Raw genomic sequence first — 113,460 nt, 5'->3', positions numbered from 1 at the left:
CCTTCGTGCTGGCCGTGCCGCGGGTCTTCGAGAAGGTCTACAACACCGCCTCGCAGAAGGCCGTCGCCGACGGCAAGGGCCGCATCTTCGACATGGCCACCGAGGTCGCCATCGAATACTCCCGGGCCACCGAGACCGGCAAGGCGCCGTTCCTGCTCACCGCCAAGCACAAGCTGTTCTCCAAGCTCGTCTACGGCAAGCTCCTCGCCGCGCTCGGCGGCAACTGCTCCTACGCGGTCTCCGGCGGCGCCCCGCTCGGAGAGCGTCTGGGCCACTTCTACCGCGGCATCGGCGTCACCGTCCTGGAGGGCTACGGCCTCACCGAGACGACGGCCGCACTCACCGTCAACCTGCCCGAGGCGTTCAAGATCGGCACCGTCGGACGGCCGCTTCCCGGCACGTCGGTGCGCGTCGCCGACGACGGCGAACTGCTCTTCAAGGGTGGCCAGGTGCTGAAGGAGTACTGGCAGAACCCCGCCGCCACCGCAGAGGCGAAGACCGACGACGGCTGGTTCCACTCCGGCGACCTCGGCGAGGTCGACGACGAGGGCTTCGTCAAGATCACCGGCCGCAAGAAGGAGATCCTGGTCACCGCCGGCGGCAAGAACGTCGCCCCGGCCGTCCTCGAGGACCGCCTGCGCGCCCACGTGCTCGTCGACCAGTGCGTCGTCGTCGGCGACGGTCAGCCGTTCATCGGCGCGATCGTCACCATCGACCCCGAGGCGCTGCCCACCTGGGCCGAGGCCAACGGCAAGTCCGGCAACATCGAGGACCTCGTCGAGGACGAGGACCTGCGCGCCGTGATCCAGGGCGCCGTCGACGACGCCAACAAGGCGGTCTCGAAGGCCGAGTCGATCCGCAAGTTCGTGATCATCCCCGAGTCCTGGACCGAGGAGGGTGGCCAGCTCACCCCCAGCCTCAAGCTCAAGCGCAACGTGGTCATGCGCGAGTTCAGCCACGAGGTGGACGCGCTCTACGCAAAGTAGTTAGCGTGGCGCCGAGTCGGCGCATCTGACCCCGTGTCTCGCGAAGCGAAGCGAGCCAGAGGGGTCGGATGCGCCGACTCGGCCGTTTTGTCCTGGATCAGTCGAGCACCCGATGAGCGATAGCGATGCGCTGCAGAGTCGTCGGGTGAGAGCCGAACCACCACTGCGACCAGGCCTGCGGCGACGGATCGGAGAGCGAGCGGGCGCCGAGGTCGTGCTGCAGCCGGATGAACGACTCGAGGTCGCCTGTGGCGTGGAGCGCGTCGACGTCCGCGCGGGCCTCGACGTGCCGGCTGAGGCCGTTCTGGATCGGCATCGCCAGCACGCTCGCCAGCGCGAAGACCGCCATCAGCATCGGGACGGCTTCGGGGGTGGCGTACTGGTCCTGGCGCCGGTAGGACAGCAGCAGGCCCAGGAGTCCGACGCCGGCGACAGCGCCGGCGGCGCCGATGACCGTGCCGACCAGGACGTCGTCGTGCTTGGCATGGGCGAGCTCGTGGGCGACGACGGAGAGGACCGCCCCGCGCGCGGCGGCACCCCGCTGCGAGTCGACGAGGTTGTCGTAGAGGACGACGCGGCGGGTGGAGCCGAAGCCGGTGACGTACGCATTGAGCGAGGTCGTACGCCGCGAGGCATCGACCACCAGGACATCGTCGAGCTCGACGCCCTCACGCTCGGCGATGGCCATCACCTCGGTGCGGAACTGGCCGCGCGGCAGCGGCTCGAAGTCGTTGAACAGCGGCTCGATGACGACCGGGTAGACGAACGAGCCGACCACGACCAGGGCCGCGACCAGGGTGGCGGCGACGGCCGGCCACCAACGCCGGGCGAAGCGGATGCAGGCGAAGAGGGCGAGCAGCGCCAGCGAGGTCGACACGATGCCGACGACCTGGTTCAGCAGCGAGTCGCCCAGCCAGGGCCCCCACTCCTGCCGGGAGAGCCCGTAGCGCATCTGCAGACGGTGGATCGCCACGCCGAACGGCAGCGTCGCGATCCAACCGAGGAGCGTGACCACGGCGACCGCGAGCACCACCCGGAGCAGCCACGGTCCACGCAGCCGCGCCACCAGACGCCGGCCCAGAGAGGTGAACCCGAGCACACAGGCGACCACCAGCGAGACGAGGAGCGAGGCCCGGCTGATCCAGCGAGCGGCGCCGGAGTAGGCCAACATCCGCTCCAGCTCGTCGGCGGTGAACACATCACGCTCGTCGGGCAGGTCGAGCGGGCCACCCGGGTAGGGATGCCATGGGATCAACGCCCAGGCGAGCACCACGAACGCGACCGCCCCGAGGACGAGAACCACCCAGGACACGCGTCGTGTTGTGATCACTTCGCAGATTCTGACAGATGGGTCCGCCAGCGGGCGGTCAGCTCGTCCTCCCCGAAGCCGAAGCCGGCCTGCAGCGCCTTCTCCAGACCGATGCCGCGACCGGTCTCCTCGTAGAGGTCGACCAGAGCCTGCTCGCCGCCGGCCTCGGCGAGCACCTCGCAGGCGAGCCAGGCGGCTTCGTACTCGGCGCCGAAGTGCTCCGAGCGCGTGTTGAACTCGGCCTTGCCCGGAAGGTGGTCGGGAGCACCGTCCTCGCGGACCTGGGCGAGGATCTGGCCGGCGGTCTTGGACAGCGGCAGCTTGGTGTCGCGGAGCGCGACGTAGTCGGCGAAGCCCTCGACCAGCCACATCGGCCGGCTGGTGTTGGTCGCGGCGTCGGTGGCCGCGTGGGTGGCCTCGTGGGTGATGACGATCTGGGCGCCCGGGGAGTCGAGATCGCCGATGACACCCTGGTTGACCCACACGTGCAGCGGGGTCCCGGCCTTCGTGGACCCGTCGACGGTCGCGGTCACCGCCGCGACGGCGGTGTAGGTGCCCGGCTGCGCACCGAGCGCCGAGTCGAGGCCGTTCGCGGGCACCTCGAGGACCAGGCGCGGGTCCTTCCAGGGAATGACCTTGCGGACCTCGGCGACCGCGGTGGTGGCCAGCTCGGCGTAGCGGTCGGCGACCTCGGCGGAGGCCTGGGCCACCACGAGGGTGGAGCCGGTGCGGCGCACCTCGACCGGGCCGCTGAGCCACAACGGCAGTCGGGTGCCCTGGGCCGCCGAGAACCCGGTGATCGCGCCGTCGGCGTCGAAGCCGACCTGGAGCTCCTCGGTCAGTGTCGGGTCGCCGGGGGTGCGCCACGACATCTCGACGTCGCCCGTCCAGGAGCCGTCCCGGTCCACGTTGCCCGACTCCGCGAGGTACCGCGCGGTGACGTCCCCGATGCCGATGGCCCGGGCGTTGCGCACCGCCACCGCGGCGGCGTCATCGCCCTCGGGCTCCGCCCCGTCTCGTACGCCTCCGACCAGCTCGTCCAGCGAGGCCCGGGCGCCTTCGGTGTCGGCGCGCACGACCGGCGCGGTGGTCGGCGTCGGTGCGACGTACTCGCCCCCGCCGGTCAGCCGCCAGCCGACGAACCCGGCGAGCAGCATCACCAGCACGAGCCCGGTCCCGATCAGGACCGGGCGGGAAAGAAGAGAGCCGACCGTTCGCACCTGCGAACGATCGGCCTCTTCGGGGTCCTGGGTCAAACTCAGCCCGGGCGAACGGCGCCCGTGTAGGGCATCTCGTCCATCGGGGAGACCTTCACACCGGTGCTCGGGTTGGACGCGTGCACGATCATGCCGTTGCCGATGTACATGCCGACGTGGCTGATCGGGCTGTAGTAGAAGACCAGGTCACCGGGGGCGAGCTGGTCGCGCGGGACCGAGGGGCCGCTGCTGTACTGCGCCGAGGAGGAGTGCGGGAGCCCCACACCGGCCTGGCCCCAGGCACCCATGGTGAGGCCGGAGCAGTCCCACGACTCGGTGCCGGTGGCGCCGTAGACGTAGGAGTCGCCGACCTGGGCGAGCGCGTAGTCGACGGCGATCTTGGCACGCCCCGACGGCGAGGGCAGGTTGCCCGGGATGCTGGTGTCGGTCGACTGGAACTCTTCGAGCTCGTCGGCCTCGAGCTCGTCGAGCTCAGCCTGGGCGGCCTCGAACTTCTTGTCGATCTCGCTCTTCTTCTGCTGCATGGTCGTCTTGACCTTGCTCATCTGAGACTTGGCGTCCTCGGTGGCCTCGCGGCGCACCTGGAGGGCCTCCGCCTCGGTGTTGTACCGAGCCAGCAGGTCGGCCTGCAGAGCGTTGTAGGACGAGACGGTGGACAGACCGGCGAGGAACTCCTGCGGGTCCTTGGAGGTGATCACCTGGCCGACGGCAGAGACGTCGGAGCCCTCGAACTGCCGCAGCACGGAGTCACGGAGCTCGGCGCGGATCTTGTCGAGCTCCTTGCTCTGACGCTTCTCGTCGGAGCTGAGGTCCTCGAGCTGGTCCTTGAGGTCCTGAAGCCGCAGCTTGGCGTTGCTGTAGTCCTCGTTGGCCGCCTCGGCCTGGGTGTAGAGCTTGTCGACCTTCTTGCGAACGTCGTCGATGTCAGGCTCTGCCTGGGCGGGGGTCGCTGCGGGAATGATCCCGGCGACACCGATGGCGGCGATGCCGGCTGCTCCGGCAATGAGTCGCTTCCGGTCGCGTGTCACGAGCGGACGGTCTCCTTGTGTGTAGTCGTTGACGCCTACCGGGTGAGCTGACGGGTTCAGGCACGACCTGCCCTACCACCGCTCCTCGATCCGGTCTCCCGGATCGCTCTTGCGGCGGATACACCCCAGATGATCGGTGTGGTTCCCCGGCTCCTGGCCCGCCCCGAAGCGGGCCTGGACTAAGCGCGACACCCGCGTGAGCCGGTTGACCCACTTCCACGAGCGCCAAGTTCCTGCGCACACTAGCCGACGCCATCCCCCACCTGCCAACCACCCACGCCCAAAAGTTCGGCTACATCCCTTCCACCATGCGCAGCGGCGGGACCAGTCCACCCTCGGCCAGCACGTCGAGCGCGCGGCGCTCGTCGTCCTCGATGGTCAGCTCCGGAGGCGGCCCCAGAAGCACGGTGACCACGCAGTCGTGGCACGCCAGTCCCCGCACGAGGCAGGTGTCACAGTCGATTCTCGTCGTCATGTTGTGACGGTCTCACCGAGCACCGACATTTTTGCTTTCGTCCGGTTGCGTCCGGCGTGTCACCACCATCGCAGCACGGTATTCAAGGCGGCGATCGCGGCCCGGGTCCCTACACTTGGAACATGGAGGTCTCCGCGTACGCGACGCTCCCCGACACGGTCCGGGGGCGCATCGTCGCGCTCACGGCCGGGGTGCTTCCCGACGTGGTGCGCCTGCCGCCCGCGCTCAAGCGGATCGCCGACTTCGCGCCCGCCCGGCGCGCCAAGGCCGGCGGCGCGATGATCGCCTCGGTGCTCGAGAGCGACGACGAGGTCCGGGAGAAGGTCGGGAGCCAGCTGCGCCCGGCGTACGTCTCCGAGGGCTCCTCCGACGACGTCGTCCTCCCCGAGGACCCGGCCGAGGCGGCCGCGGTCGTCTGGCTCATCCGCCCCGACGGCTGGGAGGTCTCGCTCAAGGAGGCCCTGGACCGGCTCGACGCCGCCGCGGTGCCGGTGGTCGACGCCGAGGTGGCCCGCCTGCGCGGCAAGCTCGCCGCGGCCGAGGACGAGCTCCGCGAGGTGCGTGCCGACCGCAAGGCCCGCCTCGACGACCTCAAGGCCGACAACACCACCCTGCGACGCAAGCTCGGCGAGGCCCGGGCCGCGGCCCGCGAGGCCGGCACCGGGCTGGACGAGGCCCTCAACGAGGCCCGCACGGCGCTCGCCCGCGCTGAGGACGAGCTCGCCGCACGCGACCGCCAGCTGCGCCAGCTCCGCAGCCAGATCGACAAGCTCGAGCGCGAGGCGGCTGCCGAACGGCGTACGTCCAAGACGGACCGCGAGGACGCCTCGCTGCGCGCCCGGTTCCTGCTCGACACGCTGCTCGACGCGGCCGGAGGCCTGCGTCGCGAGCTGGCGCTGCCGCCGGTCACCGGCACCCCGGGCGAGCGGGTGGAGGCCGAGCTGGCCTCCGCGGACGCCGCTGCCGGTGCCGGGGTCACCAGCAGCGCCCACCTCGAGCAGTTCCTGGCGATGCCGCGGGTCCGGCTGATCGTCGACGGCTACAACGTCTCCAAGGCGCTGTGGCCCGACTCGGCGCTCGATGCCCAGCGGCTGCGGCTGCTGCGGGGGATCGCGCCGATCGCCGCCCGCACCGGCGCCGAGACGACCGTCGTCTTCGACGCCCACTCCGCGTCCGTTCGTCCCACCGCGGTGCCTCCTCGCGGCGTCAAGGTCCTCTTCTCGCCCGAGGGCGTGATCGCCGACGACGTCATCCGCGACCTCGTCGACGCCGAGCCCGCCGGCCGCGTCATCCTGGTCGCCACCGACGACGCCGAGGTCGTCAAGGACGTACGCCGCGCCGGCGCCCGCACCGTGCCGCTCTCCTCGCTCTCGCCGCTGCTGGGTTGATCACGCAGGGTTCCTGCGCCGAACCCATCTGATTCGATAGGTTCTGCGGACATTCGAATCATCGGGAGTGGGAGACCAGCGCGTGCGGCACACCCTCAACGCGATCGTCAGGATGTCCCTGTGCGCCGCGGGATTCGTGATGTCCATCTACGGCAGCGTCCAGCTCAACGCCCTCAAGTCGCCGAGCTTTCGCGAGCTGCTGCACGAGTCGGCCTTCTGGGTCGCCGCCATCGGCGGCCTGATGACCGCGATCGCGTTCGAGGCGATGCGGCGGGCACAGGTTCCGGCGCCCGCCGCCCAGCCCGGCGAGACCACAGCGCCGGTCGTCGCGGCCAAGCCCGTCGAGCCCGCCCCCGGCGAGCCGGAGAAGGATGAGCGGCCCGTCGAGAACGGCGACAAGCTGAGCCTCGTCGAGGTCGTCGGTCTCGCCGCGGGCGGTGTGATCGGGTCCGGCTGGCTCCTCGCGGTGCCCACCCTCCACGAGAGCCTGGGCGAGGCCGCGCTCCTCGGCTGGGCCGCCGGCGGCGTACTCATGCTCACCATCGCGGTCGTGATGGTCGAGTTCGGGCTCATCTCGCAGCGTACGGGCGGGCTCCTGTTCCACCCGCACGACGCCTTCGGCCCGTTGGTGGTGATCATCCTCGCGGCGTCGCTGTGGATCTCGTACGCCATCAACCCGGCGGCCCAGGCGGCGGCCGCGGTCAACGGGCTGGCCGAGGTCCTCCCCGCCCTGGCCGACGAGGGCGGGCTCACCCGGGTCGGCTCCACGCTGGCGGTCCTGGTGACCGCGGGGATCATCGCCTTCGTCCTGCTGCCCCGGCGGCTCGTCCTCCGCACGAACGCCGCCCTGACCCTGCTCAAGATCGCCATCCCGGTGATCTTCGTGGTGTGCCTGGCGCTCGCCGTCCCCGCTCCCCTCACCGGCCAGGGACCTGCGGCCGGGCCGACGTCGACCGGTGTGCTCAGCGCGCTGATCACCAGCGGCGTGATCTACGCCTACATCGGCTTCCAGGCGCCCCTGGACGTGACCGGCGAGGTCCGGGGCGGCCGCCGCGAGGTGGCCAAGCGGGTGCGCTGGGCGGTGTACGGCACGGTCGTCGGCTCGTTCCTGCTCTACTCCGCCCTCCAGCTGGTCTACGCCGAGCACATGGCCGGCTCCGGGGCCGAGCACGGCACCTCGTACGCACGCCTGACCGACACCGCGACGCTGGCCGGGGCGCCGCTGGACTGGCTAGTCGTGCTGGTCCGCCTCGCCGCGATCCTGGCGCCGATCGGGTCCGGCATCGTGTTCACCTACGCGCTGAGCCGCGAGGTCTACGCGCTCAGCGCGGAGAGGTACGTCCCCAGCGGCCTGCACGAGCCGCGGGCCTCCCGGCTCCCGGGCCGCACCAGCGACTCCTTCTGGCTGATCCTGCTCGTGAACCTCGTCCTCGCGCTGGTGGTCCTGGTGGCGGTGGGCGGTGACTGGCAGACCCTGGCCGTGCTCAACACGATCCCGATCCTGATCCTCTACGCGGTCACCTGCGTCGTCCTGGCGGTGCGCTCGGAGCTGCTCGGGACGGGTCTCCAGCAGCTGCTCCCGTTCGCGGCGTACGCAGCCTTCGTCGTCATCGCGCTGGTCGTCAACGAGTCGGCGTGGGACCGGGTGTGGAAGGGCGTGGCGGTGATCGCCTGGGGATCGCTCGTCCTGCTCGTGCTTCCCTGGCTTCATCATCTCCGGATCCCCGGTCTGGGCTGGTACGACGCGAAGAACCACGGCGCGCGCCTGTTCTCCCGCGACCCGGCGAACCGTCCGTTCCTCGTGCTCGCGCTGTATCTGGTCGCGCTGACGCTGCTGAGCGCGGTCCGCCACCGGATCGACGACGACTCCGTGTGGAGCGTGTGGAGCCTGCGGGCCCTGGTGATGATCGTGGCCTCGGGCGCGTTCGTGCTCCTCGTCGGGGCCGGCCGCCGCTACCTGCGGCTGACCCGGCTCACGTCGACCCGGCCCTGACCCACTCGGCCTCTTCCTCCTGGCCGGCGGCGATGAGGGTCTCGACGACGGCATCGACCCGGGCCCGGTCCTGCCACCGCCCCACCGAACGACGCAGCACCGCGGCGCGGCTCGCCTCCGGGTAGCGGTGCAGACGCAGCCGCGTGGTGATGCCGACGATGTCGGTGGGCGTGACGCTCTGCGCCTGGTCGAGATAGCGGATCAGCAGCCGGTCGGCCGTGTCGGTGAGCTCCTTGCGCAGGAGCTGGTGGGCGGTCTCGGCGATCGTCGGACCGGCGCCACGGCGGTTGATCGCCTCGTCCGCGAGGTGATGCCACGAGGTACGCACCGCGTCGGTGAAACCGGCCGACTCGAGGGCGGCGAGGCACTCGGCGTACCAGGCGACGTACGTCTCCTCGGTCGGCGCCGGGTAGACGAGCAGGTCCTCGGCCAGCCTCCAGCCGACGTCGGCGGCGACGGCCGACCGGCCGCGCCTGCCGACCCGGGCGGGTACGTGCCCGAGCAGACCCACGATCTCCTCGGCCGGGCGGAGCCGGACCAGGGTCGCGGCCTGCCGCCGAAGGTCCTCGCCCAGCGTCCTGCCATGGCCGTCGGCGAGGTAGGCGGCGATGCCCTCCACGACGGCGGACGCCGTCGGCTCGCGGTCCTCGCCCTCCGGAGTGAGCACCCAGTGGAGCAGCCTGCGCGCGGTGTCGGCGGACGGCTGCGCCCACGACCACCGGTCGAGGAAGTCGCCGAGCCGCTCGATGTGGCCGCTGTGCGCGAGCGCGCGGACGAGCATCGCCGCCTGGGCCTCGTCGCCCTCCTCCATGAGGGTCTCGCAGATGCGTTTGAGGTTCGTCGGGGTCGCGTCGCCGGCCAAGGCCGCCAGGAGGCTGTCGCGGCCCGGACCCCGGCTCCCGCGCAACAGGAGCACCACGTGCTCACGCGCCTCCTCGGCGTTCTCGCTGCCGTCGAGGCGCAGCCTGAACCAGTCCTCGAGCACGCGGCCGCCCGGGCACAGCTCCCAGAACGCCGCGACGAGATCCTGCTGCTGGGCGGGACCGGGCGCCCGGCCGAGGTCACCGACCGCGCCGAGGGTGCGCCAGAGCAGGTCCAGCGCGATCTCACGCAGTCTCGGGCTGGCGTCCAGCGCGACGTACAGCAGGGCCTTGTCGAGGTTCGAGCGACCGCTGGACGGGGCCGCGAACTGCTTCACGGTGTCGTTGACCAGGTCGGGCGCTCCGAGCAGGTGCAGCGCCCGCAGGAACCGGGCGATGTCGGGGACGGTCCGCTGCCGGAGCACGTCGTGGATCACGGCGTGGGCGATGGAGGCGTCGTGCTCGGTCTCGATCGCGAGCCGGGCCGCGTCCTCGGGTGGGCGGTGCAGCGCGGCGGCCGCGATCAGGATCACCCGGTCCGCGGCGGACTCCAGCGAGGTCGCCACGGCGGCCAGGTCGCCGTCCGCGAGCCTGCCATAGGCATGCAGCGCCTGGACCGCGATCGCCGGATGGCCCTGCGTACGCAACTCAGCGAGCCAGGCGACGAACCGGTCGACACCTTGGGCCGAGACCCGGGCGAAGGCGTTGTCGATCAGCTTCTGGGTGTTGAGGACCTCCTCGGCCTTGGCGCCGTCGAGTACGGTGACGTACTCGACCAGGCCTGCCAGATCGCCCGTCAGGGTGTCGAGCACCCGTTCGTTGAACCGCAGCGCCGCCGCGTGCCCGTCCTCGCTCAGCAGGGTCCTGGCCTGCTCGCCGGCCTCGGCCGGCTCGACCTGCAACGAGCCCGAGCGGGCGAACCAGCGCGCCCAGGGACGGTCCTCGTTCCCTCCCGAGGACCCGTCGTTGCCGCCGTTTCTCGCCGCGATGACCCACACCTCCCATGTCAGGTGGCCACTCCCTCGTGCGCACCCTAGTGGCGACGGACTGTCGGTGGCACTCGCTAATGTGTTCGCATGAGCAGTACGGCGGCGGTGAAGGAAGCGCGCAAGGAGATGCGAGCCCGGGCCGTCGCGCGCCGCCAGCGTGAGCAGGCCGGCGCCTGGGAGGCCCAACGGGGATTCGACGAGCTCGGCAGGCCGCTGCGCGACCTGACCTTCTGCGTGGTCGACCTGGAGACCACCGGCAACAGCCCGGACAACGGCGGCATGATCACCGAGATCGGCGCGGTGAAGGTGCGTGGCGGTGAGGTGCTGGGCGAGTTCCAGACGCTGGTCAATCCCCACACCGGCATCCCGCCCTCGATCGCCCTGCTGACCGGGATCACCAACTCCATGGTCGCCTCCTCCCCCACCATCGAGTCGGTGCTCCCGGCGTTCCTCGAGTTCGCCGAGGGCTGTGTGCTGGTCGCCCACAACGCCCCCTTCGACGTCGGCTTCCTCAAGCACTTCGCCGCCGAGCAGGAGCGGCCCTGGCCGCGCTTCGAGGTGCTCGACACGGTGAAGATCGCCCGCCGGGTGGTCACCCGCGACGAGGCGCCCAACCACAAGCTCGGCTCGCTGGCCCGGGTCTTCGGTTCCCCCACGACCCCCAACCACCGCGCCCTCTCCGACGCGCGCGCGACCGTCGACGTCCTCCACGGGATGATGGAGCGGCTCGGCAACATCGGCGTGCAGACCCTCGAGGACCTCTCGGTCTTCTCGGCCAAGGTCACCACCGCCCAGCGCAAGAAGCGCCATCTGGCCGAGGACCTGCCCCACGCCCCCGGCGTCTACCTGTTCAAGGACGACAAGGGCCGGGCGCTCTACATCGGCACCTCCAAGGACCTCCGCACTCGCGTACGCACCTACTTCACCGCCTCCGAGACCCGCTCCCGGATGGGTGAGATGGTCGGGCTGGCCGCGACCGTGCAGGGCATCGAGTGCGCGACGGCGCTGGAGGCGGGTGTGCGCGAGCTGCGGCTCATCGCCGAGCACAAGCCGCCCTACAACCGCCGTTCGCGACGCCCGGAGAAGATGCACTTCGTCAAGCTCACCCAGGAGCCGTGGCCCAGGCTGTCGCTGGTCAAGCAGGTGCTCGACGACGAGGCCGACTATCTCGGCCCGTTCGGCTCCAAGAAGGTCGCCGAGAAGGCCATCCAGGCGCTGCACGACACCTTCCCGATCCGGCAGTGCGCCGACCGGCTCCCGCTGCTGCCGCGCAAGACCCCGTGCGTCCTCGCCGAGCTCCACCGCTGCCTGAGCCCGTGCGACCAGAGCGTCCCCGCGGAGACGTACGCGACCCTGGTCGCCCGCGTCCGCGAGTCGCTGCTCCACCGGCCCGACGAGGTGGTCGAGACCGTCACCGAGCGGCTCACCGGCCTGGCCGAGCAGGAGAGGTTCGAGGAGGCGGCCGTCCACCGCGACCGGCTGACCTCCTACCTGCGCGCCGCCGCGCGCACCCAGCGGCTCACCGCCCTGACCCGGCTGCCCGACCTCACCGCGATCCGGCGTGAGGACGACGGCCGCTGGGCGGTCCACGTGGTCCGGCACGGGCGCCTCGCCGGGGCCGGGGTGATCCCGCGAGAGGCCAACGCCCACGCCTACGTCGCCGACCTCCAGCTCAGCGCCGAGACGGTCCTGGCCGCCCCGGGTCCGGTGCCGGCCGCGAGCGCCGAGGAGACCGAGCTGGTGCTGCGCTGGCTCGAGTCCCCAGGCGTACGCCTCGCCCACATCGAGGGCGAGTGGACCTGCCCGATCGGCGGTGCGGGCCGTCGGGCAGCAGCGCTCTAGGCGGATCGGCTAACGTGACCTGCGTGATCACAGCGATCGTCTTCATCAATGCCGAGGTCTCCCAGATCCCCGAGGTGGCCGAGGCCGTGGCCGCCATCGACGGCGTCAGCGAGGTCTACTCCGTCACCGGCCAGATCGACCTGATCGCCCTGGTGCGCGTCCGTGCCCACGAGGAGGTGGCCAACGTCGTCGCCGACAAGGTCAACAAGGTCCCCGGTGTGCTCGAGACCGAGACCCACATCGCCTTCCGCACCTACTCCCAGGTCGACCTCGAAGCCGCCTTCTCCATCGGCCTGGACTAACGGGCGCAGCCCGTCGGGGTGTAGCCGAGTCGGCGCAACTGCACGCCTTGGAGCGAAGCGAAGCGAGCGAGGCGTGCGGTTGCGCCGACTCGGCGCGCAATCCTCTACATCAGCGAGAAGTAGCCGCGACCCACCGGTCGAGCACACCCTGAGCCGCACCGGAGTCGATCGACTCCGCAGCACGGGCGATGCCCCCGGAAAGCCGCTCGTCGACACTGCCGGAGCCGGCGTCGTGGACCGCGAGGGCAGCGCCGGCGTTGAGCACCACCGCGTCGCGTACGGCCCCCTTCTCCCCGGCGAGCAGACGGCGGACGACAGAGGCGTTGTAGGCCGCGTCGTCGCCGCGCAGGTCTTCGGCGGTGGAGCGGCCGATGCCGTGGTCGAGGGGCTCGACGCTCGCCTCGGTCACGACTCCCTGCGAGACCATCCACACGTGCGAGGTCGTGGTGGTGGTGAGCTCGTCGAGGCCGTCGTCGCCGCGGAAGACCCAGGCATCGACACCGCGGCGGGCGAAGACACCGGCCATCACGGGGGCCGCGGCAGTATCCGCGCAGCCGATCGCGGAGGAGGCGGGGCGTGCCGGGTTGGTCAGCGGACCGAGCAGGTTGAAGACGGTGGCGATGCCGATCTCGCGCCGCGCGGCGGCGGCGTGACGCATCGCGGGGTGGAAGGCGGCGGCGAACAGGAAGGTGATCCCGGCCTCCTCGGCGACCTCACCGACGCGGGAGACGTCGAGGTCGAGCCGGATGCCGAGCGCCTCGAGCACGTCGGCCGATCCCGACTTGGAGGAGGCGGAGCGGTTGCCGTGCTTGACGATCTTGGCCCCGGCACCGGCCGCGACGATCGCCGACATCGTGGAGATGTTGACCGAGAAGGACCGGTCACCACCGGTGCCGACGATGTCGAGCACTCGCCCGGGCACGAAGATCGGGTTGGCCTTGGCCAGCATCCCGTCGGCGACCCCGGCGAGCTCGTCGACGGTCTCACCCTTGGCGCGCAGCGCGACCGCGAAGGCGGCGATCTGCGCGGGCGTCGCTTCTCCCGAGAGGATCTCCTCCATCGCCCATGCGGCCTGATGCGCGGACAGTGACTGTCCCGCGACCAGCGTGGTGAGGACCTCGGGCCAGGAGTTGGGCGCGGACGTCATGCGCCAACGTTAACGGGCCGCAACAGCCCCACGACCGTCCGGGCCAGCTCGAACGGGTCGAGCGGGTGCGGCACGGTGGCTTCCGCACGCGACCAGGTGCCGAGCCACGCGTCCTGAGGACGACCGATGAGCACCACGATCGGCGGAGCGTCGCGCACCTCGTCCTTGACCGCCTTCGCGATCCCCAGCCCGCCGGCCGGAGCCGCCTCGCCGTCGAGCACCGCCAGCGCCAGGCCGCCGGCATCGAGCTGCGCGCGCACGGCCGGCTCGGTGGCCACCTCGACGTACTCCACCTCCGGGAGGGAGGGATGGGGGCGGCGCCCCAGAGCGAGGATCACCTGCTTGCGTACGTCGACGTCGTCGCTGTAGACGAGGATCTTCAGTGAATTCGAGGTGGTGTCGGTCACACCCCGATGCTAGCGCCAACACCATGCCCCGCGGCCACATGTCACACCCAGAACCTGAGCGGTGTCTCAAGGTGTAGCAGCACCCTGAAACACGACACACAGGGTCCCAAGAAGACTCTGGGAAAGGGGCAGGACATAATGGCGGGCGTGGCGACAGTATCGACTCTTCCAACAGCCCGCCTGCACGGGCATCACGACCGTCCGAGCATGGTCAGCGTGGGGACGATCATCTGGCTCTCCAGCGAGCTGATGTTCTTCGCGGCGCTGTTCGCGGCCTACTTCACGATCCGCGCGGTCAGCCCCGAGCAGTGGCAAGCCAACACCGACGGGCTCAACATCCCGTTCGCGGCGGTCAACACGACCATCCTCGTGCTGTCGTCGTTCACCTGCCAGTTCGGCGTCTTCGCCGCCGAGCGCGGCCAGGTCGGACGTAAGGGCTCCCTGTTCGCGGTCCGTCTGTGGGGCCTGCGTGAGTGGTTCATCCTCACCTACCTCATGGGCGCGGTCTTCATCGCCGGTCAGGCGACCGAGTACGCGGCCCTGGTGCAGGAGGGCATCGCCCTCAACAGCGGCATCACCGGCCCCGACGACCCCTACGGCTCGGTCTTCTACCTGACGACGGGCTTCCACGGTCTGCACGTCACCGGCGGCCTGATCGCCTTCCTCTTCGTGCTCGGCCGGACCTACGTCGCCAAGCGCTTCACCCACGAGCAGGCCGTCTCGGCGATCGTCGTGTCCTACTACTGGCACTTCGTCGACGTGGTGTGGATCGGCCTGTTCGCGACCATCTACCTCCTCAAGTGACCAAGGACTGAATGTGCGTCTACTGAACCGCTCCGTCGGTCGACTGTCGCGGCACCGTCGCCGCCCGTTGGCCGGTGCCGCCGTGCTCCTGGTCGCCCTGTTGAGCACCGGCGGCGCGTACGCCGCGCTCGCCCCGGCCTCCCAGGCCGAGCAGGAGAAGGACAACGCTGCTCTCGTCGCCGAGGGCAAAGAGCTCTTCATGATCAACTGCTCCACCTGCCACGGCTCCAACGGTGAGGGCATCACCACCCAGAACGGGAAGCTCTACGGCCCCTCCCTGATCGGTGTCGGTGCCGCCTCCGTCGACTTCCAGGTCGGCACCGGCCGGATGCCGATGGCCCAGCCCGGCGCCCAGGTCGAGGTCAAGGACCCCAGCTTCAACCAGGACGAGATCGACGCCTTGGCCGCGTACGTCGCCAGCCTCGGCCCCGGCCCGGCCGTCCCCGACCGGGAGCAGTACGACCCGGACACCTTCGCCTCCGAGGAGGAGCGGGAGGAGGCGGTCGCTCTCGGTGGCCAGATCTTCCTGACCAACTGCACCGCCTGCCACAACTTCACCGGCGCCGGCGGCGCGATGCCGCGCGGCGGCGAGGCTCCGAGCATCCTCGACACCGACCCGAGGCACATCTACCAGGCGATGCTGACCGGTCCGCAGTCGATGGACACCTTCTCCGACGGCAACATCAGCCCGGAGGAGAAGAAGGCCGTCATCGCCTATGTCGAGTCGATGAGGGAGCAGCCCGACTACGGCGGCTTCAACAACGGCGCGCTCGGCCCGGTGACCGAAGGTATCGTCGCTTGGGTGGTCGGGCTCGGCGTCCTGGTGGCCTTCGCCATCTGGATCGCCGCGCACACCACGCGCACCAACCAGACCAAGAAGGGATCTGCCAAGTGAGCAGCGACCTCAGCGAGATCGAGAAGCACGACGACTCGCACCCAGAGCTCAACGCGCACACCGACGCGCTGCTGCCCGACCCGGGTATGCACGAGCATCACTGGCGTCCTACCGACGTCGACCCCAAGGCGGAGAAGCGCGCCGAGCGTCAGGTGAGCCTCTTCTTCGCCCTCTCGGCGATCTGCTCGGTGCTCTTCGTCGTCGCCTACTTCGCCATCGAGCCCGGCTACGACGGTGACGTCTGGGCCGGCTTCGGCGCCTCCAACCTGGCGCTGGGATCGAGCCTCGGCTTCGCCCTGCTCTTCCTCGGCATCGGCGTCATCCAGTGGGCCCGCAAGCTCGTCATCGACATCGAGCACTCCGAGGACCGCCACCCGGCAGCCTCCTCCCCCGCCACCCGCGAGGCCGCCGTCGCCGAGCTCAAGGCCGCGCTCCACGAGTCCGGCATGGCCCGCCGCCCCTTCATCCGCAACGCGATGATCGGTTCGGCCGCCCTGCTCGGTCTGCCTGCGGTCGTCATCCTCAGGGACCTGGGTCAGACCAACGCCCAGATCACCGAGGAGCAGCCCTACCCGGGCGCCGGTCTCGAGCACACCGTCTGGGATGCCGGCGTGCGGGTCGTACGCGACGTGGTCGGCACCCCGATCCGCCCGGGCGACCTGGAGGTCGGTGACCTGGTCAACGCCGAGCCGGCGACGATCTTCGACGGCAGCCTGCACGGCGCGCCGCTGCAGATCGCCAAGTCGAAGGCGGCCACCATCCTGCTGCGGATGGACCCCGCCGACATCGACAACGACGTGACCCGCAACTGGTCGGTCAACGGCATCGTGGCCTACTCCAAGATCTGCACCCACGTCGGTTGCCCGATCTCGCTGAACGAGCGCACCACGCACCACCTGCTGTGCCCGTGCCACCAGTCGACCTTCGACCTCGCCGACCACGGCAAGGTCATCTTCGGTCCGGCCGGCCGGCACCTGCCCCAGCTGCCCCTGGGCGTCGACGCGGACGGCTTCCTCGTTGCCCTCTCGGACTACCCTGAGCCTGTGGGCGTCAGCTTCTGGGAGCGCAACACCTACGACATCGACGAGATCTTCGACGACTGGTCCAAGGACCACGCCGCGGACGCTGAGCAGTACGGCTACAAGGAGGGCGGCCAGTGAGCACCGACACGTCCAAGGTTGCCGCCAGCAACGGCACCGAAGCCGCTGCCCCGGCGGGCAAGCCGACCAAGGCAGGCGCGGCCGCGAACTGGGCCGACGAGCGCCTCGGCATCGGCGGTCTGAGCAAGTTCCTCTCCCGCAAGATCTTCCCCGACCACTGGTCGTTCATGCTGGGTGAGATCGCGCTGTGGAGCTTCGTGGTCCTGCTGGTAACCGGCACCTTCCTGACCCTGTGGTTCAAGCCTTCGATGGCCGAGATCACCTACCAGGGCTCCTACGCGCCGCTGCGCGGCATCGACATGTCCGAGGCGATGGCCTCGACGCTGGACATCTCCTTCGACGTACGCGGCGGTCTGCTGCTGCGCCAGGTCCACCACTGGGCGGCGATGCTCTTCATCGCCTCGATGATGATCCACATGATGCGCGTCTTCTTCACCGGCGCGCACCGCAAGCCGCGTGAGATCAACTGGGTCATCGGCGCGACGCTGCTGCTGCTCGGCACGCTCGAGGGCTTCACCGGCTACTCGCTCCCCGACGACCTGCTCTCCGGCACCGGCATCCGGGCCGCGGACGGGTTCATGATGGCGATCCCGATCGTGGGGACGTACCTATCGTTCTTCCTGTTCGGAGGCGAGTTCCCAGGCGACGACATCATCCCGCGCCTGTTCACGATCCACGTGCTGTTGATCCCGGCGATCCTGCTGGCCCTGATCGGTGCCCACCTGATCCTGCTGATCTACCACAAGCACACCCAGTGGCCTGGACCCGGACGCACCGAGAAGAACGTCGTCGGCTACCCGATGGTGCCGAACTACATCTCCAAGATGACCGGCTTCTTCTTCATCACCTTCGGTGTGACCGCCCTGCTCGGTGCCTTCTTCTCGCTCAACCCGGTGTGGAAGTTCGGCCCCTATGACCCGACCAAGGTCACCGCGGGCTCGCAGCCTGACTGGTACATGGGCTGGCCCGACGGCGCGCTGCGCATCATGCCGGGCTGGGAGTCGCACTTCTGGGGCTCGACCTGGTCGTGGAACATCTTCTTCCCGGTCATCGTGCTGCCGATGGCGGCCTGGATGGTCGTGCTGATGCTGCCCTTCATCGAGGCCTGGATCACCGGCGACAAGCGCGAGCACCACCTGCTCCAGCGCCCGCGCAACGCTCCGACCCGCACCGCCACGTTCGTCGCGCTGATGACGTTCTACGCGGGCTTCTGGGCCGCGGGCGGCAACGACATCATCGCGATCAAGTTCGACCTCTCGATCAACCAGATCACCTACTTCCTGCGGGCGTTCGTGTTCCTGGGTCCGATCGCGGCGTTCATCATCACGCGTCGTTGGTGCATCTCGCTGCAGCGTCACGACAACGAGAAGCTGCTGCACGGCTACGAGACCGGCACGGTCATCCGTACGCCGGAGGGCGCCTACCACGAGAAGCACCTGCCGCTTCCCGAGGACGAGGCCTTCGCCATGACCGTCCGCGACCGCGGCCGGGCCGGCGAGGAGCCGGAGCTGAAGAAGAACGGCAAGCTGTCGTTCCGCGCGAAGCTCCGGGCCTTCTACTACGACCACGACGTGGACAAGCCCACGCCCGAGGAGCTCAGCGAGGCGCACCACCACGCCGAGCACGAGGCCCACGCGCTGGCTGCCCACGAGGGTCACCAGGTCGATGGTCACGACTTCGACGATCACCGTCACTCGGCGATCGAGGAGCCCCTCAGCCACTGACGCTGAAGAAGTACGCCACGTGGCGCCGTTCCCTCCGGGGGACGGCGCCACGTGCGTTTCAGGGGCCGAAACCCGGTTGCCCGCGCCCGGTGCGCGATCCTAGGGTCGCCCACATGACCGGCCTCCAGGCTCGACTCCGAGCCGACCTCCTCGCCGCACGCAAGGCCCGCGACACCACGGCGACAGCCGTGCTCCGCTCCACGCTGGCTGCCATCGCCAACGCGGAGGCGCTGCCGGTGGCGGAGACGGCTCTCTCGGTAGACGGACCGATCGCCGGCGCCACGGTCGGCGTCGGCGCCACCGAGGCCGCGCGGCGCGACCTGAGCGACGAGGACATCCGCGGCATCATCACCGGCGAGCAGAGCGAGCGCCTCAGCGCCGCTACGGACCTGGAGTCCCACGGCGCGGGCGAAAAAGCAGAGCAGCTCCGCGCTGAGGCGGAGCTGCTCGCGGTGTATCTCTAGGGACTAGCCCTGCGGGTCGAGCTCGCCGCCGACGACCTCGAGCACCCGGGCACGTACGTTGGCCGCGGCCTCGGGGTCGCGGGCCGCCACGGCGGCGACGAGCGCGTTGCCGAGGATGAGCTGCGGGATCCGGATGATCGAGTCGAGCTCCTGGCGGAACCCGGCGCGACCGCCCTGCGGGGTCACCAGCTCGACCTCGGCGAGCTTGGTCAGCTGGGTGCCGGTGAAGGAGGTCAGCGCGATGACGGCCGCTCCCCCGGCGACGGCCGCCTGGGCGACCTGGATGGTGGGCGCGGTGGCACCGGTGCCGCTGACCACGACGCAGACGTCGCCCGGCTGGAGCAGACGGGCCCGGATGAGCTGGTCGAGGTGATCGCTGGGCGCGACGGTGCTCAGCCCCTGGGAGCCCAGTCTCATCGCGATGTCCTGGGCGACCGGCGAGGAGACGCCCGTGCCGGCGACCAGGATCGAGCGGGCCTCGGCGAGCAGCTCGACGGCCCGGGTGACCTGCTCCTCGGAGAGGAGCCCGACCATGTCGGAGGCGGAGTCGGCGATGTCGGCGAAGAAGGAGCGCACCACCGTCAGAGGGCTGCCTCCTTCGGTCGTCTCGGTCTTGGCCGTGCCCAGGTCGCGCGCCAGCAGCACCTTGAGGTGCGGGAAGCCGCGGAACCCGAGTCTCTGCGCGGCTCTGACCACGGTCGCGGTCGAGACGGAGGCCTCGGCGGCGATCTCGGCGGTGGTCGCCTCGATGGCCCACTCCGAACGGGTCAGCACGACCTCGGCGACCGCGCGCTCGGAAGGGTTGAGCCGCGGCATCGCGGCCCTGATGGCTGGGAGAACCGGCGCGCTGGTCATGCCGCCACCGCAGTGGCTTCGGCGCCGTGCAGGATCCGGTGACGCAGCGCTGCGGACAGCTGGTCTACCAGGATCGTCACGATGATGATCACAACTAGCATGATTCCACCCCACTCCCACTCTCGGCCCCGAAGGACACGGTTTAGTAACGCACCAATTCCACCGGCGCTCACGACGCCGAGGATCGCGCTTGCCCTGATGTTCACTTCGAAGCGGTAGAGCCAGAACGCCACGGTCTCCGGCATCATCTGCGGGATGACGGCCGTGCGGATCCGCTGCCACCACGTCGCACCGGCCGCGGTGACGGCTTCGACGGGGCGTGGGTCGACCGCCTCGATGTTCTCCAGCGTCAGCTTGCCGAGCGAGCCGATCGAGTGGATGCCGATCGCCATCGCTCCGGCCATCGGGTTGAGCCCGAACAGCGGCAGCATCACGATCACCGCGAGCAGGATCTCCGGGACGGCGCGGATGGCGTTGAAGAAGAGCCGCACCGGCACGCGCAGGACCAGCGGCGCGGTGGTGGAGGCGGCCAGGAACGCCAGCGGGAACGAGAACAGCGCCCCCACGCAGGTGCCGATCCAGGCGAGCGCCACCGACTCCCCCATCAGCTTCAGCGCCTGCAGCCACCAGTCCCCGTAGGTGAGGTCCGGGTCGGACTGGCCCTCGGGATGCCCTCCCGGCCAGGTGAGCACGCCGTCGAGCATCTGGCCGGCGTACTGCAGGATCTCGCCGGGGAACTGCGGCAGCCGCTCCCACTTGGCATCGTCCAGCGACCATCCGGCCACCAGCACGATGCCGATCAGCGCCAGCCCGGCCACGGTGTAGGGCCACTTCGGCGGCGGCTTCGGCCGCGTGGTCGCGGTCGCCGAGCTCATACCAGCCTCCGTCGCAGGAACTGGGAGAGCAGGTCGATCGCGATGACCACCACGAAGATGACGATCACGACCGCCGCCAGCCGGGCATAGTCGGCCCGGTTGAAGTAGAGCATGATCAGCTGCCCGACCCCGCCGGCTCCGACCGCCCCCAGCACCACGGAGGCGCGGATGTTGAGCTCGAAGACATAGAGGACGTACGAGGCGTAGTTGGGCAGCACCGCGGGCACGATCGCGACCCGGGCCCGCTGCCAGCGGGTCGCCCCGGCAGCGTCGAGCGCCTCCAGGGGGCCGGGGTCGACGGCGTCGATGCTCTCCGCGGTCAGCTTGGCGACGATGCCGATGTTGAAGATGGTCAGCGCCAGGATCCCCGGGAGCGGACCGGTGACGACGGCGACGAAGACCAGTGCGTAGGCCATGTCTGGCAGCGACCGGATCATCGACATCACCGACTTGGTGACCCGGAAGACCGCGGGCGGCGCACTGACCTTGGAGCCCAGCAGAGCCACGCCGAGGGCGATCAGAGAGCCGACGAAGGTCGCGATGACCGCGATGGCCGCGGTCTCCTTCATCGCGATCCACAGCCGCGAGGACGGGTCGGTGATCTCCGCCCACTCGGGGTGCACGACCTCCTCGAGGATCATCGTCAGCATGGGCCACTGCTCGATGACGGGCGCGAGCGAGAAGTCGATCGCCCAACCGGCCACGACGGTGGCGGCCACGGCACCGAGGACGCCACCGATGAGCAGCGGGCTCGGCGGCGGCTTCGCCGGACGTACCTGCTTCGGCGCGCCGTCCGCACGCTCGAGGGTGGCCAGGCTCATGCAGAGACGTCCTCGGCGGTCAGCGAGCGGCCGTAGATCCTCTCGAAGACGTCGTCGTCGGCATCGGCCGCCGGGCCGTCGAAGACCACCTGGCCCGCGCGCATGCCGATGATCCGGTCGGCGTAGCGCCGAGCCAGATCGAGGAAGTGCAGGTTGACCACAGTGGTGATACCGAGATCGCGGTTGATCCGTTGCAGGTCACGCATGACCAGGTTGGCCGTCGGCGGATCCAGGGAGGCGACCGGCTCGTCGGCGAGCACGACGGACGGCTGCTGCGCCAGCGCCCGGGCGATCGCGACCCGCTGCTGCTGCCCGCCGGAGAGCTGGGAGGCGCGTACCCACGCCTTCTCGACGATCCCGACGCGCTCGAGGGCCTCGAAGGCGATCTCCTTGTCGGCCTTGGTGTGCATGCCGAAGGCCGACCTCAGCATCGTCTGCGCGTGCAGCCGGCCGGTGAGCACGTTGCCCATCACCGAGCGCCGGGAGACCAGGTTGAAACCCTGGAAGATCATCCCGATCTCGGCGCGCAACCGCCGCAGTCGCCGCCCGCGCGCCGTGGCCACCTCGGTCCCGCCCACCGACAGCGATCCCGAGGTGACCGGCACCAGGCCGTTGATCGTGCGGATGAGCGTCGACTTGCCCGCCCCCGAGAGTCCGACGACCACGACGAACTCCCCTGCCGCGATGGTCAAGGAGACCTTGTCCAGGCCACGGGTGCCGTTGGGGTAGACCACCGAGACGTCGTCGAAGACGATGCTCATTCGCCGAAGTTCTCCTCCACTGACTTCGCCTTCTTCAGCGCGGCGGTGTCGACCTTCTCCAGACCCTCGATCTCGTAGACCGCCTCCAGCGTCTTGAGCCCCTTGGGGTCCTTCGCCATCGCGGTGAACGCGTCGGTCACCTTCGTACGCAGCTCCTTGGAGAGGCCGGCGGCGACGACGATGCCGTCGTTGGGGATCTCGGTGGAGTAGGCGAAGACCACGACCTCGGAGGCGACCTTCGGCTCGTCGGCCGCGACCTCCTCGCGGGCGTCGTCGAAGCTCACCCCGATCGGGTAGTCGCCGCGCGCCACGGCCAGGACCGCGGCGTCGTGGTCGCCGGCGAACTGGGCGTCGAGGTCGACCAGGGCGTCGCCACCGGTGACCTGACCCCACTGGGTGGCCGGGTAGTAGTAGCCCGAGGCGGAGCCCTGGTCGACGAAGGCGATGGAGGTGCCGGGCTCGATCTTGGCGATCGCCTCCTCGCCGACGGGACCGGTCTCGGCGGCGTCGGTGCCGTTGCAGTACTTGAAGCCCTCGACGACCTTCACCTCGTCGGCGCAGTAGGTCTCGGGGTCGTTGGTGAACCACTGGGTGTGATAGGTCCCGGAGCCGAAGCGCACCGACTGCAGGACCGGCACCGCACCGGCCTGGTCCTCGGCCTGGACCATGCCGATCGGGCCGAGCATCGCGACCTGGGCCTGGTCGGCCTTCATCGCCACGATCGCGGCGGCATAGCTCTCGGTCACCTCGGCGCGTACGGGGATCCCGATCTTGTCGCTGAGGAACGACTCCAGGCCCTTCGCGCTCTCCGTGATCGAGTCGACGTCGCCGGAGGGCACCAGCGACAGCACGATCTCCTCGGGGTCCTCCGCGGGCGCAGTGCTGTCCTCGCCGCAGGCGGCGAGCGAGAGGGCGAGCGATGCGGCGGCACCGACCGCCAGCAACCGGGGGGTTCTCAACATTGGACAGACTCCTTGAGGGGGTGAGCTGCTATGAAGGATGACGGGTCATTCGACCAGTCCGAGACTGCGGGGTACAGGTCCACGAACGATCCTGCACGAACATGGGCCGGTCCCTGCCGGCGGTCGAAGGCGTCAACGTATGCAGCAACACAACCACGCTCGACGGCGGGGGCAAGGTCATTGCGCCAGATGTCGCCCACCGACATCAACCACTCCGGCGTGTCGGCGGCACCGACGTGCTCGAGGAAGGCGTCCAGGTGCCCCTTCATCCGGGTCGGCTTGAGCGCGTCGGTGCGCACCTCGTCGACCACGTCGCCTACGCCGAGGTGCTCCAGGATCGCGTCCAGTCCGCTGCCGCCGGGCGAGTTGGTGAGGATCACCCGGTGCGCGTCGATCCCGCCGAGCAGATCGACCAGCCCCTCGGGCGTGCGGATGTCACCCGGGTGCTCGCTGATCGCCGCCCGGCTCGAGACGTACGCGGCACTGAGCTGCTCCTCGGAGACCCCGGCCGCCAGGCCCAGGATCTTGACCGCCTCATAGCCGTCCTGAGCGCCCGTCAGCGTCCTCGGAGCAGTCTCGGGCAGTCTCTGCCCGAGGAAGGCCTCTGCGGTCGCCAGAAGCGCCTCAGGGGCGTCGGTGAGGTCCGCCACCCGGGTGGCGTAGAGAAGTGCCGGTGTGTCTCCGAGACACACCGTGCCGTCCAGGTCGAGCACCAGCACAGGCCGAGGCAACGAGTCCACCTTCCAGGGCGGCGCGGGCCGTCGGGGTCAGCCCTGCGCAACGCGATTACGTGTCAGGTGGAACGTAGGTAAAGGCGCTTTCGGGCGCAAGCATCAACCACACGGTGTCGCACGCTAATTACTGCAATGCACAAGATCGACTCAGGCGAGTGCAGACCCCGCCCGGTATTCGTCGTAGGAGGTGTTCCAGTCGCCCCAGCCGTTGCTGAAGGTCATCTCCCGGTTGGTGCCGACGGTCTCGACGACGTCACCGCGGCGGGTCATGTCGTAGAGGAACTTGGCGTTCTCGTCGCTCATCCCGGTGCAGCCGTGGGAGACGTTGGCATTGCCCTGCTGCGCGACCGACCACGGCGCGCCGTGGATGAACTCTCCGGAGAACGTCAGCCGCATGGCCCACTTCACGCCCTCCATGTTGTAGTACTCCCGGTCGCCCTGGTTGATCCCGATGGTCTCGGAGTTCATGGTCTTGCGCTTGAACTTCTCGATGATCACCTTCACGCCGCTGCGGGTGATGAACCCTTCCTTGCCGGTCGTGATCGGGATGGTCTTGATCTTCTGCCCGTTCTTGAAGACTTCCATCTGGTGGGTCTGCGCGTTGGCCCGGTAGATGTGCGCGTCACCGGTCTTGAAGGTGATCTCACGGTCCTTCTGGCCGAAGATGCCGCCACCGGCAGGAACCGAGTTGATGTTGAGCTTCACGTTGATCGTGGAGTTGGCCTGCCAGTAGGTGCGCGGGCGGTAGTGCACTTCCTTGTCGCTGACCCAGTACCACGACCCGTCCTGCTTCGGGGTCGACTCGACGACCATCTTCTTCTCGAAGGCGGCCTTGTTCTTCACCGGCAGGTCGTACGTCACGATGATCGGCATCCCCACACCGACCGTCTCGCCGTCGAGCGGCGCGATCGACGGGAAGGTCTGGCGGTCCAGGCCGAGATCCTCGGTCGAGAACTTGATCTCGCTCGTCTGCTCCAGGCCGTCGTCACCGGTCGCGGTGACCGCCAGGATGTAGGAGGCGGTCGGCTCGAGCACCTCCCCCGCGCTCCAGCTGAGCCCGTCCTCGGTCATCGTGCCCCGCACCTTGGTGCCCTTGGCACCGGTCAGCATGACCTCGTCGAGACGCCCCTTGGCCACATCGACCTTGACGACCTTGTCGACCGCGACGCCGGTGGCGTCGTTCTCGATGTTGGGGGTGATCTGCACCGTCGGCTCGGCCGGCTTCTTGGGCTCCTTCGAGGCCGAGTCCGCCCCGCACGCGGCGAGCACCGGCGCGAGAGCCGCCGCTGCCGTGGTCAACAGCACCCGGCGGCGGGCGAGCAGGGACGAACGGTGAAACGGTGACTGCGTTGACACGGTGAGGCTGCTCCAGACCTGATTCATTTACCCCCGCGCCCCGAACCGGGGCGTGGGCGCGATAACCCTACCGGGCATCACCAAGAGCTGCCCAAGAATGGAAACGGGGCCCGATCCGTGTTGGATCGGGCCCCGTCGGCGTTCATCTGCTCAGTGCTTGAACTCGCCTCGGTAGTACTCGAAGTTCCAGCCGGCGAGGGCCAGCAGACCGAGCACGGCGGCGATGATGAGAAGCCACCAGGCCGCCATCGCGACCGAGAGGACGACCAGACCGAAGGTGAGAGCCGCCCACAGCGGCCACCACGAGAACGGCGGGAAGAAGCCGTACTCCCCGGCGCCCTCGGCGATCTCACCATCCTCGCGGTCCTCGGGCCTCGGGTCCATCTTGATGGCGTGGAAGCCGAGGTAGATGGTGATCATCGCGAACAGCAGCGTGCACATCACCAGCGCCGAGGTGCCGGTCCAGTCGCCGCCCTCCTCGGAGGCCGCGGTGATGAACCAGTAGGCCGGCGTGACCAGCACCATGAAGGCGGTGCAGACCACGAAGATCCAGGCTTCAGACTTCATCGGGGTCAGCCTTCCTTGTTGGAGCTGGTGGAGGCGAGGTCGTCCTCATCGTTCTCCAGCGCGGCGATCTCCGGGTGGTGGAGGTCGAAGGCCGGGGACTCCGAACGGATCCTCGGGATGGAGACGAAGTTGTGGCGCGGCGCCGGGCAGGCGGTGGCCCACTCCAGCGAGCGGCCCCAACCCCAGGGGTCATCCACCTCGACCTTGGGGGCGTTGCGGGAGACGTAGAGGTTGTAGAAGAAGGGCAGCATCGACAGGCTCAGCAGGAACGCGCCGACCGTCGAGAACTGGTTCAGGAAGGTGAACCCGTCGCTGGGCAGGTAGTCGGAGATGCGTCGCTGCATGCCCTCGACACCGAGCCAGTGCTGGACCAGGAAGGTCGCGTGGAAGCCGACGAACAGCAGCCAGAAGTGGACCTTGCCGAGGCGCTCGTCGAGCATCCGGCCGGTCATCTTCGGCCACCAGAAGTAGAAGCCGGCGAACATCGCGAACACGACGGTTCCGAAGACCACGTAGTGGAAGTGCGCGACCACGAAGTAGGAGTCGGAGACCTGGAAGTCGAGCGGCGGGCTCGCCAGGATGATGCCGGTCAGACCACCGAAGAGGAAGGTCGTCAAGAAGCCGATCGACCAGAGCATCGGGGTGTCGAAACTGACCGATCCGCCCCACATCGTGCCGATCCAGTTGAAGAACTTCACACCTGTCGGCACCGCGATCAGGAATGTCATGCCGGAGAAGAACGGCAGGTTGACCGCGCCGGTGACGAACATGTGGTGCGCCCACACCGCCACCGAGAGGATCGCGATGCCGAGGGTCGCGGCGACGAGGCCGATGTAGCCGAAGATCGGCTTGCGGCTGAAGACCGGGAGGATCTCGGTGATGATGCCGAAGAACGGCAGCGCGATGATGTAGACCTCGGGGTGACCGAAGAACCAGAACAGGTGCTGCCACAGGATCGGGCCACCATGGGCGGCGTCGAAGACGTGGGAGCCGAACTGCCGGTCGGACTCGAGCATCAGCAGCGCAGCCGCGAGGATCGGGAACGCGATCAGCGCGAGGAGCGAGGTGACCAGGGTGTTCCAGGTGAAGATCGGCATCCGGAACATGGTCATGCCCGGCGCCCGCATGCAGATGATCGTGGTGATGAAGTTGACCGAGCCGAGGATCGTGCCCAGACCGGCCATGTAGAGACCCATGATCCACAGGTCGCCACCGACACCCGGCGAGTACTGCGCGCTGGAGAGCGGCGTGTAGGCGAACCAGCCGAAGTCGGCTGCGCCGGTCGGGGTCAGGAAGCCGCTGGCCGCGATGAGGCTGCCGAACAGGTAGAGCCAGTAGCTGAACATGTTGAGCCGCGGGAAGGCGACGTCAGGTGCGCCGATCTGCAGCGGCATGATCACGTTGGAGAAGCCGAAGAACAGCGGCGTCGCGAAGAGCAGCAGCATGATCGTGCCGTGCATCGTGAACAGCTGGTTGAACAGCTCGTCGTTGACGACCTGCTGACCCGGGAAGGCCAGCTCCGAGCGCATCAGCAGCGCCATCAGGCCGCCGATCAGGAACCAGACGAACGACGTGACCAGGTACATCTTGCCGATCAGCTTGTGATCGGTGGTGGTCAGCAGCTGGTAGATCTGCTTGCCGAGCGGCTTGCGACCGCCGGCGACCGGGGGTGCAGCGGTGGCGGTCACTCGCCCTCCTCCTCGTGGTTCGCGATGTCGTCAGCGGGGCGGGTGGACTTGCCACCACCGAGCAGCGGGCGGTCGGCCTCGAAGCCGTTCTGCGCCAGCGTGTCGACGTAGGACTTGTAGTCGCTCTCGGAGAGGATCGCGACCTTGAAGATCATCCGGGCGTGGTAGACGCCGCAGAGCTCGTAGCACGCCCCGCGGAAGGTGGTGCCCTCGATGAGGTCCTCCGCGTTGGCGTCGAAGGTGGCCGTGGCCTCCTTCGTGGTGATCGAGTAGTGGTTCACCCGACCCGGGACGACGTCCATCCTCATACCGAACTCCGGGACGCCGAAGTTGTGGATGACGTCGGCCGAGCGCAGGTTGAACCGCGTGGTGGTCTTCTCGGGGAGGACCAGCGTCGGGATGTGCGAGCCGGTGCCCACGACGTAGCCGTACTTGTCGTAGGGGAACTCGTCGTCGACGAGGTTCTCGTCAGCGCTCAGGTCGGGCTCACCGATGCCGTGGTTGAAGGTCCACTGCCACTGCTGGCCGGTCACCTCGATCACGTTGGTCGGGTTGCCGTTGTCCAGCATCTCGTTCTGGACCTTGACGGTGTGGTCGAAGAAGACGATCACCATCAGGACCGGGGCGATCGTGTAGAAGATCTCCAACGGCAGGTTGTAACGCGTCTGGACCGGGACGTCGGCGTCGCTGCGGCGCCGGTAGCGCCAGATAGCCCAGAAGATGAGCCCCCAGGTCAGGGCACCCGTGATCAACGCGGCGATCCATGCGCCCTGCCACAGGGCGAGGTTGTGCTCCCCCTGCTCGGAACGTGGCTCGGGGAAGCCGAAGCGCGCCGCCTCGTCCGAACAGCCACTCAGCAGGAGGGCGCCGGCCGTCAGCGTCGCCACCAGCGCACCACGTCGGGCGCGGGCGTGGGACGGAGTCGATCCGGCCCCTGGCAAGTGCAGACCCACTACGAGCCTCTCTCTCATGCGAACACTCAGATGTCGGCAGACTACCGCGAGCGACTCCGGATTCATCTTCAGGGGTTCCTCATGTCGCGTATGGCTACCGTTGGGTTCTGTGACCGACCGCTTCACCTACCTCGACGCCGCCTCGGCCGAACCGCTCCATCCCGCCGCGCGAGAAGTGCTGCTCGCCGCGGCAGAGCAGGGGTACGCCGACCCTCGCCGCCTCCACCGGCCGGCCCGTAGCGCCGGGCTGCTGCTCGCCAACGCCCGCGAGGTCGTCGCCGAGGCTCTGGGGGTACGTCGCGATGAGGTGCTTTTCACATCCTCGGGCACCGCCGCCGTGCACGCGGGGCTGCTGGGGCTCGGATCACGTGGCATAGGTCACAGTGCCGTCGAGCACCAGGCGGTGATCGACGCCGCACGATGGTCGCAGCGCTCCCCCGTCACCGAGCTGGCCGTCGACGGCGAGGCACGGGTCGAGGGGGCCGCGGTGCGGGAGGCGGTGCGGGCCGGAGACGTCGATGTGGTCGCCGTCCAGCAGGCCAACCACGAGGTCGGCACGCTCCAGCCCCTCGACGAGGTCGCCTCGGCCGCAGGCCCGGCGTCCCTCTTCGTCGACGCCGGCGCGGCGATGGGACGGCTGCCGTTGCCCTCGGTCGGGGACGCGATCGCCGGCTCCGCCCGCAAGTGGGGTGGCCCCGGTGGCGTGGGAGTGCTGGTCGTGCGCAGGGCCGCCCGCTGGCGCTGGCCGTTCCCGGGCGATGAGTGGTCGCGTACGGATCAGGGGTTCACGAACATCCCCGGGGCGCTGGCCGCCGCGGCAGCGCTCCAGGCGGTCGTCGCCGAGCGCGACGAGGTCAACGCCCGCCAGCACGAGCTCGTCGCGCTGGTGCGGGAGCGGGTCAGGACGGAGATCCCCGACGTGGACGTCGCCGGCCCTGCCGAGGACCGGCTCCCCCACCTGGTGACCTTCTCGGCGCTGTACGTCGACGGCGAGGCGCTGGTGACCGCACTGGACCGCATCGGCGCCGGTGTCGCCAGCGGCTCGGCCTGCACGTCCGATACCCGCGAACCCTCTCGCGTGCTTGCTGCCATGGGAGCGCTGACACACGGTAACGTTCGGCTGTCGCTGACCCGCGACACGACGCGAGAGGATGTGGAGCGCGTGCTCGACGCACTGCCCGGGATCGTGAAGGACCTACGCGCCGAGGCTGGCCTGTGAGCGCGCCGATCGTCACCCTCGACTGCCGTGGGCAGGCCTGCCCGCGACCGATCATCGAGCTCGGCCGCCACCTCGGCGACGTCGAGGTCGGCGAGGTCATCGCCGTCGCGGCCGACGACGTGGCGGCCCACCACGACGTACCCGCCTGGGCCCGCATGCGCGGGCAGGAGTTCGTCGGCGAGGTGGAAGCAGAAGACGGCGTACCCGTATACCGGATACGCCGCCTCAGCTGAGATTGCTGGTCGAGCCGCGGTCAGTTCTTGATGTGCGGAGCGATCTGGTCCGCGGCCCTGTCGCCGTAGGACTCACGGACCCGGGCGACGAACTCCTCGGCGGTGAAGGAGTACTCCTGCGGGCCGACGGTCTCGACGCAGTAGGCGGCCAGGACACAGCCGACCTCGGCGGCCTGCTCCAGCTCGCAGTCCCAGGCCAGCGCGGCCAGGAATCCGGCCCGGAACGCGTCGCCGACTCCGGTGGGCTCGACGGCGTCGACGTTCTTCGCGGCCGGCAGCTCGATCGCGTCCTCGCCCTTGCGCTGGATGCGTACGCCGTCCTTGCCGAGCGTGGTGACCTGGGTGCCGACGCGGGCCAGGACCTCCTCGGCGGACCAGCCGGTCTTCTGCTGGAGGACGTGGGACTCGTACTCGTTGGTGAACAGGTAGGCGGCGCCGTCGACGAGCTCGCGGATGAGCTCACCGTCGCCGAAGGCGAGCTGCTGGCTCGGGTCGGAGATGAAGGTGTAGCCGCGCTGACGCGCCTCCTGGGTGTGGCGCTTCATCGCGTCGGGGTCGTCCGGCGCGATCAGCACGTACGACGGCTCACCGACCTTGTCGGCGATCGGGCCGAGCTCGATCTCGCGCGCCTCGGCCATCGCGCCCGGGTAGAAGCTCGCGAACTGCGCCATCGCGGTGTCGGTGGTGCACACGAACCGGGCGGTGTGCAGCGTCTCGGAGACGTGCAGGTGGTCGCAGTTGACGCCGTGACGCTCGAGCCAGGAACGGTAGTCGGCGAAGTCCTCGCCGACCGCGCCCACGAGCACCGGCGCGAGGCCGAGGTTGGCCAGGCCGAAGGAGATGTTGGCGCCGACGCCACCGCGGCGGATCTCGAGGTCGTTGACCAGGAAGCTCACCGAGAGCTTGTCGAGCTGGTCTGCGACCAGCGAATCGGCGAACTTTCCACCGAAGCTCATCAGGTGGTCAGTGGCGATGGAGCCTGCGATCAGGAGTGAACCGGACATGCGCGGAACCCTACCGGCGAGACCTCGGGCGATGTTAAGGCTCGGCCGTGGACGGGAGATGAAATATTACCGCCGAGTCCGCCTTCTGCTACCCGTTGGTAGTGCTTACCGTCGTTTGCATGACCGACATGCGCGTTCCGTACGACGACCTCGACAGCCCTGCGCAGCTCTGCGCCGACTGTGCCGCCGCCGACAGCGCGCTGCGCCTGCCCGCGCCACGGGTGCGCGAGACGGCCCGCCCGGCACCGGCCGTGCGGATGCAGGCCCGGGAGCCGGGTCACGCCGCCATGCTCGAGGCCTGCGGACACGTCGCCGACGACCTCGCCCTGACCTGATGGTTCTCGGCCTCCCGGACTGAGGAGGCCACCAAATACCAGCAGCCCCTGCCTGTGGCAGGGGCTGCTGACGTACTGGACCAGATCGGGCTCAGTGGAAGGAGTCTCCACAGGCGCAGGATCCGGTGGCGTTGGGGTTGTCGATGGTGAACCCCTGCTTCTCGATGCTGTCCACGAAGTCGATCATGGCGCCGTTGAGGTAGGGGACGCTCATCCGGTCGACGACGACGGAGACGCCGTCGAAGTCGGTGACGACGTCACCGTCGAGGGTGCGCTCGTCGAAGAAGAGCTGGTAGCGCAGGCCGGAGCAGCCACCGGGCTGCACGGAGATGCGCAGGCTCAGGTCGTCGCGGCCTTCCTGCTCCAGGAGGCTCTTCACCTTCCCGGCGGCAACGTCGCTCAGGTTGATGGAGTCGGCGCGGCGTTCGGTCGTCTGCTCGGTCATGTAGCTGGGCTCCCTGTGCGTGGGTGCGGGTGTGTCTCAGGGTCAATCGTCGCACATCCTCGGTTATTCCCGATGGTCGACGGACCAGGTCCGGGCCACTCTGGCCGCGACCCGAGCCAGTGAGTCGTACGCCTGGCCGATCGCCTGCTCCTCGCCGACGATGTCGACCAGGGAGTAGGCGGCGTCGATGCCGAGCGTACGCATCTCCCGCCCGCTCATGCTGACCTTGCCCGCGAGCACGATGCAGGGCCGCAGCGCCTGCTCGGCCAGCCTGGCGACCCCGGCCGGCACCTTCCCGGCGGCGCTCTGCGGGTCGAAGGACCCCTCACCGGTGATCACCAGGTCGGTCCGGGCGGCCAGCTCGGGCAGCCCCAGCAGGTCGGCGACGACGTCGAACCCCGGCCGGCGGGTGGCGCCGAGGAGCAGCAGTGCGAACCCGATCCCGCCGGCCGCTCCCGCACCCTTCTCGGTCGCGGTCTTGCGCGAGGTGGCGGCGGCCAGGTCCTGGAGCACACCGTCCCAGCGGGGCATGGTCTCCTCGGCCAGCCCCTTCTGCTCGCCGTAGACCTTGATCGCGCCGAAGAGCCCGGTCAGCGGGTTGTCCACGTCGCTGGCGATCACGATCTCGAGGCCCAGGGGCTCGGGGAGCGTGACCTCGGTGACGCCCTCGAGCCCGGCGACACCGGCATCGAGCGGCCGGTCTGCGGTGGCGCCCAGCGCGGCGAGCAGCCCCGCTCCCCCGTCGCTGGTGCCCGAGCCGCCGAGGCCGACCACGACCGTGCTCGCTCCGGCGTCACGGGCGGCGAGGAGCAGCTGGCCCACTCCGTACGAGCTCGCCTGCTCGGCCCCCTTCCCGCCGGTGAGGTGCAGACCGGCGGCCTGGGCCGACTCGACGTAGGCGGTCTCGCCCTCGACCAGCACCTGTGCCGTCACCGGCTCACCGTGGGGGCCTCTGACCTCGACCTCGTGGAGGTCGCCGTCGAGCACCTCGTGCAGCAGCTCGAGGAAACCCGGTCCGCCGTCCGCCATCGGCGCGAGCGAGAGATCGTCACGGGGCGCCGTACGCCGCCAGCCCTCCGCGATCGCGGCAGCCGCCTGGGCGGCGGAGAGGGTGCCTGCGTACTTGTCGGGGGCGATCAGCACTCGCATGGCCGAAACCTACCCGCGCACGGAAGCACGAGGCGTTCCACCTGATGTTCTCGGTGTCGTAAACATTCCGCATGCGTCGCGTTAAGGTCGTTTCGTGCGGATCTTCGGGCGGCGCAGTGCCGGCGAGTCAGAGACCAGGCGGATCAATGGCTTCTGGAGCTGGTGGGCCCAGAAGGGCGCCCTGGCCTGCGGTGCGGCGCTCGACGCCGACGACCAGAAGGCTCTGGTCGCACTGCTGGCCAGGCGGATCGACGCGATCGAGGCGGGCCTGAGCTGGGAGGTCGGACCCGGGCCGTTGGGGGGCCGGCTGCTGGTCGTCTCGGCGGGCGGCAACCCGGACCATCGCGCGCTGGCCCGCCGCTGGCTGCTCGCCGCCCCCGAGCCCGACGACGTCTCGGCCTGGGAGTTCAGCGACCAGCGCCCGCCGGTCGAGGATCCGGTCGAGGCGGTGCTCACCACCCCTGGCGGCGCCGCCATCCGGCTGGCCGACGTGCTGGTCGCCGCCCGGCAGAACGGCGCCCACTTCGACCTCACCCTCTTCCACCCGGCCTTCCCCGACCTCGACGACGACGCTCGCCTCCAGGTCGCCTTCCACGCCCTCGACACGGCGCTGGGCGAGTCCAGCACGGAGCTGTGGATCGGCGAGGTCGAGACGACCGCCGCCCGTCCCCGCGACGGCTTCGGCCTCGACGGGCTGCGCGTCGCCGTGGGCAACCTCCGCACCGAGTACGTCGACCCCGACGGCAACCCGGCCTGGGTGCTGCTCCACGCGGAGAGCCCGCAGGGACCGGTGGTCGCGAGCGCGGTCGTGCCCCTGCACCCGGTCACCGCACCCAACCTGACCCATCATGTCGGCGTGATGGTCCCCTACGTCGGCTTCGCCGAGCGGGGCCTCCCCTCCCCCGACGCCCTGCTCGAGCTCGACCAGCTCGAGGACCGGCTCGCCTCGACCCTCGGCCCCGACGGCCGCGTCGTGGCGCACGAGACCACCAACGGCGTACGCCTTCTGCACGCCTACGTCGACCCCACCACCTCGGCCCCGCAACGGCTCGAGGAGACGGTCGACGGCTGGGTCCACGGCGACGTCGTCACCCGGGTCGACACCGACCCTGCCTGGGAGGCCGTCCGGCCCCTGCGCGCCTGAGGCGGATCTCATCGCAGGTCGGCGATCACCTTCCGGGCGGTCGTGATCCCCGACTCGATCGCACCGTCGACGACGACACCGTTCCACCCCTGGGCGAAGTCGGCGCCGGCCAGATGGAGCCGGGTCGTGGTCTGGTTGAAGTGGCTCCAGCCGTCGACGAACCGGCCGGAGCGCACCGTGGCCCAGGTCTGGCCCGACCACGGGTCGGCGACCCAGTCGTGGCCGCCGCAGTCGATCACCGACAGGCCGGCGTCCCAGACGTCGACAGCACGCTGGGCCGACCCGATGTCCTCGAGGTCGATCCTCGTGTGGTCCGACCCGAACCCGACCAGGATCGTGGCGTCCTCCTCCTCGAGGAAGTACTCGCTGCGCAGCAGCGAGATCGGGTTGTCCCCCGGTGCCCCGGCGATCACGGAGTGCCGTCCGGCGACCTTGATCCAGATCTTGAAGCCGACCGAGTTGGTCCCCTCCGCGACGACCTCACGCTGCAGGTCGCTCAGCGGCGGGGTGAACTCGATGTTCCCCAGCGCCCCGATCGGGGCGGTCACGATGACCGCGTCGGCCTCGATCTCCTCACCGGTCGCGAGGACGACCCGGGCACCGCTCTCGTCGTGGTCGACGGACCGCACCGGCGTCGCGAGGGCGATCGGGCAGCGCAGGTCGGCCGCGATGGCCTCGTAGAGTCCGCGCATGCCACGGGTCAGCTTGAACCGCAGGGTCTGCTCGTCCATCAGGGAGCTGCGGTGGTCGCTGAGCGAGGCCCAGTGCTTCGCCATCAGCGGTGAGGCGGTCGCGGTCGAGCCCTGGTAGCCGGCCGACCAGTAGGAGTCGGCGAGGTCGATCTCCTCCTGGCTGAACCCGCCGGTGCGGAGGCAGTCGAGGACGCTGCCCTTGTCCGCGGCCAGGAAGCGCTCGCGCAGGTCGGGGTCGGTGTCCTCGGACTCGAGCACGAACAGCGGGTCGTGCGGGTAGGGGAAGAGCTCTCGCGAGCCCTCGAAGATCACCTCCTGCAGCCGCGCGAGCTTCTCGTCGAGCTCGTGCTCGGTGCCGCGGCGGACCGCGCCCTCGCTGACCCAGTACGCCTCCTCGATGTCGGGGCTGGGGTGGATCTGCTGGCCGTAACGGGTGATCTCGGTCCAGACGAAGGGCTGCATCCAGTGGACCCAGGTGGCACCCATCTCCAGGGCGTGCCCGCCGAGGCGTTCGTCGGTCCAGGCGCGCCCGCCGATCCGGTCGCGGGCCTCGTAGATGCGGACGTCGACACCCGCAGCCTCGAGCTCGCGGGCGGCGACGAGGCCGGAGAAGCCGGCGCCGACGACGATGACGGAGGGCCGGGCGGAGGTGGGGTTCATGGGTGCTCCTGTGGTCGAGTGGTCGGGGTGGGGTCGGAGAGGGCGGTCAGCCACGGCGTGCGGGGCGTCTGCGGCCGACGAGGGCGCCCAGGACGTACGTCACGACGACGGCGACGAGGAAGCCGTTGGCGAGCGTCGTGGAGCCGCCGATGAGGGTGGTGAAGTTGTCGATCACCAGCGCGGAGATGCCGAGCAGCCCGATCGCTCCCAGGACGGGCGCGATCCTGGTGTGCCACCACCGGGTGTCGCCGCCCTCACGCCGGAAGAACACGACGATCGCGACGCTGGTGAGGAGCATGACGGCGAGGATCGCCACGATCGAGACCCCGGCCATCCAGGTGAACAGCTCCAGGACCGGGTCGGCGCCGGCCAGCGCGAAGGCGCCCACGAGGACGACGGCCGTCGCCGTCTGGACCAGCGAGCCGACGTACGGGGACCCGTGCCGCAGGTGGACGCCCATCAGCGGTCGTGGCGCGTGCCCGGCACGGGCCAGGGCGAAGACGTAGCGCGCGATCGCGTTGTGGAAGGCCAGCAGCGCCGCGAAGAGGCTGGTCACGAGCATCACCATCATCACGTCGGCGGCGGTGCCGCCGAGGAAGGCGGCAGCGGCGGTGAAGGTGAGGCCGGCCGGGTCGGCCTGCGCGGCGGCCTGCACCTGGTCGCTCCCGAACGCGAGCACCAGTGCCCAGCTCGCGACCGCGTACAGGACCCCGATCGTGCCGACGGCGACGTAGGTCGCGATCGGCACGGTCCGCTTGGGGTCGCGGGCCTCCTCGCCGTAGATCGCCGTGGCCTCGAAGCCGACGAAGGAGCCGATCGCGAACATCAGGGCGATCCCCGGCGAGCCGGAGAAGAACGACGACGGGGTGAACGAGGCGACGTCGACACCCTGTGCCCCTCCCTGGAGCAGGACGGCGGCGGAGAGCATCACGATGAGCGCGATCTCCGCGACGAGCAGGATGCCGAGCACCTTCGCCCCGAGGTCGATGCTGCGATAGCCGAGGAGCGCGACAACGGCGATCAGGACGCCGGCCCACAGCCACCACGGCAGGTCCGGGCCTCCGAACCGCAGGACGACGTCACGCATCGTCGCGGCGGCGAGGCCGTAGATGGCGGCCTGGATGGTCGTGTAGGCGAGCAGTGCCAGCGCGGCCGCCCCCAGTCCCGGCGAGGTGCCGAGCCCCTGGGTGACGTACGCGTAGAACGCTCCGGTGTCCGTCACCGATCGGCTCATCGCGGCGTAGCCGACGCTGAAGACGAGGAGGACGGCAGCCGCGACGACGTACGCCATCGGGGCGCCCGCCCCGTTGCCGAGGGCGATCATCACGGGCAGGGAGCCGGCGACCGCGGTGAGCGGTGCGGCTGCGGCGATGACGAGGAACACGATGCCGGCGACGCCGATCGAGCCCTTCAACGACGATGCGGTGGCCGGTGCCTCCGCCGGTGTGGTGTCGACCATGGGTACTCCCTGATGCGTTATGGTTCAACGGACGTAGAACCAAAGATGTGACGCACGCTACATCGGCGACGCGTCCGCCGACATCGGTAAGACCTTTAGGCCGCCCCGGAAGGAGCCTGATGCCACGGTTGGTCGATCACGACGAGCGCCGCCGCGCGATCATCGCGGCCGCCTGGCGACTGCTGGCCGCGCGCGGCGTCGACGGCGTCAACATGCGTGACCTCGCCGCCGAGGCGGGCTACACCAACGGCGCACTCAGCCACTACTTCGCCGGCAAGGAGGAGATCCTGCGGGCGGCGTACGAGCACGTCCTCGATGCCACCAACGAGCGCATCGAGGCGTCCGTCGGCCGCCACACCGGACTCGCCGCCCTGCGCCGGATGTGCCACGAGATCATGCCGCTCGCGCAGGAAACCGCCCTGGAGGCACGGATCGCGATGTCGCTGTGGCAGCGGGCGATGAACGACGACGCCCTGGCCACGGTCAACAACACCGCGGTGGCCGCCTGGAAGCAGCGCATGAGGCGGCACTGGCAGGAGGCCGTCGACGCCGGGGAGGTGCCTGCGACCGACGTCCCCGGATCGGTCGACCTGCTGATAACGACCCTGATCGGGGCGCAGGTGGTCGCGGTCCTCGACCCGGGCTCAGGGTCACGGGCGGGCCAGGTCGCCATGGTCGACGCGATTCTGGGCGTCTAGCGGGCACCACCGGCGACCCATGTATTATCGTCATCATGACGACTGTCGACCTCCCGCTGCTCCCCCTGGGGCGCGGCACCGACCTGAACTCCGAGCGTGGCGTCGAGTGCCCCGGCGACCTGCCGGCGGCCTCCGACCCCGACCTGGTCAAGCGCGCGATCGCCGCCAAGGAGAAGCTCGGCGAGAAGGTGTTCGTCCTCGGACACCACTACCAGCGCGACGAGGTCATCGAGTTCGCTGACGTGACCGGGGACTCCTTCAAGCTCGCGCGCGACGCCGCCGCCCGCCCGGACGCGGAGTACATCGTCTTCTGCGGCGTGCACTTCATGGCCGAGTCGGCCGACATCCTCACCTCGCCGTCACAGGCGGTCATCCTCCCCGACCTGGCGGCCGGGTGCTCGATGGCCGACATGGCGCGGCTGGGCCAGGTCGAGAAGGCCTGGGCGGCGCTGGAGGAGGCCGGGGTGGCCGAGCAGGTCGTGCCGGTGACGTACATGAACTCCTCGGCCGACATCAAGGCGTTCTGCGGACGCCACGACGGCGTCGTGTGCACCTCGTCCAACGCGCAGGCCGTGCTGGAGTGGGCCTTCGAGCAGAAGTCCGACGCCAAGGTGCTCTTCTTCCCCGACCAGCACCTCGGCCGCAACACCGCCGTGCTCAAGCTCGGCATGTCCCTGGGCGACTGCGTGGTCTGGGACCCGCTCAAGCCCGGCGGCGGCCTGTCCGCCGAGGAGCTCCAGGCGGCCAAGGTGATCCTGTGGAAGGGCCACTGCTCGGTCCACGGCCGGTTCTCCCCCGACACCATCGACGACCTGCGCGCCGAGATCCCGGGTGTGCAGATCCTGGTCCACCCCGAGTGCCAGCACGAGGTCGTCCTCAAGGCCGACCTGGTCGGCTCGACCGAGTTCATCATCTCGACCATCGAGGCGGCTCCCGCCGGGTCGGCCTGGGCGATCGGCACCGAGCTCAACCTGGTCAAGCGCCTCGCCAACGCCCACCCGGACAAGCGCATCGTCTTCCTCGACCGCACCGTCTGCTACTGCTCGACGATGAACCGCATCGACCTCCCCCACTTCGTCTGGGCCCTCGAGTCCCTCGTCGAGGGTCAGGTCGTCAACCGCATCGAGGTCGACCCCGACACCGAGCGCTACGCCAAGCTCGCCCTGCAGCGCATGCTCGACCTGCCGGGGCTGGCTCCGGCCGCCGCCGCTGACGACTGACACCCTCGCCGAGGCGTCACCCCGGTCGGCCGAGGCGTCACCACGGTCGGCCGAGCTGGCACCACGGTCGGCCGAGCTGGCACCAGTTTGACGTCTCGGCCGACGTACGTGACGTCTCGGCCGACGTACGTGACGCCTCGGCCGACGTGGGTGACGCCTCGCTCAGGTGTCGTTGAGCCAGGCCAGGACGGCGAGGACTCGGCGGTTGTCGTCGCCGGCCTGGGGGAGGTCGAGCTTGGTGAGGATCGAGCTGATGTGTTTGCCGACCGCCTTCTCGGTGACGAAGAGCCGGGCGGCGATGGCGGCGTTGGAGCGGCCCTCGGCGATCAGCGTCATCACCTCGCGCTCACGCTCGGTGAGCCGGTCGAGCGGGCGTTCGCGGCGGGTGAGGAGCGCGGCGACGACCTCCGGGTCGAGCACGGTCCCGCCGCCGGCGACCTGGCGTACCACCCCGAGGAAGGCGTCGACGTCGGCGACACGGTCCTTGAGCAGGTAGCCGACCGCGCCCTCTCCCCCGGCGAGCAGGTCGCGAGCGTAGAGCGGCTCGACGTACTGGCTCAGCACCAGCACCGGAAAACCTGACCGCGCCCGTCTGGCCTCGATCGCCGCGGTGATGCCCTCGGTGGTGAAGGACGGCGGGAGACGTACGTCGACCACGGCCGCGTCCACGTCGGGCCGGACCAGGGCCCGCGCCAGGGCGGGCGCGTTGTCGACGGCCTCGACGACCTCGATCCCGCCCGCTTCGAGGATCCGGGTGAGGCCGACGCGGAGCAGCGCCTGGTCCTCGCCCAGGACCACCCTCAGATCCGGCAAGGCACCTCCAGCGTAATCAGGGTCGGGCCGCCGGAGGGGCTCTCGACCTCGACGGTGCCGTCGAAGGCCGCCAGTCGGGTCGCGACCCCGGCGAGCCCGTGCCCGGTCGCATCGGCGCCGCCGCGGCCGTTGTCGCCCACGACGATCCGCAGCCGCTGCCCGTTGTGGCTGCCGCGTACGAACGCCCGGTCGGCACCGGAGTGCTTGACCGCGTTGGCCAGGCACTCGGCCACCGCGAAGTAGGCCGCCGACTCGACAGGGTCGGGCAGGCGCCCGGGCAGGTCGATGGCGACGGTGACCGGCAGCGGCAGTCCGGCGGTGAGGGCCTGGACGGCTCCCACGAGGCCACGGTCGGCGAGCACGGGCGGCAGGATGCCGCGTACGACTCCACGCAGGTCCTCGAGCGCGGACACCGTGGTCTCGCGGGCCTCACGCAGCAGCTCGGCGGCGGCATCCGGGTCGGTCGACATCAGCTTCTCGGCCAGCCCGACGCTCATCCCGACGGCGGCGATCCTGGCCTGGGCACCGTCGTGGAGGTCACGCTCGATGCGGCGCAGCTCGGCCGCCGAGTGGTCCAGCGTCTCGGCACGGGTCGACTCGACCTTCTCCACCCTGGCGGCCAGCGCGGCGACCTGGTCCTGGCCGAAGATGCCACGCTCGGCCACCGCCCGCGCCCGGACGAGACCCGGCGTCGCCACCCACCACACCAGCAGCAGCGGGCCGGTGAGCAGGAGCAGCAGCCAGGCCACCCAGTTGATGCCGACGAACGCCAGGATCAGCCAGGTCAGCGGCGCGGTCACGAACGCCACGGGCAGCAGGGAGAGTACGAAGCCACCGGTCGCCGAGAAGCAGCAGAAGGCGAAGTCGCGCCAGCGCGCCTTCTCCCGAAGCCACCGGAACGGCCGGCTGAGGACGGGCCGCGCACTCAGGTCCGCGTACGTCTCCGGGATCCTCTCCCCCAGAAGCATGCCGCTCACCCGCCGATGCACTCCGGCGACGGCCTCGGTGGCCGGCACCGCACCCAGGGCGATCCCGATGCCGACCCCGAACACCAGCCCGAGCGGGATCGAGAGCACGGTGAGGATCACCAGCACCAGCGCGGGCGCCATCATCAGGGCATAGCCCAGCGACAGTCCGGTCAGCCGGAGCCGCTCGACGAGCGCCTGCCCGCTGAACGGCTCCGGTCGCAGGGTCCGGATCGGTGCATCCCACTCGGTCATCAGGAGTGAGTGTGACATCAGCGAGCGCCGGACGTCGTGCGTAATGCCCGGCTCGTCGCGCCGGCCGCGGAGACCAGCGTGAGCGCCACGGCACCGGCCACCAGCACGGGCGGCAGCCAGAGCTGTGCGTCGGGAACCAGGCCCTCACCCCGGACGTAGGCGAACGGGACGATCGTCGCCTGCGCGGCGAGCAGACCGATGACGGTGCCGACCGCGGCGACCACGCCGGCCTCGGCGAGGATGGAGCCGCGCACCTGACCTGGAGTGGCGCCGAGCAGCCGCAGCCTGTACAGCTCCAGGCGGCGGTCGGCGAGGAGGGCGGCGAAGGCGTTGACGACCATGATCGCGGCGAACGCGCAGATCATCGCGGTGACGACGTTGTTGAGCAGGTTGGCCGTCTCGAAGCCCTCGACGACCTCCGGGGGCAGACCGGTGGGCAGCGTTCGCTCGTCGATCCCGACCAGCATCAGGATGCTGACCGAGGCCGCGGAGAGCACCATGACCGGCGCGAGAACCCCGGCGAGCAGGTGGGACCTGCGCGAGGTGTTGTACGCCGCCAGGTGACCGCTCGTGCCGCCCAGCAGCGGCCGCAGCACCCAGCTGCCGGCCCGCAGCAGCAGCGGTGCCAGCGCCGCGAGACCCACCGCGACCACAAGGCCGAGGGAGCCGGTCATCGCCATCGCCTCAGACGGGTCAGCGGCGTCCTTGCCCGTGGCCATGGTCATCGCGACCGAGGACGAGGCGAGGCCGACAGCGACCGCGGCCACCACCCAGCGCCACCAGGCGAGCCGACCGGTGCCTGTCCTGGCTTCGGAGAGGACGACCGTCGCCGGTCCCCGGGAGGCACGTGACCCGGCCATGCCGGCGGCGGTCAGGGAGACGAGCAGGAGCAGGACGACGGTCGCGGCGAGCGCGGTCAAGCCGCCCGAGTGGGCGACCTGCTCGCTGACGACGCCGCCGGACTGCAGCAGGTCGAGGAGCGCTCGGCTGGTCAGGCTCGCCACGGCGGCTCCGAGGACGGCGGCGACGAGCGCGACCAGGAGAGTCTCCGCCCGCACCAGGGCGCGGACCTGACGGGGCTCGGCACCGACGGTGCGCAGCAGACCGATCTCGACCTCGCGCTGCCGGACGGTGACCCCGACGGTGGAGACGATCGAGAAGAGCGCGATGACGGTGCCCCAGGCTCCGACCACTCCCCCGAGGATGAGCAGGGTCTCCCGCTCGGCGCTCGGCGTGCCGGGTTCGAGGGCGACCTGGATCAACGGCGTGAACGACCCCATCACGGCCGTGCCCAGCAGGATCGCGACGAAGGTCGCGGTCATGGCGGTGGCGCGGTGGCGCAGCGAGCGCAGTGCCAGGGTCAGCATCACACGAGCTCCTGCTCGGTCCGGGCGGTGAGCTCGTCGAGATGCGCCATCTGGCCGGCGACGGCCTCGGCGGCGGGGTTCTCCATCCGCCCCACGGCGCGGCCGTCGACGAGGAAGACCACGCTGTCCGCGTACGCAGCGGCGACCGGGTCGTGGGTCACCATCACCACGGTCGCACCGAGCTCGCGGACGAGGCTCCGGAGCAGGGCGAGCACCGAGGCGGCCGTGTGCGAGTCGAGGGCTCCGGTGGGCTCGTCGGCGAGGATGATGTCGGGGCCGGTCGCCAGCGCCCGGGCGATCGCGACCCGCTGCTGCTGGCCGCCGGAGAGCTGTGCCGGCAGGTGCCCGGTGCGATCGCCCAGACCGACGCGGTCGAGCAGCTCGCGGATCCGGGGACGGGCCGCCGCGTCGATCCGGCCACCGGCCAGCCGCAGCGGCAGCGCGACGTTCTGCTCGGCGGTGAGGTAGGGCAGCAGGTGGAAGCCCTGGAAGACGAACCCGATGCGCTCGCGGCGCAGCCTGGTCCGGCGTGCCTCGGTCAGCTCGGTGACGTCCTGGCCGGCGATGACGACCCGGCCGCCCGTGGGCTGCTCCAGCGCTCCGGCACAGGTCAGGAAGGTGGACTTGCCGGAGCCGGAGGGCCCCATCACGGCGGTGAACGTGCCCGGCGCGCAGACCAGGTCGAGTCCGTTGAGTGCGGCCACGGCGGCCGCACCGGTGCCGTAGGTCCTGGTGAGGCCGGTGACCTCGAGGGCGGGTGTGGTCATGGGTGGCTCCTGCGGTTTCGGGTGGCTGATGTCACCCTTCGACGCTAAGGAACCGGCCGCTCACCCACGATGGGCTCAAGGAGCCGAACCGGGTAGGGAAAACCCCACCTCATCCCTCGGACGAGCGCGGGAGGCGTACGGCGATCGTGGTGTCGCCCGGAGCACTGGCGAGGGTCACGGTGCCGCCGTGGGAGGTGACGATGGCGTGGACGAGGGCGAGACCGAGGCCGGCGCCGCCGTCGCGCTGCCGGGCCTCGTCGGCGCGGGTGAAGCGCTCGAACGCGTGCGGGACCAGGGCCGGAGGGAAGCCGGGGCCGTCGTCGTGGACGTCGAAGCCGTCAGGACGTACGCGGACCGTGACCGTGGTGCCGGCGGGCGTGTGCCGGCGCTCGTTGGTGAGCAGGTTGCTGATCACCTGGTGGAGTCGCTGGGCGTCGCCGGTGACGATCACCTCGGCCTCACCGGAGTCGGCGCCGGCCGGAAGCTCGAGCCGCCAGGTGTGTGAGGGGTCGACGACGCGGGCGTCGTCGACGGCCTCGAGGAGCAGCCGGGTCAGGTCGACCGAGTCGCGGGCGAGCGGTCGGCCCTGGTCGAGGCGCGCGAGCAGGAGCAGGTCCTCGACCAGCGCGGTCATCCGCAGCGACTCCTCCTCGACCTTGCCGAGCGCCGCCGGGACCGCTTCGGGCCGCTGCTGGGCCAGCTCGGTGTAGCCGCGGATGGTGGTCAGCGGGGTGCGCAGCTCGTGGGAGGCGTCGGCGACGAACTGGCGTACCTGCTGCTCGCTGCGGTGACGTTCGGCCAGCGAGGTCTCGACATGGTCGAGCAGCGAGTTGAGCGCGGCACCGACCTGGCCGACCTCGGTGTCCTCATCAGTGAGTCGCTCGGGCACCCGCTCGCTCACCGAGACCTCCCCGGAAGAGAGCGGAAGCGCGGCGACGGTGTGCGCGGTGGCGGCGACCTCGCGCAGCGGGCTGAGCTGGCGGCGCACGATGACGTAGCCGGCGCCCGCGGCAGCCAGCACACCCAGCAGGGTCAGCAGGGCCTCCCAGAAGATCAGGCTCTCGATGGTGTTGTCGACCTCGTCGGTCGACATCCCGACGACCTGCACCGCCTGCTCACCCGTGCCGAGGAAGCCGGACTGGGCGACCACTCGGTAGGTGCCTTCGTCCAGATCGACATCGTGTGGTCGGGCATCGACGCGTACGTCCTCGAGGATGTCGAGGTCCGCCTCGGACAGCTCGTCCTCCGCGTCCGGGTCGAACCCGCCGATCTGGCTGTCCGTGGCAGAGGACTCCGGGAAGACCGCTCGGATCGCACCCGGCGGAATGTTGGGCATCCCCGCGGGTCGCGGTCGACTCACCGACATCGCCATCTCCTTGACGTCCCGGTCGAGACGGTCCATCAACGTCTCGCGCAGCGCGATCGTCGCGAAGGTGGCGATCAGGAGCGAGACGACCAGCACCAGGGAGACCGCGGTGATGACCAGGCGCGAGCTGAGCGGCGCGACCAGTCGCTTGAGACGGCCGCCGCTCACGCGACCACCTCCGTCGCGCAAGCGCCATGGTACGGACGTGGTCGCGTGACACTTTGACGGTTCACTCGCTGACGCTCGTTCACTCAGCGGCCTTCAGCACATAGCCGGCGCCGCGCATGGTGTGGATCATCGGCTCGCGGCCGGCGTCGATCTTCTTGCGCAGGTAGGAGATGTAGAGCTCGACGACGTTGGCCTGGCCACCGAAGTCGTAGGACCACACCCGGTCGAGGATCTGGGCCTTGGACAGGACCCGGCGGGGGTTGCGCATCAGGAAGCGGAGCAGCTCGAACTCGGTCGCGGTGAGGCTGACCTCCTCCCCGGCACGGTGCACCTCGCGGGAGTCCTCGTCCATCGTCAGGTCGCCGACGCGGATCACCGAGTGCTCCTCGACCCGCGTCGCACCGGCCCGCCGCATCAGCCCACGCAGCCGGGCGACGAGCTCCTCGAGCGAGAACGGCTTGGTCACGTAGTCGTCACCACCCGCGGTCAGCCCGGCGACCCGGTCCTCGACCGCGTCCTTGGCGGTGAGGAAGAGGACGGGTACGCCCGGGTTGGTCGACCGCACCCGGCGCAGGACCTCGAGCCCGTCGAAGTCGGGCAGCATCCAGTCGAGCACGATCGCGTCGGGAGCGGTCTCCTTCGCAGCGGCGACGGCCTTGGAGCCGGAGTGGGCCATGGTGATCTCCCAGCCCTCGAACCGCAGCGCCATCGCGATCAGCTCGGCGATGTTCACCTCGTCGTCGACGACGAGCACCCGCAGCGGCGACCCGTCGGCGCGGGTCAGATCCTGTCCTCCAGCAGTCATGACTCCATCATGCGGCCGTTTGCTGTGCGGTGCCTGTGAGGTCGCTGTGGCGTGTCGATGTCATCGCCGGGTCATCGCCGGGTCATCGCCGGGGTCATCGCTGAGCGCCACCTGGCATGCCGCCACCCTGCCCGCCGGGGCCACCACCACCCGGCATCTGCACGTTGTTGCCGCCGCCCGTACGTCCGAAGCTCCGCTCCTCGGAGGTATCGCCGCTCGGCAGGTCCTGGGAGAGGTCGGCCAGGACGACCCGCTGCCCCTTCTCGAGGCCGTCGGTGACCTCGATCCGGGTGGTGCCGACCAGGCCGGTGGTGACCTGCTTGCGCTCGGTCGTGTCACCGTCGAGGACCAGCACCGAGCCGTTGGAGAGGGCAGAGGCCGGGATCGTCGCCACGTCCTCCGCGGAGCCGACCACGACCTCGACGGTGGCCATGTTGCCGGCGAGGAGGTCGAGACCGGTCTCATCGAGAGTGACGGTCACCGGGAAGGTGCTGCTCCCCGAGGAGGTGTCGGGGACCTGGCCGACCAGGGTGACCTTGCCCGGGAGCGGCTCCTCGGCACCCGCCGGGGTGACGTCGGCGACCTGACCGGTCCGGAGCTGCTCGACCTGGGTGGCGCTGACGGTCAGCTCCACGCTGGTCAGGCCCTCGGCGATGAGGGTCACCGCCTCGGTGCCGGCTGACGCGCTCTCGCCCTTCTTCACGGCGACCGAGGCGACCGTGCCCGCGGCCGGTGCCTTCAGCACCGCACCCGCGAGCGCAGCCTTGGCCTCGGCGACGTCGGCCTTCGCCCGGTCGATCTCGGCCTGGTCCTTGGCCAGGGTCGCGGCGGTCACGCTCTGTCCTCCGCCGGAGCCACCCGATCCACCGGATCCACCGGAGGCACCCGACCCGCCGGTGGCGCCCGACCCGCTCTGGCCGCCGCCGCTCTGCTCGCCCTGGGCGCCGCCGGTGCTCGGCATCTGACCGGACCCACCGGAGGACTGCCCCGAATCCTGCTGGCCGCCGCCGGACTGGTCCGGGCCGTCCCCACCGGACGAACCGGCGCTCGCGAGCGTCTCGTCCAGCTGCGCGATGTAGTCCTTCAGGTCGGCCTTCGCGGTCGTCACCGCCGTCTTGGCCTCGGCGACGGCCGACTGGGCCGAGCCGAGCAGCGCGGTGGCCTCGGTGACGGTCCCACCGGCCGAGTCCTGGGCGCCGAGCGCGGTCTCCAGGTCCGCGTCGCAGGCCTCGGAGGTGTCCTGGCCACAGGACTCCTGGGCAGCCTTCAGCGCGCCGGCGAGCTCACCGTCCTCGTCGAGGGTGCCGCCGGAGGCGACCAACGCGGTCAGCTTCTCCAGGGCCGAGGCGAGGTCGGTCTGCGCGGTGCCGAGCTCGGTGTCGGCGGCGTCGAGCGCCTTCTGGGCCGAGACCACGGCGTTCTGCAGCCTCTTCACCGTGGCGACCAGATCGGCCGTCGCGTCGGTCGATCCGCCGGTCGAGACGCCGCTCGCGGTCGTCGAGGTCGTCCCTGTCCAGACTGCCGCGACGACCTCGTTCGAAGGCGAGGCGCCGGTCGCGGAGCTCGGCGAGGCGGTCGTCCCCGAGCCGGAGGCCGACGTCGAGGAGACACCGGAGAGCTGAGCCTCCTTGTCGCTCGCCAACTGCGCCCGGGCCGCGGCGAGCGTGGCCTTGGCGGCGGTGAGCGACTTCTTCAGTGACGTACGGTCCAACCGGGCCACCACCTGGTTCTTCTTCACGGTCTCGCCCTCGGCGACGACGGCCTCGACGGTCCCGTCGGTGGCGAAGGCGAGATCGGCGCGGCCGTTGGGCGCGACGGTGCCGGTCAGCGAGAGGGTCTGCTCCACGTCTGCGGTGGTGACCGCGGCGGTGCGGTAGCCGGCCGAGGACGAGGCGGTCGCTGCGTACGCCGTGTAGCCGCCGCCCGCGACCACGATCAGCGCCGCGGCACCGGAGGCCGCCTTGACCCAGGTACGGGAGACGCGCCTCACGAGGACGCCCCGTCCTGGCCCGGCGCGCCGCCCGGCATCCCGCCGCGGCCACCGAAGCCGGTGGTGCACTCACCCTCGACCGGGTCGGAGACCGAGATCCGCTCGGCGGTGACCGCCCCGGTGTCGTCGGCCTCGCCGGTGGCGGTCACGCAGGTGCCGACGACCAGAGCGCTCTTGGTGGCCGTCTTCGTGGTCGTGTAGGTGGTCTCGGAGCCGACCGTGACCGTGACCGATGTCGTCTCCTCGGAGTCGCGCGAGGTGGCTGCCACGGTGAAGCCCGAGTCACTGACCTCGGTCACCTCACCGGAGGTGCCCATGCCGCCGCCCATGCCACCGGGGCCGCCCGACGGCATCCCCTCGGGCATGTCGCTGGGCATGTCCGACGGCATCCCCTCGGGCGCACCCGAAGCGTCACCCTCGGGTCGCTGGCCGGCTCCGAAGCCACCGCCGCCCGCGCAGGACCCGTCGGTCTTCTCGGTGATCCGGACGGTCCCGGCGGTGACAGCGGTCTCGCTCGACTCCGAGTCGTCGGCGGTCGTCACCATGACGCAGCTGCCGACCGCGACGTCGGCCAGCGCGGCGCTGACCTGCTGGCTGATCGTGGTCTCGTCGGTGTAGGTGACCGCGGTCTGGGCATCGCTGCCCTGGACCTGCAGCGTGCTGCCGTCGATGGCGGCGATCTCGCCGGAGGTGCCCGGCATGCCGCCGCCCATCCCGCGGCCCTGTCCCTGCCCCTGGCCCTGGCCGTACCCCTGCCCCTGCTGGTCGGTGGCAGCGTCGCTGTCGGCACCACAACCGGTCAGGGCGATGAGCCCGACCGTGGCGAGGGCGGCGAGCGACATCACCCGGGAGCGGCGCGCGCTGGGCATGAACGTGTTGGTCATCGAGATTCCTTCGTACGTCGAGATGGTGGTGTCACTCGCTGCGGAGCGCGTCGATCGGGGTCAGGCGAGCGGCCCGGCCGGCGGGGTAGACCCCGAAGCCGACGCCGAGCGCCAACGAGGTGACCAGCGCGGCGGCGGTGGCGAGGAGGGACAGGGACACGGGCTGGTCGATCAGGCCGGGCAGACCCCAGGCGCCGATGGCGGCGATGACGATGCCGACGACACCGCCGGCCAGTCCGAGCAGGGATGCCTCGGCCAGGAACTGGCGCCGGATCACCGACGGGGTCGCGCCGAGGGCCTTGCGCAGGCCGATCTCGCGGATCCGCTCGGTGACGGAGACGAGCATGATGTTCATGACGCCGATACCGCCCACGAGCAGCGAGATCGCCGCGATGCCGCCGAGGAGCACCGTCAGGGTCTTGTTGGTGGCATTGGCGGTCTCGACCAGCGAGTCCTGCGAGGAGATCGAGAAGTCGGCCTCGTCGGCGCTCACCCCGTGGAGGTTGAGCAGCAGCGCGTTGATCTCCTGGTAGGCCGCCGGCAGGGCCTCGTCGGAGACCGCCTCGACGTAGACCGTCGAGACCGAGCTGCTGGTCGAACCGGTCAGCGACTTCGCGGTGCCCAACGGCGTGACCGCGGTGTCGTCCTCGGTGGAGCCCGACGAGCTCGCGCCGGTCGACTCCAGCACCCCGATGACGGTCAGCGCGGTGCCGCCGACCGAGACCGTCTCCCCGACGGGGCTGCCCGGTCCGGTGAAGAGCTCGGAGGCGGTGTCGGCGCCGAGCACGACCACCTTCGCCCCCGAGGCGACCTCCTCGGAGGTGAAGAACCGGCCGGTCGCGACCTCGCGCTTGCGCACCTGCGGCCACGTGGTCGTGGCACCGACCAGCGAGGTCGTCCAGTTGGTCGAGGCGGTGTCGAGCTGGGCGTTCGAGGTGGTCACCGGGGCGACCGCCTTCACGTCCGGCGCGGCCTCGGCGTCATCGAGCGCCTCGGCGTCGGGGAGGGTCAGCGTCGAGGCCGACCCGAAGCCGCCGCGTACGCCTTCCGAGGAGGTCGAGGATCCCGGCGAGACGATCAGCAGGTTGCTCCCCAGCGCGCTGATCTGGCTCTTGACCTCGTCCTGCGCACCCTGGCCGAGGCCGACGGTGAGGATGACGGAGGCGATGCCGATGACGATGCCGAGCATCGTCAGCAGCGACCGCAGCCGGTGCGAGCGCACCGCGTCCCAGGCGGTCGCGAGAGTCTCCGCCCAGCTCATCGAACCGCCTCCGTGGCGAGCACCAGCTCGTCGGCCGTGATCAGGCCGTCGCGGATGGTCAGCCTGCGGCCGGCGCGTGCGGCGACCTCGTGCTCGTGGGTGATCAGCACGATGGTCCGCCCGCTCGCGTGCAGCTCGTCGAGCAGCGCGAGCACCGCCTCGGTCGAGCCCGAGTCGAGGTTTCCCGTCGGCTCGTCGGCCAGGATGATGTCCGGCTCGGTGACCAGCGCCCGGGCCACCGCGACCCGCTGCTGCTGGCCACCGGAGAGCTCACCGGGCCGGTTCTCGAGCCGGTCGCCGAGCCCGACCCGCTCCAGGGCCCGGGCGGCGCGCTCGCGCCGCTGCGACCTGGGCACGCCGGCGTACATCAGCGGGAGCTCGACGTTGCGCCAGGCCGGCAGGCTCGGCAGCAGGTTGAACTGCTGGAAGACGAAGCCGATCCGCCGGTTGCGCACGTGGGCGAGGGATGCCTCCGACATCGTCGAGACGTCCTCGCCACCGAGGTGGTAGCTGCCCTGCGTCGGCACGTCGAGGCAGCCGAGGATGTTCATCAGGGTCGACTTGCCGGAGCCGGAGGGCCCGATCACGGCGACGTACTCCCCAGCCTCGATCTCCATGTCGACGCCACGCAGCGCCTCGAACTCGATCGATCCGGACCGGTACGTCTTCCGCACGCCGTCCACGGAGACGACCGGGGCGCTCGGGCTCACTGACCGCCGCCCATCTGAGGCATCCCGCCACCGGGGAACTGACCGCCGCCGGGCATCTGCCCCGTCTCCCCCTCGCCGCCGAAGCCACCGAAGCCGCCCTCCTGGCCGCCTTCCTGGCTCCCGGACCTCGAGCCGCCGGGACGGGTGAAGCCCTCGATCTCGACGGTGTCGCCCTCGGCGAGCCCATCGGTGATCTCGGTCGTGGTGCCGTAGACCTCGCCGATCGTCACCGCGGTCTTGACCGTCTTGCCCTCGACGACCTTCTGGACGTACGCCTGGTCGCCGTCGGTGGTGATGGCGGCGCTGGTCACGGTGAGCACGTCCTCGCGCTGCTTCACGGTGATCTCGGCCGTGGCCGAGGTGCCCGGGTAGAGGTCGTCGCGCTCACCGGTGACCGTGATGCTCACCGGGAAGACCGCGGCGCCCGAGGAGCTCGTCTCGGCGACCTTGCCGACCGTCGCGACGGTCCCGAAGACCTCCTCGTCGACCCCGTTGACGGTGACGGTCGCCTGCAGGCCCTTCTTCAGGGAGGCCGCGTCGTCCGCGCTGACGGTCGCCTCGACGACATGGTCTCCTGCGGAGACGATCGAGACGGTGCCGGTGCTCGTCGATGTCGAGGAGCTGTCGCTGCTGGTGCCGCCCGAGGAGCCGCCCATCGACGAGCCGGACCCACCGGAGTCACCGCCGGATCCACCGGAGGAGGAGCCCGAGGAGCCGGACGAGGAGCCCACGACGTCGCCGACGGCGATGTCGAAGCCGGTGATAGTACCGCCGATCGTGGCGCGCAGCACGGCGTCGTCCACGGCCTGGCGGGCGGAGTCGAGGTCGGCCTCGGCGGCCGCGACGGCGGCCTCGTCCGAGGCGATCTGTACGTCGGAGGCGCCCGCGGACTCGTCGGTGTCGAGCTGCTCCTGGGCTGCGGTGAGGGCCGACTTCGCTGCGGTGCGGCCGGCCACCAGGGTGGTGTCGTCCACCCGGGCCAGCGCGTCGCCCTTCTTCACGGTGTCGCCCTCGGCGGCGTAGATCTTCGTCACCGTGCCGGAGACCTCGAAGGACAGGTCGGCGGTCTCGGCCGCCTCCACGGTGCCGCTGGCCGACACCGTCTCCTTCACGGTTCCAGACGTCGCCTGGACCTGCATCGCCTGCGCCTGCGCGGTCTCCTCGCGGGTGAGCGCCCAGGCGCCCGCTCCGCCACCGACCAGCACTGCCGCCACTCCGGCGGCGAGCAGGATCCGGGCAGTACGCCCGAGCCTCCGCCACCGCTCCGTGAGTCTCTTGCGCACCACACTGCCTCTCTCCTACGCCCCGGCGGCGCCGGAGGTCTGACGAGAGGACTGTCGTGCGCGTGGCTGTGCGAGAGGTCGGCTCCGCCTGTGGAGAGGCTATGAATCGGTCGCGTCGCCGACTCGGCGAGCGGTGTGGACCATCAGGTCCGCACGCACCTCCACCTGCTCGGGGAGGACCGCGGCCAGGTCGGCGAAGAGCGCGGACCGGTCGGCGCCCGGGAGGATCCGGACCGCGGAGACGGTGTCGAGGTGGCGCACGTAGTCCGCACGAGCGAGGCTGAACCGGCGCGGCACCTCCCGCTCGCGTACGTCGCACAGCCGGCCGTCGGCCAGCATCTCGTCCCCGGGGAACAGCATCGGCGCGTCCACCGCTGACGGCGCCGGCACGTGGCGGCCCTTGGGGGCGTACGCCGCGATCAGCTCGTCCTCGACGGCCGCGACCTCGTGGTCGGCCAGCACGAACGGGCCGCCGAAGAAGGCCACCGCTCCCCCGTCGCGGACCAGGCCGGTGGCGAGGTCCCACCGCGTCGCCGGCGCCGTCCAGTGCCAGGCGGCGGCCACGTAGAGCAGGTCGAACGGCTCGAAGGCCGCCGGGTCGAGCTCCTCCAGGGCGGCGTGCACGGCGGTCACCGGCAGTCCGGAGCACTCGCGCCGGAGCACGCCGAGCATGTCGACGTCGGGGTCGGTCGCGACCACCTCGATCCCGGCGGCCGCGAAGGTCCGGGTCGCCTTCCCGGTGCCGGCACCGATCTCGATCGCCCGTCGCACCGGGCCGACGGCGACCTCGCTCACCAGCGCCACCAGCTCGTCGGGGTAGCCGGGACGGAACCGCTCGTAGTCCTCCGCGACCGCGCCGAAGCTCCGTGACCGTTCCATCGCTCAGAGCCCGGGGGCGCCCCAGACGGCAAGCCAGCGGGAGAGATCCTTCTCGACCGGAAGGTCGCCCTCGATCGCGCTGCGGACGTTGATCTCGAGCAGGTTGTCGCGCTGCTGAGGGCCGGTGGGGACGAAGGGGTAGAAGGTGCCCTGCTTGTAGAGGTAGATCAGCCCGACGCTGCGTCCGTCGGCGCCGCGGAAGGCGATCAGCGAGCACAGCAGGCCGGGGCCGAAGCCGTTCATCTCCAAGGTGGTGTTGACCGCGTGGAGGTCGGTGACCAGTCCGGTGATGTCGGGGTTGGCCGGGTCCAGCGACTCGTGGTCGACGCTGAGCCAGGTGAAGCCGAACTCGTCGACGCTCGTGGTCACCGTCGGCGCGCCCTCGGAGGCACCGAGGAGCTCGACGATGTCGTTCTGCGTGCCGGCGAAACCGGCCCCGGCCGCGGCCCGGTAGCAGACCGCTCCGTCGCCGGTCGGGACCAGCCCGAGCGAGGTCTGCATGGTCAGCGCGGCGGTCGGCACCGCGAACAGTGCGTCGAGGTTGGCCTGCTTCGGTCGCGTACGACCCGTGATGACGTCCCAGAAGCCCACGAAGCCGACCCTACTGGGTCGGGCGGCCGAGCTCGGCCTCGATCCTGGCGAGCTGCTCCAGGCGCTGCTCCAGCGAGGGGTGCGTCGATGTGAGCGTACGCAGCGACTGGCCGCTGATCGCCGGCGCGATGAAGAACGCGTTCATCGCCTGCGAGGACCGCAGGTCCTTGCTCGGGATCGCGGAGATGTCACCCGTGATCTTCTGCAGCGCGCTGGCCAGCGCACCCGGCTTCATCGTCAGCTGCGCACCGGCCCGGTCGGCAGCCAGCTCGCGGTAGCGCGACAGCATCCGCAGCAGCAGCCACGAGACGGCGTAGACGGCCAGCGAGACCAGCAGCACCACCAGCCACACCGGGAGACCGTTGTTGTTGTCACGGCGGCCGCCACCTGCGAGCGCGCCGTACTGGGAGCCGCGGCTCAGCATCCCGGCCACGATGCCGGCCGAGGAGGCGACCGTCATCACCAGCACGTCGCGATGGGCGACGTGGGACAGCTCGTGGGCGAGCACGCCCTCGAGCTCCTCGGCGCTCAGGCGCTGCATGATGCCGGTGGTCACCACGACCGCGGACCGCTTCGGCGAGCGGCCCGTGGCGAAGGCGTTGGGCATGTCGGTGTGCGCGATCCCGACCCGCGGCTTCGGCATGTCGGCCAGCGTGCACAGCCGATCGATCATCGCGTGCAGCTCAGGGGCCTCCTGGGCCGACACCTCGCGCGCGCCCATGGCGCGCATCGCGAGGGTGTCGGAGGCGTACCACTGCCACCAGGCGATGCCGAGCCCGACGATGCCGATGATCGGCGCCCACTGCGCGGGCATGACGAACATCAGCGCCACGATGAGCCCGACGAACAGCGCGCCGAGCAGGAACATCACCGTGGTCATCCGGGCGGTCAGCCCGGCATCACCTTGGAAGCGCGACATGGTTCTGGTTCTAGCCGGGGATGAGGCCCTCGTCGCCGAGCATCTCGGAGACCTCGGCGAGCGTGGAGCCGGGGCCCGGGAGGATCAGGTCGGAGGAGTCGATCGAGTCGACCGGGTGGGCGGTGCCCATCGAGCGTACGCCTTCGAGCAGCGCCTCCAGGGCCGCGTCGAAGACGGCCTCGTCGGTGCCTTTGCAGGCGGTCTCGACCGCGGCGTCGAGCTCGTTGAGCTTGTCGACGGAGGCCTCGTCGAGGTCGTACTGCCCCTCGCCCAGGATGCGTACGATCACTGCTCGGCCTTCTTCTCGGTCGACTCCACGTCGATGACCGGCGCGTTGGCGTCGGCACCGGGAAGCGCCTGCGTCTGCTGCGGGGCGCTGAGGCCCTTCAGCGCGGCGAGCTCGGCCTCGACGTCGCTGGTCGAGCTGAGCGCGTCGAGCTGACGGGTGATGTCGTCGGAGGGGCCGGCGGTGAGGTCGTCGAGCGCACCGGAGGCGAGCAGCTCGTCGACGGCGCCGGCGCGAGCCTGCATCTCCAGGGTCTTGTCCTCGGCACGCTGCATGGCCATGCCGACGTCGCCCATCTCCTCGCCGATGCCGGAGATCGCCTCGTTGATGCGGGTCTGCGCCTCGGCGGCGGTGTAGGTCGCCTTGATGGTCTCCTTCTTGGTGCGGAAGGACTCCACCTTGGCCTGCAGCCGCTGCTGGGCGAGGGTCAGCTTCTCCTCCTCGCCCTGGAGGGTGGCGAGCTGGGTGTTGAGGTCGTTCATCTGCTGGGTGAGACCGCTCTTGCGGGTGAGGGCCTCGCGGGCCAGGTCCTCGCGGTTCATCTCGATGGCCTTCTGGGCCTGCTGGGTGAGCTTGTCGGACTGCTGCTTGAGCCCGTTGATCTGCAGCTCGACGCGCTTGCGGCTGGTCGCGACGTCCGCGACACCGCGGCGCACCTGCTGCAGCATCTGAAGCTGCTTCTGGTAGCTGTAGTCGAGCACCTCCCGTGGGTCCTCGGCCTTGTCGAGCGCCTTGTTTGCCTTCGCCTTGAAGACCAGGCTCAGCCGCTTCATCACACTCATCGCTTCCCTTTACGCCTCTCATATGCGGCCGACCGCCGGCCGCCCCGCGTCGTCGCTTGCCGCTGGACTCTCGTCGTCCTAGGACAAGTGTTGCCTCTCACCTTAGGCCGGGTCCACAAAACTCGCTGTCAAGGCCCATCGGGATACCCTGTATGTGTCCCAGCCAACAGGTAAGAGGTCACTTAAGTTGTTCGGTCGCAAGTCCCCAGCCCCGCAGGTCGTCGAGCCCGAGAACCCGGTCAAGGAGATCGGCAAGGGTCGTCCGACCCCTTCGCGCAAGGAAGCGGAGGCGGCGCGCAAGGCGCGCCTCAAGCAGCCGCGTACGCGCAAGGAGATCAACGCGGCCAACCGCGCCCAGCGCTCGGACCAGGGCGACAAGATGCGCCAGGCGATGAAGACCGGCGACGAGCGCTACCTCCCGCTGCGTGACAAGGGCCCGGTCAAGCGCTTCATCCGCGACTGGATCGACGCTCGGTTCACCTTCGCCGAGATCGTGCTCCCGGTGCTGATCATCGCGCTCGTGGTGCCCTACATCAGCCTCGAGCTGGCGATGTACTCCCAGCTCTTCACCCTTGTCGTGATGGCCACCGTGATCATCAACCTGGTCGCGCTGCGCTTCCTGCTCCGCAAGGAGCTCAAGCGCCGCTTCCCCGACAACGACCTCAAGGGCACCACCTACTACGCGATCATGCGCTCCATCCAGATCCGCCCCCTGCGCCTGCCCAAGCCGCAGGTCAAGATCGGTTCCCAGCTCCCCGACGACTACCGCTGAGGCTCGCCCGACCCGGGCGGGTCCTCGACCTCGCAGACCAGGCTGGCGCTGCCACCGCGGTGATGGAAGCTCCAGCCGCTGGCCAGGTCGGTCAGCTTCTCGGCGACGTAGGGCTCCGGCTCGGCGGCCGGCATCGAGGTGAGCGTCCAGCCCGTGGAGAGCTCGACCCGGGTCGGCGTACGCCACGCCAGCTTGACCCAGATCTCGCCCGGCAGGTTCGAGATGGCCACGTGGACGCCGAAGGCGGCGAGCACCTCGAGCCGGTTGGCGGCGCGGTCGCCGACGACCCGTGAGTCGGTCCACGCCCGTACCTGGCTCATCGCCTGGTCCGGCGTCAGCAGCTCGACTGCTTCCTCGCCCTCCGTCTCGTGGACGTGGTTGCTCATCAGGTGACCTTTCGGGTGGGGGATGGTGTGGCCGGAGCCGTACGGATGTCCCAGATGGTGTCGAGGCCGGCACGGCGCAGCCGCCCGGCGAGCGCCGGGTCGGCGTTGCGGAGGCGAAGGGGTACGCCCCGCTTCCCGCAGCGCCGCTTGGCCCACAGCAGCGCCGCGACGGTCGTCGAGGAGAACCCGGTCAGACCTGCCAGGTCGACCACGACCGCCTCCGGACCTCCCGCGAGCATCTCCGTCAGCCGCCAGCGCAGGTTGTGGATAGCCCGCGCAGGCAGGTGGCGTCCGAGAACGGGACGACGACGGTCTCGTCGTGCGGGTAGAAGTCCTCCTCGCTCATGCGGCCCACACTGCCCACGCCGTATGGAGGGCCCTTCGCAGTTTCGTGTCAGTTTCGTGTCACTTGCGGCCGGTGGGCCGCCACGGCTCGGCCTCCTGGCCGGTCGGGTGAGACGATGCGGGACGTGCAAGAGGCAGCCAAGCGAGTGCTCATCCTGGAGGACGACTACGGGCTGCGTACCTCTCTCCGGCTCTTCCTCGAGCAGGAGGGGTACGTGGTCGGCGAGGCCGACGATGCCGAGATCGCCCTCGACCTGGACGCCGCCGAGCCGTTCGACGTGATGCTCGTCGACCTGATGCTCGGTGGCATCGACGGGTTCACCTTCATCCGCGGCGTTCGCCCACGGACGACCGCCCCGATCATCGTGATCAGCGCCCGCGACGGGTCCAAGGACGTGGTCGCGGCGCTGGAGGCAGGAGCGGACGACTACGTACGCAAGCCGTTCGACGTCGCCGAGGTCAGGGCCCGGATCAAGGCCGCGCTGCGGCGCCCGGACTACCCGCTCGTGTCCTCCGCCGGCGGCTACACCCCGATCGGGGGCATCGTGCTCGACTCGACCGACGGACCGCTGGTCTTCGACCCGGCCGCCGCCACCCTGCGTCGCGGCTCCGAGGACCTGCACCTGACCAGCACGGAGTTCAAGCTCCTGCTGGCGCTGACGGCCGGTCCCGGCCGGGTGATGACCCGCGAGAACCTGGTCAGCCAGATGTGGCCCGAGGGCCACCACGGCGACGTCCGGGTCGTCGACGTGCACGTCAGCCGGTTGCGCAACAAGGTCGACAACGACCCGGTGGCCGGCGGGGTCATCTCGACGGTCCGTGGACTGGGTTACCGGCTGGACCCGCGGTGATCCGGGGGCAGGTCCGGCGCGGGCTGCGCGCCAACGTCGTGGCGGCGTTCGCCGCCGGCGCGCTGTTGATCAGCCTGATCCTCGCCTTCAGCACCTACTTCTCCGCGCGTCACTACCTGATCGTCCAGCGCGAGCGCAACGCACTGCAGCAGGCCTACATCGACGCTGCACTGGTCAAGGAGCGGCTGCGTACGAACGGCGTGAACGTCGCCGAGGTCCTCTCCGAGATCGCCCCACCGAGGCGCACCACGGTCTTCGTCCACCAGGACGGCCAGTGGTACTCCTCCGATCTCGCCACGCAGGCCCACGACGCCACCAGCAACGTCGCGACCAGCGTCGAGGCCGGAGAGGTCGCGCTGTCCTGGACCGATACCGGCGACCGGCCCAACATCGTGGTCGGCGTCCCGCTCGAAGGTGTGGGCGCCGACTACTACGAGGTCACCCACGCCAAGGAGCTCAGCGAGACCCTCGACACGATGGGCTACGCGCTCGCGATCTCGGCGGCCGTCACGACCCTCGCCGGCGGAGTCCTGGGTTGGTACGCCGCCCGCCGGGTCCTACGGCCGCTGCGACAGGTCGCGCTGGCCGCCGCACGGATCTCCGCCGGGGAGCTCGACACCCGCGTCGAGGCGACCGACGACCCCGACCTGGCCACCCTCACCGGGTCGTTCAACACGATGGTCGACACCGTCGTCGAGCGTCTCGACCATGACGCCCGCTTCGCGGCCGACGTCAGCCACGAGCTCCGTACGCCGGTCGCCACCCTCACCACGAGTCTCGGCGTCCTGCAGGGCGACAGCACGCTCTCGCCGAGCTCGGCGACCGCCGTCGGGCTGATGGCCGGCGAGCTGGATCGGTTCCGTGGTGCGCTCGAGGACCTGATCACGCTGGGACGACTCGACGCGGGCGTGCGCGAGTCGGAGTGGGAGGTGCTCGGCGTCGCGGACCTGGTCGCCGCGGCCCTCGCCGAGGCCGAGATCAGCGGCAGGGCCACCGTCGAGGTCCCCGCCGACCTCGCGATCTATGCCGACCGGCTCCAGGTGCACCGGGCACTGGCCAACCTGGTCCGCAACGCGGAGACCCACGGCGGCGGACTGACCACGGTGCGCGCGATCGCCCGTCGGGGCTACGCCGAGATCCATGTCATCGACTCCGGACCCGGGGTCCCCGCCGCCGAACGAGAGCGCATCTTCGACAGGTTCGCCCGGATGGGCGCCCGCGGCGCGACCACCGGGAGCGGACTGGGGCTGAGCATCGTCGCGCAGACCGCGCAGCTCCACGACGGCTCGGTCTGGTGTCGTGAGGCCGACTCCGGCGGCGCCGACTTCGTGCTCTCCTTCCCGCTGGCGCCCACGGCGAGGACCGCCTCGGGACGAGAGGCGTCATGAGGGCGCTGCGTACGTCATGGGCGGCGGGCGCCGCCGGCCTCCTCCTGCTCGCGGTGGCGTCGTGCGGAGTCCCCACCGACGACGAGGTGCGCACCGTCGACCCCACGGAGGTGCCCTACCACCTGCTCGAGGACGTGGACGAGGTCCCCTCGGGCACGGCGAGCGGGCTCTCCGGGCCTCGGCTCTACTGGGTCGACGCCGAGGGCCGGCTCGTCGGCCGGCCAGCGGCGAGCTTCTGCTCGAAGACCCTCGCCGGGGTCGCGAGAGACATCCTCGGCCAACTCGGGGACGGGCCCTCGGCGCGCGACCTGGGCTCCGGCCTCGGCACGGCCCTGCCGCCGGACAGATGGCTGAAGCTCGTGGCGATCACCGACCGCACCGCCCACCTCCGCATCTCGACCGAGGACACGATCGCCACCAACCGGGTCGTGCTCGCGACGGCGCAGACGGTGCTGTCGCTGACCTCGATCCCCGGCGTGGACCAGGTGGAGATGGAGTACGACGCCGAGCCGCTGCAGGTGCCGCGGTCCTCGGGTGAGCTCGCCGACGGACCGCTGCGGCACGACGACTACCGCAGCCTGCTCGCCGATCCGGCCGAACAGCCCACGGACAGGCGGCTCCGCCGCGGCGACCTCTGCCCGGGCTGAGCCGGCTCTCCTCCAGGATCAGACGAGACCGAGGACTTCCTCCAGGCCGATCGTGAGCCCGGGCCGCGAGCCGATGCCGCGGACCGCGGCGAGCACGCCGTGGGCGAAGGAGGCATGCGAGAGCGAGTCGTGGCGGATGGTCAGGAGCTCGCCGACACCGCCGAGGATGACCTCCTGGTGGGCGACCGATCCGGACATCCGCAGAGAGTGCACCGGGATGCCCTCCACAGAGGCCCCACGAGCCCCGTCGAGGGCCGAGGTGGTCGCGTCGGGCGCCGGGTCCACCCCGGCCTCGCGGCGCGCCGCAGCGACGAGCTCGGCGGTCCTGCGTGCCGTACCCGAAGGAGCGTCGGCCTTCCGCTCGTGGTGGGTCTCGACGATCTCCACCGACGGGAAGTGGGCGGCGGCGAGCTCGGCGAACCGCATCATCAGCACCGCGCCGACCGAGAAGTTGGGCACCACCATCGCGCCGACGCCCGGGGTCTTCGCGAGCCAGGTCTCGAGCTGCTCGACCCGGTCGGGCCCGAAGCCCGAGGTGCCGATCACCGTGTGCACGCCGTGGGACAGGCAGAACTCCGTGTTGCCCATCACCGCCTCGAGCGTGGTGACGTCGACGGCCACCTCCGCCCCGGCGTCGGTGATCGCCGACAACGCATCGCCACGACCGATCCTGGCGACGAGCTCGAGGTCGTCGGCGGAATCGACGGCATCGCAGACCGCCGAACCGAGCTTGCCACGTGCACCGAGAACAGCCACCTTAGTCATGAGGCCACACCTTATAGATCACGCTCCAGCAACGATCGACCACCATCCGGTGAACAATTTGCGAGGCTCGTCCTGAGCTTGTCGAAGGGGCTGTGCACGGAACCGGAGGAGGATCTGGCAGTCTTGGACCCATGGTGGTGCAGACGATCCCTGCTCGGATCCGTTGGGCCGTTGATTTCATGGACATTCAACCGAACGATCATGTCCTTGAGATCGGCTGTGGCCCGGGGGCTGGTGCCGAGCTGATCTGTAGCCGGCTGGAGACCGGAAAACTGTTTGCGATCGACCGCTCGGAGTCGGGTGTCGATCGTACGAAGCGACGTTGCGCGAAGTACCTGGAGGCGGGCCGCCTCACCGTCCGCCAGATCGACCTCGCAACGCTGCGGGTCCCGGTCAAGCGGCTGACGAAGGTATTCGCGTTCAACGTCAACCTGTTCTGGGTGCGTGACGCATCCGCCGAGATCGCGCTGCTCCATGAGCGCGTGCTGCCCGGCGGCACCGTCAACCTCTTCTACGAGGCCACCCAGCGCGAACAGGTCCCCGAGATCATCGAGAAGTCGAGCAAGGCCCTGGCCGACGCCGGCTTCCGCGTCTCCATCGTCGACTCCAAGGTCCCCGCCGCCGTCGGGATCATCGGCAAGCGCTGACACTCACCGCCGAGTCGGCTCGTCCTGACACCAAATCACGCCGAGTCGGCTCGTCATGACGAGCCGACTCGGCAGGAAATCCGGTCAGAACGAGCCGACTCGGCGTCAGGCCGGTCCCACGACCGCGAGGATCTCCGGGCGCGTCAGGATCTCGGCCGCGACCTCACGGCACTCCTCGAGGGTGACCGCGTCGATCCGTGCCAGCACCTCGTCGATCGAGTAGAGTTCGCGGTGGACCAGCTCGGCGCGGCCGATGCGGGACATCCGGGAGGCCGAGTCCTCCAGGCCCAGCACGAGGCCGCCACGCAGCTGGCCCTTGCCGAGCTCGAGCTCCTCGGCGGTGATGCCGTCGCGGGCGACGGCCACCAGCTCGGAGCGTACGACCTCGAGGACCTCGTCGAGCTTGGCCGGCAGGCAGCCGACCTGGACCCCGAAGAGGCCCGTCTCGGCGTGGCTGTAGGCGTAGGAGTAGACCGAGTAGGCCAGGCCGCGGTGCTCGCGGACCTCCTGGAAGAGCCGTGAAGAGGTCGCGCCGCCGACAGCGGTGTTGACCACCTCGAAGGCGAAGCGCCGGTCGTCGCCTCGCTGCAGACCCTCGCGGGCCAGGATGACGTTGACCTGCTCCAGCGGCCGCTGGGCGCTGACCTGCCCGGGAGCGACCTCGAGCGGCGATCCCTCACGCGGAGGCACCGGCGCAGCCGGCACCTGCAGGAACTCCGAGCCGGAGAACGCCTTCTCCACCATCGCCACGACCTCGTCGTGGTCCAGGTTGCCGGCGACCGAGACGACCATCCGGGGCGCCACGTAGTGCGCCTGGTAGAAGTCGTTGATCTCCTCACGGGTCAGCGCGGAGATCGATGCCTCCGTGCCGGCGATGCCCCGCCCGAGCGGTGTCTCGGCACCCCACGCCTGCGCGGAGACCAGGTTGTGGATCACGTCGTCGGGGTCGTCGTCGTGCATCGCGATCTCGTCGAGGATCACGTCCCGCTCGGCCTCCACGTCCTCGGCCGTGATCAGCGAGGAGGTCAGCATGTCGCCCACGACGTCGATGGCGAGGGGCAGGTCGACATCGAGCACCCGCGCATGGAAGCACGTGTACTCCTTGGCGGTGTAGGCGTTGAACTCCCCACCGACGCGGTCCATCGAGGAGGAGATCTCCAAGGCCGTACGCGACGGGGTGCCCTTGAACAGCAGGTGCTCGAGGAAGTGGGAGCAGCCGTGCTGACGCGCGGTCTCGTCCCGGGACCCGACACCGATGAAGACGCCGACGGCGGCCGAACGGACCCCGGCCATCTGCTCGGTCACGATCCGCAGGCCCGAGGGATGGACCGTGCGGCGTACCAGCGACGTCACCGCGCCGTTGACCTCGGTCTGCTCGAGCGTGACGGTGGTGCCGGGCTCCTGGTTATAGCCGGAGGACCGGCCGACACCCTCGTGTCGACCGGTCCCCCGGATGCTGCGTGACGCCAAGGTCACTCCTCGTCTGCGGCCTCGGTGGCGGTCTCCGCAGGAGTCTCCTCGGAAGGAGCCTCCTCCTCGAGGACCGGGGCAAGCGAGAGCTTGCCGCGGTCGTCGATCTCGGCGATCTCGACCTGGATCTTCTGGCCGACCTCGACGACGTCCTCGACCGACTCCACCCGCTTGCCGCCGTTGAGGGCGCGCAGCTTGGTGATGTGGAGCAGGCCGTCCTTGCCCGGGAGCAGGGCGACGAAGGCGCCGAAGTTGGTCGTCTTCACGACCGTGCCGAGGTAGCGCTCGCCGACCTCGGGCATGGTCGGGTTGGCGATCGCGTTGACCGCCGCACGGGCGGCCTCGGCGGCGTTGCCGTCGGTCGCGCCGATGAGCACCGTGCCGTCGTCCTCGATGGAGATCTGGGCGCCGGTGTCCTCCTGGATCTGGTTGATCACCTTGCCCTTCGGGCCGATGACCTCGCCGATCTTGTCCACGGGGACCTTCACGGTGATGATCCGCGGAGCGGTCGGGGCCATCTCGTCCGGGGTGGAGATCGCCTCGGACATCACCTCGAGGATCGACATGCGGGCGTCCTTGGCCTGGTTGAGGGCCTGCGCGAGGACCTCGGCCGGGATGCCGTCGAGCTTGGTGTCGAGCTGCAGCGCGGTGACGAACTCCGGGGTGCCGGCGACCTTGAAGTCCATGTCGCCGAAGGCGTCCTCGGCACCGAGGATGTCGGTGAGCGCGACGTACTTCGTCTCGCCGTCGATCTCACCGGAGATCAGACCCATCGCGATGCCGGCGACCGGGGCCTTCAGCGGAACACCGGCCTGCAGCAGCGACATGGTCGAGGCGCAGACCGAACCCATCGAGGTGGAGCCGTTGGAGCCCATCGCCTCGGAGAGCTGGCGGATCGCGTAGGGGAACTCCTCGCGGCTCGGGAGCACCGGCAGGAGGGCGCGACGCGCCAGGGCGCCGTGGCCGACCTCGCGGCGCTTGGGCGAGCCCACGCGGCCGGTCTCGCCGGTGGAGAACGGCGGGAAGACGTACTTGTGCATGTAGCGACGGTGCTTCTCCGGGGAGAGCGTGTCGAGCTGCTGCTCCATCTTGAGCATGTCGAGGGTGGTGACGCCCAGGATCTGGGTCTCGCCGCGCTCGAACAGCGCCGAGCCGTGGACCCGCGGGATCACGCCGACCTCGGCGTGCAGCGGACGGATGTCGGCCAGGCCACGACCGTCGATCCGGACCTTGTCGCGCAGGACCTGCTCGCGGATGGCCTTCTTGGTCAGCGCACGGAAGGCAGCGCCGATCTCGCCCTCGCGGCCCTCGAACTGGGCGCCGAGCTTCTCGAGCAGCGCAACCTTGATCCGGTCGGCCTCTTCGTCGCGCTCCTGCTTGCCGAGCGTGCGCTCGCGCTTGCCACCGACGGTGTAGAGGTCGGTGACGTCGGCGCCGACGGTGGCCTCGACGGCCTCGTAGACGTCGTCCTGGAAGTCCAGGAAGATCGGGAAGTCCTGGACCGGCTTGGCGGCCTGCTTGGCCAGCTCGGCCTGAGCCTCGACCAGCTGCTTGATGAACGGCTTGGCAGCGTCCAGACCACCGGCAACGATCGGCTCGGTCGGCGCCTGGGTGCCGGACTGGACGAGCTCCCACGCGACCTCGGTGGCCTCGGCCTCGACCATCATGATGGCGACGTCGCCGGTCTCGGTGACGCGGCCGGCGACGACCATGTCGAAGACGGCGTGCTCGAGCTGGCTGTGGGTCGGGAAGGCGACCCACTGGCCCTCGATCAGGGCGACGCGCACGCCGCCGACCGGGCCGGAGAACGGCAGGCCGGAGAGCTGGGTGGACATCGACGCGGCGTTGATCGCGAGCACGTCGTAGGGCTGGTCGGGGTCGAGCGCCATGACGGTGATGACGACCTGGACCTCGTTGCGCAGACCCTTCTTGAAGGTCGGGCGCAGCGGGCGGTCGATCAGGCGGCAGGTGAGGATGGCGTCCTCGCCCGGGCGGCCCTCGGAGCGGAAGAACGAGCCGGGGATCTTGCCCGCGGCGTACATCCGCTCCTCGACGTCGATGGTGAGCGGGAAGAAGTCGAAGTGGTCCTTCGGCTGCTTGGAGGCGGTGGTCGCCGAGAGCAGCATCGTCTCGTCGTCGAGGTAGGCGGTCACGGAACCCGCGGCCTGCCGGGCGAGCAGCCCGGTCTCGAACTTGACGGTGCGGGTGCCGAACTTGCCGTTGTCGATGGTCGTCTCGACGGCAGTGATGACTGGTTCAGTCAAGGATTCGTCCTTGTCTAGGTCTCGGAGCGCCCCCGCGCCGGGCGTGTGCACTCGTTGTGCACGGGGCCGGTCTTCGATCGAGACCCTCAGGTCCGCGATGGACCTGGGAATCACTACCGAGGACCGAGCCGGACGGGCGGGCCGCTCCTGGTGATGTGTTCCATTTTCCGAGTGCCTGCGCGGCTGCGCTAGCACTCATCGCTCAGCCTATCCGTCCCCCGCCCGAAATGCGGAACGGAGGCACGCGCGTGCCTGCGGCGGGGCATCACACGACGGTGACGGGGTGACGTACGACGGCGTCGAAGAGGTAGCCACCGGGGTTGTGGGCGGCGACGTCCGGCTGGGTGCGCCCGGCCCGATCGGTGGCCCGGACGAGGATCTCGTACGCCCCCGGCTCGGGGTTGCGCCAGGTGTGGTCCCACTGCGCCCAGCCGAGCCCGTGGCCGCCGGTGGGGCGGCCGGGCGCGTGCTGGATCGCGCGCGCCCACGTCGCTCCCCCGTCGGTGCTGATCTCGACGCGTGCGATCGGCGCGGCGCCGGACCAGGAGCGGCCGCTCAGCACGATCCGGTCGCCGGCCGGGATCTCGGCGTTCCACTCGAGCTCGAGGGCGGAGCGGACCGGGTTGACGGTGAGCGGGCCGTCGACGTTGTACCACTTGGTGTCCCACGGCGAGGTCAGCACGCTCGTGGACACCTCCAGCGAGCCGAGCCACTTGATGCTCGCGATGCCGATCCAGCCGGGCAGCAGCAGCCGCAGCGGGAAACCGTGGTCGGGCAGCAGGGCCTCACCGTTGGCGCCCCAGACGAGCAGGGCGTCGTCGAGGGCCTTCTCGATCGGGAACGGGCGCCGCACCCGGCCGTGGTCGACGCCCTTGTCCACGTAGCCGGCATCGAGCCCGCTCGCCTGCACCGAGACCGCGTCCTGACGGATGCCGACGGCGGTCAGGACGTCCGCCAGGCGTACGCCCTTCCAACGGACCGCGCCCACCGCGCCCAGCGTCCACCTGGTGCCGCTGACCTCCTGGCCCTGCTGGGTGGTGAAGAAGCTGCGGCCGTTGCCGGTGCACTCGTGCACCGAGGTCGTCTCGACGTGCCGGAAGGCCTTGAGGTCCTCGAGGCTCAGCCTGACGCCGGCGGGCTCACGCAGCCCGTCGCCGAAGATCTCCAGCTCGTACGTCTCCGGGTCGATCCGCGGGGTCGCGGTGTGGTTGCGCACGAACAGGTCGGCCTGCGGGGTCAGGTAGCGGCGCGGGTCGACCGAGTCCCAGCGGGTCTCGGCGTTGGTGCCGTAGTCGACGAACCGCTCGGTGGGCAGCGGCTTGAGGATCGCGGGAGCACCCGCGGCGGCACCGGCCCTCACCGAGTCGGTGACCTGCGTGGTGCCCACCGCTGCGGCCCCGAGCGCCGCGGTGGCGAGGAAGGTGCGTCGGTTCAGACCTGGGGACGTCATGCCCGGATATTAACATGACCAACTTACTGTTGTTTAGGTTTCGCCAGTCGACTCGGCCACCAGATCCGGTCGCCGGCATCGAGATTGATGGCGGTGACCAGGATCGACCGCACGATCATCGTGTCGAGCATGACCCCCAGCGCGACGGTCACCCCGATCTCGGCCAGGAAGACCATCGGCAGCGAGCCGAGCACCAGGAACGTCGCGGCGAGCACGACGCCCGCCGAGGTGATCACACCTCCGGTCGAGGTCAGGCCGACGAGCGACCCTTCCCAGGTGCCGCGGACCTGCGCCTCCTCACGCACCCTGGTCATCAGGAAGATGTTGTAGTCGATGCCCAGCGCGACCAGGAACACGAAGGCGAACAGCGGGAACCCAGGGTCCGCGCCGGCGAAGCCGAAGACGAACTCGAAGATCAGCACCGAGATGCCGAGTGCCGCCCCGAACGAGAGGATCACCGTGCCGAGCAGGATCAACGGGGCGACCACGGCCCGCAGGAGCACCATCAACACCAGCAGCACGACCACCAGGACGATCGGGATGATCACCAGGTTGTCGCGCTGACTGGCCTCGAGGGTGTCGAGCATCATCGCCGAGGTGCCGGTGACCAGCGCGCCGGAGCCGTCCACGCCGTGCACGGCCGAACGTGCCGAGTCCACGATGTCGTACGCCTCGGGCGAGGTCACGTCCGCATCGACCACCGCCGCGATCGCGACGACACCGTCCTGCGGCGGGCCGAGGGGGAAGCCCTTCATCTCCCCCGCCGGGGTCTCGGTGGGCACCAGCCCCTCGACCCCGTCGAGGGCCTGCTGCACCTGCTCCTGCGCTCCCGAGTCGGCGACCACGAGCAGCTGGTTGGACTGGTCGGCCATGTCGTGGTCGACCAGCACCTGCTGGCCGGTGATCGAGTCGAACTCCTTCGTGTAGGTCTCGTCCGAGGCCAGCCCGTTGGCATCGAGCCGCAGCAGACCGAGGCAGGCGATCAGCAGGATGCCGGTCGTGACGATCCAGACCACGCGTGGGCGGACCGAGACCATCGCGCCCACCTTCGCCCACAGGCCGGTCTCGGTCGGCTCCGCCGATCCGTACGCCGGCCGCATCGGCCAGAAGACCCATCGACCGCAGATGACCAGCAAGGCGGGCAGCAGGGTGACCATCACGAGATAGGTCACCCCGATCCCCACGGCGACGACCGGCCCCATCCCGGCGGTCGAGTTCATCTCCGCGAAGGTCAGGCAGAGCATCGCCAGGATGACGGTCACTGCGCTGGCGAGGATCGCCGGAGCGGCGCGGTGCAGGGCATGCGCCATCGCGTCGTGGCGGTCCTCGAAGTTGCGCAGCTCCTCGCGGTAGCGGGAGACCAGGAGCAGGGCGTAGTCGGTGCCGGCGCCGATCGCCAGGATGCTCAAGATGGCCTGGCTCTGGCCGTTGACGGTCAGCCCTGCCTCCTTCGCCAGGAAGTAGACCAGGCCCATCGTCACGCCCAGGCCGACCACGACCGAGATGATCGGGAAGAGCCAGAGCACCGGGCTGCGATAGACGAACAGCAAGATGATCACGACCACCGTGAGCGCGGCCAGCAGCAGCGTCGTGTCGATGCCGCCGAACGCCTCCGCGGCGTCGGCCGCGGAGCCACCCTGGCCGGTGACGTGCAGGCGTACGTCGTCATGGTCGGCGATCTCGCGGATGTCGTCGACGATGCCCGGCATCTTGTTCCAGCCGTCCGAGCCGAGGTCGAAGGTCACCGTGAGCTGGGCGACCTCGCCGTCACTGGACAGCAGCGGCGGCTCGATCTCGCCCTCGACGCCGTCGAGCTCGCCGAGCGCGGCGATGTCGCCCGAGGCGACCGCGGCCAGGTCGGCTCCGGTGACGGTGGTCGAGGTGTAGACGAGGGTGGTGGGGATCGCGTTGGGGCTCTGGAAGGGGCTCATGCTCTCGAATCCCCGGGTCGACTCCGCCGACGCCGGCAGCCAGGAGCTGGCCTCGTTGTTCTGCACCTCGGTGAGCTTCCCGGCGAAACCACCGAGGGCCACCACCGCGAGCAGCCAGAACACCACGACGAGGTACTTGGTCCTGGGCCCGGTCAACGTGCCCGCAATCTGTCGATGCACGGTTTCAAGACTGCGCCCGATATGCCCGGGAGCGCATCCGGAATACCCCAGAGAGTGCCCCTCAGGCCCGAACCTCCCCAAAACAGGCGAACGGGCCGCCCCCAGATGGGGGCGACCCGCCGCGTACGAAGATCAGGAGATCAACGACGAAGGCCGAGCTTCTCGATGATCGAGCGGTAGCGCTCGATGTCCTTCTTCTGAAGGTAGTTGAGAAGGCGGCGGCGCTGGCCGACGAGCAGCAGCAGACCACGACGGCTGTGGTGGTCGTGCTTGTGCTCCTTGAGGTGGTCGGTCAGGTGGGAGATGCGGTGCGACAGCAGCGCGATCTGCACCTCCGGCGAACCGGTGTCACCCTCGGTCGTGGCGTACTCGGCGATGATCTTCTTCTTGGTCTCCGCGTCAGTTCCAACTGCCATGCGAAGGCTCCCTTCCGGCCCGTGGGCCTACTCGTTGCGCGGCGCGCCCGGGCCTGTTCACCGGGGCACTCTTGGTCCGCGGCCGATTTCACGGCTTGAGCTGCCGACCCCCATGGGTCGACAACCCGAGAAGATTAACAGCGAGCCGGCGTACGCCCCGAATCGCCGCCGGATCAGGCCACGAGCACGAGACGCGCCACCAGCCGACGCAACCTCCACCAGAACTTCATCGCTCTCCCCCTCTACTCTTCCGCCACTGAGTTCGACGCTGTGGAGCCGGGTTCGGTTGCATCGATCAGCTCATGGCTTCTCAGCAGCGCTCGGCGAGGCGCTCGGCGAGGCGCTCGGCGAGCTCGTCGCGATCCCGGGAAGCGACGCCTTCGGTACGGTCGCCAGCGGTGGCTCCTGGATCGCCGGTGCGTCCTGGCTCCCGTCCGCGAACGCGTTCGGGTCGAGCGCGGTGCCGGGCTGGACCCGGCCGGGCAGCGGGAAGACATTGTAGAGCTGCGCTGCACCGTTGGACCACGGGTAGAGGATCCGCGGCTGCAGCGGCTCGCCGGTCATCTCGTCGGTGCAGACGACCTCGGCCATGTCGGACTCGGCATCGGTGAGCGCCGGGAGCGGGGCGGCGGTCGTCGAGGTGCAGTCGGGCTGGGTGACCACGTCGATCGGCTTCCCCTCCTGGTCGAAGAGCTGGACGCCGGTCAGCGGCTTGCCCGAGGCGTCGTACGGGTAGATGTTGCTGACCCACTTCCCGCCGGAGTAGACCCCCGCCTGCTCGTCGATCGGCGCGCCGTAGCCGCCGCCGGCACCGGCCTCGTTGTAGCCGTCGCTCCAGCCGCGGTCGTAGTCGGTGCCGCCCCCTCCGCTCGCCCAGGTCATGAAGAGCACGAAAGCGGCGAACGTGTTCAGGCCCAGGAGCACGACACGTGCGCCGGTCCCCCGCTCCCCACCGGGCCAGACGCGCCCGGCGCCGATGAACATGCTGACCGCCACCGCGACGATGAGGAGCACCACCCCCGCAGCGCTCGACATGCCCCACCCGAAGAACGCCGAGACCAGCCAGACCGCGGCCCAGGCGCGCACGATCCACCACAGCGGCCGCAGCCAGGCGACCACGGGCCCCAGGTCCGTACGCACCAGCTCACCGGCCTTGGCGACCGCGTCGTCGAAGCGGTCGTGGCCGGCGTCCAGGAGCCCGTCGACCCGCTCCGCGAGCCCCCGAGGCGCCCTCACGCCCATCGGAATGCCCGCTGCCGCCCGCAGCTCCTTGGCGTACTCGACCGGGTCGCCGAGCGCATCGGGGCCGCGCTCGGCGACCAGCTCGGTGAAGTCGGCCTCGAGCCCGTCGGTGATGTCGCTGAGCACCTCCGGGTCGAGGTCGTCGAGCTCGCGGCGTACGCGAGCCAGGAAGAGCCGCACCTCCGGCGCGACGTTCGCCTCGGCGTCTGTGGTCGTCATGCGCGTGCCCCTTGCAAGATCTCGGTGACGGTGGTGGAGAAGTGGGACCAGTCCTCGCTCTGCTGCTTGAGCTGGCCTTGTCCGGCAGGTGTGATGCCGTAGTACTTGCGGTGCGGCCCGGACTCCGACGGGACGACGTAGGAGGTCAGGGCGCCGGCGGCGTACAGCCGCCGCAGGGTGCCGTAGACCGACGCGTCGCCGACGTCCGTGAGCCCGCTGTCGCGGAGCTTGCGGACGATGTCATAGCCGTACGCGTCCTCGCCGTCGACGACAGCCAGGACGGTCAGGTCGAGCACCCCTTTGAGCAGCTGGGTGGTATCCATGCTTGGCACACTACTACGCAGTGCGCACTACTTGCCAGAGCATTGCACCGCGCGCCGCCGAGCAGCTCGGCGGCGCCGGTCCGGCGGCAGTTCTCTAGGAGCGGCCGCGGACGTCGCGGACGAAGTCCTTCCAGGCGGCCGTGTCGCCGGCCGGGCCCTGGCCGCGCGCCGGGCCGGTGAAGGTGCGCACCTGGACCGGTTGGGTCGGTTGGCCGGTGGACACGCGGGCGAGGCTGGTCTGCGCGGTCGGCACCGCGACGCTCGTACGCAGCTGCTGGCCGTAGCCGCCGGGCGCTCCCCCGGGCCCACCGCCCGAGCCGCCTCCGGAGATCAGCGACGACATCGGCGTGTACTCCTCCACCTCGTCGATCTTGCCCGGGATCGCCAGCCAGATCAGCGCGATCAGGAGCCCGGTCGCCCACCCGTAGGTCAGCCCGTACGCGGCACCCAGCTCGAGCGCGTCGCCGAGCGTGGCCACGAACAGGTCGGAGCCACCGGTGAGGTAGGCGTAGAGACTCCCGGTGACCTGCCCCGCTGCGGTGGCGAGGATCGCCGCGAACCAGCAGCCGAGGAAGACCGGCCAGAACGCCCGCGGCCAGATGCCGATGGTGCTGAGCCAGGTGATCAGCCAGGTGAGCACGAAGACGGTCCCGGTGAGGACGGCGGAGCGGCCCAGGTCGTCACCGGAGAAGAGGCCGCTGAAGGAGCCGTCGCCGAAGTAGGTGAGCCGGTCACCGAGCAGCGCGGCCACCCAGCCGGCCGATTCGCTGCCGTTCTCCTCGATCCACGTCGAGAACGGCGCGGAGCCGGAGAGGAACTGAAGGGCCCAGAGACCACCGGTGACCAGGACCGCGTTGAGGAACGCCGGGATGCCGCCGCGGGGGCGCTCGGCCTCGACCTCGGTCTCGTAGACGGACGTTGGGGTGGAGTGGGGATCCATAACCGACAATTCAACCGCACCTGGACCCCGCTGAACAGGCCGCGGGGTCTACGGCTCGGTAAGACCTTGTTGGAGGATGGCGCGTGCCCGCACCACGTCGGCGCGCATCTGCTCGACGAGTGCGTCGATCCCTTCGAAGGCGACCATGCCGCGCAGCCGCTCCACGAAGGCGACCTCGACCTCGACGCCGTAGAGCTCGAGGTCGTCGCGGTCGAGCACGTAGGACTCGACGCGGCGACCGACCACGCCCTCGAAGGTGGGGTTGGTGCCGACCGAGATGGCGGCGGGGAACCGCTCGCCGGTGTCGCGCCGGGTCAGCCAGCCCGCGTAGATGCCGTCGGGCGGCACCGCGGTCAGCGAGTCGGTGGGCACGTTGGCCGTCGGGAAGCCGAGCTCGCGGCCACGCTGGTCGCCCTTCACGACGACGCCACGCACCGAGTAGGGACGGCCCAGGGCCTCAGCGGCTCCGGTGACGTCACCGGTCGCCAGACACGTACGGATGTAGGTCGAGGACCACACCTGGGGTCCGCCGTCGAGCGGGATCCCCTCGGCGGAGAAGTCGTGGATCTTGCCGTAGGCGACCAGGTCGGCCACGTCGCCGGCGGCCTTGCAGCCGTAGCGGAAGTTGGCGCCGACCACGCACGCCTCGGCGTGCAGCGCGTCGACGAGCACCCGCCGGGCGAAGTCGTCGGGTGACCAGTTGGCCATCTCCATGTCGAACGGCAGCGCGAGCACGGCGTCGGCGCCGGCCCCGAGCAGCAGCTCGGCGCGCTCCTCCATCGTGGTGAGCACACCGGGGGCGTGCTCGGGCCGCAGCACCGCCATCGGGTGGGGGTCGAAGGTGACCGCCACCAGGGTGAGGTCCTTGGCGTCCGCCACCTCGCGCCCTCGGCGCAGCACATGCTGGTGCCCGAGATGGACACCGTCGAAGTTGCCGATCACGACGGCCGTACGGCCCAGACCGGATGGCACCTCAGTCAGACTTCGCCACAACACCCGGACAGAATATCCGTGGTTGCTCACTGGGATCGGACCTGGGCCGACTCTCGGGCACGGAGGGCGAGGTAGACCGCGCGCATCCCGACCGCCCGTTCGATCTCGCGCAGCACCGTGCCGAAGAACTGCTTACGGTAGGTCTCGTCGGTGACCGTCGAGACCGTGACGTAGAGCGCGGAGAAGGCGGAGAGGAACAGGGCGACCTTGACCAGCTCGGCCGACACGTTGGGCAGCCAGGACAGGTTGTGCAGCGACTGCTGCCCGGTCCAGCCCAGCTGGACGCCGTCGGTCATCACGATCGCCCCGAAGACCAGGAAGAACGCGAAGACCGCAAGCGCGATCAGCACGACCTGCGTCGCCTGGATGACGAGCAGGGCAAGCACCAGGTTCCAGCGCTCGAAGCCGGTCACCTGGGCATACTCCGCCGGGTCGGTGCTCCCATCGTCGCGGGCTTCCGCGACGAGCTCCGCGCACGCGGTCTCCAGCGGCGTACGCGCGCAGGTGCGGAGGAGGAACGCGGCATCCACGTCATCGTCGATCCGGTCGACCTCCTCGGGCAGGCGGACCAGGAGGAACGCCACCGCCGACCCACCGAACAGCAGCGTGACCAGCCACAACGCACCCGGGTGAAGGTTGGCCGACATCTCCCAGACCTCGGCGTTGATGAAGAGGAAGGTCATGAAGAGCAGCAGCAGCGGCAGCGCGCGCAGGGCCATCGGCAGCAGCCGGTGCAACGATCCGAACGTACGCCCCATTGCCCACACCAGGATCGGCCGGAACCGCATCGCGGTCAGCGCGTACCACCCGGCAGCGGCGCCGCCCAGGGTCAGCAGCAGCGCCGGCCCGGTCCCGACGTCGCCGGTCACCCAGGCCAATGCCACCCCTGCCGCCACCGCGACGATCACGACCACCAGGCCGACCCGGACCATGCGCCGCGGCCGCATCGCCGCTCGCACCGCGACGCGCTCCTCCGGGACGAAGTAGGTGAGCCCGTGGTGCCGGAACCAGGAGTCAGTGAGCCGTAGAGTCTCGGCCGATCCGTTCTGCTTCACAAGAGGGTCATCCTCGCAGGCTTTACCCGTTCATCCCACGAAGACGGCGCTCGCCTTGGCGATCCCCGGAGCGACCGGCTCGTAGAGTGCCAGGAACTCACCGTCGGGCGCGAAGACGGCAGTGAGTCCGTCGACGTCGATCTTCAGCTTGCGCCCGAAGCGGACATCGCTCGCCTGCTCCTCGGAGAGGTCGTAGAAGGTGAAGGCGGCGCGGGCCGCGTCGGCCAGCGGCAGCACCGCGAAGTCGTCGCCGAGCTGGTCGAGGGTCCTGGCGACGTCGAGGTCGTAAGGCCCGACCGCCGTGCGGCGCAGCATCGTCAGGTGGCCACCGACCCCGAGCGCCGCACCGACGTCGCGGGCGATCGCTCGGATGTAGGTGCCCGAGGAGCAACGGACGAAGATGTCGACATCGACCACGTCTGCCTCGCGCCGGAGCTCGCCGACGGTGAGCTCGTGCACCGTGACCGGCCGCGCCTTCAGCTCGACCTGCTCCCCGTCGCGTACGCGCTGGTAGGCACGCTTCCCGTCGACCTTGATCGCCGAGACCGCGGTCGGAACCTGGAGGATGTCGCCGACCTGGGTGGCGAAGGCGCTGCGTACGCGCTCCTCCTCGATGCCCGCGGCCGAGCGGGTCTCCACGACATCGCCCTCGGCGTCGTCAGTGGTCGTCGAGACCCCCAGCCGCACCGTCGCCGAATAGGCCTTCTCGGTCAGCATCAGGTGGCCCAGGAGCCGGGTGGCGCGCTCCACCCCCAGCACGAGTACGCCGGTGGCCATCGGATCCAGGGTGCCGGCATGCCCGACCTTGCGGGTGCCGGCCAGGCGCCGAACGCGCGCGACGACGTCGTGGGAGGTGACCCCGTCAGGCTTGTCGACGATGACGAGCCCAGACAGTGCGCTCACTCCTCGTCGTCCTCGTCCCACTCGTCCTCGATCTCGCGAGGCTTCTTGTAGGGGTCGGCCTCGCCGGCGTAGGTCTCCCCGCGTGAAGCGGCGACCGCGTCGTCCTGTGCCTTGGCGCGCGCGAGCACGTCGTCGAGGTGGCGGGCGGTCTCCGGCAGCGCGTCGTGGATGAACTCCAGCGTCGGCGCGGTGCGGGTGCCGAGCTGCTTGGCGACCTCGGAGCGGATCAGCCCCTTGGCCGACTCCAGCGCGGCCGCCGTGCCGGCCAGCTCGGCCTCCGAGTCGGCGCCCAGCACCGTGTAGAAGATCGTCGCCTGCTGGCTGTCGCCGGTCACGCGTACGTCGGTGACGGTGACGAACCCGATCCGCGGATCCTTGATCCGCCTCTCCAGCATCTGGGCGACGATCACCTTGATCCGGTCAGCGATGCGGCGAACCCGTGGGCTACTCATGTTCACACTCTCTCAAATAATCGAAGTAAATCGAGACGTTGGCCGGGCCGCGACTGCGACCCGGCCAACGTCAGAGGCTTGCTTGATCAGCCTCGGGGAATCTCCACCATCTCGAAGGCTTCGACGAAGTCGCCTTCCTTGATGTCCTGGAAGTTCTTCAGGACCAGACCGCACTCGAAGCCCTCGCGGACCTCGGAGGCGTCGTCCTTCTCGCGGCGCAGCGAGGCCAGGTCGAGGTTGTCGGCCACCACGGCGCCGTCGCGCAGGACGCGAACCTTGGCGTTGCGGCGGATGAGGCCCTCGGTGACCATACAACCGGCGATGTTTCCGGCCTTCGACGAGCGGAAGATCGCACGGATCTCCGCCTTGCCGAGGACCTTCTCCTCGTACTCCGGCTTGAGCATGCCCTTGAGGGCCGCCTCGATCTCCTCGATCGCCTGGTAGATGACCGAGTAGTAGCGGATCTCGACACCCTCGCGGTCGGCCAGCTCCGTCGCCTTGCCCTGCGGGCGGACGTTGAAGCCGATGATGATCGCGTCGGAGGCAGCAGCCAGGTCGACGTTGGTCTCGGTGATCGCACCGACACCGCGGTCGATGACCCGGATGGAGACCTCGTCGCCACCCACGTCGATCTTGGCCAGTGCGTCCTCGAGCGCCTCGACCGAACCGGACACGTCGCCCTTGAGGATGAGGTTGAGCTCCTGGCTCTCGCCCTTCTCCATGGAGGCCATGAAGTCCTCCAGCGTGCGGCGTACGCGGCGCTTGGCCTGCTGCGCGGCACGCTCGCGTGCCTCGCGCTTCTCGGCGATCTGGCGAGCCATCCGGTCGTCCTCGACGACCAGGAAGCTCTGACCGGCACCCGGCACCGCCGAGAGACCCAGGACCATCGCCGGACGCGACGGGGTCGCCTCGGTGATCTCGTGGCCGTACTCGTCGATCATCGCGCGGACACGGCCGTGGGCCGGGCCGGCGACGATGGACTCACCCACGCGCAGCGTGCCGCGCTGGACCAGGATGGTCGCGACGGGGCCTCGACCGCGGTCGAGGTGAGCCTCGATCACGATGCCCTGCGCGTCCTGGCTGGCGTTGGCCTGCAGGTCGAGCGAGGCGTCGGCGGTGAGCACGACGGCCTCGAGAAGGCCATCGATGTTGATCCGCGACTTCGCCGAGATCTCGACGAACATCGTGTCGCCGCCGTACTCCTCGGGGATGAGGCCGTACTCGGTCAGCTGGCCACGGACCTTGGTCGGGTCCGCCTCCGGCTTGTCGATCTTGTTGATCGCGACCACGATCGGGACACCGGCCGCCTTGGCGTGGTTGAGCGCCTCGATGGTCTGCGGCATCACACCGTCGTCGGCCGCGACCACGAGGATCGCGAGGTCCGAGGACTGCGAACCACGGGCACGCATGGCGGTGAACGCCTCGTGACCCGGGGTGTCGATGAAGGTGATCTTGCGCTCGTTGCCGTCGACCTCGGTCGAGACCTGGTAGGCACCGATGTGCTGGGTGATGCCACCGGCCTCGCCCTCGATGACGTTGGCGTCGCGGATGGCGTCGAGCAGCTTGGTCTTACCGTGGTCGACGTGACCCATGACGGTGACGACCGGCGGTCGGACCGTCCAGTCGGACTCGTCGCCCTCGTCGCCGAGCTCGATGTCGAAGGACTCCAGCAGCTCGCGGTCCTCGTCCTCGGGGGAGACGACCTGGACGATGTAGTTGAGCTCCTCACCGAGCAGCTCGAGGGTCTCGTCGTTGACCGACTCGGTCGCGGTGACCATCTCACCGAGGCCGAACAGCATCTGCACCAGCTGAGCCGGGTCGACGTTGATCTTCTCGGCGAAGTCGGTCAGGCTCGCGCCGCGAGCCAGGCGAACGGTCTCGCCGTTGCCCTTGCGTACGCGGATGCCACCGATGGTCGGGGCCTCCATGGCCTCGAACTCCTGGCGACGCGCCCGCTTCGACTTCCGGCCACGGCGCGAGGGACCACCCGGGCGACCGAAGGCACCCTGGGTCGTTCCGCGACCACCGGGACGACCGGCACCGGGACGACCGCCACCGGGACCGCCGCCGAAGCCGCCGCCACCAGGACGACCGGCACCGCCGCCGCCACCGGGACGCCCACCGGCGCCCGGACGACCGCCGCCGCCACCGGGACGACCCGGGGCACCGGCACGACCGCCGGGACCGCCACCAGGACGGGCACCGAACGCGGCCGGGGACTTCGGCATCATCGCCGGGTTGGGACGCGGCATGCCGGGACGGCCACCGGCCTGGCCACCCTCACGGGCAGCAGCAGGACGCGGCGGACGCTGGTCGCCGCCGGCCGGGGCACCGCCCTGGCCGCCTTGACCCTGGCCTCCACCCTGGCCGCCGGGACGCGGACGCCCCATGCCCTGGTTGGAGGAGAACGGGTTGTTGCCCGGGCGCGGAGCGCCGGGCTTGCCGACCGGACGCGGTCCGGGACGACCGGCACCGGCGCCGCCGGCACCACCCGCGCCACCGCGAGCCGCGGGGGTCTGCGGACGAGCGCCGGGCTTGGGGGCACCAGGCCGGGGAGCACCCGGCTTGGGAGCGGCCGAACGCCGGTCGCCGGACGGCGCCGCGTTCGGGCTGGGCTTGGGAGCGGCCGGCGCGGCGGACGCCGCGGGGGCGACCGGCGGAGCCTCGGCCTTCTTGGCCGGGGGCTTCGGGCCGGGCTTGGGCGCAGCCGGCTTGGACGCCGCCGGCGCCTCAGCAGGCTTCTCGGGCGCCGCGTCCGCAGCCTTCTTGGGGGCTGCGGGCCTCGGCTCTGCCGACCTGGGGCCAGGCTTGGGGCCGGGCTTGGGGGCGGCCTTCTCGTCCGTGGACGAGGAACCACCATTGCCGCCGGCCTTCAGGCCGGGGCCGATCTCCTTGCGGAAACGCATCTCCGCAGGCAGCTCGACGGTCGAGCTCGCCGACTTGACGAACTCACCCATCTCCTTGAACTTCTCGAGAACAAACTTGCTCTCGACCCCGAACTCTTTGGCGAGCTCGTGGACTCGGGTCTTAGCCACAATTCTCCTTCTGGCCACAGACCCAAATCCTGGGTGAAACCTGTGACCGTTAGTGGTTGTAGAACACGCTCATCGCGAAGTACTCATCGAGTGCTCATGAGCTTTTGCTCCAGTTCCTGGTCGGTTGACCGTCGGCGACGGTCGTGGGTGTTTGGCGCGGGTCGAGGTAGTCATCCACCGGCGCGCTGGAAAGCCCACCGTCGGCCCGTAGGGCCCTGGTGAACGCCTTCCGGCGCACCGCGAGTTCGTAACACTCACGCGTGGGGTGCACATGCGCCCCTCGCCCGGGTGCGGTGGCAGTCGGATCGGGCACCACGGCCGGCTGGCCGTTGCGGTCCGAGCCGGCGGTCACCCGCAACAACTCGCGCTTGGCGGCCCGCTTCCGGCAACCCACGCACGTACGGACGGGTCCGTTCTGCGTAGTTTCTTCGAGGCGTGCCACCGATCCTTAACACTACCGCTTCCGGGGTTGGGTAGACGAAACCGGGGCACCGGTCGTTCTTATTCCGTGACCCGTCCTCAGCAGATGGCGGCGATCACAAGAGGGCCGCGATCTCCGGCCACGCCCGCAGGCCGAGCTCGCGGTCGGCCGCCTCCGAACCACCCCACGCGAGCCGCGGGCTGAGCGGGAGCACCGGCTCGCCGGGCAGCACGACCCGATGGCCGGCATCGGGATGGGTGACCACGATCGTCTCCAGGTCGTGGGCGGTACGCCGCCTCCGGACCGCCTCGGCGGAGAGGACCGAGGGCCACAGCGCGTCGTCTCCCCCGGCGACCAGAACGACGTCACCCGCGATGCGCTCGACCGGGACGGTCGCGGCGGGCACCCGGTCGGCGTACTTCTCCAGGGCCGAGAGGTAGGCCTCGCAGAACGACGGGAGCTCCCCGTGGGACTCCTCCACCGCATCCTCGATCGCCTCGTCGTCGAACGGGACGAACGGGACCTGCTCACCGCGCAGCGTCCACGAGGACCGCTGCGGGCGCTCCTGGCTCAGGCCCGCCCAGGAGACGTACGTCGGGGAGATCGCGACCACCGCGTCGATCTCGGGGTGCAGGGTGCCGAGCAGGAGCGCGGCCTGGGCGCCCCAGGACGTACCGAGCACCACCAGGCGCTGGTAGCGGGAGTGGAGGTCGGCGAGAACCTCGTCGAACGTCTCCAGCGGGATCAGCCGGGCCTCGTCCGGCTGCCCGGGACCACCGAAGTAGCGGATCGACGCCGCAGCCACCCCGTGCGAGGCGAGCATCCGGCAGCGGTCGGTCTCGATCCGTCCCGAGGACCCCGAGAGCACGAGTACGCCGGTGCTGGCCCCCTCGGGCTCCAGCAGGACGCCCTCGGGGTCGGTCAGAGCGATCTCACGCACGATCAGGCGACCGGGGTCTCCTCGTCGGAGCGGATGTCGATGCGCCAGCCGGTCAGGCGAGCGGCCAGGCGGGCGTTCTGCCCCTCCTTGCCGATGGCCAGGGAGAGCTGGTAGTCGGGCACCACGACACGGGCCGACTTGGTCGCCTCGTCGATGATCTGCACCGAGGAGACCCGGGCCGGCGAGAGCGCGGAGGCGACGAGCACCTTCGGGTCCTCGGACCAGTCGACGATGTCGATCTTCTCGCCCTGCAGCTCGGACATGACCTGGCGGACCCGCTGGCCCATCGGGCCGATGCAGGCACCCTTGGCGTTGACACCGGGGACGGTCGACTTGACCGCGATCTTGGTGCGGTGGCCGGCCTCGCGGGCGATCGCGGAGATCTCGACGGTGCCGTCGGCGATCTCGGGCACCTCGAAGGAGAAGAGCTTCTTGACCAGGTTGGGGTGGGAGCGCGAGAGCGTGATCTGCGGGCCGCGCATGCCCTTGCGCACGCTGACCACGAGCGCCTTGATCCGGGTGCCGTGGCTGTAGTCCTCGCCCGGCACGCGCTCGGAGAGCGGGATGACGCCCTCGAGCCGGCCCAGGTCGACGAGCACGTCGTCGGGGTTGCGGCCCTGCTGGATGACGCCGGAGAGGATGTCGCCCTCCTTGCCGGAGAACTCACCGAACTTCACGTCGTCCTCGGCGTCGCGCAGCCGCTGCAGCACGATCTGCTTGGCGGTGGTGGCGGCGATCCGACCGAAGCCCTCGGGCGTGTCGTCGTACTCCCCCACGACGTTGCCCTCGTCGTCGACCTCGGCGGCCAGCACGCGTACGTGCCCGGTCTTGCGGTCCAGGTCGACCCGCGCCTTCGTGTGGGCGCCCGCGGTCTTGTGGTAGGCGGTCAGCAGCCCCTGCTCGATCGCCTCGACGAGCACATCGAGCGAGATCTCCCGCTCCCGCTCCAGCATCCGCAGGATGCTCATATCGATGTCCATGGCCTACTCCCCCTCGTCGATCCGCTTGAACTCGATCTGCACAAGCGCCTTCTTCACGTCCGCGTACGCCACCTCGCGACGCTTGCCGCTGACCTCGAGGCTCGCCCGCTCGTCGTCGGACTCCTTGACCCGTCCGGTGAACGCGGAGCCGTCGGTCGTGGTCACCTTGACCAGGCGACCCTTGTTGCGGCGCCAGTGGCGCGGCAGGGTCAGCGGCCGGTCGACACCGGGCGAGGTCACCTCGAGCGTGTAGGGCTGCTCGCCCATCACGTCGGACTCGTCGAGGACCCGGTTGACCTCACGGGTTGCCTCGGTGACCTCCTCATGGGTGATCCCGCCGTCCTTGTCGACGGCGACGCGCAGGATCCGGCGCTTGCCGGCCGGCGTGATCTCCACGGCCTCGATGTCGAAGCCCAGGGCCAGAAGCGGGTCGGCGAGGGCCTTTTCGATGGCACTCGCGATCGCGTCCTTCCGCTCAGCACTCAACGCGATCTCCCCCTGCATCCTGTTGTCCGGTCCTGTTGTATGCGCCTTCGAGCACGCGGTACTTCTGGTGACACCATACCTGTACGCCTCGGGTGTCTCGAACAGCGCGCGGCGGTGTTGGAAAGCCGCTGACGCGACGCCCGCCGGGTGTCGTTAGGGTTTCTCACGTGGCCAGCGCACGTACCCTTCGCATGCTCTCGCGGCGCACCGCTGTGGGTGTCGCCGTGGTTGCCCCGCTGGCCGCCTCGGCGTGTTCGGCCTCGGAGATGCTGGATCCTGTCAAAGCACCTCCACCCAGCACTCCCCCGGCCCCCGCCAACCCCGACCAGAGTGTGATCGACGCCACGGTCGCGGAGATCCTCGGCGCCGACAAGGGCGCCCCGTCCGCGTTCGTGCAGCTCCATCGCGTGCACATCGAGGCACTGGCGCCGACCAAGGGCGTGAGCGCGGCGTCGGCCACCGGACGCTGGCAGGAGCGCCAGCTCGCCCTGGTCGCCACGCTCACCGCCGCGGCCGGGCGTGCGGCGGACCCGCAGCTGATCACGCTGCTCGCCTCGGCCGCCGCCGGCCAGCAGCAGCTCCTGCACGGACGGGGGTTGGCATGACCACGGCCACTTCTGCCTCGACCGAGGCGGTCCAGGCGGCGCTCGCGGTCGAGCACTCCGCGATCTACGTCCTGGGCGCCCTGGGCGGGCGCACCTCGGCGACGTCCTCCCCGGCCCTGGCGCGGGCGCTCACCGATGCCTACGACGACCACGTGAAAGCCCGGGAGGCGCTGGCCGCGCACGTGGTGGCCGCCGGGATCGAGCCGGTCGCGCCCTCCGCCGTCTACGACCTGCCCGGCCGGATCGGGTCGGAGGCCGGCATCAGCGCCGCGGCGCTGCGGCTGGAGCAGGACACCACCGCGACCTATCTCTCGCTGGCCCCGAAGGCGACCGGGTCCGACCGGACGCTGCTCATCGGTCTGCTCTGCCGGGCGGCCGCGCGGCAGCTCGACCTGGGCGCGAAGCCGCGGGCGTTCCCCGGGACCTGAGGCCCAAAAGCCGAGATGGCCCGCGAACCGTCCGGCGCGGGAGACTCCCGAGATGTCTCCCGAGACCGGGCGGCTCGCGGGCCAGGTTTTGGCCTGGACACGAGGCCTGAGAGCCGCCTGGGGGCGGTACCTCTCTTGCAGAAGTATGCAATCCCCGCTCAGACTGGCCCAGACCCGTAAAATCGCATTGCAAGAACTTGCAACTTTTCCCGGCGTCATTCCCAGGAGCGAACCACCTGGTGTATGTCGCTCAACCGTTGTGCGACCGCGTCCGGAGAGCCCTCGCTGTGGCCCAGCTGGCTGCTCGGGATGTTGCTGTGCGGGATGTGGATCGCCCGCAGACCGGCCTTCTGAGCACCGTACACATCGTCGAAGAGCCTGTCGCCCACGTAGACGCATCGAGACGGATCCGAGACCTTCACCGCGGCCATCGCCGCGTGGAACGCCTCCTCGGCGGGCTTCGTCCAGGGCACCTCGGAGGTGTAGACGTCACCGTCGAGCAGGTCGAGCACGCCGTCGCGCTCGAAGAACCCGCGGTGCCACGCGCGCGGCCAGATCGTGTTGGACAGCACCCCGACACGTACGCCGTCGGCGCGGAGCGCCTCCCACAGCGGCCCGACCTCGGGGTCGGTCAGGGTGTGCGGCTCCCAGAACTCGTAGTAGGCGTCGAGCAGCTCGGGATCGTGCTCGAGCCCGGCCTCGTCGAAGAGGTCGCCGATCACCGAGCTCTGCTGGGAGTCGCGGCTGCGGGCCCAGATCGTCTCTCCGGCCTGGTGCAGCCTGGTCGCATTGACCGGGTGGTCGTCGTCACAGGCGCCGCTCACCGCCTGGGCGAGCGCCAGCGACTCCGCGTGGAAGTCGATGTCGTGCCACTTCGTCAGCGTGCCGCCCCAGTCGAAGATCACCGCGTCGATCGCCATGGCCACGACCCTACCGACGCCCGACTCACATGTGTCCGGTCTCCACATAGGAGCGGTGCCAGGAGAGAGCCTCTCCGAGCAGGTGCGGTGTGTGCATCGCACCGGGACGCTCCCGCTGTGCCCGCTCGAAGTAGTCGGCGAGCCGGTCGCGGTAGTCGGGATGAGCACAGTTGTCGATGATCTTCCGGGCCCGCGCCCGCGGCGAGATACCGCGCAGGTCCGCCAGACCCTGCTCGGTGATCACGACCTGCACGTCGTGCTCGGTGTGGTCGACATGGCTCACGAACGGCACGATGCTCGAGATCGCACCGCCCTTCGCGGTCGAGGCGGACACGAAGAAGTTGAGGTAGGCGTTGCGGGCGAAGTCACCCGAGCCGCCGATGCCGTTGACGATCGAGGAGCCGGCGACGTGGGTGGAGTTCACGTTGCCGTAGATGTCGGCCTCGACCATCCCGTTGATCGCGATCAGGCCGAGCCGCCGGACGACCTCGGGATGGTTGGAGATCTCCTGCGGCCGCAGCAGGATCCGGCCCTTGTAGTGGTGGATGTCGTCGTTGAACCGCTGCGCGCCCTCCTCGGAGAGCCCGAAGGAGGTCGACGAGACGCCGATCAGCTTGCCCGAGTCGAGCAGGTCGAGGAGGCCGTCCTGGATCGTCTCGGTGTAGGCGGTCAGGTGCTCGAACTCAGCGTCCTGGAGGCCGGCGAGGACCGCGTTGGCGACGTTGCCGACGCCGGCCTGGAGCGGGAGCAGGCTCGAGTGCAGCCGGTCGTTGCGTACCTCGTGGCGGAGGAAGTCCACGAGAAGGTCCGCCATCGCGCGGCTGTCGTCGTCGATCGGGCGCAGGGGCGAGTTGCGGTCGGGCTGGTCGGTCTCGACGACGGCGACGACCTTGTCGGGATCGACCCGGAGGTACGGATCGCCGATCCGCTGCATCGGCGTGGTCAGCTGGATCGGCGCCCGCTGCGGCGGCAGCCGGGTGCCGTAGTAGATGTCGTGGAAGCCCTCGAACCCGCGCGGCTGCCAGTGGTTGACCTCGAGGATCACCTTGTCCGCGTTCTCCAGCCAGGTCTTGTTGTTGCCGACGCTGCTCGTGGGGACGAGCAGGCCGTTGGGCAGGATCGCGGCGACCTCGACCACGGCGACGTCGAGGTCGCCGTAGAAACCGAACCAGCTGTGCTGGGCGACGTGTGACAGATGTACGTCGACGTACTCGACCTCACCGGAGTTGATCTGCTGCCGCAGCAGCGGGTCACCGTTGTAGGGCAGCCGCTTGGAGACGCCGTGGGCACCTGCCAGCACCCCATCGAGGTCGGGCGCCGTCGAGGCTCCGGTCCACGCCTGGATCCGGAACTCCTCGCCCCGCTCGTGAGCCGACCGCATCCGCTCCGCCAGCGCCGCCGGCACCGCCTTCGGGTGACCGGCCCCGGTGAACCCCGAGAACCCGACCGTCTCCCCGGGCCTGATCTGCTCGGCCGCCTCCGCGGCGCTCACCACCCGCCAGCCGAGCTTACGGTCGAGAATCCTGTCCCCCGTCATGGGATCGATCTTGCCCTACGTCGACGAGATCAACCCCCGATTACGCGCTCGAAGCAGACGCGGTCGTACCCCGGACCGTCATAGTCGGGCTGCGGCTCGGACACGGAGAACCCCATCGAGCGGTGGAACCGGATCGACGTCGCGTTCTGCGGCCCGGTGATCGCCCGCACGACCTCGCCCCCACGCTCGCGCACCTGCCCGAAGAAGCGCTCGTACAGCGCCCGGCCCACTCCGGTCCCCCGCCGCTCCGGATCGATCCCGACGAAGTGGATGTACGCCGCGCGCGGGTCGTCCTGGGACATGAACCCGATCAGGAACCCCCGCAGCTCTCCGCCCTCGTCCTCGACGATCGTCGAGGTGTCGTTGAAGTGCTGGAAGAACAGCCGGGTCAGCATCAGGGTGCGCATCATCGTCGCGTGCGGGTCGCCCCAGTCGTCCCACCACTCAGCGAGTCGCGCTTGGACCCGCCTGTGGTCGTCCTCCGTCGCGGGCCTGAAGGTGAGGTCGGGGTGCTCGCTGCTCATGTCACACGATGCTCATGCAGTCAGCTGCGTACGACGCCGACCAGGTGAGCGACGGCGTCGGCGAGGGCGACCTCGGTCTTCTCGCCGCTGCGGCGGTCCTTGACCTCGACCTTGCCCTCGACCAGGCCCTTGCCGACGGTGACGATGGTCGGGACGCCGATCAGCTCGGCGTCCTTGAACTTCACCCCCGGCGAGACCTTGGGGCGGTCGTCGTAGAGCACGTCGATGCCGGCGGCCTCGAGCTCACCGGCGAGCGACGCTGCGGCCTCGAAGACGGCGGCGTCCTTTCCGGTCGCGACCAGGTGGATGTCGTACGGAGCGACGTTGCGGGGCCAGGCGAGGCCGATGTCGTCGAGGGTGCCCTCGGCGACGGCGGCCACGGCACGGGTGACGCCGATGCCGTAGGAGCCCATGGTCACGGTGACGAGCTTGCCGTTCTCGTCGAGCACCTGCAGCCCCAGCGCGTCGGCGTACTTGCGGCCGAGCTGGAAGACGTGGCCCATCTCGATGCCGCGGGCCAGCGTCAGCGGGCCGGAGCCGTCGGGAGCCGGGTCGCCCTCGCGGACCTCGGCGGCCTCGATGGTGCCGTCGGGGGTGAAGTCGCGGCCGGCGACCAGATCGATGACGTGCTGGCCATCGACGTTGGCGCCGGTGACCCAACGGGTGCCGGTGACCACGCGGGGGTCGACCAGGTAGCGGATGCCGGAGGCCGACTCCTCCCCCAGCACCTCGGGACCGATGTAGCCCTTGACCAGCTCGGGGTGCTTCTTCAGCTCGACGTCGTCCATGGGCTCGACCTCGATCGGCTCCAGCTGGCCCTCGAGGCGCTTGATGTCGACGTCGCGGTCACCGGGCAGTCCGATGGCGAGCGGCTCGACGGTGCCGTCGGGGTGGCGCAGCGTGACCAGCACGTTCTTGAGCGTGTCACCGGCCTCCCAGGCACGGTCCTCGCGGGGGAACGCCTCGTTGAGGTGGTCGACCAGCGTCTGGATCGTCGGCGTCGCCGGGGTGTCCTCGGCGTGGGCCGCCGGAACGTCCTCGTAGGAGAGCGCCTCGGGGGCCAGCGTCGTGACCGCCTCGACGTTGGCGGCGTAGCCGCCGGGCGAGCGTACGAACGTGTCCTCGCCGGCCTCGGAGACGGCCAGGAACTCCTCGGAGGCCGAGCCGCCCATCGCGCCGGAGGTGGCCTTGACGATGACGTACTCGAACCCGAGGCGGTCGAAGACCTTGACGTACGCCGCGCGGTGGGCGTCGTAGGCCGCCGACAGCCCCTCGTCGGTGTAGTCGAAGGAGTAGGAGTCCTTCATGATGAACTCGCGGCCACGCAGCAGCCCCGCGCGGGGACGCGCCTCGTCGCGGTACTTCGTCTGGATCTGGTAGATCGCCAGCGGCAGGTCCTTGTAGGAGCCGTAGAGGTCCTTGACCAGGAGCGTGAACATCTCCTCGTGCGTGGGCCCGAGCAGGTAGTCGGCCTCCTTGCGGTCCTTGAGCCGGAAGATGCCGTCGCCGTACTCCGTCCAGCGGCCGGTCGCCTCGTAGGGCTCGCGGGGCAGCAGCGCCGGGAAGTGCACCTCCTGGGCGCCGATCGCGGCCATCTCCTCGCGGATGATCCCCTCGACCTTGCCGAGCACGCGCAGGCCCAACGGCAGCCAGGAGTAGATACCCGGAGCGGCGCGGCGGATGTAGCCGGCGCGGACGAGCAGCTTGTGGCTCGCGACCTCGGCGTCGGCGGGATCCTCACGCAGGGTCCGCACGAAGAGCTGTGACATACGGGCTGTGGTTCCGGGCATGCGGGCAAGCGTACGGCTCGCAGGACCGCTGCCGCGAACCGGTTGGAATTGGCGTTGCAACCCCGTCGGCACCCCACGCATCTTTACTTTCATGAGAGGTATCCGAATCCCGGCACTGGCCACGGCCATCCTTGCTGCTCTCATGCTCCCGGTGACGCTCGTGTCACCGGCTTCTGCGGCGGCTCCGACCGTCGACGTACGTCCCCTGCCCCTGCCCGTCGGCGAGAGCCCGACGGTTCCCTACCTGCACCGGCCCACGGAGGCGTCGGTCTCGGTGGTCGACCCAACGAACGGCATGAAGACGCCTGTCGACCTGGTCGGCGACGAGAACGACCAGTTCACCCTCCTGGGCCGCTCCGGCAGCGGCTTCGTGCTGCGAGCCACCAACCGCAACATCGACAAGGTCATCCGGGTGCAGCTCGATGTTCCGCAGAAGACGCTCACCGACATGTACTACGCCGACAAGGCCAGGCTCTCGGCCGACGGCCGCTACCTGCTCAAGACGGCCACTCAGACCAGCGGCGCCATCCAGGCCCAGGTACGCAGCGCCACCACCGGCGCGGTCGTGGCCCGTCACACCTTCAAGGCGTCCACCAGGCCCGATCCGATCGATGTGAGCGGCACCCGCGTGCTCGTGGGTGGCTACAGCACCCCGCGCACGATGACCTGGGACTGGAAGACAGGCACGATCAAGACGATCGCCTCCCGGGCGGCGTACGCAGGCAGCTTCGCCACCAACCGGCTGGCGACGTACACGAAGGACCCGTCGAACCTTGACGCCTGCTCGGTGGTCTCGACCGTCACCGCACCCGCGACGACGCTCTGGCGTGGATGCTTGGAGGCGGTCGCGTCGTTCTCGCCCGACGGCGCCCGGTTCGCGACCAACGCGATCGAGCACCAGAACCACGCCGACGTCGTCCGTCGGCGGAGTCTCCACGGCACTCTGTTGACCACCTACCGCAACCCCAACGGGCTGTGGATGTACGCCTGGGAGACCAACACCCGGGTCCTGATGCGGTCCTACCCGGGTAACAGCAGTGGCGGCTGGCTGGTGCTCTGCGAGGTCGCCGACTGCGAACGGGCCTGGCGGGCGTACTCCTGAGCCGTCAGAACATGATGGTGGAGAAGCGGGCCGTCTCGAGGAAGCCGGCCCGCTCGTAGGCACGACGCGCGGGGGCGTTCCACTCGTTGACGTAGAGGGAGACGCGTGGGGCGATCTCGCTGCGGACGATGTCGCAGACCGCGGCCATCCCGCGGGCAGCGAGGCCCTCGCCGCGGCGGTGCTCGGGCACCCAGACCCCCTGGATCTGGGCGGCCTCGGGGGTCGCGCAGGCGACCTCGGCCTTGAAGACGACCTCGCCGTCCTCGATCCGGGCGAAGGACCATCCGCGCGAGATCAGCTGGAGCACCCGGGCCCGGTAGAGGTCGCGGCCGCCGCCGGTCTCCGGTGAGATCCCGACCTCTTCGGTGTACATCGCCACACACGCCGGATAGAGGGCGTCCATGTCGGCGCGGACGGTGCGGCGCACGAACGGGTCCGGATCGACCATGCTCTGCAGCTGCTGCTCGAGATGGGGCTGCTCCCAGCGCTGGTCGCGCGGTGTGCCCCAGGACTCGCCGATCGATCCCCACAGCGCCCGCACCGCGGGCTGGCGCCCGACGATCGTGGAGACGGTGCGGATGCGGCTGCGGGCCCGCTCACCGAAGGCGTACGCATCCTCCTCGGTGGCCTGGATGGGGACCAGGTTGGCGCCGACGTGACAGGCAGCGACCAGGTCGCCGCCGTCCCAGCGGCCCCAGATCTCTCCGCCGAGCCAGCGCGGCTCGAGGTTGGTGGTGCGCGCCCGGTACTCCGCGAACACGTTGACCACCGGATCCTGCGCGGTCAGGTCGAGGAACGCGCTGAGATCCCCCGCATGCAGCGGGCGGATCCCCTGGCGCGTCGTCAGCATGTCACCGAGCCTAGGGCCAATCCGGTCGTACGTCGCCCTGCGGCTCGCGGACCGGATCACGCGCTGGTCAAATCGCAAAGGTGCGTTCGATCGTGTGCATTCGCTCGCGGATGGTCTTCAGGCGTACGTCCTGGCCGGCCTCGCCGGTGTCTCCCCAGACCGCCCGGCCCACCATCACGCCGCGGGCGCCGAGTGCCCGGACCCGCGGGAGCCGCTGGCTGAAGTCGTCCCAGCCCATCCCGTCGGAGCGCGCGACCCAGGGAGCGCCGCCGATCTCGGCGCGTGCGATGGTCGCGAGGCCCTCGTCGTTGACCTTGAGCTTGAGCACGATGCCGCCGCACCGCGACCGCGCGGCGAGCGCGGCCAGATCCTCGAGGCAGTCCGGTGTCGCGCAGTACGGCTCGAGGAAGACCCGGTCATAGCCGGGGAGGCGCTCCAGAAGGGCCAGCACCATCGAGGCACAGCCGACCTGGTGGTCGTCGAACCCGATCTTCACCGCGTCGGTCGTCCGCTGCGGGACGACGAGCTCGTCGACGGTGTCGATGTCCGGGAGCCCGGCGCAGGCGAGCTCGCGGCGTACGTCGCCGTGCCCCTGCGTGGGACGCACGACGATGCCCCAGCCAGGGGTGGTGGCCACCAGATCGAGGATCCCGGACCTGATGTCGGTCGAGTCCGGGGTGCGGAACAGCGCGTCGTCCGCGTGATCGATGGCAAGCCAGAAATTGGTCACTGTTGTCGCCAGTCTGAGAAGGGAAAATGAAGACGTGTGGAGGCGCTAGGCGAAGCCTAAGCAGAGCGAGCGCGCATCATCGGCAACTCGCGTTAATTGATTATTTCGGGTCGCGCGTCAGTATTCGCCGCCGTCAGCGACGATGCACTGGCCGTTGATCGCACCGGCGACGTCGGAGGCGAGGAACACGCAGACCTTCGCGACCGCGTCGGCGGTCACGAACCGGTGTCCGGGGATGCGCGCGGCCCGGTAGGAGATGTACTGGTCGACGGTCACGCCCTCCTTGCGGGCGTGCTTGACGAAGACCTGTCGCGAGGACTCGCTCCACATCGGGCCGGGGGCGACGACGTTGGCCCGGACGATGCCCTCCTCCTCCTGCGCGATCGCCTGGGCGAGCCCGGTCAGCGCATGCTTGGACACGCCGTAGGCAGCCCGTCGTGACGGCGTACGGATCCCGAAGACGGAGCTGACCAGAACCACCCCTCCGGACCTGGCCGCTCGCAGCTTCGGCAGCGCGAGCGCGGCCGTGCGCCACACCGAGGTCAGGTTGAGATCGAGGGTGAGCTGCCACTCGGACCGGTCGATCTCGGCGACCGTGTCGGGAGTGGGGTTGATGCCCGAGCAGTTGATGAGCCCCGACAGCTTCTCGAACCCGGCGAGCGTCTCGGCCAGGGCATCCACACCGTCGTCGGTGGTCAGATCGCCCTCCACCCGCGCGACCGCACCGGTCTCGTCGGCAAGGTAGGCCAGCTCGGTGGTGCGGCTGTAGGCGTGCAGGATCACCGGCGTGCCCTCCGCGGTCAGCCGGCGCGCGACCGCGCTGCCGAGGTCGCCGGTCGCGCCGAGGACGAGCGTCGGCGATCGCTCAGTCTGGGTGCTGATGCTCATGGCGCTCCTTGATCCGGTGGATCGCCGACCTCACCACGTCCTGATGGGCGGGCGGCAGATCAGTGAGACCCTCGAGATGGCTCAGGCAAGTGATATCACCCATTTGCCCGAGCCGGTACGCGGTAATCGGAATCGCCGGGGTGAGGACCGGATGATGCAGGCGATGGACCAGGGCGTCGGTGATGTCGGTGCCCCAGCCGAGCACGTCGCGCTCGCGGGCGACCGCGCCCGGGTCCTCCTCGCGGTCCAGGATCTCCAGGTAGCCGTCGACCGGCACCCGGCCGCGCAGGATCAGCTGGAACATCGCCGCCTTCCGCAGGAACAGCGACCGGAACGCCTCCAGCACGAACTCCAGCTCGTCCCAGTAGCGCTCCGGCGCCTGGTCGAGGAGACCGCCGTAGTCCACGCGCTCCTCGGTCAGGTAGAGGCAGATCAGCCGGTCCATCCAGGACAGGCTCTCGCGTACGCTCAGCCGGGCCACCGCGTCGAGGTCACCGGGCTGGAACCCGGCCTTGAGGAACGTCATCACCAACGGTCCCATGTGCATGTCGGCGAAGCGGGCGCCGTCGAGCGCCATCCCGTGCCCGTCGCGCAGCCGGTCACGGATGCTCTCGGCGACGAAGTACTGGTAGAAGGTCTCGTGGGCGAACTCCGCCGACTCCGCCGAGTCCTTGGTCCGGCCGGTCACGCCGAAGACCTCGGAGTGGTCGAGCAGATCCGCGATCCATTCGTACGTCAGGAAGTCACGCTGCCGGGTGATGTCGAGGTCGCGCTGCAGGTTGGCGAAGAGCCACTCCGAGACGCGCGGGACCGGGATCAGGTCCTGCTCCTGCGAGGTCGGCTCGTCCATCCCGGTGAACAGGTCCCAGGCGATGTCGCGGTAGGTCTGGAACCGCACCCGGCTGGGGATGCGTGAGCTCTTCCGGTCCCAGGGCTGCCCGCAGACGTGCTTGAGATGGACGGTGTAGCCGTCCCACTGGGTCCGGGGAGCCGGGGCGCCCTCCTCGAGGGAGGCGTAGAGCTGCTTGAGGACCATCGGGGTCGCGGGGAAGAACCCACCGCCACGCTCCATCTCCGCGGCCAGGTTGCGCAGCCGGTCGTCACCGCCGCGCTCCTTGCCGAGAGCGCGCACCTCGACCGGGGAGATCGGCTCGACCCGTACGACCATCGCCGACTCGACCCCGAGGTCCTCCAGCCGGGCCGGACTGCGCAGCTGCTCGGCGAGCTCGTCGCGCTCGGTCTGCAGGTTGCGCTTGCTGATCACCACGAACCGTCCGCCACGCCCGAAGGCCGAGCGCAGCTCGCTCAGGTCGGGCCGGGTGACGCCGTGCTCCTCGGCGCTGGAGGAGATCAGGTCGAAGTCGTCGATCACGATCGGCGAGCGGTCCTCGTCGACCAGGGCGATGTAGTCGACCGCGCCGTCGCGCAGGCTGACGTAGCGCACCTGCTCCCTCGAGGCCGTCCACTCCCTGGTCTCGACCGTCTTTCCCGAGCCCGAGGGACCGGTGAGGAAGAAGAGGTTGGACTCAGAGTTCTCCAGCCACCGGCCGAGCGCCTCGATGAGCGGGATCGTGGGCTGCTCGGTCGTCAGTCCGCCCAGCGCCGCCACCCGAGCCCGCGGGAAGGTCAGGCGGGAGCCGGTGGCGGGCACCGGTGCCGCCGTCGTGGCAGGGTCCAGCACGGGCACGGGCACCGCGGTGTCCTCGCCACGCCAGGCGTACGCCTTCCACCACTTCGCCTGCCAGATGCCGGTGTTCTTCCGGATCCACTCGCCTCGATGGGCCGGGTCCAGGGTGCGGGGCACCGCGCCGCCGACCACGCGGATGAGCTCGTCGAGCGGCATCAGCTTCGAGCCGGACGTACGCCGGTAGAAGGTGCTCCGGGCCATGGCCACACCGGCGCCACCGTCAGCTTTTCCGGTCACCTGGCGGACCCAGGCGCGCAATTCGCCGTTGAACTCCTCTGGCGAGAGAGATTCGTCGGTCATATCCCCTCACCGAGTCGTCGCGGAAGCGCTTGAGAGTATCTCGCAGGCGTCCCAATTCTGTCCCAGAAACGTCCCAACTCACCTGGGACTGTCTTTACTTCGTCCCCACTCCCACCCGCCCTCTGGTGGGACATCTGTGGGCTCCGTCACCGTGGAGATGTCCCCAAGAGGGACAGCGCCGGCCCCTCTCCCGGGCCCCACCGCTGAAGGAGATGATGACCATGAGGAACCACAAGTTCAGCATCGCCACCTTCGCCGTCACGCTTCTTGTCGTGTTCGGCTTCAACCAGCTGCTCAGCGCCGAGCCGCCCACGTGCCAGGCAGCCGCCGGCACCTCGTCCGTGTCCGTCGTCCTCACGGAAGGAGTGCTGTCATGAACAGCTTCTTCCAGCGCCCCGGCGATACCGTCCGGGCCCGCGGCGGCATCCATTCCGGAAAGCGCGGTGTCGTCGTCGCCACCGCCGCAGGCCGCACCAAGGTCCGCTTCAACGGCAGCAGCGGCACCCGCTGGGTGCGCACCGGCAACCTGAGGTCCACCGGCAGCGGCTCGCTGTCCTGGATCCTCCCGGTCAAGGCCGCGCTCGTCCTGTTCCTGGTCATCCCTGGCCTCCGGTTCGTCGTCGTCCACCTGTGGACCCACGGCGGACTCGACGGCTTCGCCACGGCCCTCGGCAACCAGATGGGTCAGGCCGCCCTCGCCTGGGGCCACCTGATCACCACCGACCCCCTCGGAGCACTACTCCACCTCGGGTTCCTCGGCCTGGTCTCCAGGCTGATGCACTGGTGAAACCACAAGACCTTCGAGACGTACGCAGGGGGACGTCTCGGAGCAGAAGACGGAAGCCCGGTCCGTGTGACGGACCGGGCTTCCTGCGTACGTGGCCGGACTGACGGTGCGATATGTTCACCGAGGTAACTCAGCGAGTGCGCACTGCCCTCGTGGAACTCCACGAAGGAAGCGACCGTCCACCGAGTTACCTCGGTGAACATCCACACATCAGCCGCTGACCGACACCTGCGCGCCGGCGCCCTCGACGGGCTCCATGCCCTCGGCGATCTTCATCGCCTCCTCGATCAGGGTCTCGACGATGGCGGCCTCGGGGACGGTCTTGATGACCTCGCCCTTGACGAAGATCTGGCCCTTGCCGTTGCCGGAGGCGACGCCGAGGTCGGCCTCGCGGGCCTCGCCGGGGCCGTTGACGACGCAGCCCATGACCGCGACGCGCAGCGGGACCTCGAGGCCGTCGAGGCCGGCGGTGACCTGCTCGGCGAGCGTGTAGACGTCGACCTGGGCGCGACCGCAGGAGGGGCAGGAGACGATCTCGAGGCGGCGCGGCTTGAGGTTGAGCGACTCCAGGATCTGGATGCCGACCTTGACCTCCTCGACCGGCGGCGCGGAGAGCGAGACGCGGATGGTGTCGCCGATGCCCTGGCTGAGCAGGTGGCCGAAGGCGACCGCCGACTTGATCGTGCCCTGGAAGGCCGGGCCGGCCTCGGTGACGCCGAGGTGGAGGGGCCAGTCACCGGCCTCGGCGAGCAGCTCGTAGGCGCGCACCATCACGACCGGGTCGTTGTGCTTGACCGAGATCTTGAAGTCGTTGAAGCCGTGCTCCTCGAAGAGCGAGGCCTCCCAGATCGCCGACTCGACCAGCGCCTCGGGGGTGGCCTTGCCGTACTTCTCCAGCAGGCGCTTGTCGAGCGAGCCCGCGTTGACGCCGATCCGGATCGAGGTGCCGTGATCCTTGGCCGCGGCGGCGATCTCCTTGACCTGGTCGTCGAACTTGCGGATGTTGCCGGGGTTGACCCGGACCGCCGCGCAGCCGGCCTCGATGGCGGCGAAGACGTACTTCGGCTGGAAGTGGATGTCGGCGATCACCGGGATCTGCGACTTCTGCGCGATCGCGGGCAGCGCGTCGGCGTCGTCCTGGCTCGGGCAGGCCACCCGGACGATGTCGCAGCCCGACGCGGTGAGCTCGGCGATCTGCTGCAGCGTGGAGTTGATGTCGGAGGTGAGCGTCGTCGTCATCGACTGCACGGAGATGGGGCTCTCGCTGCCAACGCCCACCGAGCCGACCTTGATCTGGCGGGTCTTGCGGCGGGGGGCGAGCACCGGGGCGGGAGCCTCCGGCATACCGATGTCTGTCGGCGTGGGGATCGACGTCATGTCTACCAATCTTACGGGCGGGTCAGGCTTGCAGATGAAGCGGGACGACGAGGTCGGCGACGATCAGGACAACACCCATCACGAGCAGCGCCGAGGCCACGACGTACGCCACCGGCAACAGCTTCGCCGGGTCGGCATGTCCCGGGTCGGGCCGCCGGAAGACCTTGGCGAAGGCGCGGCGGATGCCCTCCCACAGCGCGGTCGCGATGTGACCGCCGTCGAGGGGCAGGAGCGGGACGAAGTTGAAGATGCCGATGAACAGGTTGAAGCCACCGACCAGGAACGCGAAGCTGGCGACCTTCTCGCCGACGTCGAGGCCCTCGTGGGCGGCGATCTCGCCGGCGATGCGGCCGCCGCCGACGATGCTGACCGGACTGTCGGCCGAACGCTCCTCGACACCGACGATCGCGAGCGCGACGTGCCAGACCTTGACCGGCAACCTCAGCAGCGAGTGGACGGCGTTCTCGGCCATCGCACCCATCTCCTGGAGCGCGTAGACCGGCCCCTCCTTGGTGGTCACCACGTGCGACTCGGGAGACATCCCGAAGAAGCCGACCTTCGCGGTCTCCGGGTCAGCACTGGTGTCGTCGAGGTCCTTGACCCGCTCCTGCACGACGGTCTGGGTGCGCAGCGTCATCTGCTCGCCGTCGCGCTCGATCACGATGGTGGCGTCGCCGTCCATGTTGTCGCGGATCAGCTCCTGGGCGACCGCCCAGGAGGTCAGCTCGGTGCCGTTGAACGAGATCAGCTCGTCACCGGGCTTGAGGCCGGCGTCGGCGGCCGGGGTCGGCTTGTCGCTCGCGCGGCACTCGCGGCCCTGGTCCTCCCAGGTCAGCAGGCACTCCTGCAGGCTCGAGACGACCGGATGCCCCTCGTCGACGACGTTCTCGTGGACGCCGTAGGTCCCGAAGACGCCCCACAGCACGAAGAACGCGATCGCGATGTTCACCGTCGGCCCGCCGGCCATCACGATGACCTTCTTCCACCACGACATCTTGTAGAACAGCCGCGGCTCGTCCTCGGGACGGATCAGCTCCCACTCGGCCGAGCGGGCGTCACTGATCAGCTGGGTGAACATGCCGGTGTTGGACTTGCGTACCTTGAGCGCACCGTCCTCGGTGCGCTCACCCAGCTGGTCGGCACCGGGCGGCAGCATCCCGAGGATCTTCACGTAGCCACCGAGCGGGATCGCCTTGAGGCCGTACTCGGTCTCGCCGATCTGCTTGGACCACACCGTCGGCCCGAAGCCGATGAAGTACTGGGTCACCTTCCCGCCGAACGCCTTCGCCGGGATCATGTGACCGAGCTCGTGGAGCCCGATCGAGACCAGGATCGCGAGAACGAAGCCGATCACGGCCAGCGTGTAGAGCAGAACACTCACGGGCGGGTCTCCAGGATCCGAGTGGCTTCCTCGCGCGCCCAGGCGTCGGCGGCGAGCACATCCTCGATGGTGAGGCTGCTTTCAGAGCGTACGCCGCTGTGGGCTGCCATCACCTCAGCAATCGTGTCCACGATGCCGGGGAACGGGATCCGGCCCTCGTGGAAGGCGTCCACGCAGACCTCGTTGGCCGCGTTGTAGACGGCCGGGTGAGTGCCGGCACGGGTGCCGGCCTCGCGGGCGAGCGCGACCGCGGGGAAGGCGACGTCGTCGAGCGGCTCGAAGCGCCAGTCGGCGGCCTTGGTCCAGTCGATCGGGGTCTCGGCGTCGGGCACCCGCTCGGGCCACGCCATCCCCATCGAGATCGGCACCAGCATCGTCGGCAGCCCGAGCTGGGCCACCACCGCGCCGTCGGTGAACTCGACCATCGAGTGGATGTACTGCTGCGGGTGGACGACGACCTCGATCCGGTCGAACGGTACGTCGAAGAGCAGGTGTGCCTCGATGACCTCGAGTCCCTTGTTGACCAGGGTGGCCGAGTTGGTGGTGATCACCCGCCCCATCGCGAAGTTGGGGTGCTTGAGTGCCTGCGCCGGGGTGACCTGGGCGAGCTCGTCGCGGGAGCGGCCGCGGAACGGGCCACCGGAGGCGGTCAGCACGAGCTTGCGCACCTCCTCGGCACGGCCGGCGCGCAGCGACTGCGCGATCGCGGAGTGCTCGGAGTCGACCGGGACGATCTGCCCCTCGCCCGCGACCCGCTTGACCAGCGGGCCCCCGATGATCAGCGACTCCTTGTTGGCCAGGGCGAGCGTGTTGCCCGCCTCGAGCGCGGCCAGCGTCGGGCGGAGACCGACGGCGCCGGTGATCCCGTTGAGCACCACGTCAGCGGGCTGAGCGGCGGCCTCGACCGAGGCCTCCTCCCCCAGCCCGGAGAACATGGGCGCGAACTCGGCCACCTGCGCCTCGAACAGCTCCTTGTTGGACCCGCCCGCGGTCAACGCCACCACCCGGAACCGGTCCGGGTTGGCCCGCACCAGGTCGAGGGCCTGGGTGCCGATGGACCCGGTCGAGCCGAGGATCACCACGTCGCGTGGCCGCTGATCGTTCACCCGCCCATCCTCCCAGCACAGGCTGAGAAGGCACCAAATAGCAGCAGCCCCGGACTCCCCCACGGGTCCAGGGCTGTGCATGAAACGTTTTGCAACGTCTGGTCACAATTAAGCCACAAAGAGGCACGTAAAGGCAAATCCCGAAATGAAAGTCCCAGTTAAATCAGCGGAGCCAGGATGACACCGAGCCGCGGCGTGACATGGCGGACCCAGGACTCGGTCAGGTGCGAGGAGTCGTAGTAGGTGACCTTCTCCCCCACGACGAGCGGGCAGCGGTCTTCGGCACACACGAAACGCTGGGTGTCGACGTACGCCGCCTCGGTGCCTTCCAGCGCCGACTCGGTGAGCTCGTTGCTGCTGGTCTCGCGCGAGTCCGGGTCGCTGAGGCACGAGCGCTGGTCGGCCTCGGGGGCGCTGATGCAGTCGGCGGGGTCGTGGTCGACGGCGGGTACGTCGCCGAGGACGACGACCTTGCGGGAGATCTCCCGATAGGCCTTCACCGTGCTGCGCACCGCCTGGGACCACTGCTCGTCACGGTCCATCCCGTCGTACGTCTTCGGCATGAAGAGCTGTCCGCGAGCCGTCGAGACGATCGTGTCGGGGTCGAGGCGCTCGAGGTGGTCCGCGGACCAGTCGCGGAAGTCGTCGCACTCGGCCTGGGTCATCTTTTTGCCGCGGTGCTGGACCGGGTAGGGAGCGCAGCCGACCTTCACGACCGGCACCACCCGGAAGCCGTTCTCCTTGCCGAGGTCGTCGAAGGCGGTCAGCCACATGCCGGCGTGGGAGTCGCCGACGACGGCGACGGTCTTCTTCGCATCCGTGTCGCCGAGGGTGCAGTCGGCGCCGCGGGTGTCGCCGTAGTTGGCGTAGCAGTCGCCGTGGGCCTTCTGCCACCGATCGTCCGTGATGTCCTCACCGAGCACGCCCGGCGGGATCGGGCCACCACGGTCGGCGATCTCGAGCGCGGCACGCAGCTCTCGCTGAACCTGCGGCGGGCCGCCGGTCTCGGCGGCGGTGTCGGGGACCTCGTGGGCCGCGAACCAGGCCTGGGCCTGGGCGGCCCGCTCCTTCTCGGCGTAGGCGGCATAGCCGGTTGCCAGCCAACCACTGCCGACCGCCAGCACCAGCGCGACGGGCCACAGAGCCAGCGCGCGCAACCCGTGCGAGAACACCGGCACCTGCTTGTGCTGGAACGGAAGCTCGACGAAGCGGTGGCTCAGGGCGGAGAGGAGCAGCGCGGCGGCGACCGCGACCGTCATCTCGAGCGCGGCGTTGCCCAGGTGCAGGAACTCGGGGGCCAGCACGATCAGCGGCCAGTGCCACAGATAGAGGGAGTAGGAGATGTCGCCGACGTACCGCAGCGGGCGGATCGCGAGCAGCCTCGCGGTCGGGGCGTTCGCGCCCGAGGCCAGCAGCGCGACCGTGCCGAGGGTGGGCACCAGTGCCTGCCAGCCGGGGAACGGGGTGGCCTCGCTGAACAGGACGGTGGCGGCGAGGATCGCCGCGGCTCCCGCCAGGCCGGCGATGATGCTCGCGGCGCCCTTGAGCCGGCCGCCCCAGCAGGCCAGCAGCGCGCCGGCGGCGAGCTCGTAGGCGCGGGCCGGGGTGGAGAAGTAGGCGGCGGTCGGGTTCTCGCCGGTGGCGTGGATCGACCACGCCAGGCTCACGACGGCGATCACCGCGGCGACGACCGTGAAGCCCTTGCGGCCGAGCCTGGGGATGAGCAGGAGGGCCAGCACCGGCCAGACCAGGTAGAACTGCTCCTCGACCGAGAGCGACCAGTAGTGCTGGAACGGCGAGGGCTCGCTGGGCTGGAAGTACTGCACGCCCTCGGCCGCGAAGTGCACGTTGGCCAGGAAGAACGCCGCCCAGGTGCCGTCGGTGGCCGCATCGGTGAGCCGGGTGGTGGGCAGCTGCCAGGCGGCGTACGCCAGGACGACCAGGATCACGAGAGTGGCTGCCGGCAGGATCCGACGGGCACGACGCGCGTAGAACTGCGGGATGCTGACCGTTCCCGACGTATCCGCCTCGCGCAGCAGCAGGGTGGTGATCAGGAAGCCGGAGAGCACGAAGAAGACGTCGACGCCGACGAAGCCGCCCTCGGTGTGCGGGATGCCCGCATGGGCAGCGACGACCAGGCCTACGGCAATGGCCCGGAGACCTTGGACATCTGTCCGCCATTGCTTGGCTGACATGTGGGGTGCACCTCGTGTGGGGGTCGACTGCTATCCATTGCTGGGTCCGAGTCGCGGAGGTGCGCGAAACGGCCCTCGATGCTTTCACGGACGTGGTCTGCTCGCACATCGAGGGTCGCCGACCGACCTGTTCAATTGCTGTCCCCGCTGATGTCTCAGCCCCCGATGTAGGACATCACGTGCTTGATCCGGGTGTAGTCCTCGAACCCGTAGACGGAGAGGTCCTTGCCGTAGCCGGAGTGCTTGAAGCCGCCGTGGGGCATCTCGGAGATGTAGGGGATGTGGGTGTTGATCCAGACGACACCGAAGTCGAGGCGCTTGCTGACCCGCAGCGCGGTGGCGTGGTCCTTGGTCCACACGCTGGAGCCGAGGCCGTAGTCGACGTCGTTGGCACAGCGGAGCGCCTCGGCCTCGTCGGCGAACCGCTGCACCGTGATCACCGGGCCGAAGATCTCGTGCTGGATCTGCTCGTCGTCCTGGCGGAGCCCGGCCAGGACCGTGGGCTGGTAGAAGTAGCCGTTCTCACCGCCCTCGACCCGTGCCGGCGCACCTCCGGCGGCGATCGTGGCGTGGTCCGGGAGGCGGTCGACCATGCCCTTGACGCGGGCGAGCTGACCGGGGTTGTTGAGCGCGCCGACGTCCGTGTTGTCGGCGGGGAGACCGACGGTGGTGTCGCGGGCCGCCTCGGCGAGAGCCGCGACGAACTCGTCGTGAATGCCCTCCTGCACCAGCACCCGGGTCGCGGCGGTGCAGTCCTGGCCGGCGTTGAAGTAGCCCGCCGCGGCGATGCCGGCGACCGCCTTGTCGATGTCGGCGTCGTCGAAGACGATCACCGGCGCCTTGCCACCGAGCTCGAGGTGGACGCGCTTGACGTCCTGTGCCGCCGTGGCGGCGACCTCCATGCCGGCGCGGACCGAGCCGGTGATGGCGACCATCTGCGGCGTCTTGTGGCGGATCAGCGCGCGGCCGGTGTCGCGGTCTCCGGTGACGAGGTTGAGGACGCCCGGCGGCAGGAACTCCTGGGCGATCTCGGCCAGCAGCGCGGAGCTGGCCGGGGTGGTGTCGGAGGGCTTGAGCACGACCGTGTTGCCGGCGGCCAGGGCCGGGGCGATCTTCCACGACATCATCGCGAGCGGGTAGTTCCATGGCGTGACCTGCCCGATCACGCCGATCGGCTCGCGACGGATCCAGGAGGTGTGGTCTGTCAGGTATTCGCCTGCGCTCGTCCCCTCCAGGGTCCGGGCCGCGCCCGCGAAGAACCGGAAGTGGTCGATCGTCGGCGGCAGCTCCTCCTCCAGCGTGAGCTGGAACGGCTTGCCGGTGTCCTTGACCTCGACGGCGGTCAGCTCCTCGGCCCGGGCCTCCATCGCGTCGGCGATCCGGAGCAGAGCCAGGCTGCGCTCCTGGGGCGTGGTCTCGCCCCAGGCCCCGAAGGCCGCTGCTGCGGCGGCGTACGCCTGGTCGACGTCGGCCTCCCCCGACATCGCGGCCTGCGCGTAGACCTCACCGGTGGCGGGGTCGACGACGTCGTACGTCGCGGCGTCAGCGGCCTCGCGCAGCTCGCCGCCGATCACGTTCCTGAAGGTCTGGTCAGCCATGCGGTAGAGACTAACTCCTTCCTGTAACAGGGATGTCACAACCGAATCCGAAGTGGAATTGATGGTTTGCTACTGATTCGCTTGCGGAAGCGAGATGCGTTGGGTGACCATGGAGTCATGACCGGCAACTACGAGCAGCTGCAGCGCGACGCCAAGGACCATCTCTGGATGCACTTCACGCGGCATTCGAGCTATGCGAAGACCGACGTGCCGATCATCGCCAGGGGTGAGGGCGCCTACATCTACGACATCGAGGGCAACCGCTACCTCGACGGGCTCGCAGGGCTCTTCGTCACCCAGGTCGGTCACGGGCGTGCGGAGCTCGCCGACGCAGGCGCGGAGCAGGCCAAGCAGCTGGCCTTCCATCCGCTGTGGTCCTACGCGCACGAGCCGGCGATCGAACTGGCCGCGCGGCTGGCCGCACTCGCCCCCGGCGACCTGAACCGGGTCTTCTTCACCAACTCTGGCTCCGAGGCCGTCGAGACCGCGTGGAAGCTCGCCAAGAACTACTTCAAGCTGCGGGGAAAGCCGGGCAAACACAAGGTCATCGGGCGCAACATCGCCTACCACGGCACCACCCACGGGGCGCTGTCGATCACCGGCCTGGCCGACATCAAGGCACCGTTCGAGCCCCTGGTTCCCTCGACCTTCCGGGTGCCGAACACCAACATCTACCGCGCCTCGGAGATCACCGGCGGCCTGATGGACGGGAGCGACCCGGAGGCGTTCGGACGCTGGTGCGCCGACCAGATCGAGGTCGTGATCCGCGCCGAGGGGCCCGACACCGTCGCCGCGGTCTTCCTGGAGCCGGTGCAGAACTCGGGCGGCTGCTTCCCGCCTCCCCCGGGCTACTTCCAGCGGGTGCGCGAGATCTGCGACGCGTACGACGTCCTGCTCGTCTCCGACGAGGTCATCTGCGCCTACGGGCGGCTGGGCACGATGTTCGGCTCGGAGCGGTTCGGCTACGTGCCCGACATGATCACCTCGGCCAAGGGGCTGACCTCGGGATATGCGCCGCTGGGCGCCACGATCATCTCCGACCAGCTGATGGAGCCGTTCCTCTCCGGGGACGAGACCTTCTACCACGGCTACACCTTCGGCGGTCACCCCGTCTCCACCGCGGTGGCGATGGCCAACCTCGACCTCTTCGAGGCAGAGGATCTGCTCGGCAACGTACGCCGCAACGAGGGGTCGTTCCGGGCCACCCTCGAGAAGCTGAAGGACCTGCCGATCGTCGGCGACGTGCGCGGCACCGGCTACTTCTACGGCATCGAGCTGGTCAAGGACCGCGCGACCAAGGAGACCTTCACCGAGGAGGAGTGCGAGCGGATCCTCTACGGGTACGTCTCCAAGGCGCTGTGGACCGAAGGCCTCTACTGCCGCGCCGACGACCGCGGCGAGCCGGTCATCCAGCTCTCCCCGCCGCTGACCGTGGGTCAGGCCGAGTTCGACGAGATGGAGCAGATCCTGCGCCGGGTGCTGGAGAAGGCCTCGACGATGCTCTGAGGACGCTCACCGCTGACTCAGTTGTCCTGGATCCGGGGCCACGGCGACTGCTCCTCGAGGGCGTAGGCGAGCTCGAGGAGGGTCCGCTCGTCCCCGTACGCCGCGGAGAGCTGCACCCCGATCGGCAGCCCCTCCTCGCTGAGCGCCATCGGCAGCGAGATCGCCGGCGCTCCGGTGATGTTCTGCAGCGGCGTGAACGCGACGTGTCGCCGGAGCCGGTCGACCAGCTCCTCGAACGGTACGTTCGGGGAGAGGTGGCCCAGCGGCGGGGTGACGCCGGCGACGACCGGGCACAGGACCACGTCGTGCTGGTCGAAGAGGGTCGCGTAGGCCGCCGCCGCCCGTCGTAGGCGGAGCAGTGCGGTGGGCGTGCGGCGCCAGCCGCCGGAGGCGAAGGCGCGACGCAGGCCGTCGGTGAGGCCGTCGAGGCGGTCGGTGTCGAGCGTACGGTCGATGGTCAGGCGGCCCAGGTTGCCGGCGAGGAAGGCGAGCAGACCCCAATAGCTGAGGAAGTCGTCGCCGAAGCGTGCGTCGACCGGGATCGGGACCGGCTCGACGGTGTGACCCTGCTCCTCCAGCATGGTCGCGGTGCGTTCCACGGCCGCCTTCGTCTGCGTGTCCACGACAGCTTCGGTCACCGACTCGATGATCATCGCTACCCGGAGCCGCCGTCGTGCGGGACCCTCGACCAGTCCGAGGGGCGGCAGCGCCGGGTTGCGCCAGTGCCGCTCGAGCGCGGCATGGAAGGTCGCGGTGTCGCGTACGGTCCGCGTCACCACCCCCTCGCTGACCATGTTGATCGGCAGGGTGCGGGCGGTCTCGCCGTCGAGGTGCCTTCCCCGGCTCGGTTTGAGTCCGACGAGTCCGGCGGCCGCGGCCGGGATCCGGATCGACCCGCCACCGTCGTTGGCGTGCGCGATCGGCACGGCTCCGGCTGCGACCAGGGCCGCGGCCCCGCCGGAGGATGCCCCGACGGAGTGGCGCGAGTTCCAGGGGTTGGGCGTCGGTGGTCCGCTTCGGAACTCGGTGGTCGCGTTCAGCCCGAACTCCGGCATCCGGCTCTTGCCCAGCACCGTCATCCCTGAGCTGAGGAACTGCGTGGTGTAGCGCCCGTCGCGGGACGCCGCCCGTGCGTCGAACGCCTCCGAACCGTGGTTGGTCGGCATCCCTCGCAGGTCGGTGTTGTCCTTGAGCAGGGTCGGCACGCCGTGGAGCAGGCCAGTCTCGGTGTCCGCTCTCCGGGGCGCGTCGTAGGCCTCGTACGCCATCGCGTGCAGCTCCGGGACGACGCGTCGCAGCCGGGCGACCGCCGCCGCCTCGACCTCTGCGGCGCTCAGCTCGCCGGTGCGGATGAGGCGGGCGAGCTCGACGGCATCGTGGGCGCCGAGGGCGTCGTCGGTGAAGGCGTGTACGCGGTCGGGTGCGGTCATGCCGACAGCCTTCTGGATCGACCCCAAAAAGTCTAGAAGATCTTCCAGACTTTGCGCTGGCCCCGTGAAACACTCTGCTCATGAAGCGACGGCACGGCGACAGCGCCCGGCAGCGGCGCGACGCCCTCGTCCGGGCCACGATCGAGGTGGCTGCCGAGAAGGGCATGGCCGGAGTCACCCACCGGGCCGTGACCGAGCGCGCCGGGCTGCCGCTGGCCACGGTCGGCTACTTCTTCGACTCCATCACCGACCTGGCGGCCGAGGCGCTGCGCACCGGCGTGGCCGAGGACGTCGCCCGGCTGCGTACGCTCGCCGACGAGCTCGCCTCGACGGGGTCGGGCACCGACGCGATGGCCGAGGCTTTCGCCGCGGCGCTGATGTCACCACCGACCGACTCGCTCGCCTTCCTCGAGGGGTTGCTCCACGCCGCCCGCGAGCCACAGTTCCGTCCGGTGGTTGCCGAGGTACTCACCGCCGGCCGCGCCGTCGCGGACCGTGCCGCCACCGTGGCCGGCGCGACCCGGACCGACCCCGACTCGCTGCTCGCCCTCGTGCACGGCTATCTGCTGCACGCCCTCGCGGCCCCGGACCTAGTCGACCCCGACGCGCTTCTCCGAGGGCTCCGTGCGCTCGTCATCGGCACGCTCGTCGAGAGCGGCGAGGTCTCACTCGCCCTCCGCCTTGCGGGCCGCGGGTCAGCCGACGACGCGTACCTCGCTCCCTAGGACCGCGCCGTCCTGAAGGGTCAGGTGGTCGCCGGACCAGAAGCGACCCGGGTCGTAGTAGTTGGTCGGGCGCTCGTCGTCGAGCAGGCCCATCTCCTGGTACGTCGCAGCCACGACCTCGGCACAGAAGACCTGCTCGAGCCCGGCCTTCGAGCGCACCCTCCCCCGCGCCCAGCGTCCGGCCAGTGCGGCGGTCGACGGGAAGGGCGTGCCGTCGAGCCGGGCGATCGTCCGCAGCAGCGCGTCCTCCCGCGGGCGATCGATGTCGGCGGTCAGCTGGCGCAGCCACACCTGCTGCTCGTAGCGCCCGGCCCACTGCTCGACCGCGGCGCGCAGATCATGGAGCTGTACGCCACGGTGGTGGGTGCCGGTATAGAGATCGAGCAGCCCCTTGCCGAGCTCGGCATGCCACATCAGCGGCGGCAGGTCGTCGAGCACCACCGCCATCCCGACATGATTGACCGGGGCGTTGCTCAGCATCCGGATCGCCCGGTCGGCGACCGAACGCCCGCGGAAGAGCCACAGATCACCGGTCCGGGTCTGGTCCACGGCGTCAGCAAGGGAGATAGTGGTGTCGTCAGACATCTAGCAGGGGGTCCTATGAGTTTCGGCAGTGCAAGCGTGTGGAAGATCGTCGGTCTCGCCGGACTGGCCGGGGTCACCGCGACAGGCGTCATCATCGCGCGCAACCACCGCCAGCGTACGCAGCGCACGCCGGAGGAGATCCACGCCAAGCTCCGTGAGCGGGTTGCGGCGGCGCAGGAGGGCTCTGCGGCATAGGTTTTTTCGGGGTTGGGGTGGGCCGCCGACCCTTGCTTTGAGGGTCTTCTCGATCTGCTCCGGCGTCAAGGACGCCCTTCGGGCGCCGGCTTCGCCGGCCGCCTTCGGCGGTCCTGGACTCCGGACCAGATCGAGAAAAGATTTGGCTGGCTATCGGGGCGGCGGCCCGGGTGTGGCGCAGCAGATTCACTCCTGGGACAGGTGATGTTGATGGGGCGGAAGGGTGGCCCTTCGGGCCACTTACCATCCACAGAAGCGATGCCGTTCGCTGAACGCGAAAACGGCGTTTGAACTGGGAAAATAGGCAGCCGCTTGAGGCTTTGCGGCGTAGAATGAGACCCATCACAGCACACCTCTGAGGAGGGGAATGGCGATGAGTCTCGGCCGCGAGATCGACCACTGGGGCACCAACCCCGGCGATGCGATCGACGCTGCCTTGAACGCCATCGAGTCCGCTCTCCACGAGCTGCTGGCCACCGATCCCGCCTATTGGCGCACGGGCCAGAAGAAGGACCTGTTGGAGCGGTTGGAGAAGCTCCAGGCCCAACAAGCCGCGCTGAAGCTGCGGGTGCTCGCGTCTGCCGGCGACATCGCCGAGGAGACGGGTGCGAAGGACGCCTCGGGGTGGATGCGGACCGAGCTGTTGGTCGACAAGGCGGTCGCCCGCTCCCAGATGAAACTTGCCGCAGGCGTGGCCAAGTACGACCTCGTGGCCGCTGGCCTGGCCGAGGGTGTAGTGTCCCAGGACAAGGCGAGGGTGATCACCCAGGCACTCGACGCCATCGAGGCCGACCCGGCCGCCAGCGCCGAGGACCTGATCCTGGCCGAGAAGCTCCTCGTGGATTACGCCGGTCGCCTGACCGCCAACGAACTGCGGATCGTCGGCAAACGGATCCTGGCCGAGATCGACCCCGAACGATTCGAGGCCGCCGAAGCCAAAGCTTTGCAGCGGGAAGAGGAGCACGCCCAACGGCGCACCTTCTACTCCTCCCGTGACAACGGTGACGGCACCATCGACATCCACGCCCGAGTCTCGCGTGCGGTCGGGCTGCGGCTCCGCACCCTGCTGGACTCCCTGGCCCAGCCCCGGAAGCTCTCGGCCGAGGACAAGGGCCGCAAGGTGCCCTACGACCAGCTCCTCGGCCAGGCGTTCGCCCGCGTCATCGAGACCTACGACGTCGACCAGCTTCCCCGCCACGGTGGCCACGGCACCACGGTGTTCATCACCATGAGCCTCGACCAGCTCCGTGCCGACCTCGGCACCGCGGCCCTCGGGTTCGACGGCGAGCAGATCACCGCCGCCGAGGCCCGGAGGATGGCCTGCAACGCCGACCTCGTCCCCGTCGTGCTCGGTACCGACTCCGAGATCCTCGACCTCGGCCGAACCGCCAGGCTGGCATACCCGGTCCAACACCGAGCACTCCGGCTCAGAGACAAGTGCTGCCAGGCCGAAGACTGCGACGCCCCCGCGGCCTGGACCGAAGCCCATCATCTGAAACCGTGGTCCGAGGATGGGAAGACCGATCTAGCGAACATGGTCCTGTTGTGCCCGAGCGACCATCGCCGGATCCACGATCCCGACTACACCTATGAGCGGCTCCCGGACGGTCGGATCCGGTTCACCAGGCGCGCCCTGACCGGCTGACAGCCGGGCTGGCCTGCGCCGCCGTGCCCACATGCGTGTCCGAGCGCACGAGGGCGCGATTGCTGATCTGCGCCCTGACACACCGTCTTGTCGTGCCACTCCTGCCGGGTGGCCAACCTGCCGATGCGCTGCAGTTGGTGGTGCTGCCAGTCTGCGGCGCATCAATCACCGTCTGATGACCCTGTCCGTCCGCCCAGACGACTCGCCTGAGACGGGCATGGCCAGAAGCCAGCTGAGGCCGCAGCGTCCGCCATCCCGCGGCCGTCGCCCCGTGCCGCTGACCCTGCTTGTGAACCGTTCACAAGGTGTCATCGTCTTGTAAAAGCACGCGGAGACCATCCGTCCCCAGGAATCACTGGCCCAAGATCCCAGGCCCGTACCCAACCCAAGGAATCCGCGCCAAACCCCGCCGCCGACCCGATAGCCAGCCAAAATTCTCGACGGAGCCCGGTGTCAAGGATCGCCGCAGGCGACCGGCGAAGCCGGCGGCCGCAGGCCGTCCTTGACTCCGGGATTCGGCGAGAACACCATCCGTAACGGGTCGGCGGCCCCAACATGAGAAGAACGACCAGCCACAGCGCCCGCCAAGAAGCCAGCCTTACGAGTCGAACCCCAGCCCCAGACGATCCATCGTCCGCAGGAACAGGTCGCGACGGCCACCGTTGGCGTCGGCCTTGCCGAGCGAGCGGACCATCATCTGGATACCGGCGTACCGAGCCGGCTCGGGCGGGAACGGCAGCGGCTTGGAACGCACCATCTCCAGGGACGTACGCTCCGTCTGCTCGCCGCTGAGGAGGTCGAGCATCACCTGGGCACCGAAGCGGGTGGCTCCGACGCCGAGACCCGTGTAGCCGAGGGCGTAGGCGACGCGGCCGGCGTACGCCTTGCCGAAGAATGCCGAGAAGCGGGTGCAGGTGTCGATGACGCCGGCCCAGCGGTGGGTGAAGCGCAGCCCCTCGAGCTGCGGGAAGGTCTCGAAGAAGTGGCCGGCCAGCTTGTCGTGGGTGGCGCCGGTCTCCAGCTCCGGTGAGATCTTCGAGCCGAAGTGGTAGATCGCGTCGTAGCCGCCCCACAGGATCCGGTTGTCCCTGGTCAGGCGGTAGTAGTGGAAGTGGTTGGCGGAGTCGCTGACGCCCTGCCGGTTCGCCCAGCCGATGGCGTCCAGCTGCGCATCGGAGAGCGGCTCGGTCATGAGTACGTAGTCGTAGACCGGCACGGTCATCATCCGCAGCCGCCGCAGCAGCGGCGGGAAGGCGTTGGTGGCCAGCGCGACCCGTCCGGCCCGCACCGACCCGGTAAGTGTCGAGACCATCATCCCCGCGCCGTCGCGGGCGAGGCCGCTCACCGCGGAGCCCTCGTGGATCACGACCCCCGCGTCCAGGCAGGCCTGACGCAGCCCCCAGGCCAGCCGCGCCGGCTCGACCGTGGCCGTGTCGCCGAGCACCTCCAGGCCACCGAGAAAGGTCGGCGAGCGAAGCTCGGCCCGCACCGCGGTCTCGTCCAGCAGCCGGTGCTTGATGCCGTGCTCGGTCAGCGCGGCCGACCACTCGGCGAGGTCGTCGACCTCGTGCGGGCGGGTGGCGACGTTCAGTGCGCCGGTCAGCCGCCAGTCGCAGTCGATGCCGTACTCCTCGATGGTCGCGGCCATCTCATCGAGGTTCTGCTGACCGAGCCGGTCCAGCGTCGCGAGCTCGTCGGGCCATCGCTCCAGGCCGTTCCAGAATCCATGGGTCAGCGACGCCTCGGCGAAGCCGCCGTTGCGGCCCGATGCCTGGTCCCCGCACTGACCGGCCTCCAGCAGCACCACCGACCACGACGGAAACCGCACCCGGGCCAGCAGCGCCGTCCACAGACCCGAATAGCCACCCCCGACGACGACCAGATCCGCCGATGTCACCCCGAGCAGAGGCGGCAGCGGCGCTGGCTTCGCGGGGTCGTCCAGCCAGTAGACGGCGGGCTTCGCATCGGTCAGCGAGACATGGTTCACGACGCCCACTATGACAACTTCAGAGGCCTTCAGCCACACACAACGTACGGAATCATGGAAATTGTTCGTTACACACGACGGATTTCGTTGCATCTGGCCACGGCGAACAGGTTGACTGGGCGCCATGACCACTCGCAAGCGCAACGGGGGCGCTCACCTCGACGAGGTCAACAAGCTGATCATCGAGCAGCTCCAGCAGGACGGGCGGCGCAGCTATGCCGCGATCGGCAAGGAGGTCGGCCTGAGCGAGGCCGCGGTGCGACAGCGCGTGCAGCGCCTCGTCGACAGCGGCGTCATGCAGGTCGTCGCGGTCACCGACCCGCTCGAGCTCGGCTTCGCGCGGCAGGCCATGATCGGCGTACGCACCTCCGGGCCGATCGAAGGGATCGCCGACGAGCTCGGCAAGCTCGACGAGGTCGACTACATCGTCATCACCGCCGGCTCCTACGACCTGCTCGTCGAGGTCGTCGCCGAGAGCGACGAGGCCTTGCTCAACCTCGTCTCCAGCAAGATCCGCGCCATCGAGGGCGTGGTGAGCACCGAGACGTTCATGTACCTCCACCTGCACAAGCAGACGTACGCCTGGGGAGTCAGGTGACCTCTTACCCCGAGATCAGCCTGTGGCACGCGACCGCGGGTGACGCCTGGGAGCCACGGCCGGCGCTGATTGGCGACATCGAGGTCGACGTCGCGATCGTGGGCGCCGGCTACACCGGGCTGTGGACGGCCTACTACCTGGCCGAGGCCAGGCCCGACCTGAAGATCGCGATCCTCGAGGCCGAGGTCGCCGGCTTCGGCGCCTCGGGCCGCAACGGCGGCTGGTGCTCGGCCCTCTTCCCCGCCTCGCTCGACAAGGTGGCTGCTGGTTCGAGCCGGGAGGCCGCGCTCGCCCAGGACCGGGCGATGCGGAGATGCGTCGACGAGGTGATCCGGGTCGCCGGGGCCGAAGGCATCGAGGCCGACATCGCCAAGGGCGGCACGGTCGTGGTGGCCCGTACGGCCGCCCAGCTCGAGCGCGCCCGCGACGAGGTCGAGCACGCCCGCTCCTGGGGGCTCGGTGACGCCGAGATCTCTCTGCTGGACCGAGCCGCTGCCGAGAAGCGGCTCGCCGCGACCAACACACTCGGTGCGACCTACACCCCCGACTGCGCTGCGCTCCACCCCGCGAAGCTCGTCCGGGGCCTGGCCCGCGCCGTCGAGGCCCGCGGTGTCACGATCTACGAGCAGACCCGGGTCACCGCGATCGAGCCGCACCAGGTGCGAACCGAGCGTGACGTGGTCACCGCCGACGTCGTCGTACGCGCGACCGAGGGCTACACCCCGACGCTGGCCGGCCTCGAGCGCGAGGTCATCCCGGTGCGTTCCCTCATCATCGCCACCGAACCCCTCTCCGACCTGGTCTGGTCGAGCATCGGCCTGGAGGAGCGCGAGACGTTCTCCGACGGCCGGCACCTGCTGATCTACGGGCAGCGCACCGCGGACGACCGGCTGGTCTTCGGCGGGCGTGGCGCTCCGTACTCCTTCGGGTCGAGGATCACCCACGCGGACGCCTCCGACCTGCGCACCCACCGCCGCCTGCAGGCGACCCTCATCGAGATGTTCCCGGCCGTACGCGGCCACAAGGTCACCCACCGGTGGGGCGGCGTGCTCGGCATCCCGCGCGACTGGCACGCCTCGGTCGGCTACGACCCGGCCAGCGGGCTCGCGCATGCCGGCGGCTACGTCGGCGACGGCGTCGCGACCACCAACCTGGCCGGCCGTACGCTGCGCGACCTGGTCCTCGGCACCGAGTCCGATCTCACCACCCTCCCCTGGGTCGGTCACATCTCACCGCGCTGGGAGCCAGAGCCGCTGCGCTGGCTCGGCGTCAACGCCGGGCTGCGTGCGATGACGGTGGCCGACGCGGAGGAGACCGCCACAGGCAAGGGCTCGCTGGTCGCGCGGGCCGTCTCTCCGCTCGTGGGCGGCCACTGACGCGGGTCAGGCTTCTCCATCGCGACGACTAGGCTGCGCCTGTCGATCTCGGAACTTCGGAGGAACCATGGCAGTCGCACCGGGCACGAAGAAGGCGCTCATAGCCGTCGGAGCGCTGGCCGGAGTCGGGGCGCTGCTCGTCGGTCTCGGCCACTGGCGGGCCCACGAACTGGTGGCCGGCGACGTCGCGTGGCACGCCGAGGTTGAGCACGGCTCCGACGAGGCGGTCGTCGTACGGGACCGGGTCTACACCTACGACGACGACCGGCTCACTATCCGCGACCTGAGATCCGGCAAGGTTGTGGCCGAGGAGCCCCTGGACGGGATCTGGGCCCATGTCGGGGATGGCGGCCATGTCGCGGCTGGCGGGATCGAGCAGATCGCGATGTACGACCGCGACGGCGATCAGGCGTGGCAGCGGGCCGTGGACGACAACTACCAGCCGATCGCCATCAGCGCCGACGGCGAGCTCGACGCCGTGGTCTGCACGGAGAAGGGGTGCTCCACGGTTCACTTCGATGCCTCGGGACGGGAGACATCGCGAACCCCGCGGCTCTCCCCCGACCTCGCGACGCCCGCATTCATCGGCTACGGCACGTTCGAGGAGAGATCCGTACGCCGGGTCCCGACGATCGCGACCGACATCGACCCAGCGACGCACACCGTCCGCCAGGTGCGCGATGGGAAGCCTCTGGGCAGCCCGATCCAGCTCCTCGACGACCACACCGCGGCCCAGGTCGGCGATCTCCTCGTCGGCGTCTCCCGTCAGAACGGCACCTGCACCTTCACCGCCACCCGGGCCGGCATCCGGGCATGGACGACCAGCACCCCTTGTTCGGACCTCGGATATCCCGCGGTCGACGTGTTCGCCGACCGTATCTACCTCAACGATCCCACCGACGACGGCTACGAGATCGTCACCACCGACCTGGACGGCCGACAAGCCAACAGCTTCAAGATCAGGACCGGGCCGACCGATGAGACGGACCGGATACAGCTGTCGCCGACCCCGGACGCGGTGGTGCTCACCCTGACCGACCAGGTCTCGGCGTACTCCCCCACGACCGGGGAGCGGCTGTGGACCGAGAAGCTGGACCGGACCTCCCACGACGTCCTCGAGAAGTCGACGAAGATCTACCCGGGCATCTTGGTGAGCGGGCCGGTCGTCGATCGCTACGCCAACGGGCCGCAGCCGCTGACGGAACTCGCCGTCGGTCGGGACATGCCCGCTTACAGGCACACCTTCGTCGACGCCGCGTCCGGCGACGAGACCGCGCAGCTCGCGGCTCCGTACGGCTCGCTCCCCTACGGGCTCGACGACGGCCGGGTCCTGATGCTCGGCGATGACGACATCTGGCTCGTCTCCCCCTGAGATAAACCTGTTGCGTACGCCGGTCGCGGTCCTCCACCATGGACCGCGACCGGCGTTCTCGTCCACGAGGCGCCCCTGATCGAGAGGAGCAGACCCATGACTGTGTCCGTCCTGTGCCTGCCCACAGACAAGAACTCTCGTATCAGGAGCACCCGAAGTGACTCAGGAGAACATCTCCGCTGATCCCGCTGTCCCCGATTCTTGGGGCGGGATCGACTCGAAATTCGTCTTCGACTTCCAGGTCTATGAGGACCTGGACGACGGACGACGCTGGTCCACCTGGCTCTCCGTGGAGCCGCTCTCACGTGGACCGGAGCCGCGGCCGGACTGGGTGGTGACCTCTCAGGGCGCCATCGACACCGACCTCGGCATCATCAAGACCGGCAAGGAGGCCGACGCCTTCCTGCTGGTGCGCGCAGACCCGCTGGAGCCGGAACGGGAGGCGGTGATGGTCGCCAAGCGATACCGCGACAGCGACCACCGCACCTTCCACCGGGCCGCGAGCTACACCGAGGGCCGTTCGGTCAAGCGCTCCCGTGACGAGCGCGCGCTGAAGAAGAACTCGACCTTCGGCCGCGAGGTCGCCAAGGCCGAGTGGGCCAACGCCGAGTGGAACGCGCTCGTACGCTGCTGGGAGCTCGGCCTCCCGGTCCCCTATCCGGTGCAGATCGACGGCACCGAGATCCTGATGGAGTGGATCGCGGTCGACGGCGGCAACGGGGAGCTGGAGACGGCGCCGCGGCTCGCCCAGACCCGCCCGGAGCACCACGTCCTGGAGATGTGGTGGGACGGGCTCGTCGAGGCGCTGGCCACGATGGTCCAGGCGGGGCTGGTCCACGGTGACCTCTCGCCCTACAACATCCTGGCGCAGCATGACCGGCTGGTGATCATCGACCTCCCCCAGATCATCGACCTGGTCGGCAACCCCTTGGGTTTCGACTTCCTGCTCCGTGACATCACCAACGTCGCGAAGTGGTTCCAGGCCCGCGGCCTGGAGGTTGACGAGCAGGAGGTCTACGCCGACCTGATGGCCCACGCCTTCTGACCCGCCGAGGCGTCACTCCGGTCGGCCGAGTGGGCACCCCCGGTGCCCACTCGGCCGACGTAGGTGACGGCTCGGCATTAGGGTGACGGCCATGAAGCATCACCGGGGACGCCGCGTCGACATCGAGTCGGTCGAGGAGCTGGACGGACGGGTGGCGGCGGGGGCGGGGAGTCTGCGGGGGTGGCGGCTGCGCGCGCTGGATCTGACCTCGCGGTCCGAGACCCTGCGGGACACCGAGCTTGCCGGGGCGACGTTCCTGGACTGCGCCTTCGCGCCCGGGGACGGCAACTACGCCGAGGACGAGGGCGCGTTGGTGATGCCGGTGATCCCGGAGACGCCGGTCGACGTCCACCGATCGAAGCTCTACACCGCTGAGGAGCTCTACGACGACCCGGTCTACGCCCGGAGCCTGGACGCGAGGGCGTACGCCTGGCGGCAACAGCCGCTCGATGCCGACGACTTGCTCGCGATCACCCTCCACGACCACGCGATCGACACTGCGCTGGAGGAATGGGTCCGCGCGCGCCGCGACGAGGGGACGCGCCTCGTCGGGGTGATGGGCGGGCACGCGCTGCAGCGCGGCGAGGACGGCTACGCGTCCGCTGCCCGCCTCGCTCAACACCTGGCGAGCCGTCACGTGATCGCCACCGGCGGTGGCCCGGGGGCGATGGAGGCGGCCAACCTGGGCGCCTTCCTCGCCGGGGCGTCGAAGAAGGTGCTGGAGGATGCGCTCGAGTCGCTGGCGGCGGTGCCGTCGTTCCGGCCCTCGATCCGTGCGT

The 113,460-nt window shown here is 69.8% G+C and carries 109 protein-coding genes and 1 riboswitch (2 of these 110 only partly in view); of the genes, 35 read left to right on the top strand and 74 right to left on the bottom strand.

All coding sequences use genetic code 11. The annotated features are described in order from the left end of the window. Positions 1-986 carry the 3' portion of an AMP-dependent synthetase/ligase gene (locus tag BLT25_RS20980; protein WP_091049986.1) on the top strand. It extends 808 nt beyond the left edge of the window, so 986 of the gene's 1,794 nt are visible here — the last part of the coding sequence; its start codon lies beyond the left edge, outside the window; it ends in the stop codon at positions 984-986. A gap of 97 nt (positions 987-1,083) precedes the next feature. Here the strand turns inward: BLT25_RS20980 and BLT25_RS20975 are convergent, their stop codons facing one another. The 4 genes from BLT25_RS20975 to BLT25_RS20960 all read right to left on the bottom strand — a co-directional run bounded on the left by BLT25_RS20975 (position 1,084) and on the right by BLT25_RS20960 (position 5,015). Next, entirely contained in the window at positions 1,084-2,316 is a 1,233-nt protein-coding gene (locus tag BLT25_RS20975; protein WP_091049983.1) for a M48 family metallopeptidase, read from the bottom strand. Further along, positions 2,313-3,515, bottom strand: coding sequence for a hypothetical protein (locus BLT25_RS20970; RefSeq protein ID WP_143033810.1), 1,203 nt, complete (start codon positions 3,513-3,515; stop codon positions 2,313-2,315). Before BLT25_RS20970 ends, BLT25_RS20975 begins: the two co-directional genes overlap by 4 nt. A gap of 38 nt (positions 3,516-3,553) precedes the next feature. Further along, positions 3,554-4,540, bottom strand: coding sequence for a C40 family peptidase (locus BLT25_RS20965; RefSeq protein WP_091049979.1), 987 nt, complete (start codon positions 4,538-4,540; stop codon positions 3,554-3,556). A 17-nt stretch (positions 4,541-4,557) separates the two neighbouring features. Next, positions 4,558-4,736: riboswitch (cyclic di-AMP (ydaO/yuaA leader) on the bottom strand. Positions 4,737-4,832: 96 nt separating this feature from the next. Further along, a complete protein-coding gene (locus BLT25_RS20960) occupies positions 4,833-5,015 on the bottom strand; it encodes a hypothetical protein (protein WP_091049976.1) in 183 nt (60 codons plus the stop codon). A 122-nt stretch (positions 5,016-5,137) separates the two neighbouring features. Here BLT25_RS20960 and BLT25_RS20955 point away from each other — a divergent pair, with 122 nt between their 5' ends. Together BLT25_RS20955 and BLT25_RS20950 are read left to right on the top strand one after the other, a co-directional pair. Then, positions 5,138-6,403, top strand: coding sequence for an NYN domain-containing protein (locus BLT25_RS20955; protein ID WP_091049974.1), 1,266 nt, complete (start codon positions 5,138-5,140; stop codon positions 6,401-6,403). 67 nt (positions 6,404-6,470) lie between these two features. After that, complete coding sequence (locus tag BLT25_RS20950) at positions 6,471-8,396, top strand: APC family permease (RefSeq protein WP_091049971.1); 1,926 nt, start codon at positions 6,471-6,473, stop codon at positions 8,394-8,396. Here BLT25_RS20950 and BLT25_RS20945 read toward each other — a convergent pair. Then, positions 8,377-10,254, bottom strand: a complete 1,878-nt coding sequence (locus BLT25_RS20945) for a hypothetical protein (protein ID WP_091049969.1) — start codon at positions 10,252-10,254, stop codon at positions 8,377-8,379. The two genes, BLT25_RS20950 and BLT25_RS20945, sit on opposite strands and share 20 nt — an antisense overlap. A 117-nt stretch (positions 10,255-10,371) precedes the next feature. On the opposite strand from BLT25_RS20945, the gene BLT25_RS20940 reads away from it, so the two are divergent. After that, positions 10,372-12,087 carry a DEDD exonuclease domain-containing protein gene (locus BLT25_RS20940; protein ID WP_091050137.1) on the top strand — a complete coding sequence of 572 codons (1,716 nt, stop codon included), beginning with the start codon at positions 10,372-10,374 and terminating at the stop codon, positions 12,085-12,087. 23 nt (positions 12,088-12,110) lie between these two features. Beyond that, complete coding sequence (locus tag BLT25_RS20935; RefSeq protein WP_091050134.1) at positions 12,111-12,389, top strand: Lrp/AsnC family transcriptional regulator; 279 nt, start codon at positions 12,111-12,113, stop codon at positions 12,387-12,389. Positions 12,390-12,498: 109 nt separating this feature from the next. Here BLT25_RS20935 and trpD read toward each other — a convergent pair whose 3' ends face one another. Together trpD and BLT25_RS20925 are read right to left on the bottom strand one after the other, a co-directional pair. Next, on the bottom strand, positions 12,499-13,536 hold the full coding sequence (gene trpD / locus BLT25_RS20930; protein ID WP_091049966.1) for an anthranilate phosphoribosyltransferase: 1,038 nt from the start codon (positions 13,534-13,536) through the stop codon (positions 12,499-12,501). Then, positions 13,533-13,943 (bottom strand): Rv3143 family two-component system response regulator, encoded by a 411-nt coding sequence (locus BLT25_RS20925; protein WP_091049965.1) that lies wholly within the window; start codon positions 13,941-13,943, stop codon positions 13,533-13,535. The genes trpD and BLT25_RS20925 overlap by 4 nt, the downstream gene beginning before the upstream one ends. A 138-nt stretch (positions 13,944-14,081) precedes the next feature. Here BLT25_RS20925 and BLT25_RS20920 point away from each other — a divergent pair, with 138 nt between their 5' ends. The 5 genes from BLT25_RS20920 (at position 14,082) to BLT25_RS20900 (ending at position 18,990) form a co-directional block, all read left to right on the top strand. Continuing rightward, positions 14,082-14,747 (top strand): aa3-type cytochrome oxidase subunit III, encoded by a 666-nt coding sequence (locus BLT25_RS20920; protein ID WP_091049962.1) that lies wholly within the window; start codon positions 14,082-14,084, stop codon positions 14,745-14,747. A 13-nt stretch (positions 14,748-14,760) separates the two neighbouring features. After that, on the top strand, positions 14,761-15,642 hold the full coding sequence (locus BLT25_RS20915) for a cytochrome bc1 complex diheme cytochrome c subunit (protein WP_256328708.1): 882 nt from the start codon (positions 14,761-14,763) through the stop codon (positions 15,640-15,642). Beyond that, positions 15,639-16,802 (top strand): cytochrome bc1 complex Rieske iron-sulfur subunit, encoded by a 1,164-nt coding sequence (locus BLT25_RS20910; RefSeq protein ID WP_091049956.1) that lies wholly within the window; start codon positions 15,639-15,641, stop codon positions 16,800-16,802. The genes BLT25_RS20915 and BLT25_RS20910 overlap by 4 nt, the downstream gene beginning before the upstream one ends. Further along, entirely contained in the window at positions 16,799-18,526 is a 1,728-nt protein-coding gene (locus tag BLT25_RS20905) for a cytochrome bc1 complex cytochrome b subunit (RefSeq protein ID WP_091049954.1), read from the top strand. Before BLT25_RS20910 ends, BLT25_RS20905 begins: the two co-directional genes overlap by 4 nt. 113 nt (positions 18,527-18,639) lie before the next feature. Beyond that, positions 18,640-18,990 carry a GatB/YqeY domain-containing protein gene (locus BLT25_RS20900; RefSeq protein ID WP_091049951.1) on the top strand — a complete coding sequence of 117 codons (351 nt, stop codon included), beginning with the start codon at positions 18,640-18,642 and terminating at the stop codon, positions 18,988-18,990. Positions 18,991-18,993: 3 nt separating this feature from the next. On the opposite strand, the gene BLT25_RS20895 is transcribed toward BLT25_RS20900, so the two are convergent. The 10 genes from BLT25_RS20895 to BLT25_RS20850 form a co-directional block, all read right to left on the bottom strand. Beyond that, the gene (locus BLT25_RS20895; RefSeq protein WP_091049949.1) at positions 18,994-19,845 is read right to left on the bottom strand and encodes a MurR/RpiR family transcriptional regulator; all 852 of its coding nucleotides are present in this window, start codon (positions 19,843-19,845) and stop codon (positions 18,994-18,996) included. Next, the gene (phnE, locus tag BLT25_RS20890; protein WP_091049947.1) at positions 19,842-20,720 is read right to left on the bottom strand and encodes a phosphonate ABC transporter, permease protein PhnE; all 879 of its coding nucleotides are present in this window, start codon (positions 20,718-20,720) and stop codon (positions 19,842-19,844) included. The genes BLT25_RS20895 and phnE (BLT25_RS20890) overlap by 4 nt, the downstream gene beginning before the upstream one ends. Continuing rightward, a complete protein-coding gene (phnE, locus tag BLT25_RS20885; protein ID WP_091049933.1) occupies positions 20,717-21,541 on the bottom strand; it encodes a phosphonate ABC transporter, permease protein PhnE in 825 nt (274 codons plus the stop codon). Before phnE (BLT25_RS20885) ends, phnE (BLT25_RS20890) begins: the two co-directional genes overlap by 4 nt. Further along, positions 21,538-22,302: a phosphonate ABC transporter ATP-binding protein gene (gene phnC, locus BLT25_RS20880; RefSeq protein WP_091049931.1), complete on the bottom strand. Its 765-nt coding sequence runs from the start codon at positions 22,300-22,302 to the stop codon at positions 21,538-21,540. Before phnC ends, phnE (BLT25_RS20885) begins: the two co-directional genes overlap by 4 nt. Beyond that, positions 22,299-23,264 carry a phosphate/phosphite/phosphonate ABC transporter substrate-binding protein gene (phnD, locus tag BLT25_RS20875; protein ID WP_256328707.1) on the bottom strand — a complete coding sequence of 322 codons (966 nt, stop codon included), beginning with the start codon at positions 23,262-23,264 and terminating at the stop codon, positions 22,299-22,301. Before phnD ends, phnC begins: the two co-directional genes overlap by 4 nt. Beyond that, positions 23,258-23,995, bottom strand: coding sequence for an HAD family hydrolase (locus tag BLT25_RS20870; protein WP_143033808.1), 738 nt, complete (start codon positions 23,993-23,995; stop codon positions 23,258-23,260). The genes phnD and BLT25_RS20870 overlap by 7 nt, the downstream gene beginning before the upstream one ends. A 150-nt stretch (positions 23,996-24,145) precedes the next feature. Next, a complete protein-coding gene (locus tag BLT25_RS20865) occupies positions 24,146-25,354 on the bottom strand; it encodes a L,D-transpeptidase (RefSeq protein ID WP_256328706.1) in 1,209 nt (402 codons plus the stop codon). Between the two features lie 150 nt (positions 25,355-25,504). Continuing rightward, positions 25,505-25,921, bottom strand: coding sequence for a cytochrome c oxidase subunit 4 (locus tag BLT25_RS20860; protein WP_091049923.1), 417 nt, complete (start codon positions 25,919-25,921; stop codon positions 25,505-25,507). Positions 25,922-25,926: 5 nt separating this feature from the next. Continuing rightward, positions 25,927-27,609: an aa3-type cytochrome oxidase subunit I gene (gene ctaD, locus BLT25_RS20855; RefSeq protein WP_091049920.1), complete on the bottom strand. Its 1,683-nt coding sequence runs from the start codon at positions 27,607-27,609 to the stop codon at positions 25,927-25,929. Further along, the gene (locus tag BLT25_RS20850) at positions 27,606-28,496 is read right to left on the bottom strand and encodes an aa3-type cytochrome oxidase subunit II (RefSeq protein WP_091049919.1); all 891 of its coding nucleotides are present in this window, start codon (positions 28,494-28,496) and stop codon (positions 27,606-27,608) included. The genes ctaD and BLT25_RS20850 overlap by 4 nt, the downstream gene beginning before the upstream one ends. Positions 28,497-28,671: 175 nt before the next feature. On the opposite strand from BLT25_RS20850, the gene BLT25_RS20845 reads away from it, so the two are divergent. After that, positions 28,672-29,781, top strand: a complete 1,110-nt coding sequence (locus BLT25_RS20845) for a cysteine desulfurase family protein (RefSeq protein WP_256328705.1) — start codon at positions 28,672-28,674, stop codon at positions 29,779-29,781. Continuing rightward, entirely contained in the window at positions 29,778-30,014 is a 237-nt protein-coding gene (locus BLT25_RS20840) for a sulfurtransferase TusA family protein (RefSeq protein ID WP_091049914.1), read from the top strand. Before BLT25_RS20845 ends, BLT25_RS20840 begins: the two co-directional genes overlap by 4 nt. Positions 30,015-30,034: 20 nt before the next feature. On the opposite strand, the gene BLT25_RS20835 is transcribed toward BLT25_RS20840, so the two are convergent. Beyond that, positions 30,035-31,018: a carbohydrate kinase family protein gene (locus BLT25_RS20835; protein ID WP_091049911.1), complete on the bottom strand. Its 984-nt coding sequence runs from the start codon at positions 31,016-31,018 to the stop codon at positions 30,035-30,037. Positions 31,019-31,137: 119 nt separating this feature from the next. Here BLT25_RS20835 and BLT25_RS20830 point away from each other — a divergent pair, with 119 nt between their 5' ends. Continuing rightward, a complete protein-coding gene (locus BLT25_RS20830; RefSeq protein WP_091049909.1) occupies positions 31,138-31,353 on the top strand; it encodes a hypothetical protein in 216 nt (71 codons plus the stop codon). Positions 31,354-31,444: 91 nt separating this feature from the next. Here the strand turns inward: BLT25_RS20830 and erpA are convergent, their stop codons facing one another. Continuing rightward, a complete protein-coding gene (gene erpA, locus BLT25_RS20825) occupies positions 31,445-31,798 on the bottom strand; it encodes an iron-sulfur cluster insertion protein ErpA (protein WP_091049906.1) in 354 nt (117 codons plus the stop codon). A gap of 63 nt (positions 31,799-31,861) precedes the next feature. Further along, positions 31,862-32,947: a glycerate kinase family protein gene (locus BLT25_RS20820; protein ID WP_091049904.1), complete on the bottom strand. Its 1,086-nt coding sequence runs from the start codon at positions 32,945-32,947 to the stop codon at positions 31,862-31,864. Between the two features lie 94 nt (positions 32,948-33,041). Between BLT25_RS20820 and BLT25_RS20815 the strand changes: the two genes are divergently transcribed. Next, positions 33,042-34,091 carry a DUF695 domain-containing protein gene (locus BLT25_RS20815; protein WP_091049902.1) on the top strand — a complete coding sequence of 350 codons (1,050 nt, stop codon included), beginning with the start codon at positions 33,042-33,044 and terminating at the stop codon, positions 34,089-34,091. An 8-nt stretch (positions 34,092-34,099) separates the two neighbouring features. Here the strand turns inward: BLT25_RS20815 and BLT25_RS20810 are convergent, their stop codons facing one another. Beyond that, on the bottom strand, positions 34,100-35,443 hold the full coding sequence (locus BLT25_RS20810; protein WP_091049900.1) for a flavin monoamine oxidase family protein: 1,344 nt from the start codon (positions 35,441-35,443) through the stop codon (positions 34,100-34,102). 46 nt (positions 35,444-35,489) lie between these two features. Then, positions 35,490-36,902 (bottom strand): APC family permease, encoded by a 1,413-nt coding sequence (locus tag BLT25_RS20805; protein WP_091049898.1) that lies wholly within the window; start codon positions 36,900-36,902, stop codon positions 35,490-35,492. A gap of 119 nt (positions 36,903-37,021) precedes the next feature. Here BLT25_RS20805 and BLT25_RS20800 point away from each other — a divergent pair, with 119 nt between their 5' ends. Continuing rightward, a complete protein-coding gene (locus tag BLT25_RS20800) occupies positions 37,022-37,600 on the top strand; it encodes a TetR/AcrR family transcriptional regulator (protein ID WP_091049896.1) in 579 nt (192 codons plus the stop codon). A 35-nt stretch (positions 37,601-37,635) separates the two neighbouring features. Beyond that, positions 37,636-38,820 (top strand): quinolinate synthase NadA, encoded by a 1,185-nt coding sequence (gene nadA / locus BLT25_RS20795; protein WP_091049893.1) that lies wholly within the window; start codon positions 37,636-37,638, stop codon positions 38,818-38,820. Between the two features lie 162 nt (positions 38,821-38,982). Here nadA and BLT25_RS20790 read toward each other — a convergent pair whose 3' ends face one another. The 16 genes from BLT25_RS20790 to BLT25_RS20715 all read right to left on the bottom strand — a co-directional run bounded on the left by BLT25_RS20790 (position 38,983) and on the right by BLT25_RS20715 (position 54,911). Then, positions 38,983-39,624: a LuxR C-terminal-related transcriptional regulator gene (locus tag BLT25_RS20790; RefSeq protein ID WP_091050130.1), complete on the bottom strand. Its 642-nt coding sequence runs from the start codon at positions 39,622-39,624 to the stop codon at positions 38,983-38,985. After that, entirely contained in the window at positions 39,621-40,853 is a 1,233-nt protein-coding gene (locus BLT25_RS20785) for a sensor histidine kinase (RefSeq protein ID WP_091050133.1), read from the bottom strand. Before BLT25_RS20785 ends, BLT25_RS20790 begins: the two co-directional genes overlap by 4 nt. A 17-nt stretch (positions 40,854-40,870) precedes the next feature. Further along, complete coding sequence (locus tag BLT25_RS20780; RefSeq protein ID WP_091049891.1) at positions 40,871-42,220, bottom strand: FtsX-like permease family protein; 1,350 nt, start codon at positions 42,218-42,220, stop codon at positions 40,871-40,873. Further along, complete coding sequence (locus BLT25_RS20775) at positions 42,220-42,987, bottom strand: ABC transporter ATP-binding protein (RefSeq protein ID WP_091049888.1); 768 nt, start codon at positions 42,985-42,987, stop codon at positions 42,220-42,222. The genes BLT25_RS20780 and BLT25_RS20775 overlap by 1 nt, the downstream gene beginning before the upstream one ends. 109 nt (positions 42,988-43,096) lie before the next feature. Then, positions 43,097-44,521 carry a sensor histidine kinase gene (locus BLT25_RS20770; RefSeq protein ID WP_091049886.1) on the bottom strand — a complete coding sequence of 475 codons (1,425 nt, stop codon included), beginning with the start codon at positions 44,519-44,521 and terminating at the stop codon, positions 43,097-43,099. Positions 44,522-44,600: 79 nt separating this feature from the next. Beyond that, on the bottom strand, positions 44,601-45,326 hold the full coding sequence (locus tag BLT25_RS20765) for a response regulator transcription factor (RefSeq protein WP_091049883.1): 726 nt from the start codon (positions 45,324-45,326) through the stop codon (positions 44,601-44,603). Between the two features lie 94 nt (positions 45,327-45,420). Further along, positions 45,421-47,316, bottom strand: a complete 1,896-nt coding sequence (locus tag BLT25_RS20760) for an efflux RND transporter periplasmic adaptor subunit (RefSeq protein WP_091049881.1) — start codon at positions 47,314-47,316, stop codon at positions 45,421-45,423. After that, positions 47,313-48,200, bottom strand: a complete 888-nt coding sequence (locus tag BLT25_RS20755; RefSeq protein WP_091049879.1) for a DUF5666 domain-containing protein — start codon at positions 48,198-48,200, stop codon at positions 47,313-47,315. Before BLT25_RS20755 ends, BLT25_RS20760 begins: the two co-directional genes overlap by 4 nt. Positions 48,201-48,231: 31 nt before the next feature. Continuing rightward, complete coding sequence (locus BLT25_RS20750) at positions 48,232-49,461, bottom strand: ABC transporter permease (RefSeq protein WP_091049877.1); 1,230 nt, start codon at positions 49,459-49,461, stop codon at positions 48,232-48,234. Then, complete coding sequence (locus BLT25_RS20745) at positions 49,458-50,171, bottom strand: ABC transporter ATP-binding protein (protein ID WP_091049874.1); 714 nt, start codon at positions 50,169-50,171, stop codon at positions 49,458-49,460. Before BLT25_RS20745 ends, BLT25_RS20750 begins: the two co-directional genes overlap by 4 nt. Then, the gene (locus BLT25_RS20740; RefSeq protein ID WP_256328704.1) at positions 50,168-51,454 is read right to left on the bottom strand and encodes an efflux RND transporter periplasmic adaptor subunit; all 1,287 of its coding nucleotides are present in this window, start codon (positions 51,452-51,454) and stop codon (positions 50,168-50,170) included. Before BLT25_RS20740 ends, BLT25_RS20745 begins: the two co-directional genes overlap by 4 nt. 99 nt (positions 51,455-51,553) lie before the next feature. Next, positions 51,554-52,333: a class I SAM-dependent methyltransferase gene (locus BLT25_RS20735; protein ID WP_091049870.1), complete on the bottom strand. Its 780-nt coding sequence runs from the start codon at positions 52,331-52,333 to the stop codon at positions 51,554-51,556. 3 nt (positions 52,334-52,336) lie between these two features. Then, positions 52,337-52,924: a PspA-associated protein PspAB gene (locus BLT25_RS20730; RefSeq protein ID WP_091049868.1), complete on the bottom strand. Its 588-nt coding sequence runs from the start codon at positions 52,922-52,924 to the stop codon at positions 52,337-52,339. 10 nt (positions 52,925-52,934) lie between these two features. Continuing rightward, entirely contained in the window at positions 52,935-53,843 is a 909-nt protein-coding gene (gene htpX / locus BLT25_RS20725) for a zinc metalloprotease HtpX (protein ID WP_091049866.1), read from the bottom strand. 10 nt (positions 53,844-53,853) lie between these two features. After that, positions 53,854-54,132, bottom strand: a complete 279-nt coding sequence (locus tag BLT25_RS20720) for a PspA-associated protein PspAA (RefSeq protein WP_091049865.1) — start codon at positions 54,130-54,132, stop codon at positions 53,854-53,856. Then, positions 54,129-54,911, bottom strand: a complete 783-nt coding sequence (locus tag BLT25_RS20715; protein WP_218131428.1) for a PspA/IM30 family protein — start codon at positions 54,909-54,911, stop codon at positions 54,129-54,131. The genes BLT25_RS20720 and BLT25_RS20715 overlap by 4 nt, the downstream gene beginning before the upstream one ends. Before the next feature lie 187 nt (positions 54,912-55,098). Between BLT25_RS20715 and BLT25_RS20710 the strand changes: the two genes are divergently transcribed. Beyond that, positions 55,099-55,683 (top strand): DUF3043 domain-containing protein, encoded by a 585-nt coding sequence (locus BLT25_RS20710; protein ID WP_091049861.1) that lies wholly within the window; start codon positions 55,099-55,101, stop codon positions 55,681-55,683. On the opposite strand, the gene BLT25_RS20705 is transcribed toward BLT25_RS20710, so the two are convergent. After that, entirely contained in the window at positions 55,674-56,069 is a 396-nt protein-coding gene (locus BLT25_RS20705) for a hypothetical protein (protein WP_091049858.1), read from the bottom strand. The two genes, BLT25_RS20710 and BLT25_RS20705, sit on opposite strands and share 10 nt — an antisense overlap. Next, on the bottom strand, positions 56,069-56,308 hold the full coding sequence (locus BLT25_RS30500; RefSeq protein ID WP_256328703.1) for an STAS domain-containing protein: 240 nt from the start codon (positions 56,306-56,308) through the stop codon (positions 56,069-56,071). The genes BLT25_RS20705 and BLT25_RS30500 overlap by 1 nt, the downstream gene beginning before the upstream one ends. Positions 56,309-56,530: 222 nt before the next feature. Between BLT25_RS30500 and BLT25_RS20695 the strand changes: the two genes are divergently transcribed. Genes BLT25_RS20695 through BLT25_RS20685 form a run of 3 tightly spaced genes read left to right on the top strand, consistent with a single transcriptional unit; the run spans position 56,531 to position 59,300 of the window. Further along, the gene (locus BLT25_RS20695) at positions 56,531-57,265 is read left to right on the top strand and encodes a response regulator transcription factor (RefSeq protein ID WP_091049856.1); all 735 of its coding nucleotides are present in this window, start codon (positions 56,531-56,533) and stop codon (positions 57,263-57,265) included. Next, a complete protein-coding gene (locus BLT25_RS20690) occupies positions 57,262-58,653 on the top strand; it encodes a sensor histidine kinase (RefSeq protein ID WP_091049854.1) in 1,392 nt (463 codons plus the stop codon). Before BLT25_RS20695 ends, BLT25_RS20690 begins: the two co-directional genes overlap by 4 nt. Beyond that, positions 58,650-59,300: a GerMN domain-containing protein gene (locus BLT25_RS20685; RefSeq protein WP_091049851.1), complete on the top strand. Its 651-nt coding sequence runs from the start codon at positions 58,650-58,652 to the stop codon at positions 59,298-59,300. The genes BLT25_RS20690 and BLT25_RS20685 overlap by 4 nt, the downstream gene beginning before the upstream one ends. An 18-nt stretch (positions 59,301-59,318) precedes the next feature. Here the strand turns inward: BLT25_RS20685 and dapB are convergent, their stop codons facing one another. Beyond that, on the bottom strand, positions 59,319-60,065 hold the full coding sequence (gene dapB / locus BLT25_RS20680; protein WP_091049849.1) for a 4-hydroxy-tetrahydrodipicolinate reductase: 747 nt from the start codon (positions 60,063-60,065) through the stop codon (positions 59,319-59,321). Between the two features lie 131 nt (positions 60,066-60,196). Here dapB and BLT25_RS20675 point away from each other — a divergent pair, with 131 nt between their 5' ends. Beyond that, complete coding sequence (locus BLT25_RS20675) at positions 60,197-60,712, top strand: class I SAM-dependent methyltransferase (RefSeq protein ID WP_091049846.1); 516 nt, start codon at positions 60,197-60,199, stop codon at positions 60,710-60,712. Between the two features lie 105 nt (positions 60,713-60,817). Here BLT25_RS20675 and BLT25_RS20670 read toward each other — a convergent pair whose 3' ends face one another. The 17 genes from BLT25_RS20670 to rimP all read right to left on the bottom strand — a co-directional run bounded on the left by BLT25_RS20670 (position 60,818) and on the right by rimP (position 80,412). Beyond that, positions 60,818-62,188, bottom strand: a complete 1,371-nt coding sequence (locus tag BLT25_RS20670; RefSeq protein ID WP_371113348.1) for a M16 family metallopeptidase — start codon at positions 62,186-62,188, stop codon at positions 60,818-60,820. Beyond that, positions 62,185-64,446: a polyribonucleotide nucleotidyltransferase gene (locus tag BLT25_RS20665; protein ID WP_091049843.1), complete on the bottom strand. Its 2,262-nt coding sequence runs from the start codon at positions 64,444-64,446 to the stop codon at positions 62,185-62,187. The genes BLT25_RS20670 and BLT25_RS20665 overlap by 4 nt, the downstream gene beginning before the upstream one ends. 265 nt (positions 64,447-64,711) lie before the next feature. After that, positions 64,712-65,896 (bottom strand): molybdopterin-dependent oxidoreductase, encoded by a 1,185-nt coding sequence (locus BLT25_RS20660; protein ID WP_091049840.1) that lies wholly within the window; start codon positions 65,894-65,896, stop codon positions 64,712-64,714. Between the two features lie 23 nt (positions 65,897-65,919). Beyond that, complete coding sequence (locus tag BLT25_RS20655; RefSeq protein ID WP_091049837.1) at positions 65,920-68,007, bottom strand: MMPL family transporter; 2,088 nt, start codon at positions 68,005-68,007, stop codon at positions 65,920-65,922. A gap of 140 nt (positions 68,008-68,147) precedes the next feature. Then, on the bottom strand, positions 68,148-68,423 hold the full coding sequence (gene rpsO, locus BLT25_RS20650) for a 30S ribosomal protein S15 (protein WP_008363208.1): 276 nt from the start codon (positions 68,421-68,423) through the stop codon (positions 68,148-68,150). A 300-nt stretch (positions 68,424-68,723) separates the two neighbouring features. Further along, positions 68,724-69,884: a DUF1700 domain-containing protein gene (locus BLT25_RS20645; protein WP_091049836.1), complete on the bottom strand. Its 1,161-nt coding sequence runs from the start codon at positions 69,882-69,884 to the stop codon at positions 68,724-68,726. Then, entirely contained in the window at positions 69,881-70,207 is a 327-nt protein-coding gene (locus BLT25_RS20640; RefSeq protein WP_176884102.1) for a PadR family transcriptional regulator, read from the bottom strand. The genes BLT25_RS20645 and BLT25_RS20640 overlap by 4 nt, the downstream gene beginning before the upstream one ends. Before the next feature lie 94 nt (positions 70,208-70,301). Then, positions 70,302-71,147: a hypothetical protein gene (locus BLT25_RS20635; protein WP_091049831.1), complete on the bottom strand. Its 846-nt coding sequence runs from the start codon at positions 71,145-71,147 to the stop codon at positions 70,302-70,304. Positions 71,148-71,195: 48 nt separating this feature from the next. Continuing rightward, positions 71,196-72,128, bottom strand: a complete 933-nt coding sequence (locus BLT25_RS20630) for a bifunctional riboflavin kinase/FAD synthetase (RefSeq protein ID WP_091050120.1) — start codon at positions 72,126-72,128, stop codon at positions 71,196-71,198. Between the two features lie 38 nt (positions 72,129-72,166). Further along, positions 72,167-73,195 carry a hypothetical protein gene (locus BLT25_RS20625; protein WP_091049829.1) on the bottom strand — a complete coding sequence of 343 codons (1,029 nt, stop codon included), beginning with the start codon at positions 73,193-73,195 and terminating at the stop codon, positions 72,167-72,169. Between the two features lie 30 nt (positions 73,196-73,225). Continuing rightward, positions 73,226-74,098, bottom strand: coding sequence for a tRNA pseudouridine(55) synthase TruB (gene truB, locus BLT25_RS20620; protein ID WP_091049826.1), 873 nt, complete (start codon positions 74,096-74,098; stop codon positions 73,226-73,228). Continuing rightward, on the bottom strand, positions 74,095-74,556 hold the full coding sequence (rbfA, locus tag BLT25_RS20615; RefSeq protein ID WP_218131427.1) for a 30S ribosome-binding factor RbfA: 462 nt from the start codon (positions 74,554-74,556) through the stop codon (positions 74,095-74,097). Before rbfA ends, truB begins: the two co-directional genes overlap by 4 nt. Before the next feature lie 80 nt (positions 74,557-74,636). After that, positions 74,637-77,585, bottom strand: a complete 2,949-nt coding sequence (gene infB, locus BLT25_RS20610) for a translation initiation factor IF-2 (protein ID WP_091049825.1) — start codon at positions 77,583-77,585, stop codon at positions 74,637-74,639. 94 nt (positions 77,586-77,679) lie between these two features. Continuing rightward, entirely contained in the window at positions 77,680-77,979 is a 300-nt protein-coding gene (locus BLT25_RS20605; protein ID WP_256328712.1) for a YlxR family protein, read from the bottom strand. Positions 77,980-78,121: 142 nt separating this feature from the next. Further along, positions 78,122-78,946, bottom strand: a complete 825-nt coding sequence (locus BLT25_RS20600; protein WP_091049821.1) for an alpha/beta fold hydrolase — start codon at positions 78,944-78,946, stop codon at positions 78,122-78,124. A gap of 2 nt (positions 78,947-78,948) precedes the next feature. Beyond that, on the bottom strand, positions 78,949-79,926 hold the full coding sequence (gene nusA, locus BLT25_RS20595) for a transcription termination factor NusA (protein ID WP_091049818.1): 978 nt from the start codon (positions 79,924-79,926) through the stop codon (positions 78,949-78,951). A 3-nt stretch (positions 79,927-79,929) separates the two neighbouring features. Further along, a complete protein-coding gene (rimP, locus tag BLT25_RS20590; protein ID WP_371113347.1) occupies positions 79,930-80,412 on the bottom strand; it encodes a ribosome maturation factor RimP in 483 nt (160 codons plus the stop codon). Between the two features lie 167 nt (positions 80,413-80,579). On the opposite strand from rimP, the gene BLT25_RS29525 reads away from it, so the two are divergent. Together BLT25_RS29525 and BLT25_RS20580 are read left to right on the top strand one after the other, a co-directional pair. Continuing rightward, positions 80,580-81,017, top strand: a complete 438-nt coding sequence (locus tag BLT25_RS29525) for a hypothetical protein (RefSeq protein ID WP_143033807.1) — start codon at positions 80,580-80,582, stop codon at positions 81,015-81,017. Beyond that, positions 81,014-81,445: a DUF4439 domain-containing protein gene (locus tag BLT25_RS20580; protein ID WP_091049811.1), complete on the top strand. Its 432-nt coding sequence runs from the start codon at positions 81,014-81,016 to the stop codon at positions 81,443-81,445. Before BLT25_RS29525 ends, BLT25_RS20580 begins: the two co-directional genes overlap by 4 nt. Before the next feature lie 215 nt (positions 81,446-81,660). Here BLT25_RS20580 and BLT25_RS20575 read toward each other — a convergent pair whose 3' ends face one another. Genes BLT25_RS20575 through BLT25_RS20560 form a run of 4 tightly spaced genes read right to left on the bottom strand, consistent with a single transcriptional unit; the run spans position 81,661 to position 86,216 of the window. Next, entirely contained in the window at positions 81,661-82,365 is a 705-nt protein-coding gene (locus BLT25_RS20575) for an HAD family hydrolase (protein WP_091050116.1), read from the bottom strand. A gap of 25 nt (positions 82,366-82,390) precedes the next feature. Continuing rightward, positions 82,391-83,902 (bottom strand): acetyl-CoA hydrolase/transferase family protein, encoded by a 1,512-nt coding sequence (locus tag BLT25_RS20570; RefSeq protein ID WP_091049809.1) that lies wholly within the window; start codon positions 83,900-83,902, stop codon positions 82,391-82,393. A 29-nt stretch (positions 83,903-83,931) separates the two neighbouring features. Beyond that, complete coding sequence (locus BLT25_RS20565) at positions 83,932-84,426, bottom strand: GNAT family N-acetyltransferase (protein ID WP_091049806.1); 495 nt, start codon at positions 84,424-84,426, stop codon at positions 83,932-83,934. Between the two features lie 20 nt (positions 84,427-84,446). Continuing rightward, a complete protein-coding gene (locus BLT25_RS20560; protein ID WP_091049804.1) occupies positions 84,447-86,216 on the bottom strand; it encodes a proline--tRNA ligase in 1,770 nt (589 codons plus the stop codon). Between the two features lie 91 nt (positions 86,217-86,307). Between BLT25_RS20560 and BLT25_RS20555 the strand changes: the two genes are divergently transcribed. Beyond that, positions 86,308-87,318 carry a hypothetical protein gene (locus BLT25_RS20555; protein WP_143033806.1) on the top strand — a complete coding sequence of 337 codons (1,011 nt, stop codon included), beginning with the start codon at positions 86,308-86,310 and terminating at the stop codon, positions 87,316-87,318. Between the two features lie 4 nt (positions 87,319-87,322). Here the strand turns inward: BLT25_RS20555 and BLT25_RS20550 are convergent, their stop codons facing one another. The 4 genes from BLT25_RS20550 to BLT25_RS20535 form a co-directional block, all read right to left on the bottom strand. After that, complete coding sequence (locus BLT25_RS20550) at positions 87,323-88,168, bottom strand: GNAT family N-acetyltransferase (RefSeq protein WP_091049798.1); 846 nt, start codon at positions 88,166-88,168, stop codon at positions 87,323-87,325. A 67-nt stretch (positions 88,169-88,235) separates the two neighbouring features. After that, positions 88,236-88,898 (bottom strand): hypothetical protein, encoded by a 663-nt coding sequence (locus tag BLT25_RS20545; protein WP_091049795.1) that lies wholly within the window; start codon positions 88,896-88,898, stop codon positions 88,236-88,238. A gap of 117 nt (positions 88,899-89,015) precedes the next feature. Further along, a complete protein-coding gene (locus BLT25_RS20540; protein ID WP_091049793.1) occupies positions 89,016-89,786 on the bottom strand; it encodes an SDR family NAD(P)-dependent oxidoreductase in 771 nt (256 codons plus the stop codon). After that, positions 89,764-91,773: a hypothetical protein gene (locus BLT25_RS20535; protein ID WP_091049790.1), complete on the bottom strand. Its 2,010-nt coding sequence runs from the start codon at positions 91,771-91,773 to the stop codon at positions 89,764-89,766. Before BLT25_RS20535 ends, BLT25_RS20540 begins: the two co-directional genes overlap by 23 nt. Before the next feature lie 221 nt (positions 91,774-91,994). Between BLT25_RS20535 and BLT25_RS29990 the strand changes: the two genes are divergently transcribed. Next, on the top strand, positions 91,995-92,150 hold the full coding sequence (locus tag BLT25_RS29990; protein ID WP_160024439.1) for a hypothetical protein: 156 nt from the start codon (positions 91,995-91,997) through the stop codon (positions 92,148-92,150). Then, positions 92,147-92,560 (top strand): hypothetical protein, encoded by a 414-nt coding sequence (locus BLT25_RS20530; protein ID WP_091049787.1) that lies wholly within the window; start codon positions 92,147-92,149, stop codon positions 92,558-92,560. Before BLT25_RS29990 ends, BLT25_RS20530 begins: the two co-directional genes overlap by 4 nt. 210 nt (positions 92,561-92,770) lie before the next feature. Here the strand turns inward: BLT25_RS20530 and ispG are convergent, their stop codons facing one another. The 5 genes from ispG to BLT25_RS20505 form a co-directional block, all read right to left on the bottom strand. After that, positions 92,771-93,937: a flavodoxin-dependent (E)-4-hydroxy-3-methylbut-2-enyl-diphosphate synthase gene (ispG, locus tag BLT25_RS20525; protein ID WP_091049785.1), complete on the bottom strand. Its 1,167-nt coding sequence runs from the start codon at positions 93,935-93,937 to the stop codon at positions 92,771-92,773. A 22-nt stretch (positions 93,938-93,959) separates the two neighbouring features. Next, positions 93,960-95,318, bottom strand: a complete 1,359-nt coding sequence (locus tag BLT25_RS20520) for a M50 family metallopeptidase (RefSeq protein WP_091049782.1) — start codon at positions 95,316-95,318, stop codon at positions 93,960-93,962. After that, a complete protein-coding gene (gene dxr, locus BLT25_RS20515) occupies positions 95,315-96,424 on the bottom strand; it encodes a 1-deoxy-D-xylulose-5-phosphate reductoisomerase (protein WP_256328701.1) in 1,110 nt (369 codons plus the stop codon). The genes BLT25_RS20520 and dxr overlap by 4 nt, the downstream gene beginning before the upstream one ends. 158 nt (positions 96,425-96,582) lie before the next feature. Continuing rightward, positions 96,583-98,619 (bottom strand): acyltransferase family protein, encoded by a 2,037-nt coding sequence (locus BLT25_RS20510; protein ID WP_091049781.1) that lies wholly within the window; start codon positions 98,617-98,619, stop codon positions 96,583-96,585. Positions 98,620-98,774: 155 nt separating this feature from the next. Further along, on the bottom strand, positions 98,775-100,217 hold the full coding sequence (locus BLT25_RS20505) for a gamma-aminobutyraldehyde dehydrogenase (protein ID WP_091049778.1): 1,443 nt from the start codon (positions 100,215-100,217) through the stop codon (positions 98,775-98,777). Between the two features lie 117 nt (positions 100,218-100,334). On the opposite strand from BLT25_RS20505, the gene BLT25_RS20500 reads away from it, so the two are divergent. Further along, complete coding sequence (locus tag BLT25_RS20500) at positions 100,335-101,723, top strand: aspartate aminotransferase family protein (RefSeq protein ID WP_091049777.1); 1,389 nt, start codon at positions 100,335-100,337, stop codon at positions 101,721-101,723. Positions 101,724-101,740: 17 nt separating this feature from the next. Here the strand turns inward: BLT25_RS20500 and BLT25_RS20495 are convergent, their stop codons facing one another. After that, positions 101,741-103,153 carry an amidase gene (locus tag BLT25_RS20495; protein ID WP_091050112.1) on the bottom strand — a complete coding sequence of 471 codons (1,413 nt, stop codon included), beginning with the start codon at positions 103,151-103,153 and terminating at the stop codon, positions 101,741-101,743. An 80-nt stretch (positions 103,154-103,233) separates the two neighbouring features. Here BLT25_RS20495 and BLT25_RS20490 point away from each other — a divergent pair, with 80 nt between their 5' ends. Beyond that, positions 103,234-103,878: a TetR/AcrR family transcriptional regulator gene (locus tag BLT25_RS20490; protein ID WP_091049774.1), complete on the top strand. Its 645-nt coding sequence runs from the start codon at positions 103,234-103,236 to the stop codon at positions 103,876-103,878. Here the strand turns inward: BLT25_RS20490 and BLT25_RS20485 are convergent. After that, positions 103,849-104,463, bottom strand: coding sequence for a hypothetical protein (locus BLT25_RS20485; protein WP_091049772.1), 615 nt, complete (start codon positions 104,461-104,463; stop codon positions 103,849-103,851). The genes BLT25_RS20490 and BLT25_RS20485 overlap by 30 nt on opposite strands. A gap of 15 nt (positions 104,464-104,478) precedes the next feature. Here BLT25_RS20485 and BLT25_RS20480 point away from each other — a divergent pair, with 15 nt between their 5' ends. After that, positions 104,479-104,658, top strand: coding sequence for a hypothetical protein (locus BLT25_RS20480; RefSeq protein WP_091049769.1), 180 nt, complete (start codon positions 104,479-104,481; stop codon positions 104,656-104,658). A 373-nt stretch (positions 104,659-105,031) separates the two neighbouring features. Continuing rightward, positions 105,032-106,303: an HNH endonuclease signature motif containing protein gene (locus BLT25_RS20475; protein WP_091050110.1), complete on the top strand. Its 1,272-nt coding sequence runs from the start codon at positions 105,032-105,034 to the stop codon at positions 106,301-106,303. Positions 106,304-106,901: 598 nt separating this feature from the next. On the opposite strand, the gene BLT25_RS20470 is transcribed toward BLT25_RS20475, so the two are convergent. Next, positions 106,902-108,290, bottom strand: a complete 1,389-nt coding sequence (locus tag BLT25_RS20470) for an NAD(P)/FAD-dependent oxidoreductase (protein ID WP_256328700.1) — start codon at positions 108,288-108,290, stop codon at positions 106,902-106,904. A 124-nt stretch (positions 108,291-108,414) separates the two neighbouring features. On the opposite strand from BLT25_RS20470, the gene BLT25_RS20465 reads away from it, so the two are divergent. From BLT25_RS20465 to BLT25_RS20445, 5 genes are all read left to right on the top strand, one after another. Next, positions 108,415-108,888 carry an Lrp/AsnC family transcriptional regulator gene (locus BLT25_RS20465; RefSeq protein ID WP_008363265.1) on the top strand — a complete coding sequence of 158 codons (474 nt, stop codon included), beginning with the start codon at positions 108,415-108,417 and terminating at the stop codon, positions 108,886-108,888. Further along, on the top strand, positions 108,885-110,264 hold the full coding sequence (locus BLT25_RS20460) for an NAD(P)/FAD-dependent oxidoreductase (RefSeq protein WP_091049765.1): 1,380 nt from the start codon (positions 108,885-108,887) through the stop codon (positions 110,262-110,264). Before BLT25_RS20465 ends, BLT25_RS20460 begins: the two co-directional genes overlap by 4 nt. Before the next feature lie 67 nt (positions 110,265-110,331). After that, on the top strand, positions 110,332-111,636 hold the full coding sequence (locus BLT25_RS20455) for a PQQ-binding-like beta-propeller repeat protein (RefSeq protein WP_091049764.1): 1,305 nt from the start codon (positions 110,332-110,334) through the stop codon (positions 111,634-111,636). 157 nt (positions 111,637-111,793) lie between these two features. Continuing rightward, on the top strand, positions 111,794-112,681 hold the full coding sequence (locus BLT25_RS20450) for a serine protein kinase RIO (RefSeq protein ID WP_091049761.1): 888 nt from the start codon (positions 111,794-111,796) through the stop codon (positions 112,679-112,681). A 91-nt stretch (positions 112,682-112,772) separates the two neighbouring features. After that, positions 112,773-113,460: the 5' portion of an LOG family protein gene (locus BLT25_RS20445; protein WP_091049759.1), read on the top strand. It continues 425 nt past the right edge of the window; the window shows 688 of its 1,113 coding nt (coding positions 1-688); the start codon lies at positions 112,773-112,775; its stop codon lies beyond the right edge, outside the window.

This window comes from Nocardioides sp. YR527 (genome assembly GCF_900101045.1).
In the GTDB taxonomy this organism is placed as follows: domain Bacteria; phylum Actinomycetota; class Actinomycetes; order Propionibacteriales; family Nocardioidaceae; genus Nocardioides.
Note: the sequence above shows the minus strand (reverse complement) of the source record. Positions and strands in the feature narration are given on the sequence as shown.

What these genes read in the sequence shown, in the direction of transcription:
- BLT25_RS20755 (WP_091049879.1), bottom strand. Translation starts at nt 48,200, where the DNA reads ATGACCAACACGTTCATGCCCAGCGCGCGCCGCTCCCGGGTGATGTCG.
- BLT25_RS20455 (WP_091049764.1), top strand. Translation starts at nt 110,332, where the DNA reads ATGGCAGTCGCACCGGGCACGAAGAAGGCGCTCATAGCCGTCGGAGCG.
- BLT25_RS20550 (WP_091049798.1), bottom strand. Translation starts at nt 88,168, where the DNA reads ATGCTGACGACGCGCCAGGGGATCCGCCCGCTGCATGCGGGGGATCTC.
- BLT25_RS20540 (WP_091049793.1), bottom strand. Translation starts at nt 89,786, where the DNA reads ATGAGCATCAGCACCCAGACTGAGCGATCGCCGACGCTCGTCCTCGGC.
- phnC (WP_091049931.1), bottom strand. Translation starts at nt 22,302, where the DNA reads ATGAGCATCGTCTTCGACGACGTCTCGGTGGTCTACCCCAACGGCACC.
- BLT25_RS20505 (WP_091049778.1), bottom strand. Translation starts at nt 100,217, where the DNA reads ATGGCTGACCAGACCTTCAGGAACGTGATCGGCGGCGAGCTGCGCGAG.
- BLT25_RS20775 (WP_091049888.1), bottom strand. Translation starts at nt 42,987, where the DNA reads ATGACCACACCCGCCCTCGAGGTCACCGGCCTCACCAGGACCTACGGC.
- BLT25_RS20500 (WP_091049777.1), top strand. Translation starts at nt 100,335, where the DNA reads ATGACCGGCAACTACGAGCAGCTGCAGCGCGACGCCAAGGACCATCTC.
- BLT25_RS30500 (WP_256328703.1), bottom strand. Translation starts at nt 56,308, where the DNA reads ATGCTCGCGGGAGGTCCGGAGGCGGTCGTGGTCGACCTGGCAGGTCTG.
- BLT25_RS20895 (WP_091049949.1), bottom strand. Translation starts at nt 19,845, where the DNA reads ATGACCAGCGCGCCGGTTCTCCCAGCCATCAGGGCCGCGATGCCGCGG.
- BLT25_RS20705 (WP_091049858.1), bottom strand. Translation starts at nt 56,069, where the DNA reads ATGAGCAACCACGTCCACGAGACGGAGGGCGAGGAAGCAGTCGAGCTG.
- BLT25_RS20765 (WP_091049883.1), bottom strand. Translation starts at nt 45,326, where the DNA reads ATGACTGCTGGAGGACAGGATCTGACCCGCGCCGACGGGTCGCCGCTG.
- BLT25_RS20565 (WP_091049806.1), bottom strand. Translation starts at nt 84,426, where the DNA reads ATGAGCAGCGAGCACCCCGACCTCACCTTCAGGCCCGCGACGGAGGAC.
- BLT25_RS20780 (WP_091049891.1), bottom strand. Translation starts at nt 42,220, where the DNA reads ATGCTGACCCTGGCACTGCGCTCGCTGCGCCACCGCGCCACCGCCATG.
- BLT25_RS29990 (WP_160024439.1), top strand. Translation starts at nt 91,995, where the DNA reads ATGAGGAACCACAAGTTCAGCATCGCCACCTTCGCCGTCACGCTTCTT.
- BLT25_RS20570 (WP_091049809.1), bottom strand. Translation starts at nt 83,902, where the DNA reads ATGACGGGGGACAGGATTCTCGACCGTAAGCTCGGCTGGCGGGTGGTG.
- BLT25_RS20485 (WP_091049772.1), bottom strand. Translation starts at nt 104,463, where the DNA reads ATGTCTGACGACACCACTATCTCCCTTGCTGACGCCGTGGACCAGACC.
- phnE (WP_091049933.1), bottom strand. Translation starts at nt 21,541, where the DNA reads ATGAGCCTGGCCACCCTCGAGCGTGCGGACGGCGCGCCGAAGCAGGTA.
- BLT25_RS20480 (WP_091049769.1), top strand. Translation starts at nt 104,479, where the DNA reads ATGAGTTTCGGCAGTGCAAGCGTGTGGAAGATCGTCGGTCTCGCCGGA.
- BLT25_RS20685 (WP_091049851.1), top strand. Translation starts at nt 58,650, where the DNA reads ATGAGGGCGCTGCGTACGTCATGGGCGGCGGGCGCCGCCGGCCTCCTC.
- BLT25_RS20675 (WP_091049846.1), top strand. Translation starts at nt 60,197, where the DNA reads ATGGTGGTGCAGACGATCCCTGCTCGGATCCGTTGGGCCGTTGATTTC.
- phnE (WP_091049947.1), bottom strand. Translation starts at nt 20,720, where the DNA reads ATGAGCTCGGCGACCGCGACCACGCGGCCGAAGCCGCCGCCGAAGTGG.
- BLT25_RS20830 (WP_091049909.1), top strand. Translation starts at nt 31,138, where the DNA reads ATGACCGACATGCGCGTTCCGTACGACGACCTCGACAGCCCTGCGCAG.
- BLT25_RS20490 (WP_091049774.1), top strand. Translation starts at nt 103,234, where the DNA reads ATGAAGCGACGGCACGGCGACAGCGCCCGGCAGCGGCGCGACGCCCTC.
- BLT25_RS20735 (WP_091049870.1), bottom strand. Translation starts at nt 52,333, where the DNA reads ATGGAACGGTCACGGAGCTTCGGCGCGGTCGCGGAGGACTACGAGCGG.
- BLT25_RS20810 (WP_091049900.1), bottom strand. Translation starts at nt 35,443, where the DNA reads ATGAACCCCACCTCCGCCCGGCCCTCCGTCATCGTCGTCGGCGCCGGC.
- BLT25_RS20635 (WP_091049831.1), bottom strand. Translation starts at nt 71,147, where the DNA reads ATGGATCCCCACTCCACCCCAACGTCCGTCTACGAGACCGAGGTCGAG.
- BLT25_RS20920 (WP_091049962.1), top strand. Translation starts at nt 14,082, where the DNA reads ATGGCGGGCGTGGCGACAGTATCGACTCTTCCAACAGCCCGCCTGCAC.
- BLT25_RS20495 (WP_091050112.1), bottom strand. Translation starts at nt 103,153, where the DNA reads ATGACCGCACCCGACCGCGTACACGCCTTCACCGACGACGCCCTCGGC.
- BLT25_RS20805 (WP_091049898.1), bottom strand. Translation starts at nt 36,902, where the DNA reads ATGGTCGACACCACACCGGCGGAGGCACCGGCCACCGCATCGTCGTTG.
- BLT25_RS20645 (WP_091049836.1), bottom strand. Translation starts at nt 69,884, where the DNA reads ATGACGACCACAGACGCCGAGGCGAACGTCGCGCCGGAGGTGCGGCTC.
- BLT25_RS20960 (WP_091049976.1), bottom strand. Translation starts at nt 5,015, where the DNA reads ATGACGACGAGAATCGACTGTGACACCTGCCTCGTGCGGGGACTGGCG.
- ispG (WP_091049785.1), bottom strand. Translation starts at nt 93,937, where the DNA reads ATGACGTCGATCCCCACGCCGACAGACATCGGTATGCCGGAGGCTCCC.
- BLT25_RS20640 (WP_176884102.1), bottom strand. Translation starts at nt 70,207, where the DNA reads ATGGATACCACCCAGCTGCTCAAAGGGGTGCTCGACCTGACCGTCCTG.
- BLT25_RS20900 (WP_091049951.1), top strand. Translation starts at nt 18,640, where the DNA reads ATGACCGGCCTCCAGGCTCGACTCCGAGCCGACCTCCTCGCCGCACGC.
- BLT25_RS20820 (WP_091049904.1), bottom strand. Translation starts at nt 32,947, where the DNA reads ATGCGAGTGCTGATCGCCCCCGACAAGTACGCAGGCACCCTCTCCGCC.
- phnD (WP_256328707.1), bottom strand. Translation starts at nt 23,264, where the DNA reads ATGTTGAGAACCCCCCGGTTGCTGGCGGTCGGTGCCGCCGCATCGCTC.
- BLT25_RS20580 (WP_091049811.1), top strand. Translation starts at nt 81,014, where the DNA reads ATGACCACGGCCACTTCTGCCTCGACCGAGGCGGTCCAGGCGGCGCTC.
- BLT25_RS20715 (WP_218131428.1), bottom strand. Translation starts at nt 54,911, where the DNA reads ATGAGTGTGATGAAGCGGCTGAGCCTGGTCTTCAAGGCGAAGGCAAAC.
- BLT25_RS20955 (WP_091049974.1), top strand. Translation starts at nt 5,138, where the DNA reads ATGGAGGTCTCCGCGTACGCGACGCTCCCCGACACGGTCCGGGGGCGC.
- BLT25_RS20695 (WP_091049856.1), top strand. Translation starts at nt 56,531, where the DNA reads ATGCGGGACGTGCAAGAGGCAGCCAAGCGAGTGCTCATCCTGGAGGAC.
- BLT25_RS20800 (WP_091049896.1), top strand. Translation starts at nt 37,022, where the DNA reads ATGCCACGGTTGGTCGATCACGACGAGCGCCGCCGCGCGATCATCGCG.
- BLT25_RS20835 (WP_091049911.1), bottom strand. Translation starts at nt 31,018, where the DNA reads ATGTCCGGTTCACTCCTGATCGCAGGCTCCATCGCCACTGACCACCTG.
- rpsO (WP_008363208.1), bottom strand. Translation starts at nt 68,423, where the DNA reads ATGGCAGTTGGAACTGACGCGGAGACCAAGAAGAAGATCATCGCCGAG.
- trpD (WP_091049966.1), bottom strand. Translation starts at nt 13,536, where the DNA reads ATGACGTCCGCGCCCAACTCCTGGCCCGAGGTCCTCACCACGCTGGTC.
- nadA (WP_091049893.1), top strand. Translation starts at nt 37,636, where the DNA reads ATGACGACTGTCGACCTCCCGCTGCTCCCCCTGGGGCGCGGCACCGAC.
- nusA (WP_091049818.1), bottom strand. Translation starts at nt 79,926, where the DNA reads ATGGACATCGATATGAGCATCCTGCGGATGCTGGAGCGGGAGCGGGAG.
- dapB (WP_091049849.1), bottom strand. Translation starts at nt 60,065, where the DNA reads ATGACTAAGGTGGCTGTTCTCGGTGCACGTGGCAAGCTCGGTTCGGCG.
- htpX (WP_091049866.1), bottom strand. Translation starts at nt 53,843, where the DNA reads ATGTCGCGCTTCCAAGGTGATGCCGGGCTGACCGCCCGGATGACCACG.
- BLT25_RS20530 (WP_091049787.1), top strand. Translation starts at nt 92,147, where the DNA reads ATGAACAGCTTCTTCCAGCGCCCCGGCGATACCGTCCGGGCCCGCGGC.
- erpA (WP_091049906.1), bottom strand. Translation starts at nt 31,798, where the DNA reads ATGACCGAGCAGACGACCGAACGCCGCGCCGACTCCATCAACCTGAGC.
- BLT25_RS20940 (WP_091050137.1), top strand. Translation starts at nt 10,372, where the DNA reads ATGCGAGCCCGGGCCGTCGCGCGCCGCCAGCGTGAGCAGGCCGGCGCC.
- BLT25_RS20510 (WP_091049781.1), bottom strand. Translation starts at nt 98,619, where the DNA reads ATGTCAGCCAAGCAATGGCGGACAGATGTCCAAGGTCTCCGGGCCATT.
- BLT25_RS20555 (WP_143033806.1), top strand. Translation starts at nt 86,308, where the DNA reads ATGAGAGGTATCCGAATCCCGGCACTGGCCACGGCCATCCTTGCTGCT.
- BLT25_RS20660 (WP_091049840.1), bottom strand. Translation starts at nt 65,896, where the DNA reads ATGACGTCCCCAGGTCTGAACCGACGCACCTTCCTCGCCACCGCGGCG.
- BLT25_RS20475 (WP_091050110.1), top strand. Translation starts at nt 105,032, where the DNA reads ATGAGTCTCGGCCGCGAGATCGACCACTGGGGCACCAACCCCGGCGAT.
- BLT25_RS20575 (WP_091050116.1), bottom strand. Translation starts at nt 82,365, where the DNA reads ATGGCGATCGACGCGGTGATCTTCGACTGGGGCGGCACGCTGACGAAG.
- BLT25_RS20785 (WP_091050133.1), bottom strand. Translation starts at nt 40,853, where the DNA reads ATGACCGAGTGGGATGCACCGATCCGGACCCTGCGACCGGAGCCGTTC.
- BLT25_RS20860 (WP_091049923.1), bottom strand. Translation starts at nt 25,921, where the DNA reads ATGAAGTCTGAAGCCTGGATCTTCGTGGTCTGCACCGCCTTCATGGTG.
- BLT25_RS20465 (WP_008363265.1), top strand. Translation starts at nt 108,415, where the DNA reads ATGACCACTCGCAAGCGCAACGGGGGCGCTCACCTCGACGAGGTCAAC.
- BLT25_RS20750 (WP_091049877.1), bottom strand. Translation starts at nt 49,461, where the DNA reads ATGAGCTGGGCGGAGACTCTCGCGACCGCCTGGGACGCGGTGCGCTCG.
- BLT25_RS20535 (WP_091049790.1), bottom strand. Translation starts at nt 91,773, where the DNA reads ATGACCGACGAATCTCTCTCGCCAGAGGAGTTCAACGGCGAATTGCGC.
- BLT25_RS20560 (WP_091049804.1), bottom strand. Translation starts at nt 86,216, where the DNA reads ATGCCCGGAACCACAGCCCGTATGTCACAGCTCTTCGTGCGGACCCTG.